The 113,897-nt window shown below is 67.4% G+C and carries 98 protein-coding genes and 1 pseudogene (1 of these 99 running past the window's edge); 36 read left to right on the forward strand and 63 right to left on the reverse strand.

Annotated features, from left to right (window positions below; all coding sequences use genetic code 11):
* Window positions 1-89: 89 nt before the first annotated feature.
* Window positions 90-1,271, reverse strand: coding sequence for a BaiN/RdsA family NAD(P)/FAD-dependent oxidoreductase (locus tag AC1RRV_RS08875; RefSeq protein ID WP_492859251.1), 1,182 nt, complete (start codon window positions 1,269-1,271; stop codon window positions 90-92).
* Between the two features lie 53 nt (window positions 1,272-1,324).
* Window positions 1,325-3,169, reverse strand: coding sequence for a methyl-accepting chemotaxis protein (locus AC1RRV_RS08880; RefSeq protein WP_492859252.1), 1,845 nt, complete (start codon window positions 3,167-3,169; stop codon window positions 1,325-1,327).
* Window positions 3,170-3,374: 205 nt separating this feature from the next.
* Between AC1RRV_RS08880 and AC1RRV_RS08885 the strand changes: the two genes are divergently transcribed.
* Together AC1RRV_RS08885 and AC1RRV_RS08890 are read left to right on the forward strand one after the other, a co-directional pair.
* A complete protein-coding gene (locus AC1RRV_RS08885; RefSeq protein ID WP_492859253.1) occupies window positions 3,375-4,715 on the forward strand; it encodes an Hsp70 family protein in 1,341 nt (446 codons plus the stop codon).
* 89 nt (window positions 4,716-4,804) lie between these two features.
* Window positions 4,805-6,400 carry an ice nucleation protein gene (locus tag AC1RRV_RS08890; RefSeq protein ID WP_492859254.1) on the forward strand — a complete coding sequence of 532 codons (1,596 nt, stop codon included), beginning with the start codon at window positions 4,805-4,807 and terminating at the stop codon, window positions 6,398-6,400.
* Here AC1RRV_RS08890 and AC1RRV_RS08895 read toward each other — a convergent pair.
* Window positions 6,397-7,290, reverse strand: a complete 894-nt coding sequence (locus AC1RRV_RS08895; protein WP_492859255.1) for a LysR family transcriptional regulator — start codon at window positions 7,288-7,290, stop codon at window positions 6,397-6,399. The two genes, AC1RRV_RS08890 and AC1RRV_RS08895, sit on opposite strands and share 4 nt — an antisense overlap.
* 128 nt (window positions 7,291-7,418) lie before the next feature.
* Between AC1RRV_RS08895 and AC1RRV_RS08900 the strand changes: the two genes are divergently transcribed.
* Window positions 7,419-8,117, forward strand: a complete 699-nt coding sequence (locus tag AC1RRV_RS08900) for a pirin family protein (RefSeq protein WP_492859256.1) — start codon at window positions 7,419-7,421, stop codon at window positions 8,115-8,117.
* Window positions 8,118-8,254: 137 nt separating this feature from the next.
* On the opposite strand, the gene AC1RRV_RS08905 is transcribed toward AC1RRV_RS08900, so the two are convergent.
* From AC1RRV_RS08905 to ppdK, 4 genes are all read right to left on the reverse strand, one after another.
* Window positions 8,255-9,181 (reverse strand): DUF4861 family protein, encoded by a 927-nt coding sequence (locus AC1RRV_RS08905; RefSeq protein ID WP_492859257.1) that lies wholly within the window; start codon window positions 9,179-9,181, stop codon window positions 8,255-8,257.
* A 32-nt stretch (window positions 9,182-9,213) separates the two neighbouring features.
* Window positions 9,214-9,672 (reverse strand): heme-binding protein, encoded by a 459-nt coding sequence (locus AC1RRV_RS08910; protein WP_492859258.1) that lies wholly within the window; start codon window positions 9,670-9,672, stop codon window positions 9,214-9,216.
* 88 nt (window positions 9,673-9,760) lie between these two features.
* Window positions 9,761-10,423: an SAM-dependent methyltransferase gene (locus tag AC1RRV_RS08915; RefSeq protein WP_492859259.1), complete on the reverse strand. Its 663-nt coding sequence runs from the start codon at window positions 10,421-10,423 to the stop codon at window positions 9,761-9,763.
* A 73-nt stretch (window positions 10,424-10,496) separates the two neighbouring features.
* A complete protein-coding gene (gene ppdK / locus AC1RRV_RS08920) occupies window positions 10,497-13,184 on the reverse strand; it encodes a pyruvate, phosphate dikinase (RefSeq protein WP_492859260.1) in 2,688 nt (895 codons plus the stop codon).
* 351 nt (window positions 13,185-13,535) lie between these two features.
* Here ppdK and AC1RRV_RS08925 point away from each other — a divergent pair, with 351 nt between their 5' ends.
* Window positions 13,536-14,039 carry a GNAT family N-acetyltransferase gene (locus AC1RRV_RS08925; protein WP_492859261.1) on the forward strand — a complete coding sequence of 168 codons (504 nt, stop codon included), beginning with the start codon at window positions 13,536-13,538 and terminating at the stop codon, window positions 14,037-14,039.
* Window positions 14,040-14,152: 113 nt separating this feature from the next.
* Here AC1RRV_RS08925 and AC1RRV_RS08930 read toward each other — a convergent pair whose 3' ends face one another.
* The 11 genes from AC1RRV_RS08930 to flbT form a co-directional block, all read right to left on the reverse strand.
* Complete coding sequence (locus AC1RRV_RS08930; RefSeq protein ID WP_492859262.1) at window positions 14,153-14,662, reverse strand: single-stranded DNA-binding protein; 510 nt, start codon at window positions 14,660-14,662, stop codon at window positions 14,153-14,155.
* Between the two features lie 159 nt (window positions 14,663-14,821).
* Entirely contained in the window at window positions 14,822-15,220 is a 399-nt protein-coding gene (locus AC1RRV_RS08935; protein ID WP_492859263.1) for a hypothetical protein, read from the reverse strand.
* An 18-nt stretch (window positions 15,221-15,238) separates the two neighbouring features.
* Window positions 15,239-15,928, reverse strand: coding sequence for a hypothetical protein (locus AC1RRV_RS08940; protein ID WP_492859264.1), 690 nt, complete (start codon window positions 15,926-15,928; stop codon window positions 15,239-15,241).
* A gap of 80 nt (window positions 15,929-16,008) precedes the next feature.
* Window positions 16,009-18,870, reverse strand: a complete 2,862-nt coding sequence (locus tag AC1RRV_RS08945) for a hypothetical protein (RefSeq protein WP_492859265.1) — start codon at window positions 18,868-18,870, stop codon at window positions 16,009-16,011.
* A gap of 136 nt (window positions 18,871-19,006) precedes the next feature.
* Entirely contained in the window at window positions 19,007-19,561 is a 555-nt protein-coding gene (gene pseH, locus AC1RRV_RS08950; RefSeq protein WP_492859266.1) for a UDP-4-amino-4,6-dideoxy-N-acetyl-beta-L-altrosamine N-acetyltransferase, read from the reverse strand.
* Window positions 19,562-19,668: 107 nt separating this feature from the next.
* Complete coding sequence (locus AC1RRV_RS08955; RefSeq protein ID WP_492859267.1) at window positions 19,669-20,505, reverse strand: flagellin N-terminal helical domain-containing protein; 837 nt, start codon at window positions 20,503-20,505, stop codon at window positions 19,669-19,671.
* Between the two features lie 179 nt (window positions 20,506-20,684).
* Window positions 20,685-21,041 (reverse strand): flagellar protein FlaG, encoded by a 357-nt coding sequence (locus AC1RRV_RS08960; RefSeq protein ID WP_492859268.1) that lies wholly within the window; start codon window positions 21,039-21,041, stop codon window positions 20,685-20,687.
* Between the two features lie 116 nt (window positions 21,042-21,157).
* Window positions 21,158-21,979, reverse strand: a complete 822-nt coding sequence (locus tag AC1RRV_RS08965; RefSeq protein WP_492859269.1) for a flagellin — start codon at window positions 21,977-21,979, stop codon at window positions 21,158-21,160.
* 277 nt (window positions 21,980-22,256) lie between these two features.
* Complete coding sequence (locus AC1RRV_RS08970) at window positions 22,257-23,078, reverse strand: flagellin (protein ID WP_492859270.1); 822 nt, start codon at window positions 23,076-23,078, stop codon at window positions 22,257-22,259.
* Between the two features lie 324 nt (window positions 23,079-23,402).
* Entirely contained in the window at window positions 23,403-23,765 is a 363-nt protein-coding gene (gene flaF / locus AC1RRV_RS08975) for a flagellar biosynthesis regulator FlaF (RefSeq protein ID WP_492859271.1), read from the reverse strand.
* Window positions 23,725-24,150 (reverse strand): flagellar biosynthesis repressor FlbT, encoded by a 426-nt coding sequence (gene flbT / locus AC1RRV_RS08980; RefSeq protein WP_492859272.1) that lies wholly within the window; start codon window positions 24,148-24,150, stop codon window positions 23,725-23,727. Before flbT ends, flaF begins: the two co-directional genes overlap by 41 nt.
* A gap of 196 nt (window positions 24,151-24,346) precedes the next feature.
* On the opposite strand from flbT, the gene AC1RRV_RS08985 reads away from it, so the two are divergent.
* From AC1RRV_RS08985 to AC1RRV_RS09005, 5 genes are all read left to right on the forward strand, one after another.
* On the forward strand, window positions 24,347-26,137 hold the full coding sequence (locus AC1RRV_RS08985) for a flagellar protein FlbA (RefSeq protein WP_492859273.1): 1,791 nt from the start codon (window positions 24,347-24,349) through the stop codon (window positions 26,135-26,137).
* 3 nt (window positions 26,138-26,140) lie between these two features.
* Window positions 26,141-26,860, forward strand: a complete 720-nt coding sequence (locus AC1RRV_RS08990; protein WP_492859274.1) for a cytidylyltransferase domain-containing protein — start codon at window positions 26,141-26,143, stop codon at window positions 26,858-26,860.
* A gap of 2 nt (window positions 26,861-26,862) precedes the next feature.
* Window positions 26,863-27,444 (forward strand): UDP-4-amino-4,6-dideoxy-N-acetyl-beta-L-altrosamine N-acetyltransferase, encoded by a 582-nt coding sequence (gene pseH / locus AC1RRV_RS08995; protein ID WP_492859275.1) that lies wholly within the window; start codon window positions 26,863-26,865, stop codon window positions 27,442-27,444.
* 110 nt (window positions 27,445-27,554) lie between these two features.
* Window positions 27,555-28,424 (forward strand): AAA family ATPase, encoded by an 870-nt coding sequence (locus AC1RRV_RS09000; RefSeq protein ID WP_492859276.1) that lies wholly within the window; start codon window positions 27,555-27,557, stop codon window positions 28,422-28,424.
* 111 nt (window positions 28,425-28,535) lie between these two features.
* Entirely contained in the window at window positions 28,536-29,348 is an 813-nt protein-coding gene (locus AC1RRV_RS09005; protein WP_492859277.1) for a hypothetical protein, read from the forward strand.
* Between the two features lie 6 nt (window positions 29,349-29,354).
* Here AC1RRV_RS09005 and AC1RRV_RS09010 read toward each other — a convergent pair whose 3' ends face one another.
* Window positions 29,355-29,732, reverse strand: coding sequence for a hypothetical protein (locus AC1RRV_RS09010; protein ID WP_492859278.1), 378 nt, complete (start codon window positions 29,730-29,732; stop codon window positions 29,355-29,357).
* A gap of 33 nt (window positions 29,733-29,765) precedes the next feature.
* Window positions 29,766-30,578: a universal stress protein gene (locus tag AC1RRV_RS09015; protein ID WP_492859279.1), complete on the reverse strand. Its 813-nt coding sequence runs from the start codon at window positions 30,576-30,578 to the stop codon at window positions 29,766-29,768.
* Window positions 30,579-30,683: 105 nt separating this feature from the next.
* Here AC1RRV_RS09015 and AC1RRV_RS09020 point away from each other — a divergent pair, with 105 nt between their 5' ends.
* From AC1RRV_RS09020 to AC1RRV_RS09030, 3 genes and pseudogenes are all read left to right on the forward strand, one after another.
* A complete protein-coding gene (locus AC1RRV_RS09020; RefSeq protein ID WP_492859280.1) occupies window positions 30,684-31,328 on the forward strand; it encodes a YfbR-like 5'-deoxynucleotidase in 645 nt (214 codons plus the stop codon).
* Window positions 31,294-32,305: pseudogene (locus AC1RRV_RS09025) on the forward strand (NUDIX hydrolase); the annotation flags it as partial. The gene AC1RRV_RS09020 and the pseudogene AC1RRV_RS09025, both read left to right, overlap by 35 nt.
* A gap of 13 nt (window positions 32,306-32,318) precedes the next feature.
* Window positions 32,319-33,881, forward strand: a complete 1,563-nt coding sequence (locus AC1RRV_RS09030) for a M28 family peptidase (protein WP_492859281.1) — start codon at window positions 32,319-32,321, stop codon at window positions 33,879-33,881.
* Here the strand turns inward: AC1RRV_RS09030 and AC1RRV_RS09035 are convergent.
* A complete protein-coding gene (locus AC1RRV_RS09035) occupies window positions 33,878-34,795 on the reverse strand; it encodes a sterol desaturase family protein (protein WP_492859282.1) in 918 nt (305 codons plus the stop codon). The two genes, AC1RRV_RS09030 and AC1RRV_RS09035, sit on opposite strands and share 4 nt — an antisense overlap.
* On the reverse strand, window positions 34,795-35,178 hold the full coding sequence (locus AC1RRV_RS09040; protein WP_492859283.1) for a hypothetical protein: 384 nt from the start codon (window positions 35,176-35,178) through the stop codon (window positions 34,795-34,797). The genes AC1RRV_RS09035 and AC1RRV_RS09040 overlap by 1 nt, the downstream gene beginning before the upstream one ends.
* 146 nt (window positions 35,179-35,324) lie before the next feature.
* On the opposite strand from AC1RRV_RS09040, the gene AC1RRV_RS09045 reads away from it, so the two are divergent.
* On the forward strand, window positions 35,325-35,810 hold the full coding sequence (locus AC1RRV_RS09045) for a DUF805 domain-containing protein (protein ID WP_492859284.1): 486 nt from the start codon (window positions 35,325-35,327) through the stop codon (window positions 35,808-35,810).
* A gap of 69 nt (window positions 35,811-35,879) precedes the next feature.
* On the opposite strand, the gene AC1RRV_RS09050 is transcribed toward AC1RRV_RS09045, so the two are convergent.
* A complete protein-coding gene (locus tag AC1RRV_RS09050) occupies window positions 35,880-36,413 on the reverse strand; it encodes a porin family protein (protein WP_492859285.1) in 534 nt (177 codons plus the stop codon).
* A 239-nt stretch (window positions 36,414-36,652) separates the two neighbouring features.
* Here AC1RRV_RS09050 and AC1RRV_RS09055 point away from each other — a divergent pair, with 239 nt between their 5' ends.
* Entirely contained in the window at window positions 36,653-37,768 is a 1,116-nt protein-coding gene (locus AC1RRV_RS09055) for a beta-ketoacyl-ACP synthase III (RefSeq protein ID WP_492859286.1), read from the forward strand.
* Between the two features lie 60 nt (window positions 37,769-37,828).
* Here the strand turns inward: AC1RRV_RS09055 and AC1RRV_RS09060 are convergent, their stop codons facing one another.
* Window positions 37,829-39,010, reverse strand: a complete 1,182-nt coding sequence (locus AC1RRV_RS09060; RefSeq protein WP_492859287.1) for a M48 family metallopeptidase — start codon at window positions 39,008-39,010, stop codon at window positions 37,829-37,831.
* Window positions 39,011-39,177: 167 nt separating this feature from the next.
* On the opposite strand from AC1RRV_RS09060, the gene tcyJ reads away from it, so the two are divergent.
* From tcyJ to recG, 5 genes are all read left to right on the forward strand, one after another.
* Complete coding sequence (tcyJ, locus tag AC1RRV_RS09065) at window positions 39,178-39,963, forward strand: cystine ABC transporter substrate-binding protein (RefSeq protein WP_492859288.1); 786 nt, start codon at window positions 39,178-39,180, stop codon at window positions 39,961-39,963.
* A gap of 3 nt (window positions 39,964-39,966) precedes the next feature.
* The gene (tcyL, locus tag AC1RRV_RS09070) at window positions 39,967-40,626 is read left to right on the forward strand and encodes a cystine ABC transporter permease (RefSeq protein ID WP_492859289.1); all 660 of its coding nucleotides are present in this window, start codon (window positions 39,967-39,969) and stop codon (window positions 40,624-40,626) included.
* Window positions 40,623-41,363 carry an amino acid ABC transporter ATP-binding protein gene (locus AC1RRV_RS09075; RefSeq protein WP_492859290.1) on the forward strand — a complete coding sequence of 247 codons (741 nt, stop codon included), beginning with the start codon at window positions 40,623-40,625 and terminating at the stop codon, window positions 41,361-41,363. Before tcyL ends, AC1RRV_RS09075 begins: the two co-directional genes overlap by 4 nt.
* Window positions 41,364-41,444: 81 nt before the next feature.
* Entirely contained in the window at window positions 41,445-41,747 is a 303-nt protein-coding gene (locus tag AC1RRV_RS09080; RefSeq protein WP_492859291.1) for a hypothetical protein, read from the forward strand.
* Window positions 41,748-41,789: 42 nt separating this feature from the next.
* The gene (gene recG / locus AC1RRV_RS09085) at window positions 41,790-43,874 is read left to right on the forward strand and encodes an ATP-dependent DNA helicase RecG (protein WP_492859292.1); all 2,085 of its coding nucleotides are present in this window, start codon (window positions 41,790-41,792) and stop codon (window positions 43,872-43,874) included.
* A 10-nt stretch (window positions 43,875-43,884) separates the two neighbouring features.
* On the opposite strand, the gene AC1RRV_RS09090 is transcribed toward recG, so the two are convergent.
* Complete coding sequence (locus tag AC1RRV_RS09090) at window positions 43,885-44,829, reverse strand: DUF808 domain-containing protein (protein ID WP_492859293.1); 945 nt, start codon at window positions 44,827-44,829, stop codon at window positions 43,885-43,887.
* 107 nt (window positions 44,830-44,936) lie between these two features.
* Between AC1RRV_RS09090 and AC1RRV_RS09095 the strand changes: the two genes are divergently transcribed.
* Window positions 44,937-45,902: a phosphotransferase family protein gene (locus AC1RRV_RS09095; protein WP_492859294.1), complete on the forward strand. Its 966-nt coding sequence runs from the start codon at window positions 44,937-44,939 to the stop codon at window positions 45,900-45,902.
* Window positions 45,899-46,279 (forward strand): DUF6285 domain-containing protein, encoded by a 381-nt coding sequence (locus AC1RRV_RS09100; RefSeq protein WP_492859295.1) that lies wholly within the window; start codon window positions 45,899-45,901, stop codon window positions 46,277-46,279. Before AC1RRV_RS09095 ends, AC1RRV_RS09100 begins: the two co-directional genes overlap by 4 nt.
* Here AC1RRV_RS09100 and AC1RRV_RS09105 read toward each other — a convergent pair.
* The 5 genes from AC1RRV_RS09105 to kdsA form a co-directional block, all read right to left on the reverse strand.
* Window positions 46,253-47,395, reverse strand: coding sequence for a DUF3089 domain-containing protein (locus AC1RRV_RS09105; RefSeq protein WP_492859296.1), 1,143 nt, complete (start codon window positions 47,393-47,395; stop codon window positions 46,253-46,255). The genes AC1RRV_RS09100 and AC1RRV_RS09105 overlap by 27 nt on opposite strands.
* Before the next feature lie 45 nt (window positions 47,396-47,440).
* The gene (locus AC1RRV_RS09110) at window positions 47,441-48,643 is read right to left on the reverse strand and encodes an acetyl-CoA acetyltransferase (RefSeq protein ID WP_492859297.1); all 1,203 of its coding nucleotides are present in this window, start codon (window positions 48,641-48,643) and stop codon (window positions 47,441-47,443) included.
* A gap of 10 nt (window positions 48,644-48,653) precedes the next feature.
* A complete protein-coding gene (locus AC1RRV_RS09115; protein ID WP_492859299.1) occupies window positions 48,654-50,120 on the reverse strand; it encodes an OB-fold domain-containing protein in 1,467 nt (488 codons plus the stop codon).
* 86 nt (window positions 50,121-50,206) lie between these two features.
* Entirely contained in the window at window positions 50,207-51,208 is a 1,002-nt protein-coding gene (gene rfaD / locus AC1RRV_RS09120; protein ID WP_492859300.1) for an ADP-glyceromanno-heptose 6-epimerase, read from the reverse strand.
* Between the two features lies 1 nt (window position 51,209).
* Window positions 51,210-52,076, reverse strand: a complete 867-nt coding sequence (gene kdsA, locus AC1RRV_RS09125; RefSeq protein ID WP_492859301.1) for a 3-deoxy-8-phosphooctulonate synthase — start codon at window positions 52,074-52,076, stop codon at window positions 51,210-51,212.
* A gap of 58 nt (window positions 52,077-52,134) precedes the next feature.
* Between kdsA and AC1RRV_RS09130 the strand changes: the two genes are divergently transcribed.
* From AC1RRV_RS09130 to sseA, 5 genes are all read left to right on the forward strand, one after another.
* A complete protein-coding gene (locus AC1RRV_RS09130; RefSeq protein ID WP_492859302.1) occupies window positions 52,135-53,574 on the forward strand; it encodes a cryptochrome/photolyase family protein in 1,440 nt (479 codons plus the stop codon).
* A 41-nt stretch (window positions 53,575-53,615) separates the two neighbouring features.
* The gene (locus AC1RRV_RS09135) at window positions 53,616-54,857 is read left to right on the forward strand and encodes a class I SAM-dependent methyltransferase (protein ID WP_492859303.1); all 1,242 of its coding nucleotides are present in this window, start codon (window positions 53,616-53,618) and stop codon (window positions 54,855-54,857) included.
* Between the two features lie 37 nt (window positions 54,858-54,894).
* Window positions 54,895-55,206: a hypothetical protein gene (locus tag AC1RRV_RS09140; RefSeq protein ID WP_492859304.1), complete on the forward strand. Its 312-nt coding sequence runs from the start codon at window positions 54,895-54,897 to the stop codon at window positions 55,204-55,206.
* A gap of 121 nt (window positions 55,207-55,327) precedes the next feature.
* Window positions 55,328-56,326: a cysteine synthase A gene (locus tag AC1RRV_RS09145; RefSeq protein ID WP_492859305.1), complete on the forward strand. Its 999-nt coding sequence runs from the start codon at window positions 55,328-55,330 to the stop codon at window positions 56,324-56,326.
* Between the two features lie 76 nt (window positions 56,327-56,402).
* Window positions 56,403-57,260: a 3-mercaptopyruvate sulfurtransferase gene (gene sseA / locus AC1RRV_RS09150; RefSeq protein WP_492859306.1), complete on the forward strand. Its 858-nt coding sequence runs from the start codon at window positions 56,403-56,405 to the stop codon at window positions 57,258-57,260.
* On the opposite strand, the gene AC1RRV_RS09155 is transcribed toward sseA, so the two are convergent.
* Window positions 57,257-58,354, reverse strand: a complete 1,098-nt coding sequence (locus AC1RRV_RS09155; protein WP_492859307.1) for an amino acid ABC transporter substrate-binding protein — start codon at window positions 58,352-58,354, stop codon at window positions 57,257-57,259. The genes sseA and AC1RRV_RS09155 overlap by 4 nt on opposite strands.
* 75 nt (window positions 58,355-58,429) lie before the next feature.
* Here AC1RRV_RS09155 and metC point away from each other — a divergent pair, with 75 nt between their 5' ends.
* Complete coding sequence (gene metC, locus AC1RRV_RS09160; protein ID WP_492859308.1) at window positions 58,430-59,578, forward strand: cystathionine beta-lyase; 1,149 nt, start codon at window positions 58,430-58,432, stop codon at window positions 59,576-59,578.
* Here the strand turns inward: metC and AC1RRV_RS09165 are convergent.
* The 9 genes from AC1RRV_RS09165 to AC1RRV_RS09205 form a co-directional block, all read right to left on the reverse strand.
* A complete protein-coding gene (locus AC1RRV_RS09165) occupies window positions 59,575-60,093 on the reverse strand; it encodes a YdeI/OmpD-associated family protein (protein ID WP_492859309.1) in 519 nt (172 codons plus the stop codon). The genes metC and AC1RRV_RS09165 overlap by 4 nt on opposite strands.
* 9 nt (window positions 60,094-60,102) lie before the next feature.
* Window positions 60,103-60,513, reverse strand: coding sequence for a GFA family protein (locus tag AC1RRV_RS09170; RefSeq protein ID WP_492859310.1), 411 nt, complete (start codon window positions 60,511-60,513; stop codon window positions 60,103-60,105).
* A gap of 87 nt (window positions 60,514-60,600) precedes the next feature.
* A complete protein-coding gene (cobA, locus tag AC1RRV_RS09175) occupies window positions 60,601-61,371 on the reverse strand; it encodes a uroporphyrinogen-III C-methyltransferase (protein WP_492859311.1) in 771 nt (256 codons plus the stop codon).
* Window positions 61,361-64,045, reverse strand: coding sequence for a nitrate reductase (locus AC1RRV_RS09180; RefSeq protein ID WP_492859312.1), 2,685 nt, complete (start codon window positions 64,043-64,045; stop codon window positions 61,361-61,363). Before AC1RRV_RS09180 ends, cobA begins: the two co-directional genes overlap by 11 nt.
* Window positions 64,038-64,394 carry a nitrite reductase small subunit NirD gene (gene nirD / locus AC1RRV_RS09185; RefSeq protein ID WP_492859313.1) on the reverse strand — a complete coding sequence of 119 codons (357 nt, stop codon included), beginning with the start codon at window positions 64,392-64,394 and terminating at the stop codon, window positions 64,038-64,040. The genes AC1RRV_RS09180 and nirD overlap by 8 nt, the downstream gene beginning before the upstream one ends.
* Entirely contained in the window at window positions 64,391-66,847 is a 2,457-nt protein-coding gene (nirB, locus tag AC1RRV_RS09190; protein ID WP_492859314.1) for a nitrite reductase large subunit NirB, read from the reverse strand. Before nirB ends, nirD begins: the two co-directional genes overlap by 4 nt.
* A 26-nt stretch (window positions 66,848-66,873) precedes the next feature.
* Window positions 66,874-68,094, reverse strand: coding sequence for a nitrate/nitrite transporter (locus AC1RRV_RS09195; protein ID WP_492859315.1), 1,221 nt, complete (start codon window positions 68,092-68,094; stop codon window positions 66,874-66,876).
* Between the two features lie 235 nt (window positions 68,095-68,329).
* The gene (locus tag AC1RRV_RS09200) at window positions 68,330-69,475 is read right to left on the reverse strand and encodes a CmpA/NrtA family ABC transporter substrate-binding protein (protein WP_492859316.1); all 1,146 of its coding nucleotides are present in this window, start codon (window positions 69,473-69,475) and stop codon (window positions 68,330-68,332) included.
* Window positions 69,472-69,999, reverse strand: coding sequence for an ANTAR domain-containing response regulator (locus AC1RRV_RS09205; protein WP_492859317.1), 528 nt, complete (start codon window positions 69,997-69,999; stop codon window positions 69,472-69,474). The genes AC1RRV_RS09200 and AC1RRV_RS09205 overlap by 4 nt, the downstream gene beginning before the upstream one ends.
* 352 nt (window positions 70,000-70,351) lie before the next feature.
* On the opposite strand from AC1RRV_RS09205, the gene AC1RRV_RS09210 reads away from it, so the two are divergent.
* A complete protein-coding gene (locus tag AC1RRV_RS09210; RefSeq protein ID WP_492859318.1) occupies window positions 70,352-70,816 on the forward strand; it encodes a DUF4126 family protein in 465 nt (154 codons plus the stop codon).
* On the forward strand, window positions 70,813-72,207 hold the full coding sequence (locus tag AC1RRV_RS09215; protein WP_492859319.1) for an FAD-containing oxidoreductase: 1,395 nt from the start codon (window positions 70,813-70,815) through the stop codon (window positions 72,205-72,207). Before AC1RRV_RS09210 ends, AC1RRV_RS09215 begins: the two co-directional genes overlap by 4 nt.
* On the opposite strand, the gene AC1RRV_RS09220 is transcribed toward AC1RRV_RS09215, so the two are convergent.
* The 7 genes from AC1RRV_RS09220 to AC1RRV_RS09250 form a co-directional block, all read right to left on the reverse strand.
* A complete protein-coding gene (locus AC1RRV_RS09220) occupies window positions 72,204-72,989 on the reverse strand; it encodes an ABC transporter ATP-binding protein (protein WP_492859320.1) in 786 nt (261 codons plus the stop codon). The two genes, AC1RRV_RS09215 and AC1RRV_RS09220, sit on opposite strands and share 4 nt — an antisense overlap.
* Window positions 72,990-73,001: 12 nt before the next feature.
* On the reverse strand, window positions 73,002-73,907 hold the full coding sequence (gene ntrB / locus AC1RRV_RS09225; RefSeq protein ID WP_492859321.1) for a nitrate ABC transporter permease: 906 nt from the start codon (window positions 73,905-73,907) through the stop codon (window positions 73,002-73,004).
* Window positions 73,908-73,921: 14 nt separating this feature from the next.
* Complete coding sequence (locus AC1RRV_RS09230; protein WP_492859322.1) at window positions 73,922-75,208, reverse strand: CmpA/NrtA family ABC transporter substrate-binding protein; 1,287 nt, start codon at window positions 75,206-75,208, stop codon at window positions 73,922-73,924.
* 12 nt (window positions 75,209-75,220) lie between these two features.
* Window positions 75,221-76,609, reverse strand: a complete 1,389-nt coding sequence (locus AC1RRV_RS09235) for an alginate export family protein (protein WP_492859323.1) — start codon at window positions 76,607-76,609, stop codon at window positions 75,221-75,223.
* A gap of 328 nt (window positions 76,610-76,937) precedes the next feature.
* Window positions 76,938-78,272 (reverse strand): hypothetical protein, encoded by a 1,335-nt coding sequence (locus AC1RRV_RS09240; RefSeq protein WP_492859324.1) that lies wholly within the window; start codon window positions 78,270-78,272, stop codon window positions 76,938-76,940.
* An 80-nt stretch (window positions 78,273-78,352) separates the two neighbouring features.
* Window positions 78,353-81,418, reverse strand: coding sequence for a TonB-dependent receptor domain-containing protein (locus AC1RRV_RS09245; RefSeq protein ID WP_492859325.1), 3,066 nt, complete (start codon window positions 81,416-81,418; stop codon window positions 78,353-78,355).
* A 58-nt stretch (window positions 81,419-81,476) separates the two neighbouring features.
* Entirely contained in the window at window positions 81,477-82,820 is a 1,344-nt protein-coding gene (locus AC1RRV_RS09250; protein WP_492859326.1) for a dicarboxylate/amino acid:cation symporter, read from the reverse strand.
* Between the two features lie 243 nt (window positions 82,821-83,063).
* On the opposite strand from AC1RRV_RS09250, the gene AC1RRV_RS09255 reads away from it, so the two are divergent.
* The 3 genes from AC1RRV_RS09255 (at window position 83,064) to AC1RRV_RS09265 (ending at window position 87,452) form a co-directional block, all read left to right on the forward strand.
* A complete protein-coding gene (locus tag AC1RRV_RS09255) occupies window positions 83,064-84,899 on the forward strand; it encodes a sensor histidine kinase (RefSeq protein WP_492859327.1) in 1,836 nt (611 codons plus the stop codon).
* A 1-nt stretch (window position 84,900) separates the two neighbouring features.
* A complete protein-coding gene (locus tag AC1RRV_RS09260; RefSeq protein ID WP_492859328.1) occupies window positions 84,901-86,241 on the forward strand; it encodes a sigma-54-dependent transcriptional regulator in 1,341 nt (446 codons plus the stop codon).
* A gap of 137 nt (window positions 86,242-86,378) precedes the next feature.
* A complete protein-coding gene (locus AC1RRV_RS09265) occupies window positions 86,379-87,452 on the forward strand; it encodes an alkene reductase (protein ID WP_492859329.1) in 1,074 nt (357 codons plus the stop codon).
* 21 nt (window positions 87,453-87,473) lie between these two features.
* Here AC1RRV_RS09265 and AC1RRV_RS09270 read toward each other — a convergent pair whose 3' ends face one another.
* Window positions 87,474-89,117: an NAD(P)/FAD-dependent oxidoreductase gene (locus AC1RRV_RS09270; RefSeq protein ID WP_492859330.1), complete on the reverse strand. Its 1,644-nt coding sequence runs from the start codon at window positions 89,115-89,117 to the stop codon at window positions 87,474-87,476.
* A gap of 120 nt (window positions 89,118-89,237) precedes the next feature.
* On the opposite strand from AC1RRV_RS09270, the gene AC1RRV_RS09275 reads away from it, so the two are divergent.
* Entirely contained in the window at window positions 89,238-89,702 is a 465-nt protein-coding gene (locus tag AC1RRV_RS09275) for a hypothetical protein (protein WP_492859331.1), read from the forward strand.
* 20 nt (window positions 89,703-89,722) lie between these two features.
* Here AC1RRV_RS09275 and AC1RRV_RS09280 read toward each other — a convergent pair whose 3' ends face one another.
* From AC1RRV_RS09280 to AC1RRV_RS09300, 5 genes are all read right to left on the reverse strand, one after another.
* Window positions 89,723-90,952, reverse strand: coding sequence for a pectate lyase family protein (locus AC1RRV_RS09280; RefSeq protein ID WP_492859332.1), 1,230 nt, complete (start codon window positions 90,950-90,952; stop codon window positions 89,723-89,725).
* Window positions 90,953-90,962: 10 nt separating this feature from the next.
* Entirely contained in the window at window positions 90,963-94,082 is a 3,120-nt protein-coding gene (locus AC1RRV_RS09285) for a sugar-binding domain-containing protein (RefSeq protein WP_492859333.1), read from the reverse strand.
* A 14-nt stretch (window positions 94,083-94,096) separates the two neighbouring features.
* Complete coding sequence (locus AC1RRV_RS09290; RefSeq protein WP_492859334.1) at window positions 94,097-95,059, reverse strand: pectinesterase family protein; 963 nt, start codon at window positions 95,057-95,059, stop codon at window positions 94,097-94,099.
* Window positions 95,056-97,404: a glycoside hydrolase family 95 protein gene (locus tag AC1RRV_RS09295; protein WP_492859335.1), complete on the reverse strand. Its 2,349-nt coding sequence runs from the start codon at window positions 97,402-97,404 to the stop codon at window positions 95,056-95,058. The genes AC1RRV_RS09290 and AC1RRV_RS09295 overlap by 4 nt, the downstream gene beginning before the upstream one ends.
* Before the next feature lie 101 nt (window positions 97,405-97,505).
* On the reverse strand, window positions 97,506-98,381 hold the full coding sequence (locus AC1RRV_RS09300; RefSeq protein ID WP_492859336.1) for a rhamnogalacturonan acetylesterase: 876 nt from the start codon (window positions 98,379-98,381) through the stop codon (window positions 97,506-97,508).
* Between the two features lie 1,181 nt (window positions 98,382-99,562).
* Between AC1RRV_RS09300 and AC1RRV_RS09305 the strand changes: the two genes are divergently transcribed.
* Window positions 99,563-102,271 (forward strand): TonB-dependent receptor, encoded by a 2,709-nt coding sequence (locus tag AC1RRV_RS09305; RefSeq protein ID WP_492859337.1) that lies wholly within the window; start codon window positions 99,563-99,565, stop codon window positions 102,269-102,271.
* Here AC1RRV_RS09305 and AC1RRV_RS09310 read toward each other — a convergent pair.
* The 10 genes from AC1RRV_RS09310 to AC1RRV_RS09355 all read right to left on the reverse strand — a co-directional run bounded on the left by AC1RRV_RS09310 (window position 102,268) and on the right by AC1RRV_RS09355 (window position 111,593).
* Entirely contained in the window at window positions 102,268-102,621 is a 354-nt protein-coding gene (locus AC1RRV_RS09310; protein ID WP_492859338.1) for an L-rhamnose mutarotase, read from the reverse strand. The genes AC1RRV_RS09305 and AC1RRV_RS09310 overlap by 4 nt on opposite strands.
* A gap of 25 nt (window positions 102,622-102,646) precedes the next feature.
* Complete coding sequence (locus AC1RRV_RS09315; RefSeq protein WP_492859339.1) at window positions 102,647-103,375, reverse strand: SDR family oxidoreductase; 729 nt, start codon at window positions 103,373-103,375, stop codon at window positions 102,647-102,649.
* Between the two features lie 12 nt (window positions 103,376-103,387).
* Window positions 103,388-104,593, reverse strand: coding sequence for a UxaA family hydrolase (locus tag AC1RRV_RS09320; protein ID WP_492859340.1), 1,206 nt, complete (start codon window positions 104,591-104,593; stop codon window positions 103,388-103,390).
* Window positions 104,590-104,901 carry a UxaA family hydrolase gene (locus AC1RRV_RS09325; protein ID WP_492859341.1) on the reverse strand — a complete coding sequence of 104 codons (312 nt, stop codon included), beginning with the start codon at window positions 104,899-104,901 and terminating at the stop codon, window positions 104,590-104,592. The genes AC1RRV_RS09320 and AC1RRV_RS09325 overlap by 4 nt, the downstream gene beginning before the upstream one ends.
* Window positions 104,898-105,932, reverse strand: a complete 1,035-nt coding sequence (locus AC1RRV_RS09330; protein WP_492859342.1) for an aldo/keto reductase — start codon at window positions 105,930-105,932, stop codon at window positions 104,898-104,900. The genes AC1RRV_RS09325 and AC1RRV_RS09330 overlap by 4 nt, the downstream gene beginning before the upstream one ends.
* A gap of 76 nt (window positions 105,933-106,008) precedes the next feature.
* A complete protein-coding gene (locus AC1RRV_RS09335) occupies window positions 106,009-106,776 on the reverse strand; it encodes an IclR family transcriptional regulator (RefSeq protein WP_492859343.1) in 768 nt (255 codons plus the stop codon).
* 7 nt (window positions 106,777-106,783) lie between these two features.
* The gene (locus AC1RRV_RS09340) at window positions 106,784-107,593 is read right to left on the reverse strand and encodes an amidohydrolase family protein (RefSeq protein ID WP_492859344.1); all 810 of its coding nucleotides are present in this window, start codon (window positions 107,591-107,593) and stop codon (window positions 106,784-106,786) included.
* Window positions 107,587-108,606 carry a zinc-binding alcohol dehydrogenase family protein gene (locus AC1RRV_RS09345; protein ID WP_492859345.1) on the reverse strand — a complete coding sequence of 340 codons (1,020 nt, stop codon included), beginning with the start codon at window positions 108,604-108,606 and terminating at the stop codon, window positions 107,587-107,589. Before AC1RRV_RS09345 ends, AC1RRV_RS09340 begins: the two co-directional genes overlap by 7 nt.
* Window positions 108,607-108,617: 11 nt before the next feature.
* Window positions 108,618-109,919: an L-fucose:H+ symporter permease gene (gene fucP / locus AC1RRV_RS09350; RefSeq protein WP_492859346.1), complete on the reverse strand. Its 1,302-nt coding sequence runs from the start codon at window positions 109,917-109,919 to the stop codon at window positions 108,618-108,620.
* 117 nt (window positions 109,920-110,036) lie between these two features.
* Window positions 110,037-111,593 (reverse strand): alpha-N-arabinofuranosidase, encoded by a 1,557-nt coding sequence (locus AC1RRV_RS09355; protein ID WP_492859347.1) that lies wholly within the window; start codon window positions 111,591-111,593, stop codon window positions 110,037-110,039.
* A gap of 273 nt (window positions 111,594-111,866) precedes the next feature.
* On the opposite strand from AC1RRV_RS09355, the gene AC1RRV_RS09360 reads away from it, so the two are divergent.
* Together AC1RRV_RS09360 and AC1RRV_RS09365 are read left to right on the forward strand one after the other, a co-directional pair.
* Window positions 111,867-113,168: a sugar MFS transporter gene (locus AC1RRV_RS09360; RefSeq protein WP_492859348.1), complete on the forward strand. Its 1,302-nt coding sequence runs from the start codon at window positions 111,867-111,869 to the stop codon at window positions 113,166-113,168.
* 10 nt (window positions 113,169-113,178) lie between these two features.
* Window positions 113,179-113,897, forward strand: the start of a protein-coding gene (locus AC1RRV_RS09365) for a beta-L-arabinofuranosidase domain-containing protein (protein ID WP_492859349.1). 1,603 nt of this gene lie beyond the right edge of the window; 719 of the gene's 2,322 nt are visible here — the first part of the coding sequence; the start codon lies at window positions 113,179-113,181; the stop codon falls past the right edge of the window.

Raw genomic sequence — 113,897 nt, forward strand, 5'->3', positions numbered from 1 at the left:
CCCCCCCCCCCCCCGCTCGGCATAGACCGGCGATGCCCCCTCAGTCGGCTCTGCCGACAGCTCCCCCAGCGGGGGAGCAGATTCTATTCTTATGCCGCCTGCCCCGCGCTCCAGCCCGACGCCCAGGCCCACTGGAAGTTATAGCCGCCCAGCCAGCCGGTGACGTCCACGACCTCGCCGATGAAATAGAGACCCGGCACGGCCTTGGTCTCCAGGGTGCGCGAGTCGAGCGCGTCGGTGTCGATCCCACCCAAGGTCACTTCGGCCGTGCGGTAGCCTTCCGAGCCCACGGGCTTGAAGGTCCAGGCGTTGACCGCCGCGGCCAGCCGGCCCAGCACCTTGTCCGAACAGTCGGCGATATTGCCTTTCGCCCCCTCCTCGTCATCGGCGATCAGCTGAGCCACGCGCTTGGGCAGCAGGGTCGAGAGCACGGTCGCGACCGCCTGGCGCGGCGAGGCCGTGCGGGCCGCCTTCAGCGTCGCCAGGGCGTCGACGCCGGGGGCCATGTCGACCCGAATCTCGTCGCCTTCCCGCCAGTAGGATGAGATCTGCAGGATCGAGGGCCCCGACAGCCCGCGATGGGTGAACAGCATGCCTTCGCGGAACTTGGTCTTGCCGTGAGCGACCACGGCGTCCAGCGCTACGCCCGACAGCGGCGTCAGGCGCGCCAGCATGCCCGCCTCGAAGGTCAGGGGCACCAGCGCCGGCCGGGTCTCGATGACGCCGATCCCGAATTCCTTGGCAATCTCGTAGCCCAGCCCCGTCGCGCCCATCTTCGGGATCGACTTGCCGCCGCAGGCGACGACCAGGGAGGCGCAGGCGATCTTGCCGGAAGAGAGGGTAACCTCGAAGCCGGACTCGGTCTTGGCCACGTCCTGGAAGCTGGTTTCCAGGCGCAGCTTGACGCCGGCGGCCTTCATCTCGGTCAGCAGCATGTCGATGATCTGCTTGGCCGAGCCGTCGCAGAACAGCTGGCCCAGGGTCTTTTCGTGGTAGGCGATGCCGTACCGCTCGACCAGGGTGATGAAGTCCTTGGGCCGATAGCGACGCAGGGCCGACAGAGCGAACTTCGGGTTGGCCGACAGGAAGTTATGGATCGACGCGCCGGTGTTGGTGAAGTTGCACCGCCCGCCGCCGCTGATGCGGATCTTCTCGCCAGGCGCCTTGGCGTGGTCGATGATCAGCACCGAGCGCCCGCGCTTGCCGGCCTCGATGGCGCACATCATGCCGGCCGCGCCCGCGCCGATCACCAGGACGTCGAAAGTTTCCAAGATCGCTCACCTCAATTCCGGCCCCTTCGACCGGAGCTGAGGCGGCGTGTCAATCAACCGGCCATGCGATAGCCGGGTCGCGAGGCGGCGCGCGCCTGCGGGGCCGGGGCCGTCTGGCTGACCTCGAAGCGGCCGATCATGCGGACCAGACCCCCGATGTCGTTCTTCAGGCCGTGGCTGACGGCCGTGGCCTGTTCGACCATGGCGGCGTTCTGCTGCACGCCCTGGTCCATCTGGTTGACCGCGGCGTTGACCTCGTTGAGGCCCGTCGCCTGCTCCTTGGCGGAAGCCGCCAGCTCCGACACCAGGGCGTCGATCTCGCCGACCTTCAGCACGATGCCGTCCAGGGCCTCGCCGGTCTGGCCGACCAGGCGCACGCCCTCGTCGACCTGTGCCGTCGAGGCGCTGATCAGGCTCTTGATCTCCTTGGCCGCCTCGGCCGAGCGCTGAGCCAGGGCGCGAACTTCCTGGGCGACGACGGCGAAGCCCCGGCCGCTCTCGCCGGCGCGGGCCGCTTCGACCCCGGCGTTCAGAGCCAGAAGGTTGGTCTGGAAGGCGATCTCGTCGATCACGCCGACGATATTGCCGATCTGAATCGAGGACTTCTCGATGCCGTTCATGGCCGCCACGGCGCCGCGCACGACGTTGCCCGAGCGCTCGGCGTCCGAGCGGGTGGAGGTGACGACGCGGCTGGCCTCGCCGGCCCCTTGCGAGGCGCGGCGGACGGTGGCGGTGATCTCATCGAGAGCCGCGGCGGTCTCCTCCAGGCTGGCGGCCTGCTGCTCGCTGCGGCGGGCGGTGTTGTCGGCGGCGGCGGCGATCTCGTCGGCGCTGGAGCCCACGGTCCCGACCACAGCGACGATGCCGCCCATGGCGTCGTCCAGCTGAGCGATGGCGCCGTTGAAGTCGTCGCGGATGGCCTCGTAGCCCTTGGGGAAGGTGTCGCTGATCCGCACGGTCAGGTCACCGTTCGACAGGCGCGACAAGGCATTGGCCAGTCGCTCCATGACGAAGGCCTGGGCCTGGGCGGCGGCGGAGGAGACCGCCTCGTTGCGGGCCCTCTCGCTCTCGCTGGCGGCGCTGGCGCGGGCCTGCTCGGCCTCGGCGCCCCGCAGGGCCACGGCGTTGTCCTTGAACACCTGGACCGAGCGCGCCATCAGCCCGACTTCGTCCTTGCGGCCGGCGCCGACCACGTCGACGTCCAGCTGACCGTCGGCCAGGCTGGTCATGCTCCGCGACAGGGCGCGTACGGGACGCGAGATCTTGTACGAGCCGATATAGAGCGAAAAGCCCATGCCGCAGGCGGCGGCGCCCAGGCCGAACAGCAGGGTCAGCCACGAGCCCGAGGCCGCCGACTTGCTGGCGCTGGCGACCATGGTCGCGGTCTGCTTGTTATAGACGTCGCCCCAGGCCTTGCCCTCCTTGGCCATGGCGGCGATGGCCGGATCGACACCCGCCAGGGCGCTCATGGCGCCGACATCGTCGTTCTTCAGCGCCGAGTCAGCGGCCGACCGGGCCTGGCCATAGGCCGCGTCCAGCTTGGTCTTCATCTCGGCCGTGTAGTCGGCGGTCTTGGGGTCGGCGGCGGTGATCTTGTCCAGGCTCTCCTTGCCCTCGCCATAGACCTTGTCGAGTTCCTTGGAGGCGGCGGCCGCCTCCTCGGATGCGCCGTCATAGGTCACCGTGCGGTGAGCCGCGTAGCCCATCATGCTGATACGGCGAAGGAAACGGGCGGACTGGACCTCGGCCGGGGATCGGTGGGCCACCAGCTGTTCGGTCGCGGCGTCCGCGCGCTTCTGCTGCCAGACGCCCAGACCGGCGCACGCCACGGTGGCGGCGGCCAGCACGGCGGCGGGCAGCAGCACCTTCGAAGAGATCTTGAGATCGTCGAGCTTCACAGCCTTCCCCCCAGAGTACTCAGCGCGTCACTACTCAACGCGAGCGACACCGGTGTCAGTAGAATCGCACCAACCCGGGCCAATTGGCGGGTAGGATTCCGGCGCCGACCGTAAATGAGCACTTAAATTGGTCAGAACGCTTGACGTTCTTCGTGGAGGCGTTACGACGCACGCCCCCTCCGCCCAGAACCTATCGAGCGATCCCATGACGGCCGCTACTTCCGTGCCGAAAACTGGCGCGCCGACGATTGGCGTCGACTTCGGCACCACCAACACCGTCGTCTCGCTGACGCACGGCGATGATCAGGCGCATCTGGTCCGCTTCACCCTGGATAACCGCGAGCTGTTCGCCTTCCGCTCGGCGCTCAGCTTCCACAGCGTGCAGGGCCAGAACGGCGCGGTGAACGAACGGGTGATCGAGGCGGGGCCCTGGGCGATCGAGTCCTATCTCGAGGATCCGCTGGAGACGCGGTTCATCCAGTCGTTCAAGACCTTCGCGGCCTCGGCGGCGTTCACCGAGACCCGCATCCTCAACAAGCGCTATCTGTTCGAGGACCTGCTGGCGGCGTTCCTGCTGCGGCTGCGCGACCACGCCGGCGCCCAGCTCGGCGCCCTGCCCCCGCGTATCGTCGTCGGTCGCCCGGTGACCTTCGCCGGCAGCTCCCCGAACGAGACCCTGGCCCTGACCCGCTACGAGGAGGCGTTCAAGCGCCTGGGCTTTACCGACATCCGCTACGCCTACGAACCCGTGGGCGCGGCTTTCTTCTTCGCCCGTCAGCTGAAGCAGGACGCCACCGTGCTGGTCGCCGATTTCGGCGGCGGCACCAGCGACTTCTCGCTCGTGCGGTTCCAGCGCGACGCCGACGGCACGCTGCGCTCGACGCCGCTGTCGCGCTCGGGCGTGGGCGTGGCCGGCGACGCCTTCGACTACCGGATCATCGACCAGCTGGTGTCGCCGGAGTTAGGCAAGGGCTCGGACTACCGCGCCTTCTCCAACAACCTGCCGATCCCGCAGCGCTATTACGCCGCCTTCGCGCGCTGGGACCAGCTAGCCCTGCTGCGCGCCTCCAAGGACATGCGCGACATCCGCGCCCTGGAGCGCACGGCCATCGAACCCGAGAAGATCGCGGCCCTGATCGAGGTGCTGGACGGCAACCACGGCTACGCCCTCTACAAGTCGGTTTCGGCGCTGAAGGAGGCCCTGTCGAGCCAGACGGAGGCGACGTTCCGCTTCGAGGCCGGCTCGGTGCATATCGAAAAGCCGGTGGCGCGCAGTGAGTTCGAAGGCTGGATCAAGCCGGAGCTCACCGCCATCGAAACCGCCGTCGGCGAAGCCCTGGAGCGCGCCAACCTGACGGAAGCCGGCGTCGATCGCGTCTTCCTCACCGGCGGCAGCTCATTCGTCCCGGCCGTGCGCGACATCTTCCTGCGCCGCTTCGGGGCCGAGAAGATCGAGAGCGGCGGCGAGTTCGAATCCATCGCCTCGGGCCTGGCGTTGATCGGCCGCGAGGCGGACTTGGATCTGTGGACCATGCGCGCGGACTAGACCTTTAGGTCGCATGGCTCGCCTTTAGGCTTTCCCCTATGGTTAACGCGAACGATTCGTCGTCGTGACCTTGTGGGGCAACGAGTCCAGTGCCGATTTCGTATCTCTCCGCCGCTCAGATCGCCGCCCTGTCGGCGACGACCATCCAGAATCTCTCGACCACCAAGCTTGAGACCCTGGCCAGCACCCAGGTCGGCGCCCTGTCGAACACCGCGCTGGGCACGCTCTCCGCCAGCCAGGTTTCGGCCCTGTCCAACACCGCGGTGAAGGGCCTGACGGCGACCCAGATCCCGGCCTTCGCCCCGAACCTGATCTTCGACGCCGAGCAGCTGGCGGCCTTCAGCGGCAATCAGCTGAACGCCCTGACCTCGACCCAGCTGGCCAAACTGGACACCAGTCGCCTGGACGTGCTGAGCGCCGCCCAGGTCGGCGCCTTCGACGCCACGCACTTCAGCGCGCTCGACGCCACCCAGATCACGTCGCTGGACACGACCCAGCTGAAGAACCTGACCAGCACCCAGATCGGCGCGCTGAGCGTGACGGACCTCGGCGAATTCTGGCCCGACCAGATCGGCGCCTTCTCGGCCGAGCAGGTCGCCGCCCTGCCCGTCACCCTGGTTCCGGCCCTGGATCAGACCCAGTTCGCCGCCCTGTCCACCACCCAGTTGAAGGGTCTCACGGCGAGTCAGGTCGGCGCGCTGTCCACCACCCAGCTGGCCGACCTGGACGCCGACCTAGCCCTGCTGTCGGCCGCCCAGTTGCGCGGGCTCTCCAGCACCCAGGCGACCACGCTGTCGAACACTCAGGTCGCGGCGCTCACCGCCACCCAGCTGGGCGGCCTCAGCGGCGACGGTTTCGGCGGTTTGTCGGCGACCCAGGTCAGCGCCCTGACCTCGACCCAGGTCGCCGGGCTGACCACCACCCAGATCCGCTCGCTCAGCGCCACCGACTTCGCCGAACTGACCACGACCCAGGTCGCCGGCCTGACGCCCACCCAGATGGCGGCGCTGTCGTCGACCAATATCAGCGCCCTCAGCCAGACCCAGGTCGCGGGCCTGACCACGACCCAGTTCGCCAGCCTGACGGCGACGCAGATCGGCGGGCTGTCGACGACCGACTTCGCCGAGCTGTCGACCACCCAATTCCAGAGCCTGACCGCCACCCAGATGGGCGGCCTGTCGGCGGAAAACCTCAGCGGCCTCGACGCGGCGACGTTCCAGGCGCTGTCGAACACCCAGTTCGCCGGCCTGGCCGCGACCCAGCTGGCCGGCCTCACCACCAGCGACATCGGCGAGTTCGCCACCACCCAGGTCGCCGCCCTGACAGCGGCCCAGCTCGGCGCGATTTCGGTGACGGACCTGGCGGCGCTCTCGGCCACCCAGGTCGCCTCCCTGACCCCCAGCGCGCTGAAGGGCCTGTCGGCCTATCAGGTGCGTAGCCTGTCCCAGACCGCCTTCGGCCAGCTCAGCGCCACGCAGGTGCAGGGCCTGACCGCGACCCAGGTCGGTTCACTCTCGACCTCGGTGATCGCCGGCCTGACCACGACCCAGATCGGCTACATCCTGCCGGCCCAGATCCCCGGCCTGACCGTCGGCCAACTGGACTGGCTGTCGACGACCAACATCGCCGCCATGACCCCCATGCAGGTCGGCGCCTTCACCCCGGCCCAGGTCGAAAGCCTCTAGCGCCCCAAGGCCTTGGCCAAATAGTTCGCCAGCGCCTCGACCCGTGCAGGCCTCGGCCCGCCGGGCGGCATGACCAGGTGCAGGGCGATCGGGGCGGCGGTCCAGTCGATCAGCACCTCTTCCAGCCGGCCATCGGCCAGGGCCGCGCCGACGATGAAGTCCGGCAGCACAGCCACGCCAACACCCGCGATCAGGGACGGCACGAGGACGTCGCCATTGTTGGCGCGGATCACCGAGCGGGGGCGCACGGACGCTTCCTCACCACCCTTCTGGAACCGCCAGGTCTCCGGCGCCGCCTGGTGGCCATAGGTCAGGCCGCGATGCTCGGCCAGGCTGGCCGGATGGTTCGGCCGCCCCTGCCGGTCCCAATAGTCGGGCGCGGCCACGACATGCCGCTTCACCGCCCGTAGGCGACGCGCCACCAGCGAGCTGTCCGGCAGGGCCGCCACGCGCAGGGCCAGATCGAAACCCATGCCGACAAGATCGATGGTGGCGTCCGACAGGTGCAGGTCGATCGACACCTCGGGATAGGCCTCGAAGAAGCCCGGCAGCACCGGTCCCAGACTGGTGATGCCCAGCGACATCGGCACGGCCATCCGCACCACGCCGCGCGGGGCCGAGGACTGGCTGGACGCCTCTTCCTCGGCCGCCTGCGCCTCGGCCAGCACGCGACTGGCCCGCTCGACCAGGGATTGGCCGGCGTCGGTCAGGGCCAGGCGTCGCGAGGTGCGGTTGAACAGCCGCGCGCCCAGGCGCTCCTCCAGCCGAGTGACCGCCTTGGAGACGGTGGCCTTGGACATGGCCAGATCCCCGGCGGCGGCGGCGAACGAACGCAGCTCCACCACCTTGGCGAATACGGCGAGGCCTTCGAGGTCGGGCAATTTGGACATGGCCAGAGCGTAGTTTTGGAAACAATGAGTTTCAACAGTTTCTATTTCTGATCCTGCAAAAGCCGCTATCTTCTCCTCAACGGGACGCGCCGACGCGGCGCTCCAGAGGAATTTGAAAGGTTAGAGCCATGATCGACCGCAGACCGTTCGATAGCCTTGGCGGCGCCGACCACGGTTGGCTGAAGGCCAAGCACCACTTCTCGTTCGCCAGCTACTACGACCCCAGCAACATGAACTGGGGCGCGCTGCGGGTCTGGAACGACGACGAGATCGCTCCCAACACCGGCTTCCCGCCGCATCCGCACAGCGACATGGAGATCATCACCTATGTCCGCGACGGCGCGATCACCCACCAGGACAACCTGGGCAACAAGGGCCGCACCGAGGCCGGCGACGTCCAGGTGATGAGCGCGGGCTCGGGCATCCGGCACGCCGAGTACAATCTCGAGGCCGAGACGACCCGGATCTTCCAGATCTGGATCGAGCCCAAGTCGTTCGGCGGCGCGCCATCGTGGGGCGCCAAGCCGTTCCCCAAGGGCGACCGCTCGGGCAAGTTCGTGACCCTGGCCTCGGGCTTTTCGGATGACACCGACGCCCTGCCGATCCGCACCGACGCCCGTGTCCTGGGCGCGACGCTGAAGGCCGGCGAGACCACGACCTACGCCCTGGGCAAGGATCGCAGCGGCTATCTGGTTCCCGCCGCCGGTTCAGTCGAGGTAAACGGCGTCAAGCTGAACACCCGCGACGGCGCGGCCATCAAGGATGAGGCGATCGTTACGATCACCGCCCTGGAAGACGCCGAACTGGTGCTGGTCGACGCGGCCTAGGCGTCGCCGGTTCCTCCAAGAATGGGCGCGGGAACCTGAAATTCTCGCGCCAGCCGTCCGCGCCCTCCCCCAAGGCGGACGGACACGAACCGCTCCGAGGCCTTCCCCTCCCAGGCCTCGGGGCGGTTTTTGTTTGCTCAGTGCGTCGGATCGAAATCGGCCTTCGCGCCCGTCACATACGCGTCCCACTCGGCCGGCGTATGGAAGTCGAGGCCCTTATCCCAGGCCGCGCCCATGTAGTAGACGAACGGCTTGCCGGCCTCGACCTTGATCAGGACGAGGTAGTTGTCGAAGTCCTGGCGCACCTCGACGACCGACTTGGGGTCGACCATCAGCGCGATCGCCATCGAGCCCTTTTCCGGATCGGCGGGCTCCCAGAAGGTCACGCGGCCCGGGGCCAGGTCCTTCTTGAACACGCCCGTCCCGCTGGCCCGCTTGCGCTTGGAAATGCCGATGCCAACCACCAACGGGCCCGGCTTGTCGGAGCTGATCGTCGAGACCATCCGCGTGAAGTTCGTGCCCAGCGGCAGGGTGAAGGTCCGCGTCTCCCAGACCTTGCGATCCACATCGACCGGCCAGGGCGCGTAGTCGACGCTGAACGAGGCCACGTCCGGCCCGTTCTTGATCACCTTCCAGCTGGACCAGTTGCGCGAGGTCCATAGCTTGTTGTCAGCCCACACGCCCAGGCCGCCCGCGCCGCGGCCGGTGCCGACGTCGTAGAAGTCGAGCCCCTCGCCGTGATTGGTGTGCTGGTCGCCGGTCTTCAGCTGGCGGTCCATATAGGGCCAGCGCTCGCTCTTGCCCCAGGCGTCCATGCCCGAGGTCGACGGCGGCTCGGCCTTCTCCAGGTCGCGGCTGTAGATCCGGTGGGCGGTGCGGTCGTTCTCCCAGAGGATGTCGTTGAAGCGGTACGGGGCCAACACGACGGTTGCGCGCGGCTTCTGGTCCTCGGCGTCGGGCTTCTCCAGCGGCTTGGCGGGAGCGTGCTCCTGGGCCTGGGCCCCCATCGACGCAAGAGGGACCAGCGACAGGGTCAGGACGGCGGCGAGGGAGAGACGCTTCATCATTGGGGACGCTCTGTTCAGGGAAACGGGGCTCAATGGAACCGCGGGAACTTGGCCAGGGCCGCGCGGGCGCACTGGTCGGCGCCCTCATGGCTGGTGTCGGCGATCGCGAGGCCGCCGACGACGACGGTTCCCACATGCAGGGGAAGCGAGCCGGCGTGGGCGTTCAGGTGGTCGGGATCGGCGGCGATCTTGGCGGCGAATTCGGGGTCCGTCTTCTCGCGCGGCTCCATGACGCTGCCGGGCTGATCGAAGACCACGGCGGCGTTGGCCTTGCGGGGCGCGGCGATCGGCGGCTTGGGGCTGAGCTCGCTGCGCAGGATCACCAACGGATTGCCCTTGGCGTCGACGACGGCGGCCGAGACGTGCGCGCCCTTGGCGGCGCAGGCGTCGATCGCGGCCCGGGCCAGGTCCATGGCGACGGGAAGGGTCAAGGATTGCGGATCGGGCGCGGCCGCGAGGCCCGCGCTGAAGGCCAGGATCGCCAGCATTGTGCTTCCTCCCAGAAGTCTCTCTTCCGGATATAGCGTGCGGCGAAAATTGGTCTAGCCAAAATATAGAATTGGATAATCCAACCGATCAGCTCGTCTTCGTCCGCACCACGGCGACCAGCCAGCCGCCGCCCCAGGGCGTGTTGATCACGGCCTCGTCCAGGACCTCGCCCAAGCCCTTCAGGCGATGCCATAGGCGCAGCGGCTTCAGCGCCAGCCACATGGTCAGGCCCACGGCGCCGCCGGGCTTCAGGTTCGGGGCGTAGTGCGCCACCAGGTCCTCGACCTCGCCCAGATGCTCGATGCATTCGGAGAACACCACGATGTCGAAGGTCTCGTCGGTCTCGAACGTGCGGCCGTCGCCCAGCAGCATCTTGACCACGCCGATGGCGATCTCCGGCGCCAGGCGGATCTCGCCGCGATCGACAGCGGGCTTGGAGAAATCGACACCGACATAGCGGGTGGGCCGGTGGGCGCGCAGGGCCTCGTAGAACACCCCCTCGCCCGCGCCGATCTCCAGCACGCGCGGATTGGGCCAGCGGTCGGCGATCATGGCGGCCAGCAGGCGATGGTGATGGCGCTGCTCGGAGCGGTTCAGGCGGTCATAGACGCCGTCCTGGTACTCGGCGTCCCACTTCTCGACCGGCGCGGCGACGATCGGCTTGTTCCGCTTGCGCATGAACAGCTCGCCCAGCCAGGGGCGGTCGAGCGAGACCAGTTCCGTGAACCGGCGCCAGCGCAGATAGGCCATGAGCTCCCCCGAGGTACCGCCCCCCGATAGGGAAAGGGCCCCGAACTGTCCAGTCCGAGGCCCCTGATCCGGTTTAACCCTTGTTGGCCAGCGCCGCCTGCGCGGCCGCCAGCCGGGCGATCGGCACCCGGTAGGGCGAGCACGACACGTAGTCGAGACCGACCTTCTCGCAGAAGGCGATCGAGGCGGGATCGCCGCCATGCTCGCCGCAGATGCCCAGCTTGACGTCCGGGCGGGCCGCGCGGCCGCGTTCGGCGGCGATGCGGATCAGGTCGCCGACGCCCTCCTGGTCGAGGCTGACGAAGGGGTCCTTATCGAAGATGCCCTTGTCGATATAGGCGTTCAGGAACTTGCCGGCGTCGTCGCGGCTGATGCCGAACGTCGTCTGGGTCAGGTCGTTGGTGCCGAAGCTGAAGAACTCGGCGTTGGCCGCCAGGTCAGCGGCGCGCAGGGCCGCGCGGGGCAGCTCGATCATCGTGCCGACGGTGTAGGTGAGCTCGACGCCCAGCTCTTCCAGCACCGCCTTGGCGGTGCGGTCGGTCAGGTCGCGCAGGTACTTCATCTCCTCGCCCTTGGCGACGAGCGGGTGCATGATTTCCGGGACCGGCGCGGCCTTGCCCGACTTGGCGATCTCGCAGGCGGCCTCGATGATGGCGCGGACCTGCATCTCGTAGATCTCTGGATACGACACGCCCAGGCGGCAGCCGCGGTGGCCCAGCATCGGGTTGGTCTCGTGCAGCTCCTTGGCGCGGCGCAGCAGCTTGGCGGCGTCGAGACCGGTGGCCTCGGCCACGGCCTTCACGTCTTCCTCGGTGTGCGGCAGGAACTCGTGCAACGGCGGATCCAGCAGGCGGATCGTGACCGGCAGCCCCTCCATGATCGTGAAGAGCTCGACGAAGTCGGCCTTCTGGAACGGGGCGATCTTGGCCAGGGCCGCGCGGCGGCCCTTCTCGTCGTCGGCCAGGATCATCTCGCGCACGGCGGCGATCCGGGTGTCGTCGAAGAACATGTGCTCGGTGCGGCACAGACCGATGCCTTCCGCGCCGAACTGGCGGGCGGTCTTGGCGTCCAGCGGCGTCTCGGCGTTGGCGCGCACCTTCAGGCGGCGGACCTGGTCGGCCCAGCCCATCAGGGTGGCGAAGTCGCCGGTCAGCTCGGGCTCGATCATCTTCGGCGAGCCGGCCAGGATGTCGCCGGTCGACCCATCGATGGTGATCGTCTCGCCCAGCTTGAACTCACGGCCACGGACGCGGAACAGGCCTTCCTTGGGGAAGATCGACACGTCGCCGGCGCCCGAGACGCACGGACGGCCCATGCCGCGCGCCACGACGGCGGCGTGGCTGGTCATGCCGCCCCGGGCGGTGATGATGCCGCGGGCGGCGTGCATGCCGTGGATGTCTTCCGGCGAGGTCTCTTCCCGCACCAGGATCACGGACTCGCCGTTGGCGGCGGCCTTCTCGGCGGCGTCGCTGTCGAAGACGATCTTGCCGGTCGCCGCGCCGGGCGAGGCCGGCAGGCCCTTGGCGATCACGTCGCGGTGAGCGCTGGGATCGATGGTCGGGTGCAGCAGCTGGTCCAGCGAGGCCGGCTCGACGCGGCCGACGGCCTCTTCCTTGCCGATCACGCCCTCGGCGGCCATGTCGACCGCGATCTTCAGCGCGGCCTTGGCGGTGCGCTTACCGTTGCGGGTCTGCAGCATGTAGAGCGTGCCGCGCTCGACCGTGAACTCGATGTCCTGCATGTCGCGGTAGTGACGCTCCAGCGTCTCCACCACCGACTTGAACTGGGCGAACACCTCCGGCATCGCCTCTTCCATCGAGGGAGCGACATCGCCCATTTCCTCGCGGGCGGCCTTGGTCAGGGACTGCGGCGTGCGGATGCCCGCCACCACGTCCTCGCCCTGGGCGTTGATCAGGAACTCGCCGTACAGGCGGTTGTCGCCGTTCGAGGGGTTGCGAGTGAAGGCCACGCCCGTCGCCGAGGTCTCGCCCATATTGCCGAACACCATCGACTGGATGTTCACGGCCGTGCCCCAGCTCTCGGGGATGTCGTGCATCCGGCGATAGAACTTGGCGCGGTCGTTCATCCAGCTGGCGAACACGGCGCCGACGGCGCCCCACAGCTGTTCCTGGGCGTCCTGCGGGAACGGCTTGCCCAGGTGGTCGCGGACGGCGGCCTTGTAGTCCTTGATGACCGCGGCCCAGTCGTCGGCGGTGAGGCCGGTGTCGACGTGGACGTCCAGGCGATCCTTATGGTCGTCCAGGATCTCCTCGAACATGTGGTGCTCGAGATTGAGCACGACGTTCGAGTACATCTGGATGAAGCGGCGGTAGCTGTCATAGGCGAAGCGGCGATCGCCCGACAGCTTGGCCAGGCCTTCGACGGTCTCGTCGTTGAGACCCAGGTTCAGCACCGTGTCCATCATGCCCGGCATCGAGGCCCGGGCGCCCGAGCGCACCGAAACCAGCAACGGGTTGGCGACGTCGCCGAAGGTCTTGCCGGCGATCTCTTCGATCTTGGCGAGGCCGGTCTTGACCTCATCGGCCAGCTCGGCCGGGTATTGCTTGCCGTTGGCGTAGTAGTGGACGCAGGCCTCGGTGGTGATCGTAAAGCCTGGCGGCACCGGCAGGCCCAGGGACGACATCTCCGCGAGATTGGCGCCCTTCCCTCCGAGAAGGTTCTTCATCGAAGCGTCGCCGTCAGCGCCGCCTCCCCCGAAACCGTAAACCCAGCGGGCCTTGGTCAGCGTCTCAACCGGCATATGAATTCACCCTGCGATAAGTGAAAAGGCCGCGCCCCTCTGATGGGGGTCGTCTCGCCCTGGAACAGCGCTGCTTGTCGTGATCCCGCAGTGCAATATCCGGGCGTTTCACTAGCACTTTGGCCAAGAACGCGTCCACTGGCGGTTCGCGTTCCCGGCGATAACAAAAGAATTCGGCAAATAATTCCAATGACAACGTTGTCCGCCTTGGGCCGTTGGCGAGGTTCCGGCGGAACGGGCGCGAATCCTCGACTTGGGCCGCGATCGGATGATTGGGGCGGCTTGTCTTCGCGCTGCGAAACGCCTCCTCTAGCGAGTATGGAGCCGCTCCTCGCGCGACTCGGAACGTCTTTGGACGACGCCGACGCCCTCGCCGACCTGCACACATGCAGCCGCCAGGTCGCCTATCGCGGCCTCTACGGCGACGCCTATCTCGACACGGAATTGTTCGCGGTCTCGCGCGCGACCTGGCGCCGGCGGTTCCGGGCCTTCGACCCGGCGACCGACCTGATCCTGGCCGCGATGGAGGGCCGAGCGCCGATCGGCCTGGCCTATGCCTCGTTCCGGCTGAAGCCCGAGGTCGGGGCCATGCTCGACAACCTGCACGTCGCGCCCGGTCGCAAGGGCGGCGGCCTGGGCTCGGCCCTGCTGGCCGGCGTCGCCCGGTGGCTGGTCGAGGAGCACGAGGGCGCGCCGCTGCATTTGGAGGCGTATGCGCCCAACGCCGCCGCGCTCGGGTTCTACGAGCGTAAGGGCGGGGTGGAGAGGGCGCGGTATCGCGAGACAGTCCCGGGCGGCCGCGCGGTGGATGTGGTGCGATACCGGTGGGACCGGCCCGGCGACCTGCTCGTCTGAGCGCCACCTGTAAAACGAAAGCGGCGGACGACCCGACCGGATCGCCCGCCGCTCGCCCCCGTGGAGGCGCCGTCTTTGGCTCTAATCGGCCGCGATACGGCCTTCCACTGTCCCTAGAACGGGATTTCGTCGTCCAGGTCGGCCGAGAAGCTCTCGCGCGGACCGCTGGGCTGGCTGCGCGGAGCGCCGCCGCCGAAGCTGGAGCCGCCGCCGCCCGAATAGCCGCCGCCGTACTCGTCGCCGCCACCCGCCGACGCGCCGCTGCTGTCGCCGCGACCGCCCAGCATGGTCAGCTCACCGCGGAACTTCTGCAGCACGATCTCGGTCGAGTACTTCTCGACGCCCGTATTGTCGGTCCACTTGCGGGTCTGGATCGCGCCCTCGATGTAAACCGTGGAGCCCTTCTTGAGGTACTGCTCGGCCACCTTCACCAGGTTGTCGTTGAAGATGACCACGCGGTGCCACTCGGTCTTCTCCTTGCGCTCGCCGCTGGTGCGGTCGCGCCAGGATTCGGAAGTCGCGATGCGGAGATTGGCGACGCGGTCGCCCGAACCCAGGCTGCGAATCTCGGGATCCGCCCCGAGATTACCCACCAGAATGACCTTGTTGACGCTTCCCGCCATCGTTCGACCTTGCTCTCGCCCGGCGACCCTCGCGCCGGAATCTGGAGCGAGACGTTAACGAAGACGCCAAGCGGGCGCAAGTTTTGTTCTCAATATGTTCTTGTGGACGAGCAAGAGGGCTGTGGACGGAACATCCACCCTGCCCTCGCGCGCCAAGCTCTACTGGGCGGGAACCTGGCGGATGGCGCCCGGAACGGCCAGACGACCGTCGCCGGTGCGGACCAGCGACATGAAGCGCGCGCCGTCATAGGTCTGGCCCAGATAGATGCCTTCCTTCTCGATGAAGATGAAGGATCCCTGGTAGGCGCCGACCATGCTGCGGCTGGGCGCGCCCATGCGGATGAAGCGGATGCGCATGCCTTCGAGCGTCGCGGCGCACTCTTCCATCTGCGGCACGTTACGCGCCACGGGGTTGAAGCGCAGCGTGCCGTCCTTGTTGGTCACCACGTGGAAGCAGACCCCCGCCTCGAACGGCGCCTTGATCTGCTTCTCGCACCCGGCGAGCGCGAGGGTGGAAACGGCCAGGACGGCGGCGACGGCGAGGACGGTCTTCTTCATGGATTACACTTATAAAACCTATCCCGCGTTCGGGATAGAGCAGTTCGCGCCCTGATCGAAGGCCGTGTGGAAGCTGCGGTTGTCCGATGAGATCTCGACGCGACCGGGCACCAGGCGAAGGGTTTCCTCGCCCCAGCGGCCGTAGGTGGCGCCGCCGGCCCGCTCGCAGCGACCGCCGAACAGCTGCTGGGCGCAGGCGTTCAGCGTGATCTCGCCCGGCAGGCGTCGCCACTCGGCCCCGGCATAGCGCCAGCAAGCGCCCAGCGGGGCATTGGCCGAGGCGCTGGCGGGTGTGGAGGGCGTGGTCGGGTTCGACGGCGCGGGCGCGACCGGAGCGGTGACGGTCGGAGGCGGCGGCAGTGGCGTCAGGACGGTGCCGGCCTGGTCGGCGGCGGCCAGGGCGCCGGTCTCGTCGACGCCGACATCCAGGGCCCCGGTGGCGACACCGTTCTTCTTGGCGCACTCGGCCAGGGTGATCTCGCCGACGAACGTCCCGCTCACGAAGCAGCGCAGCGGCCGCGCCGGATCCAGCTTGGTGTCGTCGTCGCGGCCGGTCTCGACGATCAGTCCGGCGCGCGAGGCCGGTGGCGCATCAGCGGCCTTCTGGTCGTGACCCGACATGAGCGCCACGGCGATGCCCAGGCCCGCCAGCAGCGCGAGCGCCGCGCCGCCGCCGAGAACGATCCGTCGATCTTTCAGAAAATCCATGGCCCCTGGCTACGACGCGTCGATGACGCTTTCAAGCACGACGAGGCCAGAAACCGGCATCCGCTTTCGGCGATCGCGCTCTAGCCGCCGGTCAGCCGGTTCAGCGCCGCCTGGTAATTCGAGAGTTGGTTCTTGAGGTAGGCGGGCACCGTGCCGTTGGTCTTTCCGGCGGTGTCCCCGCCGCTTTTGATGCCCATGGCCGTGTCGGCGATCTCGCGATAGGCCGAACGAACCGCCGACATGGCCCGCTGCAGCACAACGCCGGCGTTCTTGCGCCCCGCATCGCTGGTGATGTCGAGCTCGGGCGGCAGCGACAGGCCGTACACCGGGCCGCTGCCGTCGGCCGAGACGGTCTTGCCGTCGTCGGTCTTGGTGGCGCGCACGACGCCGCCGTTCAGGCCCAGGGAGCTCAGCACGTCGGTCCCGCCCTTGCCCGCCACGATCTCGATCGTCGAGGTGTTCGAGGCCGGGCTGATCTTCAGCACCCGGTTGTTGCCGTTGCTGACGACCTCGATCTTGGCGCGATAGCCCGAGGCCTTCTTGATCTTGTCGGCCAGGGTCTCGAGCGTGTCGTTGGCGTCGATCTTGATCGTGGTCAGATTTCCACGCTCACGCGTGCGGATCTGGAAGGTGTCGCCCGCCCGGGCCGCTGTCGCCGAGACGAGGCGGTCGGATTGGGTGAAGTCCATCTCGCCGCTGGGCAGGCCGAAGACGTCCAGACCCGAAGCGCCCGACGCCGACACCGCGAGCGAAGTCGGGGTGGCGTTGCCGTCCTTGCCGGTCAGGCGCTGGCTCCAGTCGACGGCGCCGGTGCCCACATTGACCTGGGCGACGTAGCCGTCCTTGGTTCCGACCGTCTCCTGACCGTCCAGGTTGGCGCCGGCGGCGCCAGCGAACCAGGCCGTGCCGTTCGAGACCGCGAAACCGGTGACCGTGTCGTCGCCGGTGCCGCCATAGTAGGTCAGGGTGTCGGCGCCGTTGTCGGCGATATCCAGCGACATGCGGCCGACGAAGGCGTCCATGCCGCCCGACGGCGCGGTCGTCGCGCCATTGATCGACATCAGGTTGTTGGCCGTATAGCCGCCGACATAGAGCTGGCCGCCGTCGATCTTCAGGCCCACCAGCTCGCCGCCCTTCAGCGAGCCCAGGTCGCGGGTCGCGCCGGCGGTGACGGTCGCCGTCTTGGTGTAGGTGACGGGCACCGACTCGTAGGCGCCGTACTTGTTCAGCTGGGTGACGTTCTCGGTCACGACATTGGCCGTGACGTCGAAGCTGCGCAGCATCGCCTCGCCGTTCTCCTTGGAGCCGACGATGACCTGCGAGCCGTTGACGACGATGTCGGAGACGGAGTCGTTCTCGGACGTGCCGAACTTCTGGGTGAACAGCGCCTTGGGCTGCCCAGCGGCGTCCGTGGCGAAGGCGGTCAGATAGGCGTCCCAGCCGCCGGCCGGGTCCGAGCCGACCGCGCCCGGCAGGTCCGACTTGCTGCGGCCGCCGGCATAGAGGACGCCGTCCGAACCGAAGGCCAGGGCCGTGGCCTCGTCCTCCTGGAGGCCGCCACGGCGCACCGTCCACTGTTCGTCGCCATTGCCGTCGTAGCGGGTGACGAAGCTGTCGGTCGTGGTCGAGCTGTCGCCGTTGTTGATCGGGCCGTTGACGGCGCCTTGCAGGCGACCGCTGACCGAGCCCGCCACGGCGACGCTGCCGTCGTCGGCGACGGCCAGGGACAGGCCGCTGGCCTCGTCGGTCGCGCCCAGGGTCCGCGCATAAAGCAGATGGCCGGCGCTGTCGTACTTGAGCAGCGCGACGTCGCTTTCGCCCTTGATCGTCTGGCCGTTGAGATCGGTCTTGCCCTCGACCGCCGTATCGACGTCGGCCAGCATATAGATCGAGCCGTCCGCGCCGGTCACCGACTTGCGGACGGTGGAAATCGTGCCCTGCAGCGTCTCGGTGAACACCTTGCCGCCCGGAGCGCCCGCGCCGGCGCCAGCGCCGGTCCCGGCGGCGCTGTACTTGGTCAGGGTGGTTTCGTAGACGGCGTCCTCGGTGGTGACGTCCTTGTCCGGATCGGGATTGCCGGCCTTGGTCGTGACATAGACCGCCGGCGCCGTGGTCGGCGCGCTGAAGGTCAGTTGCTCGACCGAGTCGCCCTTCACCTTCAGGGCGAAGTCATCGCCGGTGGCCGGCAGCTTCACGGGCTTGCCGTTGACCTGGACGGTGCGCTCCTCGCCCGTCGTGCGCTGCACCGAGAAACTCGTATTGAACCCGGCCGTCTTCAGCTTGCCATTCATGTAGCTGACGACGTTGGACATGGTCCGGGGCGTCGCGCCCATCTCGGACAGGTCCATGGTCACGTTCGTGGTGACGCCGAAGCTCTTCACCGCGACGCCGAAGGACACATTGCCCTGGAACCGCGGGACCTCGTCATCGACCTGGCCGCTATAGAGCGTATCGGTCGTGTAGGTGTAGGTCGATTTCGGCACGCCCACATTGCTCTTGGCGGCGGTCGTGACCGAGCCGGTCGTCAGGCGCATCTGGTCCAGCGACAGGTCCTGGACGTAGCTGCTGATTTCCCCGAGGCCCTTGGCCAGGGTGGCCTGCAAACGCGAGACCTCGCCGTCCGTGACACCCTTGTCGCCGGCGCGCGCGGCCAAGGCCGACAAGGTGTTCAGCGCCTGATAGGTCGCGAAGAGCTTCTTGTAGTCGGCGCTGACGCCCTTGAGGCTCGAGGCGTTGCCGCCTTCGTCGACGAGCTTGCGACCGTTCAGGGCCGAGCGAACCAGTTCGCTGACCGGCGGCGTCGAACCGCTGAGCCAGGGCGCGGTCGGCACGACGGCCTTCGACTTGCCCGTGGGCGCTGTCGATCCAGACGCGGCAGCGCCCGTCAGGCCCGAGCGGGCCTGATAGTAGCTGAGCAGTGCGCTGGTATCGAAACTGATCACGAGCGAATCCGGTCGGGAGGCAAAATCCCCCGCTCGTACCTTTGCCAGATGATCGTTGGCGACTCGTTAAGACTTGGACCTAACGCCCGGTAAGCACGTTGACCGCCGCGGGCCCGAAACCGCCGGGCGGCAGGCCTTACGCGGCGATGAGATTGGCGTCCGAGAGGGCCCGGCGAGCGCTTTCGCGCAGGTGCGCCCACTCCGAGGCCAGGATCCCCAGCAGCACGACGTCGCGGGGTTCGCCGTCCTTCAGGACATGGCCGCGCAGATAGCCTTCGCGGCGGAACCCGGCGGCGGATTGGGCTTTGAGGGCGGCGTCGTTGTCGGCCATGACCTCGGCGAACACCTTGTGCAGGCCAAGCTCGCCGAACGCATGGTCGAGACCCAGCACCTGGGCGGCGCGGCCCACGCCCCTGCCACGGGCTTCAGCCGAACCCAGGAACCAGTTCCAACTGGCGCGGCGGTGATGACTGGCGAGACCGGTGAGCGTCAGGAGCCCCATCGGCGCTCCGCCGCGGGTGATCATCCAGCCACGCATGTCGGGATCGGTTCGCAGCGCCTGGAACCAGGCGGCGTGGGCTTCGCGGCTGGGCAGGTCGGCGTCGGACATCCAGCGGTCGACCTCGGGCTCCGAGCGCCACTGAAAGAGGATCGCTTCGTCCTCGTCCCGCAAATCGCGCAACTCGATCATGCCCGTTGCCGAATCCCCAATCAGCCCGAGGCGAGCTTAGCTCGCCAGAGCTTGAGGACCTATTTCTTTGAGCATGGCGGTCGCCGTAACCGGCGACCGCTTCGGGCCTACTGGCCCTTGAACAGCGAAAGGATGATCTGCGGCGCGCTGTTGGCGATCGACAGGGCCTGGGCGCCGAGCTGTTGCTTGACCTGCAGGGCCTGCAGGCGCGCGCTTTCCTTGGCGAGGTCGGCGTCGACGAGGTTGCCCACGCCGGTCTCGAGCACGTCGGTCAGCCGCGAGACGAAGCTGTTGTGCGCGTCGATCTGCTTGGCCTGGGTGCCGATGTTGCCGACGGCCTGGTTGACCGCGCTCATCGTCGTGTCGAGGTTCGTCAGCACCGTCGCGGCGTTGGCCGGCGTCAGGATGTCGTCCGTGAGGTTCAGGGTATTGATCGTGCCGCCCAGAGACAGGTTCTGGAGCGACAGAGTGATCGCCTGGGCCGCGTCCGCGTCGGCCAGGAACTGCATGTCGGCGGCCTGACTGCCGTCCAGCAGATTGGCGCCATCGAAGACGGCGGCCGTGACCACCTGCTGCAGGTTCTTCAGAAGCCCCTGGAAATCGGCGTTTAGCGAGGTTCGCGACGTGGTCGTCAGCGAGGTGTCCTTGGCGGCCACCACCTTCTCGCGCATCAGCTTCAGGAGGTCGGAGACCGACTCGCCCGCGGCCAGGGCCACGTCGGCGATCGAGGTCGCGCGATCCAGGCTCATCTTGACCGCGCCGAGCGCGCTCATGTCCGCGCGCTGCTCCTGAGCGATCGACCAGACGGCGGCGTTGTCCTTCGCCGTCGAGATCGACTGACCCGTGTTGATGCGGGTCTGCACCGACTGCATGTCGTCGTTGGTGCGGTTCAGGTTCTGCAGCGCGATCAGCGCGGGCTGGTTCGTGTTGACGCTCAGCGTCATGCGCGGCCTCCGATCGGCGATTTTGCCGTTGGTTGCGACCGCACGCGATTCGACGTGCGATCTAGTCGCAGCCGAAACTGACCTCAGAAAGTAAGAGTATGGTTAACGGATATAAACCATGTCTGTTTACGGGTGCGGCTCGCCGTCGCACCCCTGCCCGTTCGTCCTAGGACGGGGCCTTAGACCTGGCCGTCGAAGACCGCGCCCGTCGCGTAGCTCGTCTCCTCGCGCAGCTTCAGGACCTGCTCGCGCGGGAACTGCTGCAACGTCTCGCCGGTGCGACGGTCGACGGTCTTGTAGATGTACTCGCCGGAGTCGTCGTCTTGCTCGATCACAAGGCGAAGATCGCCAGGCTGGGGGCCATCGTCCGTGGTTCGCGCCGGTTCCGCCGCGACCTCGTGGGCCGGCTGCGGCGCCTCGGCCTGAGCGGCCTGCCCCGAAACGACATTAGCGCCCTCGGACAGGTCCGGGGCGTTCGCGGGAGCAACGGGAGCAATAAAGTCTCTGATGGCCGACAATGCGGCTTTGGGTTCCATTTCCTATACGTCGGCGCTTACGAACCGACCCTCCTCTACTGTTTACAAAGTCTCCGGTTGTTCGATCTCGAGGAAAGGCGGAGGCGGATCCGCGGGACCCGCCTCCAACCGGTTCCTTAGCGGAACAGGCTCAGGATCGAGGACGAGGACTGGTTCGCGATCGACAGCGCCTGAACGCCGAGTTGCTGCTTGGTTTGCAGCGACTGCAGCTTGGCGCTTTCCTTCGCGAGGTCAGCGTCCACCAGGTTGCCAACGCCGGCTTCCAGGCTGTCTTGCAGCTTGCCGACGAAGGTCAGGTGGGTGTCGAGGCCCGTCGACGACGTACCCAGCGAGGCCAGCTTGTTGGTGGCCGTGCCGATGGCGGTGTCGATGGTGCCGATCATCGTCTTGGCCGTGGCCGCGTCGGTGAAAGAGGTGGTGGTCGTCAGGCCGATGCCAGCCAGGTTCAGGCTCTTGGCGTTGACCGTGAAGCCCGAACCGTCCGTGTTGGCCAGGAAGGTCAGCTTGGTGGTCTTGCCGTCAGCGATGCTGACGCCGTTGAACTTGGCGTTCGTGGCGGCCTTTTCGACTTGGTCGCGCAGCGAGTCGAAGTCGGCCTTGAGGGCATTGAACGAGGCGGTGTTCAGCGAGGTGTCGGAAGCGGCCAGAGCCTTTTCCTTCATCTTGCCCAGCAGGTCGGTGATGGTGTCGCCAGCGGCGAGCGCGACGTCGATCGTCGATTGACCGCGTTGCAGCGAGTCCTTCACCGAGTTCAGCGACGAGGCGGTGGCCGATTGGTTCTTGGACATCGCCCAGATGGCGCCGTTGTCCTTGGCGTTACCGACCTTCTTGCCGGTGTTGATGCGCTGTTGAACCACGCCCAGCTCGGTGTTCGTGCTGTTGAGGTTTTGCAGGGCGATCAGAGCGCCGGCGTTCGTATTGATGCTATTCAGCGGCATACGAGTAGTTTCCTTTTCAAGGTATCCGACGCCATTTTGGCTGCCGGGAGCGTTTTGCTCGAAAAGGTCTGTAGCAATTGCCGGGCCAATTCTGCCCAGCGGCAACGCTTCCGCTAAATCACTGAATTTACTGCGTTATAGGTCCATTAACGACGAAGGCCCCCGGCAATTTCTGCCGGGGGCCTTTCGACATGGGCAATTGTTGCCGGGCACTTGTTGCGCACCCAGCAGGAAAGAGGCGCCGGACGGCTTTTGACAGCCGCCCGGCGTATCGGGCTCACCCCTTGAACAGCGACAGGATCGATTGCGGGCTCTGATTGGCGATCGAGAGAGCCTGCACACCCAGCTGCTGCTTGGTTTGCAGCGACTGGAGCTTGGCGCTTTCCTTGGCCAGGTCCGCATCGACCAGGTTGCCGACGCCGGCGTCCAGGCTGTCTTGCAGCTTGCCCACGAAGGTCAGGTGAGTATCCAGGCCCGACGAGGACGTACCGAGAGACGACAGCTTGTTCGCAGCCGTTTGCAGCGAGGTGGTGATCGTAGCGATCATCGTTTTGGCCGTAGCCGCATCGGTGAAGGTCGACGTCGTCGTCAGACCGATGCCGGCAAGCGACAGGGTCTGGGCGTTCACCGTGAAGTTGTCGCCATCCTCGTTGGAGAGGAAGGCCAGCTTCGTGGTGCTGCCATCGGCGATGCTCACGCCGTTGAACTTCGCGTTCGTCGCGGCCTTTTCAATTTGGTCGCGCAGAGACTCGAAATCAGCGACGAGCGCGTTGAACGAGGCGGTGTTCAGCGAGGTGTCGGAAGCGGCCAGGGCCTTTTCCTTCATCTTCGTGAGCAGATCCGTGATGGTGTCGCCTGCGGCGAGAGCGACATCGATCGTCGATTGACCGCGTTGGAGAGAGTCCTTCACGGAATTCAACGAGCTCGAGTTCGCGCTCTGCATCTTCGCCATCGACCAGATCGCGCCGTTGTCCTTGGCGGTTGCGATCTTCTTGCCGGTGTTGATACGGGCCTGAGTGGTGGTGAGCTCCGTGTTGGTTGAGTTCAGGTTTTGGAGCGCCAGAAGCGCACCGGGATTGGTGTTGATTGAGTTCAGCATTGGATACCTACCGTTTTGGTCGGATTTATCCGGCGTACTGCCGGTCGGGCGTTTTGCCCCGCGCGAACCAACGCAAGGGGCGGGCCAGCCGAACCGCGTTCGGCGCCATCGCCTAAAATGCTGATTTTATTGATTTTGTTGAATCGCCTAGGCCGAAAACGACACCGCCCGGCGAATGCAGGATTCGCCGGGCGGCAGGTTTTTCCGGAGGTGGTAGGCAAGACGTTCAGTCTTGCGGAATTCGAAGAATCAGGTGGCTCGGGACGCGGTCCAATAGGCAAAAAGTCGGGCCGCCTCGCGGGCCATTTCCCTAGGGAAAAAAGGTCAGGCCGCCTCGGGGCGGCCGGCCAGGCCCTGCATGATCATGCGATTGATCTCGATCAGGGGCTCGAAGTCCTCCTCCTTGCGCATCACGGCGCTGGAGTGACGACCGACCCACAGGCTCAGCGAGATGATGCTGGCGCGCATCTCCATGGGGAGCTGGTTTTCAGGCAACGAACAATCGGTCGCCAAGGCCGACCAGACCTTGCGATTCCAATCGAGTGCGTCGATCCGCGTGGCGAAGTCGTCCACCGGGGCCTGCGACGCGTCCATGAGGGCGCGCGTCACCTGCCCGAACAGGCGGTACTCCATTTCACGGGGATTCTCAGCCCGCGTCGCCGCCTGCTGATACGCCCGAAGAGACATGCCCCAACCTCTCGTCTTCGTATTCAATCAACTTACGGCTCAACATCAGAGCCTTGTAGTATTCTCGCGCCATCACGTGCTTCGAGATGGCGATGCAGTCCTGAAGAACACTAGGATTGCGCACAACACCCATAAAATCGTTAAGGCGCGTCGCGAATTCCTCGTAAAACTTCTCCGCCACGGCCTCTTCGAGGTACATCATCATCACCGGAAAGTAGATCCGACGCGCGGGCGTCGTGACCTGATCCGGCTGCATGATGTCCTTCTCGCGAAGGACGGACGCCTTGTTCTGGAGCACCAGAACACCGCGCCGGTCTCCATTCTGGACCACGGCGCCGTTTAGAACGAATTTCTCGCCGGGCTTCAGCGACAGCTTCAAAGGCACTTAATGCCGCTCCCTCTCGTTGCGCTGCGAGCCCAATCCCGCCGATGACGACGGCTTGATGGGCAAGCTAGGCGAACACGTGTTAACGCCATCTTGCACCGTCGACGGCCGCCTTGCGACCGTGAGCCGCAGCTTAGGACTCAATTAAGCATAGCGCCTCAAAACATGGTTAACAGCAAATGTAAGGCCCGCCGCCATGTCCCGTAAAAGCGCCTTGGAAACGTCCGCCAGCGCCCTCCCCCAGGCCGAGATCGGCCCGGCGGGAATGCACAGCGGCGTCATCACGGGCGCCATCGGCGATTCGGCCTCCACCGAGGCGCTGGACCGTCTGAACCGCGCGGCGCAGGAGAATAAGAACGTCGAGTACGCCAAGGGGCTGGGCAAGGCGATCCAGGCGGTTCGGCTGCATGACTACGCCAAGGCCGACCAGCTGGCCCTGAAGCTGCTGGCCAAGGACGAACGCCTGGGCCTGGCCTGGCACATCCTGGCCATCGCCCGTGAAAAGACCGGCGACTTCGCCTCTTCCCTGCGCTCGTATGAAGCGGCCCTGCAGCTGCTGGCCGACCACGGCCCGGTGGCCGGCGACCTGGGCCGTCTGGCCTTCCGCATGAACATGCCGGAAATCGCCGCCAAGTTCTTCGCCCACTACCGCCTGTCCCGCCCCAAGGACGCCGAGGCCGCCAACAATCTGGCCTGCGCCCTGCGCGAACTGAATCGCGAAAGCGATGCGATCGAGGTGCTGAAGTCGGCGATCGCCGACAATCCTTCGGCCGCGGTCCTGTGGAACACCCTGGGCACCGTGCTCTGCAATCTCGGCGACGCGGGCGGCTCGATCGTCTTCTTCGACGAGGCCCTGCGCCTACAGCCGGAATTCGGCAAGGCCTACCACAATCGCGCCTTCGCCAAGCTGGACATGGGCGAGATCGAAGACGCGCTGGCCGACTGCGACGAGGCCGCCAAACGTCCCGAGTCCGATGAGGACGTGGCGATGATGGAGTTCGCCCGGGCCACCATCCTGTTGGGCCTGGGCCGCGTGGCCGAGGGCTGGAAGGCCTATGAGTCGCGCTTCTCGCACGCCATGAGCGACGCCCCGCGCTTCCAGATCCCCGGGACCCGCTGGTCGGGCGAGGACCTGAAGGGCAAGTCGCTGATGATCAGCACGGAACAGGGCCTGGGCGACGAGGTCATGTTCGCCAACATGATCCCCGATATCCTGGAGGCGCTTGGGCCCGACGGCTCGCTGACGATCTCCGTGGAGCGGCGTCTCATTCCCCTCTTCCAGCGCTCGTTCCCGAACGTCGAGGTCACCGTCAATCGCACGGTGGCGTTCGAAGGCCGCGTGTTCCGTTCCGCGCCCGACATCGAGGACTGGGACCGTTTCGACTACTGGGCCGCGATCGGCGAGTTCCTGCTCAGCCTGCGACCTTCCGCCGCGGCCTTCCCGCGGCGCGACCGCTATCTGGTCGCCGATCCGGAGCGCGTCGCCTACTGGAAGGGCGAACTGGACAAGCTGGGCCCGGCGCCCAAGGTCGGCCTGCTGTGGAAGAGCCTGAAGCTGGACGCCGAGCGCGCCCGCCAGTTCTCGCCCTTCGAAGCCTGGCGTCCCGTGCTGGAAACGCCCGGCGTCACCTTCATCAACCTGCAGTACGGCGACTGCGACGACGAGATCGCCTTCGCCAAGGCTGAATTCGGCGTCGACATCTGGCAGCCGCCGGGCATCGACCTGAAGAAGGACCTCGACGACGTCGCGGCCCTCTGCTGCGCCGTCGATCTGACGATCGGCTTCTCGAACGCCACCATCAACCTGGCCGGCGCCTGCGGCGCGCCGATCTGGATGATCACCTCGCCGGTCGTCTGGACCCGCCTGGGCACCGACCATTACCCCTGGTATCCGCAAGCCCGCGTCTTCTCGCCGCCGGACTTCAGCAACTGGGACCCGGCCATGCGCGCGGTCGCCGACGCCCTGGCGGAAAAGGTCGCCGGCTGATCCATGGCCCTGGCGGTCCTGCAAGCCCGGATGTCGTCCAGCCGGCTGCCCGGCAAGGTGCTCGCGCCCCTGGCCGGCGCCCCGATGATCCTGCGCCAGATCGAGCGCCTGCGCCGCGCCCGGCGGCTTGAGCGAATCGTGGTCGCGACCTCGATCCGGGCTGACGACGATCCCCTGGCCGAGGCCGTGGCGGCGGCGGGTGTCCCCGTTCACCGCGGCGATCTCGACGACGTGCTGGGCCGCTTCATCGGCGCCATGGACGCGTTCGGGCCGGTCGAGACCCTGGTGCGGCTGACCGCCGACTGCCCGCTGGCCGACCCCGAGGTGATCGACGCCACCATCGATCGATTCCACGAAACCGGCGCGGACTACGCCTCCAACGTCGCCGAACCGCGCACCTTTCCCAAGGGCCTGGACGTGGAGGTCATGAAGGCCGCCGCTCTGCGGCAGGCCGCGTCCGAGACGGCCGATCCCTATGACCGCGAGCACGTGACCCCTTATCTCTACCGCCGCCCGGAGCGCTTCCGGCTGGCCGGCCACGCCCAGGCCGCCGACGAGGGCGAGGTGCGCTGGACCGTCGACCGGCCCGACGACCTTGAGTTTGTCCGCGCCGTCTACGACGCACTCTATTCGACCCATCCCGCGTTCAGTTCGGACGCCATCCGCGCCTTCGTGCGCGGCCGGCCCGATCTGGCGACGCTCGGCGGCGACCGACGGGTCTGACGATGATCCAAGCCGCCCTCCGCCCAGTCGATGAGACCGATCGCGACCGCCTGCTGGCCTGGCGTAACGACCCGGCCGTCGCCGCCTTCATGTATTCGGACCATCTGATCAGCCGCGCCGAGCATGATCGCTGGTTCGACGCCCTGCCCGCCAACGCCCGCCGCCGCGACTGGATCGTCGAGGCCGACGGCCGGCCGGCGGGGCTCAACAGCCTGGTCGACATCGATCACGACCAGGGCCGCGCCACCGTCGCCCGTTACCTGGCGCCCGATGCGCCGCGTGGAGCGGGCCTGGGGAGCTTCGCCGAGTTCAGGATGATCGACCACGCCTTCGGCCCGATGGGCTTGCGCAAGCTATGGTCCGAGGTCCTGGCCACCAACGAGGTCGCCTGGACGCTGCACATGGCCCACGGCTTCCAACGCGAGGCGCTGTTCCGCGCCCATGTGGTCAAGGGCGGCCTGCCGCACGACGTGATCGGCCTGGGCCTGCTGGCCAGGGAATGGGTCGAACGCCGGCCGGCGGCGCGGAAGCGGCTGCTCGACAAGGGCTTCTCGGCCGAGGCCCTGGATGCGCCCCTGACTTGAGGCCCCTGACTTGAGGCGATGCGCTCTTGCCAAGCGCGCGAGCGCCGGTAGTTTGATCAGCTCGTTTTGAACAACTGTTCGAACCGGACTTGATTCCGGCGGAGATGGGCATGAGCCAGCGCTTCGAAGGCACTTCCGACTACGTGGCGACCGACGACCTGAAGGTCGCGGTGAACGCCGCGGTCGCGCTGGAACGCCCCTTGCTGATCAAGGGCGAGCCAGGCACCGGCAAGACGGTCCTGGCCTATGAGGTGGCCAAGGCCCTGAACGCGCCCCTGATCACCTGGCACATCAAGTCGACGACCAAGGCCCAGCAGGGCCTCTACGAATACGACGCCGTCACGCGTCTGCGCGACAGCCAGCTGGGCGACGAGCGGGTCAAGGACGTCAAGAACTACATCAAGAAGGGCAAGCTCTGGGAGGCGTTCGAGAGCGAACAGCGCCCCGTGCTGCTGATCGACGAGATCGACAAAGCCGACATCGAGTTCCCGAACGACCTCCTGCAGGAGCTCGATCGCATGGAGTTCTACGTCTACGAGACCGGCGAGACCATCAAGGCCAAGGTCCGGCCGGTGATGATCATCACCTCGAACAACGAGAAGGAGTTGCCGGACGCGTTCCTGCGCCGCTGCTTCTTCCACTACATCCGCTTCCCCGAGGAGGCGACGATGCAGGCCATCGTCGACGTCCACTTCCCAGGCATCAAGCAGAAGCTGGTCGCCGAGGCGCTGCGCATCTTCTACGACATGCGCAAGGTGCCGGGCCTGAAGAAGAAGCCGTCGACCTCCGAACTGCTGGACTGGTTGAAGCTGCTGCTGGTCGAGGACATCGATGAGCAGGTCCTGCGCGAGAAGGATCCGACCAAGCTGATCCCGCCGCTGCACGGAGCCCTGCTGAAGAACGAGCAGGATGTGCATCTCTTCGAACGTCTGGCCTTCCTGGCCCGTCGCGAAGGCTCCGGCGCCCGTCCGGGCCAGTAGGGTCTTCGACCGATCTGCGGCGAAATCGCCGTTACTTGGATTTCACTGGACGCGCGCGGGGCGTGCGCTCACCTTCCCGCGCGATTGGGGGAAGGTCCCCGGGGAACGTCCATGCGTCTTTCCAAATGGCTGATCGCCACGCTGGCGATCGGCGTGAGCGCGACCGCCTTGACGGGCTGCAACCGTATCGAGGCCGATCGCAAGGACCACCACGAGCGCCGGTTGGGTCGCCGCGAGCCGATCCGCGCCATCGAGCGCCTGGACTGCCCCGAGCGTCAGGGCGAATTGCAGCGGGTGTCCGCGGCCGCCGACGGCCAGTCCTGCGCCTACGCCTCGAGCGAGGCCACGGTCGACCTGCGGCTGATCAAATTGAACGGCGGCGACGCCGAGGCCGCCCTCGCCCCGGTCGAGACCGAGTTGAAGGCCATCATGCCGACGCCCCCGGCCACGCCGAAGCCGACCAACGGCAAGACGGGCAAGAACAAGACCAGCATCCATCTGCCGGGCATCAACATCGACGCCAATGACGACGGCGCCGACATCCGCATCGGCCATCTGACCATCAATAGCGACGGCGCCGCCGCCGAGGTGAAGGTCAACAAGAACGTCAACTTCAAGGGCGACGGCCATCGGGACGTCAACATCGCCGCCGAGGACGAGCACGGCGAAGGCGACGTGACGATCAAGGCCAACGATCACGGCGCCGAGATCCGCGCCCGCAAGAACGGCGACAGCGTCCGCTCCACCCTGATCCTGGCCAATGACAAGGCCCCGAAGGGCTATCGCCTGGCCGGATACGAAGCGCGCGGCCCCAAGGGCGGGCCGCTGGCCGTCGCCGTCGTCAAGGCCAAGACCCGCAACACCGACGACCACGACATCTTCCGGGACATGAAGGCCCTGGTCCGCCACAACGTGGGCGGCTGAAGCCTTCTACTGAGTGATCGGCTCGACCTGCATCACCTTGTAGGTCAGCGGCCGCCCTTCCTCGTCGGTGACGGTGACGTATTCGCCCAGGGCGAAACGGTGCTCGCCCAGGCGATGCAGGGGCTCGTCGTCCGCCACGTCCTCGTTGTCATAGTCGAAGAACCAGCGCGTCCCGCGCTTGTTGAGGCGGCCGTCCACCGCGTCCTCGTCCGGCGCGAAGCGGCGTACGCTGCACGCGCCCTTGACCTTGGCGTAGGCGCCCTCGTCGATGTGGCCGTCCTCGGTCAGCGGCGCCGTCAGGGCATAGCCGCGATGGTCGTCGCCGCCGGCGAACTCGGTGCCAGGGTTGCGCGCCAGGCGCATGACGATACGGGACAGGGACATGCGAGGTCTCCCTTCTTCTGAGGTTTCAAAGTCTTAGTGCGACAGGAACAGCGAGGGCCCGTCGCTGTTCAGCAGCGTGCGGGTGGTGCCCCCGAAGATGAATTCCTGCAGCCTGGGATGACCGAACGCGCCGGCGACCAGGAGGTTCGCATTGGTGTCGCGCGCCGCGCCCAGCAGCAGGCCGGCGGCGTCGCCATTGCCTTCCAGCACCTTCACCGTGGCCCGCACGCCCCGCGCCGCCAGGAACTCCACCAGGCGATCCAGCTCGAAAGCCCGCGACGAGGCGCCGGGCGCGCCGGCCACGATCACCGAGCCGGCCTTCTGAAGCAGCGGCAGGGCGGTGCGCATGGCCCGGCTGGCCTCCTTGCCGCCGTCCCAGGCCACCAGGGCCACGCCGTCGACCTTGAAGTCGGCGCGCGCCACCAGGGTCGGACGCTGCTCGTCGGCGACCAGTTGCTGGAACGACTCCGCCAGCGGCCCCTTGCCGCGCGCCGAGACGTCGTCGAACACGATGACGTCGGAAAGTCGGCCTTCCATCGCCAGGCCAGCCCAGACCGGAGAGTCGAGCGTGACCACGCGCGTACGGGAATAACCGGTCTCGGCGGCCAGCTTGCCGACCGCACGCGCGCCTTCCAGCGCGGCGTCCTTGAGACTTTCCAGGGCCGTGACCTGGACACCGCCCATGAATCCCTCGCCCATCCAGGGCATCAGGTCGGCCATGTCGGCGGGGGCGTGAACACAGGCCAGTTCGGCCTGAAAGGCGCCCGCCAGGGCCGCGGCGGAGGTCAAAACGCGCTGGTCGTTCGGGGTTCCGGCCAGCGGAACCATGATTCTCGCCCAACTCATGATCGAACTCCCTTTAAGGGCATTTCCACAGATGACGGCGACGGCCACATTGATCTTTCTCAATCGATGGGTCAGTCAACCACCTTCACCATAAGGAACGATCTCGTGGCCAAAGGGCTGCATAGGGGCGGACCGCCTCGTGCCTGGCAAAGGATGCTCTCCGGACGTCGGCTCGACTTGCTCGATCCGTCGCCGATGGACATCGAGATCGAGGACATCGCCCATGGCCTTGCCCGCGTCGCGCGATGGAACGGCCAGACGGTCGGCGACCACGGTTTCTCGGTGGCTCAGCACAGCCTGGTGGTCGAGGAGATCGCCACGCACATCAAGCCGGACCTGGAGCCGCGTTGGCGCCTGGCCGCTCTGCTCCACGACGCCAGTGAATATGTGATCGGCGACATGATCAGCCCGTTCAAAGCGGCCCTGGGCGTGAGCTACAAGGATTTCGAAGCCAGGCTGGAAGACGCCATCCACATCCGCTTCGGCCTGCCCGTGAAGACCCCCGCTCCGATCAAGAAGCTGATCAAGCAGGCCGATCGCGCCTGCGCCTTCTTCGAGGCGACCCAGCTGGCGGGTTTCGAGCACGCCGAGTCCCTGTCGATCTTCGGGGCGCCGCCGGCCGGCTATGATCTTCGCATCATCCCGCAGCCGCCGTTCGAAGCCCAGGCGCGCTACGTGCAGCGCTTCCACGTGCTGTCGCGCGCGGCCGGCTACGAATCCGCGCCCGGCGCGGCGTTCGAGACCGAATGAGCATCTCGGTCGTCATTGGCCTTTCGGCGGTAGTCGTCGCGATCCGCGACGGCGAGGCCGTCGTCCTGACCGTACGACCGCACGACGCCGTCACCGACGTCGCCTCTCCGCTCTCGGGCCTGCCGTTCGGCCCGTTCGATCCCGAGGCGCACCGCACCTTCGAGCTGGGCCTTCGCGCCTTCGTGACCGCGCAGACCCGGTTCCAGCTCGGCTATGTCGAGCAGCTCTACACCTTCGGCGACAAGGGCCGCGACGCCCCGCGCGCCGAGGTCGGGGCCGGCGCGGCGCGCGTGGTCTCGGTCGGCTATCTGGGCCTGACGCCCAAGGCGGTCGACACCGACGCCCCCGACACCGCCTGGGCCCCCTGGACCCGGTTCTTTCCCTGGGAAGACTGGCGGGTTGGCCGGCCAGCCCTTTTGGACGACGCCATCGCCCCTGCCCTGCGCCGCTGGGCCGGCGACGACACCGCCAAGTGGTCGCGCGCGCGCCTGGCCTTCGCCCTGGACGGCGCGCCGTGGAACGAGGAGCGGGTGCTGGAGCGGTACGAGCTGCTCTACGAGGCCGGCCTGGCCCCCGAAGCCGCCCGCGACCGGGCCCGCGCCGACGGCCATGACCCGGCCGAACCCGTCGCGCTTTCGGCCGCGTTGGGCGAGCCGATGATCTCGGACCACCGACGGATCCTGGCCACGGGGCTTTCGCGCCTGCGCGGCAAGATCAAATACCGCCCAGTGGTGTTCGAACTGACGCCCGAGGAGTTCACCCTCTCGACCCTGCAGCGCACGGTCGAAGCCATAGCCGGCGTGCCGCTGCACAAACAGAACTTCCGCCGTGTGGTCGAGCGCGAGGAACTGGTCGAAGGCCTGGGCCGTCTCGACGCCGAGACCGGCGGCCGGCCCGCGGAGCTCTTCCGCTTCCGCCGGGAAATGCTGGCGACGCGTCAGGCCACGGGGCTGTCGCTGCCGCTACTGCGCGATTGAGGGGGAGCATCTGGTGTCCAAGAACCTGAACCTGACCGCCGGCGCGACGGCGGCCGCGCTGCTGGCCGTCTTGCCGCTGGCCCTGTCGACGGCGAGCGCCGAGCCCCGCACGGCGGGCATCAAGGACCGCGACACCCGCGAATGGTGGCGGATCGCCGAAACCCTCAGCTCCGACGCGATGGAGGGCCGCGACATCGGCTCGCCAGGCCACGATCGCGCCAACCAGTGGGTCGCCGCGCGCCTGAAGGCCGCTGGCCTGAAGCCGGCCGGCGACAACGGGACCTTCTTCCAGGCCTTCCCCGTGCATGAGGTCCGGATCGATAGCGCCGATGTCGCGGTCGTCGGCAGCGGCAAGACCGCGCCGCTGAAGTTCCTGCACCAGTTCACGGTGCGCGCCACCGAAGACCTGACCCCCGCCCTCGATGCGCCGCTCACCTTCGGCGGCTATTGCCGGCCCGAGGACGTGGCGGGCGCCAAGGGCAAGGTGGTGATCTGCTTCGACACCCGGCGCCCCGGCATGACCACGCCGGGCCAGCGCGTGATGGCGACCCAGGCCGCCGGCGCCGTCGGGATCATCCAGGTCGCCGATCCCTACATCACCCTTGAGCCAGCCCGCTGGCCCCTCGCCTATGTCCGCGCCGTGAGTCTGGCCGATGCGCCGATGCCCAAATCCAATGGGTTCGTGTCGATGTCGCTGAATGCCGAGGCGCTGGCGATCCTGATCGACGGGACGGGCCAAGACGCCAAGGCGTTGCTCAAGGCGGGCGGAACCCAGGCGCCCCTGCCCGCCTTCGACGTCCCCGGCCGCATCGCGGCGCGCTTCAAGGTGTCTAGTCGCGACTACACGGCGACCAACGTCCTGGCGCTGATGCCGGGCTCGGACCCAAACCTCGCGGCCGAGCACCTGGTCCTCTCGGCCCACCTGGATGGCTATGGCCACGGCGAGCCGGTCGCGGGCGATGGCCTCTACAACGGAACGCTGGACGACGCCGCCTATGTCGGCCTGCTGATCCGCTTCGCCGAGCGCCACAAGAGCAAGCCGCTGAAGCGCAGCGTGCTCCTGGCCTCGTTCACCGGCGAGGAGAAGGGCCTGCTGGGAGCCAAATGGTTCGCGCGCCATCCCACCGTGCCCAAGGCCGGCATCGTGGCCAACATCAACCTCGACCAGTTGCGGCCGCTGTTTCCGCTGAAGCTGATGACGGTGATGGGACTGGAGGACAGCGACCTCGGATCGACCGCCCGCGAAGTCGCCTCGGCTCAAGGCATCCGCGTCCAGCCCGATCCCGAGCCCGAGCGTCGCCTGCTGATGCGGGCCGACAGCTGGGAGTTCATCCAGATCGGCGTGCCGGCGGTGGGTTTCGTGTTCGGCTACGAACCCGGATCCGATGCCGAGCGCCGCTATCGCGAGTGGTACGAGGTCCGCTACCACCGGCCTCAGGACGACATCAACCAGCCGATGGACTTCGAAGCGGCCGGGGCCTTCAACCGGTTCTTCTACGCCCTGTCCGAAACGGTCGCGAACGCGCCGCGACGGCCGCGCTGGAAGCCGACCAGTCCCTACGCGCCGAAGCCCTAGGTGTTCGCGGTCTTCTCCGCCTCGACCCGCGCCCGCCACTTGGCCTTCAGCGTGTGGGAGGTGTCGCGCGAACCGTCGGGGCTCCAGCCCGGCGGACCGAAGACGTAGCCCAGGGCCTCACGCGGCGATTTCGACGAGACGACGTCCTTCCCGATGCCGATCCATTCGTGGAAGACGTTGTGCAGCAGGTTGAAATTGCCGAGGTTCTTCACCGTGCCATAGCGGCAGGGCTCGTCGTCGACCTCCGGGTTGAAGGTGCCGAACATGCGGTCCCAGATGATCAGGATGCCGGCGTAGTTGGCGTCCAGATAGCGGGCGTTGCGGGCATGGTGCACGCGGTGATGCGAGGGCGTGTTGAACACCGCCTCGAACCAGCGCGGCATGCGCTTGATCGCCTCGGTGTGGATCCAGAACTGGTAGACGAGGCTGACGCCCTTCTGGATCGCCACCATGGCCGGCGGGAAACCCAGGAACGACATCGGCAGCCACAGCAGCCAGGTGCCGGCGATCCCGCCGGTCCAGGTCTGGCGCAGGGCGGTCGACAGGTTGTAGTGGGTCGAGGTGTGGTGGTTGACGTGGCTGGCCCACCAGAAGCGCCGCTCGTGGGCGATGCGATGGAACCAGTAGTAGGTCAGGTCCTCCAGCAGGAAGACCGCCACCCAGGCCCAGATCGCCGTCATCGGGATCGTGAAGATCCGGTGCTGCCATACCCAGACCGTGGCGGCGAAGATCACCCCGCCCAGCAGCGCCCCGGCGATGGTGCTGCCCAGGCCCATGCCCAGAGACATGGCCGTGTCGCGCGTCTCGTAATTGGCCTTGGCCTTGCCGAGACGGCCCAGCAGGATCTCTAGGATTATGGCCAGCACAAAGAACGGGATGGCCAGCTGGACGGGGTCGAACGGGGCTTTCAGCATCAGGCGAGCTCTTTCGGCGGCCAGACGTCGTCGTTGACGGCGAAGACGGCACGGGCGTCGGCCAGGCGCACGGTAAGCCGGCCATGGGTCGGTTTCAGGGCCGAGACGGTCGACCATGGCAAATCACGGGCGACATAGCCGTCGCCGCGCCGGTAGAGGATCAGCGCCAGGACGCCCTCGCGCGCGATGACGGCGGCGCCATCGGCGGCGATCCAGACGGCGTCCGGCTGATGATCGGGAAATTCGACGGCGAGCAGCGCCTTCGCGGACTCGGCATCGAGCGGCGGCGTCGATCGGGCCACGCCCAGCCAAGCCGCGAACGCCACAAGCAAAGCCACGGCGACCACGGAGCCGCCCAATTGAATCAACAGCGCCTTGTCCAAGACCGACGCATCCCCCCGTAACTTATTGCCGTTCAGATTGCCGAGCGGCGCGGCGCCGTCAAGCCGCTGCGCTTTACGGCGCGATCCGCTCTTGCTTAAACTTCCTCCGGTTGAGCGTTTTTCCGCGCTCTGGAGGGGGAAGATCGATGTCGTTGATGTTGGAGCCGTTGCGCAAGTACGCGACGTTCGAAGGGCGCGCGCGCCGCTCGGAATACTGGCTGTTTAGCCTGTTCCTGTTTCTATCCGGCTTGGTGTCCGGCTTCGTCTTGATGTTCGCGGGCGTCGGCGCGGCCGTCGCCTCGAACGCGGAGTCAGCGGGCGGCATGGGCTTCGCCGCGATCCTGATGCTGCTGGTCGGCGTCTTCTACCTGGCCATGCTCCTTCCGAGTCTGGCTGTCTCGGTCCGTCGTCTGCACGACAGCGACAAGTCGGGCTGGTTGCTGCTGCTGGGCTTGATCCCGTTCGGCGGCCTGGTGATCTTCGTCTTCACCCTCCTAGACGGCACGCCCGGCGCCAACCGCTACGGCGAGGACCCGAAGGGCCGGACCGGTCCGGGCGGGAACGGTCCGGTGATCCACAACCACTACTACGGCGGGCCGCCCGCGTCGGAGCAGCCTACGATCGTCAGCTAGCTCCAGCCTGACATAGTGACGGCGCGCCCCTTGGGAGGCGCGCCGTTTTTCATGGCTAGAACGCCAGACCTAGAAGCGGCGGACGTAGCCCACCGACAGCGTGTTCGAGCTCAGATCGCTCTTGGTGTATTCCGACTTGGTGTAGTCCGCGCGCAGGCCGTTCTTGTCATCGAACTTGTACTCGGCGCCGACGCCGTAGTTCCAGCTTTCGCGGCTGCCGTCGAACTCGGTGGCGGCCGGATTCTTGGTGCTGAACTTGGTCGTGCCGTAGCCGGCGCGGGCCAGAAGATCGAGGTTCGGGGTCACCGGCAGGAAGCCCACGGCATAGGCCGCGGCCTGATGCTGCATCTTCACATTGGCCGGACCGCCGGGCGTGTAGGTCTTGTCACCATCGACCCCGCCAGCCACTTCGCCTTCAACGCCGAAATTAGGCGTAAGCTTGGCGCCGATGCGTCCTTGAATAGCGCCGGTGTCGGCGCCATTCGTCCGAGTTTGACCATAGTTCAGCGAACCATAGACCTCGTTCGAGTTTTGAGCTTGTGCATAGAGCGGGGCCGCGAGAACCGAACCGGCGACCAGGGTGGTGGCAATGAGAGTCTTCATTCTTGTACTCCAATTCTACTCGTAGTCTTCAGCTCCCTCAGCCAGCCCGTGGTAGGCGGATAACGCGGCGGCCATGCGGCGGTTCACGGTCGCGTTTGAGGTCATTCCGTGTCGTGACCGAAATGCCGCAGTGATGACGGGGGCGTCATCCATGCTATCCATGGAGTCAAACAAGCGTCAGAACGCGGGCCCGCCCCACTAGAGGACGAGGTCCGCGCGCCATCATCGGGACCGTCGCCTTGCCGCAAGCCGTCATCGCCGCCACGGGGCTGTACACCCCGCCCTTCGCCATTTCGAATACGGAGCTGGTCGAGGCCTTCAACGCCTTCGTCGAGCGTTTCAACGCCGCCAACGCCGAGGCCATCACGGCCGGCGACGTGGTCGCGCTGGCTCCCTCCTCGCCCGAGTTCATCGAGAAGGCGTCCGGCATCAAGTCGCGCTTCGTGATGAACAAGGACGGCATCCTTGATCCCGATCTGATGCGACCGATCCTGCCCGAACGCTCGAACGACGAGCTGTCGATCCTGGCCGAAATGGCGGTCGAGGCGGCCAAGCAGGCGATCGCGCGCTGGGGCAAGCCGGTGTCGGAAATCGGCGCGGTGATCTGCGCCGCCTCGAACATGCAGCGCCCCTACCCGGCCATGGCCATCGAGATCCAGCAGGCCCTCGGCATCGAGGGCTTCGCCTTCGACATGAACGTGGCGTGCTCGTCCGCCACCTTCGGCATCAAGACCGCCGCCGACTTCGTGACGACCGGCAGCGCCAAGGCCGTGCTGATGGTCAATCCCGAGATCTGCTCGGGCCACCTGAACTTCAAGGACCGCGACAGCCACTTCATCTTCGGCGACGTGGCGACCGCCGTGATCGTCGAGGACGCCGCCCAGGCCACGGACGGCTGGGAAATCCTGGGCACGCGCCTGAAGACCCAGTTCTCGAACAACATCCGCAACAACTTCGGCTTCCTGAACCGCGCAGCGCCCGAGGGCGAAGGCGCGCGCGACAAGCTGTTCGTCCAGGAAGGCCGCAAGGTGTTCCGGGAGGTGGTGCCTATGGTCAGCGAGATGATCGTCGAGCACGCGGCCGACCTGGGCCTCGACCCGCACGCGCTGAAGCGCCTGTGGCTGCACCAGGCCAACATCAACATGAACGAGATGATCGGCCGCAAGGTCCTGGGCCGCGACCCGAGCCCGGAAGAGAACGTCATCATCCTGGACGAGTACGCCAACACCAGCTCGGCCGGCTCGATCATCGCCTTCCACCAGGCCAATGACGACTTCGCGCCGGGCGAGACGGGCCTGATCTGCAGCTTCGGGGCGGGTTATTCGGCCGGCACGGTGTTCGTGCGCAAGCGGTAGGCGCGGCGCAGACCAGCAAGTCAAAGCCCCGCGTCCAAAGACGCGGGGCTTTTTCGTAGGTCAAGACTTCGGATGCGTCGCCTTCCAGTCCATCGCCCGGCGGACGCGGACGCCCACGGCCGGGTGGTCGTAGAACAGCACCTCTTCCAGCTTGGACGGCGTCGCGGCGCGGTACTCGATGGTCTTGACCAGCGCCTTGGCCAGGCCGTCCGGTTCGTTGAAATGGACCAGGCTGTAGCGGTCGGCGTCGCTCTCGACCTCGCGGATCAGGGTGTTGGTGATCGGACCGCCCAGCAGCCCCAGCACCGCCAGGATCACGCCGAGAACCGGCAGGCCGGCGGGATCGGCGATCCCGGTGACGCCCTTGGCGTTCAACGCCGCGGCGAACCAGGGGAAGGTCCGATCGACGATGAAGAAAGCCCCGACGGCCAGCACGGCGAAGATGCCGGTGATCCACAGTGAATGCTGATGGGCGTAGTGCCCCATCTCGTGGCCGACCACGCCGCGCACCTCGGCGATGTCCGCGCCCTTCTTGAACATGGTGTCGCTCATCGCCACCCGGGCCGAGCCGCCCAAGCCCGAGACGTTGGCGGTATAGGCGTTGGACTGCTTGGAGCCGTCGTAGACGAAGATCTTGTCGTGCGGGATCCCGACCGAGGTGGCCATGGCCACGACCTCGTCGCGGACAGGGCCGGCCGGCGCGGGCGTGTACTTGTTGAACAGCGGCTCGATATAGATCGGTGCGATCAGCATGCCGAAGATGATGAAGCCGGCCGTCAGCCCGCCGGCCCACAGCCACCACAGCCGCCGCGCCTTGCGGATCAACAGGTAGAGCAGCGCCAGGAACAGCCCGGTGAACACGATCGAGATCGCGGTCCCCATCAGGTTCTCCTTCAGCCAACCGCCGAAGGCCTGGCTGGTCAGGCCGTACTGCTTTTCGCGCCACCAGTTCGAATAGACCGACCAGGGCAGCTCCAGCAGCCAGCTGAAGGCGACATAGACGGAGGCGACGACCAGGCTGGCCAGGAACGGCCGCCCCTTCTTGCGCTCCACACCCTGCTGAACCTTGGTCAAGACCCCGGTGCGGATGATGATCCAGGCGGCCAGCAGGGTGACCAGGAAACCCCACAGCAGCACCCAGTGGCCGCCCTGGGTGTAGTGTTGCGCCTTGACGTGCGCTTCCGGCGGAAGCTGCGCCAGATAGGCGGCGGTCGCGGCCGCCGGATCGAATGATTGAGCCATATCCCTCTCCCCAGAGATGAACTGGGAAGGACACCGTGAGTCCGCGAACGGCGTCAGCTTAAATCGCGGTCACGATCCGCCTACGGCGAACACGGTCATGTTCGGGCTGGCGAACGGCGCGCGCCCGTATAGAAAAGGCGAGATTGTTTCGCCTAAAGGTCTGTCCGATGCGATTCCCTGCCCGCCGCGCCGTTCTTTCCGGTCTCGGCCTTGCCCTGCTCGCCGCCTGCGGCCAGAAGCCCGCGGCCGGCGCCAGCGCCTGGGAGCGGATCAAGGCGTCCGGCAAGCTGCGTATCGGCCTGGAAGGCACCTACCCGCCCTTCAACTTCCAGGACAAGGACGGCCAGCTGGCCGGTTTCGAGATCGACTTCGGCAAGGCCCTGGCCGCGCAGTTGGGCCTCAAGGCCGAGTTCAGCCCGGCGCCGTTCGCCGGCCTGCTGGGCTCGCTGGAATCAGGCCGCGTCGATGTCGTGATCAACCAGATCACCATCACCCCCGACCGCCAGGCCAAGTACGATTTCTCCGAGCCCTATACCGTCTCGGGCATCCAGATCATCACGCTCAAGGACAAGACGGGCATCACCAAGCCCGAGCACCTGGCCGGCAAGAAGGTCGGTGTGGGCCTTGGCACCAACTACGAGCAGTGGATCCGCGCCAACGTCCCCGGCGCCGACGTGCGCACCTATGACGATGATCCGACCAAGTACCAGGACCTGCGCGCCGGCCGTACCGACGCGGTGCTGAACGACCGCCTGGTCGCCGCCGACTTCGTCAAGACCTCGCCGGAATTCGTCGCCTCGGGCCCGCCGTTCGCGGCCCAGGGCGCGGGCGTGGCGATGAGGAAGGACCCCGGCCTCAAGATCGTGATCGACCAGGCCATCGACGCCCTGCGCAAGAGTGGCGACTTGACGTCGATCTCGCAGCAGTGGTTCGGCATGGACGTGACTCGCTAGGCCATGGACACCGGTCTCGACCTGCTGATCCAGTCAGCGCCGCTGCTGCTGAAAGGCGCCGGCTATACTGTCCTGCTGAGCGTCATCGGCATGGGCATCGGCGTCGTGCTGGGCTTTGGCCTGGCCCTGATGCGCCTGTCGCGGACGCCGCTGCTGCGCTGGCCGGCGGCGGTCTATGTCTCGGCCTTCCGGGGCACGCCGCTGTTGGTGCAGCTTTTCCTGATCTATTACGGTCTGCCGCAGTTCGGGATCGAGATGCCGCCGCTGCTGGCCGCCGGGATCGGCTTCTCGCTGAACGTCGCGGCCTATAGCTGCGAGATCCTGCGCAGCGCCATCGACGCCATCGACAAGGGCCAGTGGGAAGCCGCCAGCGTGCTGGGCATGAGCCGGGGCCAGGCCCTGCGCCGGGTGATCCTGCCCCAGGCCGCGCGAACGGCCCTGGCGCCGCTGTCGAACAGCTTCATCGGCCTGGTGAAGGACACCTCGCTGGCCGCCACGATCCAGGTGCCTGAGCTGTTCCGCCAGGCCCAGCTGATCACCGCGCGCACCTACGAGATCTTCACGATGTATCTGGCCGCGGCGGCCATCTACTGGATCCTTTCGACCGTACTCGCCGCGTTCCAGAGCCGCCTCGAACGCCGCGCCGCGGAGGGCCGCCGATGAGCGCGATCGACGCCAAGGGCCTGAAGAAGAGCTTCGGCGACACCCCCGTGCTGGCCGGGGTCGACCTGACCGTCTCGCCGGGCGAGGTGGTCGCCATCATCGGTCCCAGCGGCTCGGGCAAGAGCACCCTGCTCCGCTGCCTGGCGGGCCTGGAGCTGCTCAACGACGGCGACCTGACCATCGCGGGCGTGGCGAATGGCGGCAAGGTTCCGCTGGCCAAGCGACTGAACGGCCGGGTCGGCTTCGTCTTCCAAAGCTTCAACCTCTTCCCGCACCGCACGGCGCTGGAGAACGTGGCCGAGGGCCCGATCGTCGTCCGCAAGGCCGATCCGGCCCAGGCCCGCGCCAAGGGTCTGGCCCTGCTGGAAAAGGTCGGGCTGGGCGAGCGCGCCGACGCCTATCCCGCCGCGCTCTCCGGCGGCCAGCAGCAGCGCTGCGCCATCGCCCGGGCGCTGGCCATGGACCCCGAGGTCATCCTGTTCGACGAACCGACCTCGGCGCTCGACCCCGAACTGGTCGGCGAAGTCCTGGCCGTGATCCGCGATCTGGCGGTCGAAAAACGCACCATGGTCATCGTCACGCACCAGATGGATTTCGCGCGAGATGTAGCTGATCGCACGATTTTCATGGACGGCGGCGTGATCGTAGAGCAAGGACCGTCCCGCCAGCTTCTCGCCTCGCCGCGCGAGGAGCGGACCCGTCGGTTCCTCGCCAGGTCAGGTGTCCTCCAGCCATAGTTTTGGCAGCCATAATTTGGCCCACGGGACGCTTCACGACCTGAGCGCCTTACGCCGGGTGTTTTTTATGGCGAGGACAGCGTGAAGCCTTACATCGAACTCAAGGGCGCCTCGGGCGCCGTCTATCGCTATAAGCTGGCCGAGAATGGTGATCCCAACACCACGATCGCCGGCAACTACGTGTACGTCGACGCCAAGGGCGCCGTCGTCTACGCGGGCGAGGCCAACAATCTGATCGACTCCAAGACGCGCTGGTCCGAGGCCTATGCGCGCCATGGCGCGACGTGGCTGTACACACGCCTGAACGTCTCCGGCGCTTCGCGGGCCGATGAGTATTCCGACATCGTGATCGCGCTGCAGCCGGTCATGAATCAGGCCGACTAAGCTAGTGCGCCCCGGGCGCGGACGCGGCTAAGGTCCCGTCAGATGCGCCCGGAGATTCTCTTTCCCCTGTTCACCTCGGTGTCCACGCTGAAAGGCGTGGGCCCGCGCGTCGCGCCGCTGGTCGAAAAGCTGGCGGGCCCGATCGTGCGGGACGTGCTGTTCACAACGCCGACCGGCCTGATCCGCCGCAGCGTGACCACGGTCGCCCAGGCGGTCGAGAATCAGGTCCAGACCTTCCTCGTCACGATCGACGCCCACCAGCCGCCGCATCGCCTTGGGCAGCCGTGGAAGATCCGCGCCTGGGACGGGACGGGCTTTCTCACCCTGATCTGGTTCAAGGGCCACGGCCCGCACCTGGAACGCCAGCACCCCAAGGGCGAGCGTCGCGCCGTCAGCGGCAAGGTCGAGCGAGCCGACGGCTTCGCTTCCGAACTGCAGATCGCCCACCCGGACTACATCGTCGCCGAGCAACGGGCTGCGGATATCCCCGAGGTCGAGACCGTCTACCCAGCGACCGCCGGCCTGCCGTCCCGCACCTTCCGCAAGTTCGCCCTCGAGGCTCTGGACCGCACGCCGGAACTGCCCGAATGGCAGGACGCCGCCTGGCGTGAGCGCGAGAAGTTTCCCGGCTGGCGGGAGGCTTTGGCGGCCGCCCACGGGCCCGCCAGCGAGACCGATCTCTCACCGCTGTCCCGCTCCCGTCGCCGCCTGGCCTATGACGAGTTGCTGGCCCACCAACTGGCCCTGGCCCAGCGCAAGGCCGCGCGGCGCACGACACCTGGCCCGCGCATTCCCGCCAGCCCCTTGTCCGACGCCGCCGAGAGGGCCCTGCCGTTCAAGCTGACCGGCGCCCAGATCCGCTCGCTGTCCGAGATTCGCGGCGATCTTGCTTCCGGTGAACGGATGAGCCGCTTGCTGCAGGGCGATGTCGGTTCGGGCAAGACGGTGGTCGCCATGCTGGCCATGGCCGATGTCGCCGGCGCCGGCCTGCAATCGGCCCTGATGGCCCCGACCGAGATCCTGGCTCGCCAGCACTACGAGACCATCGCCGCGCCGCTGAAGGCCCTGGGCCTGTCGGCGGTCCTGCTGACCGGCCGCGACAAGGGCGCGGGTCGTTCCGCCAAACTCCTGGGCCTGGCGGATGGAACCCATCATGTCGCCGTCGGCACCCACGCGCTGTTCCAGGACGACGTGGTCTTCCACTCCTTGGCCCTGACCATCATCGACGAACAGCATCGCTTCGGCGTCAACGAGCGCCGCCGCTTGCAGGACAAGGGTGAAGGCGTCCACCTGCTGGCCATGTCGGCCACGCCGATCCCCCGCACCTTGGAGCTGACCGTCTTCGGCGACCTCGACGTCTCGCGCATCGACGAGAAGCCGCCGGGCCGCACACCGGTCGCCACACGCGCCGCGCCGACGCCGCGCGTACCCGAGATCGTCGAGCGCCTGCGCGGCGCGATCGCCGGCGGCGCCCAGGCTTTCTGGATCTGCCCACTGGTCTCGGAGTCGGACAAGGTCGAACTGCGCGCCGCCGAGGATCGCGCCGCCGACCTGCGCAGTCAGCTGGGCCCGTCGGTCGGCCTCGTCCACGGCCAGATGCCGGTCGCCGAGAAGGACGCGGTGATGCAGCGCTTCGTCGACGGCGAGGTCAGCGTGCTGGTCGCCACCACGGTGGTCGAGGTGGGCGTGAACGTCCCCAACGCCAGCATCATGGTCATCGAACACGCCGACCGCTTCGGCCTGGCCCAGCTGCACCAGCTGCGCGGTCGCGTCGGCCGAGGCACGCGTGAGAGCTCATGCGTGCTGCTCTATGATCCGCCGCTGTCGGAGGTGGCCCAGCAGCGCCTCGACATCCTGCGGCGCAGCGACGACGGCTTCGAGATCGCCGAGAAGGACCTGGAACTGCGCGGGGGCGGCGATCCGCTCGGTCTCAAGCAGAGCGGCTTCCCAGCCTATCGCCTGGCGGATCCTGTGGCGCATCGCGACCTGATCGCCGTGGCCGCCGACGACGCCCGCCTGATCCTGGCGCGCGACCCGGAGCTGACCTCACCGCGCGGCCAGGCCCTGCGGATGCTGCAGGAACTGTTCGACTGGAAACCCGCCTCGCCGTTGCACGACGCGGGCTAGAGCCGGGGCGCTAGTGCGCCGCCGCGCCCTTGCGGTGATGCCAGAGGTGCATGACCCCGGCCAGGACGCCGCCGACCGCCAGGCCGACGACGGCCGAGCCCAGGGCGAAGGCCAGCCAGCCGGTGAAACCGCCAATGCCGGGGGCTTGCGCCGCCCAGTGCTTGAAGCCCTCGACCCAATGCGGGATCGGCGTCAGGTGGAAGTGCTCCAGGCCATGAACGATGATGCCGCCGCCGACCCACAGCATAGCCGCCGTGCCGATCACCGTCAGGCCTTCCATGGTGTAGGGCATGGCCTTGACCAGGCCCCGGCCGAAACCGGCGACGCTCTTCGACTTGCGTTGGGCCAGGTGCAGACCGATGTCGTCCATCTTCACGATCAGGGCCACGACGCCGTAGACGCCGATGGTCAGCAGCACGCCGACCAGGGCCAGGGCGCCGGCCTGGATGGCCAGGGGCTTGCCGGCCACGTCGGCCAGGGCGATGGCCATGATCTCGGCCGACAGGATGAAGTCGGTGCGGATGGCGCCGTTGACCTTTTCCTTCTCCAGTTCGGGACCGCTGAGCGCCAGTTCCTCGATCGCCTCGCCCTCGGCCTGCGGCGTGAAGGCCTCCAGGACCTTCTCGGTCGCCTCGAAGGCCAGATAGGCGCCGCCCAGCATCAGCAGCGGCGTCACGGCCCAGGGCGCGAAGGCGCTGAGCAACAGCGCGCCGGGCAACAGGAACAGAAGTTTGTTGCGCAGCGACCCCAACGCGATCTTCCAGACGATCGGCAGCTCGCGGTCGGGCGTGAAGCCCATGGCGTAGCCGGGCGTCACGGCGGCGTCGTCGACCACCACGCCCACGGCCTTGGTCCCGGCCTTGCCGGCGGCGGCGCTGACATCGTCCAGCGAGGCGGCGGCGATCTTGGTGATGCCAGCGACGTCATCGAGCAGCGCGGCGAGACCGGAGGGCATGGGCGATCCTGAACAGCAGTTGAGCTTCGTTGCGTAAGGCGCTGCGGGCGCGCCGTAAAGACGCCAGGCTATTGCGTGACGCTGGGTGAAGGCGGGAAGCTTGGGTCATGGACGTCGCCGTCGCCCTCGACCAGCTCGCTCCGCGCCTGTCGCCGACCGCGACCGGAGCGTCCAATGCCCACCGCCTGTCGGGCGGGGCCAGCCTGGAAACCTGGGCGTTCGATCTCGACGACGGGACGCCGCTGATCCTGCGCCGACGCCCCGACGGCGCGGCGATGCGCGACACCGCCCTGCCCCTGGCGTCCGAAGCCGCCCTCATCCGCGCGGCCGGCGCCGCCGGCGCGCCGGCGCCCAGCGTCGTCCATGTCTGCGATCCCGGCGACGGCCTCGGCGAGGCCTATGTCATGCGCCGGTTGGAGGGCGAGACCCTGGGCCGCCGCATCGTCCGCGACGAGGCCTTCGCCGGTGTCCGGCCTACACTGGCGCGGCGCTGCGGCGAGGTGCTGGCCCGCATCCAGGCGGTTCCGACCGAAGACCTGCCGCCCCTGGCGACCTCTGACGCGCGCGGCGAACTGGCCCGCTACGAGGCCATCTATCGCCAGATGGACGCCCGGAGGCCGATCCTGGAGGCGGCCTTTCGCTGGCTGGAGCGCATCGCCCCGCCGCCGCCCGAGCGACCGGTGCTGGTGCACGGCGATTTCCGCAATGGCAATTTGATGATCCACCCCGAGCAGGGTCTGGTCGGCGTCCTCGACTGGGAGTTGGCCCATCTGGGCGATCCGGCCGAGGACCTGGGCTGGATCTGCGTCAATTCCTGGCGCTTCGGCGAATGGCGCAAGCCGGTGGGCGGCTTCGGCGACTATGGCGACCTGCTGGCCGGCTACGACGGCGCCGTGACCCTGGATCACCTGCGGTTCTGGCAGGCCCTGGGGTCGCTGAAGTGGGGCGTCATGTGCCTGATGATGTACCAGAGCTTCGCTTCGGGCGCGGATCGCTCGATCGAGCGCGCCATGATCGGCCGGCGGACCAGCGAAACCGAGATCGATCTCGTCGCCCTGATGGAGGGCGCATGATCAGCCATCCGACCGCCGCCGAACTCGCCGAAGCGATCGCTGTCTTCGACGCGGAGGCCCCGGCCCCCGGCGATGCGCGCCACGCCTTCCTCGCCCGGGTCGCCGACAACGCCCGCGCGACCCTGGCCCGCGAGGCCGAGCGGGGTGCGCGTTTGGAGGTCGAAGCCACCGAACGACTGGCTGCGTTGCTGAGCGAGCCCGGCGACTACGCCGCGCTCAACGCTCACCTTTGCGAGGCCCTGAGGGACGGAAAAATGGACCCGCTCGAGCCTGCCCTGCTGGCCCATCTGCGGGCCACCGCCATCGGCCAGATCGCGATCGACCAGCCGACCTATGGCGGCTTGGCCGCCCTACTGAGCGACGCCCCCCACGGCTAGCGGTCGGCCGGTCAGGACCGCGGCCCGCGCCAGGGCGTCCGCCTCCAGGTCGACATAGAACAGGTTGTAGCCGTCGACCTTGCGCCGATCGGCCCAAGATCCCGTGTCACGCAGCGCGCTCGACTTCGGCTTGCTGGTGCGCAGGATCCCGTCCTCGCACCGGGCCGCGACCTGGCGCTGCAGGAAGGCCGGCCTCGCGCCCCACTCCAGCCCGGTGGCGTTGGCCGCGCCCAGGTTCAGCCGCGCCGGCGCCCGCTCCAGCGAGACGCCGCCCAGCAGCGGGTTGAAGCACAGCGGCGCGCGGTGTTCGAGATTGACCAGCTGGTCGGCGCCATCCCAGACCAGGGATCGGCCCATGACCGTCTGGACGCCCTGGAAATCGCCCTCCTGCACCGCGATCCAGGCGGCCACGCAACCGGTCTCGCCCTTGCGTTCACAGGCCGGCGTCGGTGAATCGGGCGCGTACTCGTCGGCCGGCACGGCGGTCTCGATCAGATAGGCCGCGACCAAGCGATGCTTCAGCTCCGGCCGGGTGGCGATCTCTTCGCGCAGCAGGCGCGCGGCCAGGGAGCCGCCCTGCTCGACCCCGACGATGACGAACGGTCGATCATGGTTGTAGCGGACCAGGAAGGCGGCGAAGGCCTGTTTGACGTCGCCGTAAGCGAACCGCCGCGCCTCGCGCGCGTCGTCCCGCAGGGTCAGGTAGGTGTAGAGGCTGGCCTGGCGGTAGCGTGGCGCGAACACTCGTCCGACTCGATCGAACGGTCCGGCGTAGTTGGGGATCACCACCCGCGACAGGAACCGCATGGCCTTGGGCTGGTCGATGCCGCCGTTCCAGTCGCGACCGCCGTCGAAGGTGGTCGGATGGACGAAGAAGACGTCGACCGGCAGGTCGGCCGGCGCCGCGCCGTCCGGGTCCCGGGGGAGCAGCGCCCAGGACTCCCGCTTGCCGTAGTCGGGCGCGGGCGGTGGGCGATAGGTCAGGAACGGGACCTTGGGATCCAGGGCGTTGCTGAGGATGTCGTAGCGCCAGATGAAGGCCGCGCTCAGGAACAGCGCCAGGAACAGCGCCGCCCCCGCGAAGATCCAGCGCTTGAAGCCTTTGAACCGACCCATGCGACCTTGGGTACACCAAGGCTTCGCGCCCTTTAAGCCCCTTTTCTAAGCCCCTTCCTGGCCGATGATCGCGACCGAGCAGACATTGCTGGCCGGCGCGCCACCCAGATTGTGGGTCATGCCGAAGACGGGATTGGACAGCTGCCGCTCCCCGGCCCGTCCCTGCAGTTGCAGGTACATCTCGTAGAGCATCCGCAGGCCCGAGGCCCCGATCGGGTGGCCGAAGCATTTGAGGCCGCCGTCGATCTGGCACGGCACCCCGCCGTCGGCGTCGTAGAAGCCGTCCAGCACGTCGCGCCAGCCCTGGCCCTCGGGCGAGATGAATAGGTCCTCCATCGTCACCAGTTCGGTGATCGAGAAGCAGTCGTGCACCTCCATCATCGAGATCTGCTCGCGCGGACGCTCGATGCCGGCCTCCTTGTAGGCCTTGCCGGCGGCGATGCGGGCCGTGTGGAAGTGGCTGCCGTCCCAGCCGTTGTACTGGCTCTCGTAGCCGTTCGAGACCGACAGCTGCAGGGCCTTGACGGTGACCAGGTGGTGCTTTCCCAGGCCGCGGGCGATCTCGGGCGTGGTGACGATGGCCGCCGCCGCGCCGTCCGAGACCCCACAACAGTCGAACAAGCCCAGGGGCTCGGCGATCATCGGAGCGTTCAGGGCCTGCTCGGCGGTGATCGGCTTGCGCAGATGGGCCTTGGGGTTCTTGGCGCCGTTGGCGTGGCTCTTGACCGAGACATGGGCGATGGCGCGCTTGAGGTCGTCCTTCGACACCCCGTGCTTGGCGCGATAGGCGCTGGCCAGTTGGGCGAAGTTGCCGGGGGCCGAGCCATTGGGCATGACCTGCGGATTGAGCGTGCCGGGATTGCCGACCGGCAAGCCGCCATAGCCGGTGTCCTTCAGTTTCTCGACCCCGACCGCCAGGGCGATGTCGGCCGCGCCGGCGGCGACGGCATAGACAGCGCCCCGGAAGGCTTCCGAGCCGGAGGCGCAGAAGTTCTCCACCCGGGTGACGGCGATGTTGGGCAGGCGCAGGGCGACCGACAGCGGCGTGCCGCCCTTGCCCGTGCCGATCTCGTCGATGTGGGTCGAGAACCAGGCCGCGTCCAGCTGGGTGGGCTCGATACCGGCGTCCTGCATGGCTTCCAGATAGGCCTCGACCATCAGGTCGTCGGGACCGGCGTCCCAGCGCTCTCCGAACTTCGAACAGCCCATTCCGAGGATGGCGACCTTGTCGCGGATACCCTGTGGCATGGCGGTCTCCCTATTCGGCGGCTTGAGTGGTTTGGGCGGGGATCGCCGCGCGGTCCGGCGTGGCCTTCCAGAAATAGCGAGTGAAGCCGCGCTTCTCGTCGATCTCCTTGATGCGGAACACCATCCGCACCGGCAGGCCGGTCTCGACATCGCCTGGCGCGACGTCGGTGATGTCCATCATGATCCGCCCGCCGCCCTCGAACACGATCATGCCGTAGTGGTTGGGCGGGCTCATCGAGAAGGTCAGGTAGTCGGCCGAGTAGCTGAGCACCGAGGCCTTCCGCTCGGCGAAGCGGTACGGCTCCTGGGTGTCGACGGCCGGATTGTTCGGCGCGACCGAGATGCGGGTGCGGGGAAACTGGACGACACCGGTCTCGCGACAGCGGCCGCCGACCAGGCCCAGGATCATGTCCTCGTTGCGATAGAGGGTGGTCAGGGCCGTCTTGTTGTCCTTCTCGGCCCGCATGCCCTTGTCCCAGTCGACGAGGCCATTGAAGGTCAGGAACTTCAGATAGTTGGTCTCTTCCTGGCGGTCGGCCAGCGCGCCGGCGACACCGCGTGCGGGGCGCTGGCCTTGGCCGGTGGCGCGGAACACCAAGGCCTCGGCGCCTTGGCCGAACTGGGCGACCAGAATGACCTCGCCGGCCTTCGCCTGTTCCAGCGCATGCGCGAGCATGATCGGACCATGAGCGCAGCCGGCCTCGCCCATGACGCCGGCCAGGTTGTCGCGAACGGCTTCCGGCTTGAACCCGACCGTCTTGGCCAGGGTCGCGGCCATGCCGGCGAAGGTCGAGGGAAAGCAGAAATGGTCGACCTGATCAGGCGTCAGGCCGGCGACTTCAAGCGCCTTCCGGATCGCCGGCGGGACCAGCTTGACGATGCCCTCGTCCCGGATCCAGCGCTCCTCCCAGTAGTAGTCGAAACCTCCGTCGTCGCCTCGGAAGTGGTCGACGAAGTCGGACGTCACCGAGCCCCGCCCGAGCAGTTCCGCTGCGCCCGGAGCGTCGGTGACGACAAAGGCGGCCGCGCCGTCGCCGAAGTCCAGTTCCTGGGCCGAGACCGCCCGCGCCTTGCGGTGCTCGCCGACGGCCACGAGGGCCGTTCCGCCGCTCGCCAGCGCCTGGCCCAGCGCCGTCAGGCCGCAGCGCTGTGAGCCGGTCACATCGCTCGCCGTGATCGACTTTTCGAGGGTGAGCGCCGCCGAGACGATGCCCGCGTTCAGGCGGTCGGCGAACGGCGCGGTGGTCGAGGCGAAATAGAGGCTGTCGATGTGAGATCGATCGTCGTCGGGCCCCAGGGCGTCGCGGGCCGCCTCGACCGCCATGGTCAGGGCGTCCTCGTCCCAGTTGGCCATCGCGCGTTCGCCCTTGCCCTTGGCCTTCAGGTTCGGGGCGACCCAGGCATTCGCCTCGGTCACCGCCTTGCGGCTCAAGCGAAGACGCGGCGCATAGGCGCCCCAGGCGGCGATGCCGGCCATGACCAACTCCCTGACGTCGAGGGTCTCGCCTCGATCTCGGAGGTCAGCCTACGCTCGCGGCCGCGACCGGCAACCGTGCCCTTGGGTCAGCGGAAAGGGTCTTCGGTGTTGAGATAGCCGGCCACGTAGTCGGCCACGCCGTCCTCCAGCGTGGTCATCGGGGCGTTATAGCCCGCCGCCCGCAGCCGGCTCATGTCGGCCTGGGTGTAGTACTGGTACTTGCCGCGCAGCACCTCGGGCATATCGATATAGGTGATGTCCGGCTCGCGGCCGGCGGCCTCGAAGGTCGCCCGCGCCAGGTCTCGGAACGAGCGCGCGTGGCCCGAGCCCAGGTTGAAGATCCCGTTCACCGCCGAGCTCTTGGCGAGCCAGGCGACCACGTCGACCACGTCCCGGACGTAGACGAAGTCGCGCAGCTGGCCGCCGTCCTCGTAGTCCGGGTGATGCGACTTGAAGAGCTTCACGCCCTCGCCGGCGGCGATGCGCGGCCAGATCTGGGCCACGACCGACTTCATGCCGGCCTTGTGGTCCTCGTTGGGGCCGTAGACGTTGAAGAACTTCAGACCCGCCCACTGGGCAGGGGCGCGGCCACGATGGGCCTCGCGCACGGCGTAGATGTCGAACAGGGCCTTGGACCAGCCGTAGGCGTTCAGAGGCCGCAGGGTCTTCAGCGCGTCCAGATCGTCCTTGCCCTCGAAGCCCAGGGTCCCGTCGCCATAGGTCGCCGCCGACGAGGCGTAGATCAGGCGCTTGCCGTGTTCCGCGCACCAGTCCCAGAGGTCGCGCGACAGCACGAAGTTGGACTGTACGATCTTGTCGGCGTCCGGCTCGGTGGTCGAGGAGACCGCGCCCATGTGGACGATCAGCTCGACGTCCTTACCCTTGCGGGCCAGCCAGTCGGTCAGCTGCTCCGGCGCCACGAAATCGGCGATCGGATGCTTGGCGATGTTGCGCCACTTGCCGCTGGCCGCGTCACGCAGGCGGTCGCAGACGACCACGTCCAAAGACGGATCCTCGCAGAGACGGGCGACGATGTTGGAGCCGATGAAGCCCGCGCCGCCGGTGACCAGAATGATGCGCCGGGTCATGTCAGGCTGCTCGCTTGGTCAGGGCGTCGTATTCGAGCAGGTTCGCGACCAGGGCCTCGAACTGGCTCATCGGCACCATGTTGGGGCCGTCCGACGGGGCGTTGTCGGGATCCGGGTGGGTCTCGATGAAGACGCAGGCGACGCCCACGGCCACGGCCGCGCGGGCCAGGGTCGGCACGAACTGGCGCTGGCCGCCCGACGAGGTTCCCTGCCCGCCCGGCTGCTGAACGCTATGGGTGGCGTCGAAGACGACCGGGCAGCCGATCTCCCGCATGATCGGCAAGGAGCGCATGTCGCTGACCAGGGTGTTGTAGCCGAACGAGGCGCCACGCTCGCAGGCCATGACGTTGGGATTGCCCGCGCCGGTGACCTTGGCGATGACGTTCTTCATGTCCCAGGGGGCCAGGAACTGGCCCTTCTTGATGTTGATCGCGCGCCCCGTCTCCGCGGCCGCGACAAGCAGGTCTGTCTGGCGACACAGGAAGGCCGGGATCTGGATGACGTCGACGGCCTCGGCCACCGGTGCACAGTGGTGGATCTCATGGACGTCGGTCAGGGTCGGCAGGCCGGTGACCTCGCGGATTTCCTGGAAGATCGGCAGGCTGTCCTTCAGGCCGATACCGCGCTGGGCGCTGGCCGAGGTGCGGTTGGCCTTGTCGTAGGAGGTCTTGTAGATCAGGCCGACGCCCAGCCGTTGCGCCATCTCCTTCAGCGCATGGGCCGTTTCCAGCGCGTGCTGGCGGCTTTCCATCTGGCAGGGGCCGGCGATGATCGAGAGCTTCTCGCCATTGCCGACGCGGACAGGCGAGCCCGTCGGAGTCTTGATCTCGACGACGGCGTTGGGGACGACGGCTTGCGGGTGATCCAAGGAAGCGGTTCCAGCGTATGGGTATTCAAGGCGCCCAAGAGGTGACCGCTCGGGCAAGGTGAGGCAAGTGCGTAAGCAGACGGATCAGGGACCCATCATCGTCTGGTTCCGCAACGACCTGCGCATAGCCGACAATCCCGCCCTGCGCCATGCCGAGGCCAGCGGCCGGCCTGTGATCTTGCTCTACATCCTCGATGAGACGCCGGGCGTCCGACCAATGGGCGCGGCCTCTCTGTGGTGGTTGGATAAATCTCTGAAAAGCCTAGCGCAGAGCCTTGAGAAGCTTGGCAATCCCCTGGTCCTGCGCAAGGGCGTGGCCGCTGAAGTGCTGAACGATGTCATCGGCCATACCGGCGCGACCCGCGTGCTATGGAACCGGCTCTATGACGCGGCCAGCATCCAACGCGACACCGAGATCAAGACGCGCCTGAAAGAGGCCGGCGTCGATTGCCAGAGCTTCAACGCCGGCCTGCTGAACGAACCCTGGACCGTGAAGAACGGCGCTGGCCAGCCCTACAAGGTCTTCACCCCCTACTGGCGCGCCGCCCGCGAACACCTAGTCCAGGTCGCTGTAGATCACGCGCCGAAGTCACTGAAATCCCTTGATCAACTCCCTCACACCGAAAGCCTTTCCGACTGGGCCCTGCACCCGACCATGCCCGACTGGTCCAGCGGCTTCGCGCTCTGGACGCCAGGCGAGGCCGGAGCGCTGGAGCGGCTGGACACCTTCTTGACCGGTCCCGTCGACGGCTATGGCGAAAAGCGTGACGTCCCGGGCGTCGAGGCGACCTCGCGCCTGTCGCCCCACCTGCACTTCGGGGAAATTGGCCCGCGCCAGGTCTGGCTGGCCGCCCGTAACGCCGCCGAGCACGGCGACGCGCCCGCCGGCGAGGTCGAGAAGTTCCTCTCCGAAATCGGCTGGCGCGAGTTCAACCATTCGATCCTGTTCCACTGGCCCGAACTGCCGACCAAGAACTTCAGGCCGGAGTTCGACGGCTTTCCGTGGGCGAAGGACAGCGCCGCCTTCGAGGCCTGGACCAGGGGCGAGACCGGCTATCCGATCGTCGACGCCGGCATGCGCGAGCTGTGGGCGACCGGCTTCATGCACAACCGCGTGCGGATGATCGTGGCCTCGTTCCTGATCAAGCACCTGCTGGTCGACTGGCGCGAGGGCGAGGCCTGGTTCTGGGACACCCTGGTCGACGCCGACCTCGCCAACAATGTCGGCAACTGGCAATGGACCGCCGGCAGCGGCGCCGACGCCTCGCCCTATTTCCGGATCTTCAATCCCATCGCCCAGGGCGAGAAGTTCGATCCGCGCGGCGTCTATGTCCGGCGCTGGGTTCCGGAGCTAGCCGACGTCCCCGACGAAATTGTCCACAAGCCGTGGACGCGGGCCTTGCATCTTCCCGCGGAAGCCAAACGTCTCTATGGCCGACCCATCGTGGATCACGCCGAGGCGCGGGCGCGCGCCCTGGAGGCCTATCGCGGCCTCTAGCCAAGCGGGCTTTACGAGCCGGTCGTTAACGGCGTTAATAATTGCATCACCGGATACGAGGCCCTGCCTTGGATACTGTGCTCTGGAACGATCCCGACCTGAAGGCAGCCCCAGCCGCCTTCCGCGCCGCCCTCCGCGTGGCGGACAGCCACTGGAAGACCGGCTCGGTCACCTGGATCCTGCCCACCGGCAAGGCTCTGACCATCAAAGGCGCCGAGCCCGGCCCCGAGGCCACCGTCAGGATCAACGACTACAACTTCATCCGCCGCGCCTTCACCTCGGGCGTCATCGGTTTCGCCGAGGGCTTCATGGCCGGCGAGTGGGAGACCCCCGACCTGTCGGTGGTGCTCGAGGCGTTCTCGCTCAACTACGAAAGGCTGACGCCGCTGCTGTCGGGCAATCCGCTCATGCGGACGGTCAACGGCCTCTATCACCTGCTCCACCGCAACAGCCGCGAGGGCTCGCGCAAGAACATCCATGCCCACTACGACCTGGGCAACGCCTTCTACGCGCGCTGGCTGGATCCCAGCATGACCTACTCATCGGCCCTCTATGAGCGGCCGAACCAACCTCTGCCCGAGGCCCAGCACGCCAAATACGCGGCCCTGGCCAAGTCCATCGACCTGGCGCCGGACAAGCACGTGCTGGAGATCGGCTGCGGCTGGGGCGGCTTCGCCGAGTTCGCCGCCAAGGAGGTCGGGGCCAGGGTCACGGGCATCACCATCTCGCAAGCCCAGTACGATTTCGCCCGCAAGCGCCTGTTCGAGCAGGGCCTTTCCGAGAAAGCCGATATTCGGCTGATCGACTATCGCGACGTCGAGGGACAGTACGACGCCGTCGCCTCCATCGAGATGTTCGAGGCGGTCGGCGAGGCCTATTGGCCGGCCTATTTCAGCAAGATCCGCGACGTGCTCACGCCCGGCGGTCGCGCCGGCCTGCAGATCATCACCATCCGCGACGAGCTGTTCAGCCGCTATCGCGGTCATACCGACTTCATCCAGCGCTACATCTTCCCGGGCGGCATGCTGCCCAGCGAGGCGCGGCTGAAGCAGGAGGTCGATCGCGCGGGTCTGGAGTGGAGCGATCTCAAACGCTTCGGCCAGAACTACGCCGACACCCTGGCCGAGTGGGCGCGACGGTTCGAGGCGGCGTGGGGCGACATCAAGGACCTGGGCTTCGACGAGCGCTTCCGCCGGCTATGGCGTTTCTATCTCAGCTATTGCGAGGCGGGCTTCCGCACCGAGCGCACCAACGTGATCCAGCTGGCGCTCGGCAGGACCTAGCCAAAGGCCTTCGCGTCGCGATGTCCGATGTGCGTACATGCGGCAAGGCACGACGGAGATCGGCGCGATGAACCTCTACACCATGGTCCTGGACTTCCACGGCGGGACCTATATCAGCCAGTTCGACGCGGCGACGGCGGTGGACGCGGTCACCGCCTGGTGCAGCGAACTTCAGGAAGAACAGCTACTTGGCGAGGTTTCCTCCGACGTCGCCGAGGGGATCATGATCGACGCGGTCGAGAACCGCCTGGTCGAGGTCGAGGGCCTCCACGGCGCCTGGTGCGCGGCCACGGCGGTGGCGGGAAACCTGGCCCTGCTGAACGTCATCATCACCCAGCGGGTCGACTGATCGCAGCCGGACCTTCTGGATCGCTGATCCCGACGCGACGGTCTTTAGGAAAACTGGCCTTGCTTGTCGGGCGCGCATCACGATCTACGATGCCCAAACCCCGCCCGGCCGGACCGAGACTATGACCGTGAAGACCAGCGTCCTGGACGCTATCGGAAACACCCCGCTGATCCGCCTCAAGCGCGCCAGCGAGGCCACCGGCTGCGAGATCCTGGGCAAGGCGGAGTTCATGAACCCCGGCCAGTCGGTCAAGGACCGCGCCGCCCTGGGCATCATCCGCGACGCCGAGGCCAAGGGCCTGCTGAAGCCCGGCGGCCGCATTGTCGAGGGTACCGCCGGCAACACCGGCATCGGCCTGGCCATGGTCGCCTCGGCTCTCGGCTACAAGACGACGATCGTCATCCCGCGCACCCAGAGCCAGGAGAAGAAGGACGCCATCCGTCTGCTCGGCGCGGAGCTCGTCGAGGTAGACGCCGTCCCCTATTCCAACCCCGACAACTACGTCCGCTATTCGGGTCGACTGGCCGAGGAACTCGCCAGGACCGAGCCCAACGGCGCGATCTGGGCCAATCAGTTCGACAACACCGCCAACCGCGACGCTCACTACCGCACCACCGGTCCGGAAATCTTCGAGCAGACCGATGGCAAGGTCGACGGCTTCATCTGCGCGGTCGGCTCGGGCGGCACCCTGGCCGGCGTCGCCGCGGCCCTGCGGGAACGCAAGCCGTCGGTGAAGATCGGCCTGGCCGACCCCTACGGCGCGGCGCTCTACAGCTGGTACAAGGACGCCGAGCTGAAGTCGGAAGGAACCTCGATCAGCGAGGGCATCGGCCAGGGCCGGGTCACCGCCAATCTCACGGACCTGGTCGTCGACCATCCGTTCCGTGTCACCGACGAGGAGATGCTCGAGGTGATCTATGACCTCGTCCAGGACGAAGGCCTGTGCATGGGCGGCTCGACCGGCATCAATGTCGCCGGCGCGATCAAGCTGGCCAAGACTCTGGGACCCGGCCACACCATCGTGACCATCCTGTGCGACCATGGCTCGCGCTACCAGTCCAAGCTCTTCAATCCCGAGTTCCTCAAGGAAAAGGGCCTGCCGACGCCGCCCTGGATGTAGCTTGCGATCCGGCGTTCCGGGCGCGATGTTGCCGGCCTCCGAACCGGGGCGAGTCAGACCCCTGAAAGGCGCAGCCATGAGCATTCCGTCTGATCCGCTGGTCTCCACCGCCTGGCTGGCCGAGCACCTAGACGCCCCGGACGTGCGCGTCGTCGACGCCTCGTGGCACATGCCCGCCGCCCAGCGCGATCCGGGCAAGGAATTCCTGGCCGCCCACATCCCCGGCGCGGTGTTCTTCGACATCGACGACATTTCCGACGAGACCTCGGACCTGCCGCACATGATCCCCGCCGCGACCAAGTTCGCCGCTCGGGTCAAGAAGCTGGGCCTGGGCGATGGCTCGCGGATCGTCGTCTACGACAGCACCGGCATCCTGCCGGCCGCCCGCGCCTGGTGGCACTTTCGCGCCATGGGCCACGAAGACGTCGTGGTGCTGGACGGCGGCCTGCCCAAGTGGATCGCCGAGGGCCGCCCGATCGAGGACGGTCCGGCCTCGCCGCAGGAGCGCCATTTCACGCCGCGCTGGCAGGCCGACATCTACCGCTCGCTGGAGCAGATGCGCGAGATCGTCGAGACCGGTCGCGAGCAGATCATCGACGCCCGCGCCGCCGGCCGCTTCGAGGGACGCGATCCCGAGCCCCGCGCCGGTCTGCGCGGCGGCCACATGCCCGGCGCCCGCAACATCCCGCTCTCGGCCATGATCGCGCCGGACGGCACGCTGCTGTCGGCCGACAAGCTGAAAGCCGTGTTCGAGGCCGCTGGCGTCGATATCGAGCGGCCGATCGCCTCGACCTGCGGCTCCGGCATCACCGCCTCGGTGGTCGCCCTTGCCTTGGCGCGGATGGGCAAGCCTCGCTCGGCGGTCTACGACGGCTCGTGGACGGAATGGGGCGGTCTGAACGACACGCCGGTAGCGACGGGACCGGCCGCCTAACGCATTGGCGGCGCGTACAGCAGTCCAGGCTTGGGCGCATTCCACAAGGCGTTCAGGCCGCGATCCAGCTTCAGCGCCGAACCGCCCCCGATTTCGTGGTCGAAGATCTCGCCATAGTTTCCGCTGGCGGTGATCGCGCGATAGGCCCAGTCGGCGTCCAGGCCCAGCATGGCGCCGTAACCGCCCTCGCCCAGCAACCGCCGCGCCTCCGGATCGGCGCCGGTCTTCATGGCCTTGGCGTTGGCCTTGGTGACCCCGTGCTCCTCGGCCAGGATCAGGGCGTGGAGCGTCCAGCGGACGATGTCGGTCCAAGCGGGATCGTCCTGGCGCACCAACGGGCCCAGCGGCTCCTTGGAGATGGCGTCGGGCAGGATCACATGGTCGCCCGGCGTGTTCATCACCGACCGCGCCGCGGCCAGGGCCGAGATGTCGGCCGTCAAGGCGTCGCACTTCTCGGCCTGGTAGGCGGACCGGGCCTGGTCCTCGCTGTCGAACACCACGGCTGTGTAGGCGATGCCGCGCGACCTGAAGAAATCGTCCAGGTTCTGGGCCGAGGTGGCGTTGCTCTGGACACAAACCTTGGCGGTGTTCAGCTCGACCGCGCTGGTCAGGTTCAGGCCACGACGAACCAGGAAGCCTTGGCCGTCGAAATACGAGATCGCCGCCATGTCCAACTGGTCGCCGGCGTCGCGCGAGAAGGTCCAGGAGGTGTTGCGCCACAGAACGTCGACCTTGCCCGTGCGCAGGGTCTTGATCCGCTCCTCATTGCCCAGGGGAACCAGGCGGACCTTGTCGGCGTCGCCCAGCACCGCGGCGGCCATGGCCCGGCAAAAGGCGACGTTGAAGCCGCGCCAGCGCCCGCCATTGTCCTGGAAGGCGAAGCCCGGGAGGTTCGGGTTCACACCGCAACGCAGCTCGCCGCGCGCCTTGACGGTCTTCAGCGTCGGACTGGATGCGGCAGGCTTTATCGGCAGCAGCGCCACGGTCTCGGCCGGCTTGGGCTGGACTTCAGACGCGCGTTGCTCGCACCCGGCCAAACCCACCATCAAGGGGGCCAGCACCGCCAGAACCGTCACGCCAAATCGCACCGACACCCGATCGCTCCTTGAACCGTTTGGCCGCCACGCTCTAAACCACAACCGTTACGCCGCGTCGCCGAGAGTTCAGCCATGGACGAAGAAACCCGCCTGATCCGCACGGGCTCCGAGCCGACCGGCCTGGCGCGCACGGTCAATCCGCCGATCCAGCGCGGCTCCACGGTGCTGCTGCCCAACGCCGCGTCGCTGTATGACGACGACCAGATCACCTATGGCATCACCGGCCTCTCCTCGCCCGCCGCCTTGCAGCGCGCCCTGGCCGAGCTGGAGGGCTCGCCGGACGTCACCCTCTATCCATCCGGCCTGGCGGCGATCACCGGCGCCATGCTGGCCGTGCTGAAGGCCGGCGACGAGATCCTGGTGGTCGACAGCGCCTACAAGCCCACGCGCCGGTTCTGCGACCGGGTGCTGACCCGCTTCGGCGTCAAGACCACCTATTACGACCCCGCCCTGTCGCCTGACGCCCTGATCGCCCTGGCGACGCCGAAGACGCGGATGATCCTGCTGGAGTCGCCTGGTTCCCTGACCTTCGAGATGCAGGACATTCCGGCCATCGCTAAGGCGGCCAATGCCCGGGGGATCATCACCCTGATCGACAACACCTGGGCCGCCGGCTTCTATTTCAAGCCGCTGGCGCACGGGGTGACGATCAGCGTCCAGGCCCTGACCAAGTATGTGGGCGGCCACTCGGACTGCTTCATGGGCTCGGCCACGACCATGGACACGGTGATCGGCAATCAGCTGGGCGACGCCATGTGGGACATCGGCTGGTCGGTGTCGCCCGACGACGCCTACACCATGCTGCGCGGTCTCCGGACCCTGGCGACACGCCTGCCGCGCCACCAGGAGAACGGCCTGGAGATCGCCCGCTGGCTTCAGGACCGGCCCGAGGTCTCGCGCATCCTGCATCCCGCCCTGCCGGGCGACCCGGGCCACGCGCTGTGGAAGCGCGACTTCACCGGCGCCTGCGGCCTGTTCGGCGTGGTGCTGAAGCCCTGCTCCCAGCGCGCCGTCAACGCCTTCCTCGACGAACTTCAGCTGTTCGGTCTGGGCTTTTCCTGGGGCGGCTACGAAAGCCTGGCCATTCCCTGCGATCCGCAGCTGAAGAACCGCAGCGTCCCGGTGAACCTGGAAGGCCCGCTGCTGCGCCTGCATATCGGCCTGGAGGCCGTCGACGACCTGAAGGCCGATCTCGACCAAGCCTTCACCAAGCTCGTCTAGACGACCGCGCCATCCTTCCAGTCGCGGGCCATGAACCGGCCCGGCGCGCCGCCCAGCACCGCCAGGGCCGCCTCGATGTTGCGCGCCTTGGCCTCGTCGGATTTCACGCTGGCGAAACGGCGCAGGGCCTCCTTCTTCAGGCTGGGCGCCAGGGCCTCCCAAGCCCGCGTGGCGACCTTGTCGCGCTTGAGGCCCTTCTCGAACGCCTCGGGTATCGGATGGACCGGGCCGCCGCGATAGGCCTCGTCAAACGCCACGGAGACCTCGACCGTGTCGCCGACCCCGACACCGGCCGCATCCCGCACCTCGCCGTGCAGATAGAGGAAGAAGCCGCCGTCGCCCCTCGGCATCATGTTGATCCGCCAAGGCTCGGCGGGCGCGCCATTGACCTGGACCAGGACCGGCATCGGCTTGCGCCAATCTTCGCGCAGGCGCGCGGCCTGCCCGGCGTCGACCGGCACGAAGGGATTGATCCCGTTGATCTCGATCTTGGCCTTGAAGCGAAGGCTGGTCATGGGCAAACCCTAGAGGTAGCGGAGCTCGGTCTCGCTCGGCTTTTCCCACCAGAGATTATCGCGCCCATTGCCGTAGGTGATCGGTGAGGCGGCCAGTTCCTCGTCCGTCGCGTCATCCAGGGTCGCGACCTGGATCGAGACGAAGGCCCCGCCGATCTGTTCGACATAGCCCTGGCCAAAGACGCGCACGCCGCAGGTCGAGCAGAACTGGTGGTTGCCGCTCATCGTGCCGAACTTGTACTCGCCCAGGCGATCCTCGCCCGCCAGCAGGCGGAAGGCGTCCGGTTTGATCAAGGCGCCCCAGCTGCGGGCCTTCTTGCAGATCGAGCAGTTGCAGCGACCTGTGCCGGCTTCCAGATCGATGTCGGCTTCGTAGCGGACCGCGCCGCAGTGGCAGCTGCCAGTATAGGTCTTCAGCATGGGGCGTCCCTCTCGATTGGCGTCGTTCGTTGGACACCGTTCTATAGAAGGCCTGCTGCCACCCTACTGTCAGTATGAAGCCTGGTCTCAGGCCGTCAGGCGCGATTGCTCGACGATTTCGGCGACCGCATGGGCCTGGGCGGCGACCTCGCCGACCACGATCAGCAGCGGTCCGTCGCCGGCCTCCGCCACCTTCTCGGCCAAGGTGGCCAGGGTGGCGGTGTAGAGCCGCGCATCCGCGCCGCCGGCCTTCTCGACCGCGACGGCGGGCGTGTCGGCGGGACGCCCTGCTTCAATCATCCGCTGAGCCAAGTCGCCGGCCACGTCGCCTCCCATATAGACCGCCAGGGTCGCCTCGGGATCGGCCGCGGCGCTCCAGTCGCCCGACAGCTTGCCGGCCTCAAGCCGCGCCGTCGTGAAGACCACGCGCCGGGCCTCGCCGCGATGGGTCAGGGGGAAGCCGAACTGGGCGGCGGCGGCGCAGGCGGCGGTGACGCCGGGCACCACCTCGGTCTCGACGCCGAAGCCGTTCAGGAACGCCGCTTCCTCGCCGACCCGGCCGAAGATCGAGGGATCGCCGCCCTTCAACCGCACGACCCGCAGGCCCTTGCGCGCCAGGCGCAGCATGAGGCGATTGATCTCGTCCTGCTTCATGCTGGGCTTGCCGGCCCGCTTGCCGGTCTGGATGCGCACGCAGCCCGCCGGGGCCAAGGCGATGGCCTCCTCCGAGCATAGGGCGTCATAGAGCAGCGCCTGGGCGCCTTCCACGGCGCGGAAGGCGCGGACGGTCATCAGGTCCACCGGACCCGGACCGGCCCCGACCAGCAGAACCTTGCCGAGCTTGTTCTCAATCGACATGGGCGGGCTCCTTGGAGGTTACGGCCAGCGCTTTGATCATGCGTGCGATTTCGGGGCGGCAGGACCCGCAGTTGGTCCCCGCGCCCGTGACCGCGCCGACGGTGTCCGGCGTATTCGCCCCGGCCGTGATGGCGGCGTTGACGGCCTTGGCGCCAACCTTGAGGCAGGCGCAGACCATCGGCCCCTTGTCGACCGGCGCGCCGGGCGGACGACCGAACAGCAGGGCCGAGCGGGCCTCGGCCGTCAGCGGCGCGGCGAACAGGTCGGCCAGCCAATCGCGCGGCGGCAGCCGGCCGGTGGTGGTCATGTAGAAGACCGCGACCAGCTGGCCGTCCTTGATCCAGGCCTCGCGGCGCGCGCCGGTGGCGGCGTCCTCATAGGCCACGACCTCGCCGACGAGCCCCTTGGTAAGCGCCTTGCGCAGGGCGTCGCGCTGGGACTGGTCGCCGCGACCGGCGAACTCGTGCTGCTGGCAGGCGTCCTGCGGGATGCGGCGCCAGACCAGATCCAAGCCCGGCGCGGCGACGCCGTCCCGGCAGAGGAAGAAGCCCTTCCAGGTTTCCCGATAGGCGCGAACGCGGGCGGGCGTGTGCTTGAACTCAGGCTGGCCCGAAGTCGGATCGGTGTTTGGCGCCACCAGGGCGTTGGCGCGGCCCGACGGCGCGAAGGCGTCCGTCCAGTGCATCGGCATGAACAGCGAACCGCGACGCTGGCGATCGCTGACCTTGGCCACGGCCACGGCCTCCGCGCGCGAGGTCGTCACCCGAGCCAGGGCGCCGTCCTTCAGGCCGAGAGCCTCGGCGTCGTCCGGATGGATCTCGACATACGGCTCGGGCGCGTGGCGGCAGAGGTCGGGCGCCAGGCCCGTACGGGTCATGGTGTGCCACTGGTCGCGGATGCGGCCGGTGTTCAAGGACATGGGATAGGCGTCGCCGGTCGCCTCGGCCGGGCCGCGCGGCTTGACCGGAACCATCCTGGCGCGGCCGTCGGGGGTCTGGAAGCGGCCGTCCACGAACAGGCGCGGCGTGCTCTTGCCGTCGGCCTTCACCGGCCACTGAACCGGCAAAAGTTCGCCATAAGCCTCTGGCGTCAAAGCCGAAAGGCCCGTCAAATTCAACAAGCGACCTTCGTTCTCATAGGCCGTCAGGCGGGCCCACTCACGGAAGACGCCCGCGTTGTTGGCCCAGCCGAAGCCGCCATAGCCCATGGCCGTGGCGACATCGGCCATGATCTTCCAGTCGGCGCGCGTATTGCCAGGCGCGGGGAACAGGGCCCGCTGACGCGAGATGCGGCGCTCGGAATTGGTGACCGTGCCGTCCTTCTCGCTCCAGGCCAGTGCAGGCAACTTGACGTCGGCGAAGGCGGTGGTGTCGGTCTCGACGCAGTCCGAGACCACGACGAACGGGCACTTGGCCAGGGCCTCGCGGATCGCGCCGCTATCGGGAAGGCTGACGGCCGGGTTGGTGGCCATCACCCAGATCGCCTTGATCCGCCCGTCACGCACCGCCTCGAACATCTCGACGGCCTTCAGGCCCGGCGCGCGAGCGGTGTCGGGCGCGCCCCAGAAACGGGCGACGCGGTCACGGTCGGCCGGGGCGAAATCCATGTGGCCGGCGAGCGTGTTGGCCATGCCGCCGGTCTCGCGGCCGCCCATGGCGTTGGGCTGGCCGGTGATCGAGAACGGGCACGCGCCCGGCTTGCCGATCCGGCCGGTGGCCAGGTGGGCGTTGATGATGGACAGGCCCTTGGCCACGCCCTGGACCGACTGGTTGGCCCCCATCGAGAACAGACTGACCGTCCGCTCGTGGGCGGCGAACAGGTCGTAGAAGGTCTGCAGATCCTCGATCGCGATCCCGCAATCCGCGGCGACGGCGGTAAGGGACTGGTCGCTTTCCCCAAGCGTGGCGACCACTTGGTCGAAATTGTTCACGTGATCGGCGATGTAGTCACGATCGATCGCGCCACGTCGGATCAGGTCGGCCAACAGGCCGTTCCAGAGGCGCACGTCGCTCTGGGGGGCGATGGCCAGGTGCAGATCCGCGCCTTCGGCGGTGTCGGTGCGGCGCGGATCGATGACCACGTGCTTCTGGCCACGCGCCTTGGCCGCCTCCATGCGGCGGAACAGCACCGGGTGGGTCCAGGCGGCGTTGTGGCCGCTGAACACCACCAGATCGGCGACGTCGAGGTCTTCGTAGCAGCCGGGCACCAGGTCGGCGCCGAACGCCTGCTTGTGGGCGGCGACGGCCGAAGCCATGCAGAGGCGGCTATTGGTGTCGATATTGCCCGAGCCGATGAACCCCTTCATCAGCTTGTTGGCGACGTAATAGTCCTCGGTCAGAAGCTGTCCCGAGACGTAGAAGGCCACGCTGTCGGGGCCGTGGCGCGCGATCGTGTCCTTGAAACGCTTGGCCACCAGGGCGGTGGCCTCGGCCCACGAGGCGGTCTTGCCGCCGATCGTGGGCTCCAGCAGGCGCCCCTCAAGGCTGACCGTCGCGCCGAGGGCCGAACCCTTGGAGCACAGACGCCCGAAGTTGGCCGGGTGGACGGCGTCGCCGGCGACTGCAAGAGCCCTGCCCTGCGCCGGCGTTTGACCGACCGCGCCCGACACGCCGCAGCCCACCCCGCAATAGGGGCAGGTCGTCTTGACGAGCGGAGCGGTCGAACCGTCAGCCATGGGCGTCGAGGCCCGCCGGCAAGCTGAGCAGCAGGCGGCCGTCGCGCACCTCCAGCGGCACGACCGGCGTGCAGCCCTTGCCCTTGTCGGCGCCCATCGGCTCGCCGGAGGCCAGGTCGATCGACCAGTTGTGCAGCGGGCAGGCCACGGCGCGGCCGTGGACGATGCCCTGGCTCAACGGCCCGCCCTTGTGTGGACAGGCGTCCATCAGAGCGAACACCTCGCCGTCGCCGGTGCGGAAGATGGCGATGTCGCCGCGCGGGCTGGGCACCCGGCGGGCGCCGCGACGGGGAATGTCGGTCACCGCCCCAACGTCCACCCAGACTGGAACTTTCACGTGCGCGTTCATGCGGGGACGAACTCCATCCGGCGGCTCATGGGGGTGAATTCCTCGTTGTGGCGACCGGCCACGCGTTCGGCCCACGGGTCGATGCGGGCGAAGCGCTGCGAGAAGACGAAACGGTCGTAGAGCGCCTTGCGCTGGTCGGGGTCGGTGACCTTCTCCTGGATGCTCTCCAGGCCCACCCGCGCCATCCACTTGTAGACCCGCTCCAGGTACCAGCCCTCTTCGCGGTACAGCTGCATGGCGGCGGCGATCACCCAAACGGTCTCGTCCTCGGTCGCCACCCGGGTCAGCACCTGAGTGCCCTGGATGTGCAGACCGGCGGCGCCGCCGATATGGATCTCGTAGCCGCTGTCGACGCAGACCACGCCGAAGTCCTTGCAGGTGGCCTCGGCGCAGTTGCGCGGGCAGCCCGAGACCGCCAGCTTCACCTTGGCCGGCGACCATGAGCCCCACAGGAACTTCTCCAGGCGGATGCCCAGGCCCGTGGAGTCCTGAGTGCCGAACCGGCACCAATCGCTGCCGACGCAGGTCTTCACCGTGCGCAGGCCCTTGGCGTAGGCATGGCCGCTGACCATGCCCGCCGCGTTCAGGTCGGCCCAGACGGCCGGTAGGTCGTCCTTCTTGACGCCCAGCAGGTCGATGCGCTGGCCGCCGGTGACCTTGACCGCGGGGATGGCGAACTTGTCGGCGACATCGGCGATGGCCCGCAGCTCGTCGGGCGTGGTCATGCCGCCCCACATGCGCGGCACGACGCTGTAGGTGCCGTCCTTCTGGATGTTGGCGTGGACCCGTTCGTTGATGAAGCGCGACTGCTTGTCGTCGCGATACTCCGACGGCCAGGCGCACAGCAGGTAGTAGTTCAGGGCCGGGCGGCACGACGAGCAGCCGTCGGGCGTGCTCCATTCCATGGCCTGCATGACGGCGGGCATGGACTTCAGTTCGTAGTCGAGAATGGCCTTGCGAACGTCCGAGTGCGGCTTGTCCGTACACTTGCACATCGGCTTGGGGCCGGTCTGTTCCTTGAAGCTGTCGCCCAGGGTCAGCTTCAGCACCTGCTCGACCAGCGGCGTGCACGAGCCACAAGAGGCCGAGGCCTTGGTGACCGCCTTCACGTCGTCCAGGGTCGTCAGACCCTGAGCGGTGATGGCCGAGACGATCGAACCCTTGCAGACGCCGTTGCAGCCGCAGATTTCCTGCGTGTCGGGCATGGCCGCAACGGCGGCGTTAGGGTCCAGGCCGGACAGCCCTTCCGTAATGGCCTGGCCGAAGATCAGGGTCTCGCGGATGTCGGTGACCACCGTCCCGGCCCGCATAAGGTCGAAGTACCAATTGCCATCGACGGCGTCGCCGAACAGCACCGCGCCGGCCACCTTCCCGCCCTCGATGACAACGCGCTTGTAGACGCCGCGCCCGGCGTCGCGGAACACGATGTCCTCGCAGCCTTCGCCGCCCGAGAACTTGCCGGCCGAGAACACGTCGACGCCCGAGACCTTCAGGCGGGTCGACAGGACCGAGCCTTCATAGGCCCCCTCCCCATCGGTCATGGACTCGGCGAGCGAGCGGCACATCTCCCAGATGGGCGCGACCAGACCGTAGCAGTTGCCACGGTGCTCGGCGCATTCGCCAACCGCGAACACCGCCGGATCGGAGGTGCGCATGGCGTCGTCGACGACCACGCCGCGATTGACCGTCAGGCCGGCGGTCCGGGCCAGGGCGGCGTTGGGCTTGATGCCCACGGCCATGACCAGCAGGTCGCACGGCAGGGTGCGGCCGTCCTTCAGCTTCAGGCCGGTGACCTGGCCGTTCTCGCCGACGATCTCCTCGGAGTGAGCGCCCATCACCGTCTCGACGCCGCGTTCCGCCAGGGCCTCGCGCAGCAGGAAGCCGGCGCTTTCGTCCAGCTGGCGCTCCATCAGCACGTCCATCAGATGGACGACCGTGGCGGCCATGCCGCGACGCGCCAGGCCGTAGGCGGCTTCCAGGCCCAGCAGGCCGCCGCCGATGACCACGGCGCGGGCGCCGGCCTTGCCCGATGCGGCGACCATGGCCTCGACATCGTCGAGGTCGCGGAAGGTGACCACGCCCTTCAGGTCGATCCCGGGCAACGGCAGGCGGAACGGATCCGAGCCGGTGGCCAGGATCAGCTTGTCGTAGGCGACTTCCAGACCGCCCTCGGCGACCACCTTGCGGCCTTCCAGGTCGACCGCGGTGACGGCGCGACCGGCGTGGAGGGTGATCGCGTTGTCGCGATACCAGGCCTCGTCGTTGATGACGATGTCGTCGAAGGTCTTCTCGCCCGCCAGCACCGGCGACAGCATGATGCGGTTGTAGTTTACCCGCGGCTCGGAGCCGAAGATGGTGACGTCGTAGCGGGCGGGGTCGCGCTTCAGCACTTCCTCGACCGCCCGGCAACCGGCCATGCCGTTGCCGATGACGACCAGACGCTCTTTAGTCATGGTTTCACTCACCTATCGAAGCGGGATCAGACGCGGACGCTGGCGGCGTCGCCATGCAGGGTCGGCCACACCGCCCGCCAGCGGGACTTCAGGCCGTAGAGGGCGACGAAGGCGAACAGGGCCAGCAGGGCGAAGCCGAGGAAGCCCGACTGGTAGGAACCGGTCATCTTCTTGGCCATGCCCAGGGTCGAGGCCAGGTAGAAGCCGCCGACGCCGCCCGTCATGCCGATCAGGCCGGTCATGACGCCGATCTCCTTGCGGAACCGCTGCGGGGCCAGTTGGAACACCGCGCCGTTGCCAGCGCCCAGGACCAGCATCGAGAACATCAGCACGGCCAGGGCGAGATAGGCCGAAGGCAGCTGGAAGCTGGCGGTGGCCATGCCGGCGGCGGCCAGCACGTAGACGAAGCTCAGGGTGCGCACGCCGCCGAAGCGATCGGCCAGGGCGCCGCCCACCGGACGGATGAACGAGCCGGCGAAGACGCAGGCGGCGGTGAAGAAGCCGGCGATGACCGGATCCAGGCCATACTCCGAGTTGAAGTACATGGTCAGCGACGAGGCCAGGCCCACGAAGCCGCCGAAGGTCACGCCGTACAGCAGCATCAGCCACCAGGCGTCCGGAACCTTCAGGACGTCGAGATATTCGGCGAACTTCTTCGGGGCCGGCTGCCCGGGGGCGTCCTTGGCCATCAGCATGTAGACGACGAAGGCGATGACCAGCGGGATAGCGGCCAGGCCGATCACGTTCTGCCAGCCGAACATCTTGGCCAAGACCGGGGCGAACAGGGCGGCCAGGGCCGTGCCTGAATTGCCGGCGCCGGCGATGCCCAGGGCCAGGCCCTGGTGCTCTTGCGGATACCAGCGCGAGGCCAGCGGCAGGGCCACGGCGAACGACGCGCCCGCCACACCCAGGATGATGCCCAGGGCCAGGACCTGCTGGTAGTTGTGGATGCCGACCACCCAGGCCAGCGCCAGGCCGGTGATGACGATCAGTTGACCGATCATGCCCGTCCTCTTCGGCCCGATGCGATCGACCAGCACGCCGTTGACCAGGCGCAGCAAGGCGCCGACCAGCACGGGGATGGCGACCATCAGGCCCTTCTGGGCGGGATCGAGGTGGAAGTCCTTGGCGATGGCGACGCCCAGCGGGCCCAGGATCACCCAGACCATGAAGCTGAGATCGAAATACAGGAAGGCGGCGAACAGGGTCGGCGTATGACCGGCCTTCAGGAAGTCGCGGGAAAGCATGACGGCCTCGGATGTTTGCGTGTCTGCGAGAGCAGGGCGTCGTCGCCCCGGGCGGGTGACCGCATCCGAGCGGTCCTCTTGCAGCCGCGAACGTCGTTGTCCGTTGGCCTTGAGCCTACTGGAGACCTGTGTCGGGCAAGGTGTCACGGCTTATGCCGCGCTGCGGCGCCGATGCTTCTTGCGGCGCACACTTGCTCAGCATTTGCACAGCAGCACCGCCTAGAAAGCGTGCATATCAGGCAGGTGCGCGGCTGATCGAAAAACCAGCGGCATAGGCGCGCACGGCCGTGGGGTCGAACGGACGCCCGTCGAACAGCCGCGCTTGCGCCGGTTCCACGGCGTCGGGGAAGACCAGGGCCGGTTCCAGAATCGGCCCGACCGACAAGGCCGCCTCGCGGTAGAGGTCGGGGCGATAGACCCGATCAACCAGGGCCTGGAGATCATGCTTGAGGCCGATCTGCCCCCAGCGAGTCATCTGCGACAGGAACCATAGGCCGTGCTCCCGGCGCGGCAGGCCAGCGGCGTCACGGTGGAAGACGATCTCGTGCTCCACCGCCCGGGCGATCGCGGCGGGATCGGCGCCGATGCGGTCGGGGCGCGCCAGCAGGGCGATCAACTCTTCGCGGTTCTCGGGCGCATCGGCCCAGGCCGCGCCTCGGATGACCGCGCGCAGGGTCGCCCGAAGCTCGTCGGGACGTTGCTGGGCCAGGGAGGCGGAAACACCCAACACCTTGTCCGGGCCGCCTGGCCAGAATTGCGAGGCGGCGACCAGGATCCGGCCGACGCCCTCGGCTTCCGCCACCGCGTTCCAGGGCGCGCCCACGCAGAAACCATCGACCGCGCCCAGCCGCATCTGCTCGACCATGCGCGGCGGCGGGATCACCACGATACGAACGTCGCGATCGGGATCGATGCCGCCCTGCGCCAGCCAGTAGCGCAGCAGGTAATTGTGCATCGAGTACGGGAAGACCACGGCGAAGGTCAAAGCCCCCTGCCCGCTGGCCTTGCGAGCCTCGATCACCTGGCTCAGGACGCTCGCGGTCACGGGTGCCTTCGACAGATCTTGCGGCCCGATGGCGCCGATCGCTTCCGCCAGCGCCGCGGAAACGGTCACGGCGCTGCCATTCTGGTTCAGGGCCAGCGGCGCCAGGATCGCGCCCTCGCCGCTGGCCGTGGCGGCCAAGGCCATCGGCGCCAGCATGTGGGCGCCGTCCAGAGCGCCGACGGCGACCTTGTCACGGATCGTGGCCCAGGACGCTTCGCGGACGAGCTCGACGTTCAGCCCCTCCTCCTCGAAGAAGCCCAGCGCGTGGGCGGCGGCCAGGGGCGCGCAGTCGGTCAGCGGGATGAAGCCGAGCCGCAGATCGGAGAGGCCGCTCACGCGCCGTCCCCCTTCAGCACTCCAGCGAAGGCCAGAAGGTCGGCCGCCACCGCCCCGATCGGCTTGCCGCGATCCATGGCCAGCTTGCGCAACAGGCGATAGGCGCCGTCCTCGTCGAGGCCGCGCTCCTTCATCAGCAGGCCCTTGGCGCGCTCGACGGTCTTGCGCGATTCCAGGTCGGCCTTGGCCTTGGCGAGATCGCCGCGCAGCTGCTGGGTCAGGGCGAAACGGCTCATGGCCACGTCGAGGATCGATCGGATTCGCCCGACCGCCAGGCCGTCGACCACATAGGCGGCCACGCCGGCCCGCACCGCCTGCTCGGCCAGGCCGGGCTCTGAACGGTCGACGAACATGACCACGGGATGGCCCTGGCTGGACTCCTTGAGGCTGTCGAGCGTGTCGCGGTCGGGACTCTCGGCGGCGATCACCACCACGTCGGGCGCGAAGGCCAGCACCTCGGCCTCGTCATAAACGGCCGAACGGCGCACCTCGAGCGGCTGCACCCCCTCGAGCCCTTCGGCCACGAGAGCGGCGCGCGCAGTATCTGGATCAATCACGAGCACCCGCATTGCTGTTGGTCCTAGGCGCCGGGCCCCCAACTTGTGGCAACTTTCCCTCGTCTGGCGATACCCCGCACAAGATTGCTCATAAACCAGGCGCCGGCGATCGTTCCTTGAGCGAAACGGAGAGCCCTGCCCTGAGCGGGCGGCCGGCCGCATCGACCTGCCGCGCCCGTCCTCGGGAGGGCAAGACCATGCCGTCCCTGACGCCATGGCGCGTCGAACACGATCGGAACGTGCAAGAGCCGCGTTCGACCTTGCGTTGTCCTGAAGACGCGCGGCAGTCTCGCCGAAACAAGCTGAAGCGGAGTCTTTCATGGCCCTCTATCTCTTCGCCCTGCTGATCGGCGTGATCGCGGGTCTGCGCGCCATGACGGCGCCGGCGGCCGTCGCGTGGGCCGCCCGTCTGGGCTGGCTGCCGCTGGCCGGCTTTCCGCTTGCCTGGCTGGGCGGTTGGATCGCGGTGGCGGTCTTCACCCTGCTGGCGCTTCTGGAACTGGTCGCCGACCAGCACCCGAAGACACCCAGCCGCAAGGTTCCACACCAGTTCGGTACGCGCATCCTGAGCGGCGCCTTCAGCGGCGCGGCCCTGATGATGCCCAGCGGCCACTGGGTGCGCGGCGCGGCCATCGGCGCCGTCGGCGCGGTGATCGGCACATTGGGCGGCGCGGACATCCGCGGACGTCTCGCCGCCAAGTTCGGCAAGGACCTGCCCGCCGCCCTGATCGAGGACGCGGTGGCCGTGGTCGGCGCACTGGCGATCCTGGCGCTGGCGCGATGACCGCCCAGCGCTTCGACGCCATCATCATCGGCGCCGGACAGGCCGGGCCGTCCTTGGCCGGTCGCCTGACCGCCGCCGGCCAGACGGTGGCGATAGTCGAGCGCAAGGATTTCGGCGGGACCTGCGTCAACACCGGCTGCATGCCGACCAAGACCCTGGTCGCCAGCGCCTATGCCGCGCATCTGGCCCGCCGCGCCGCCGACTATGGGGTGACCTTGGAGGGCGAGGTCGGCGTCGACATGAAGCGCGTCAAGGACCGCCAGCAGACGGTCGTCCGTAACGCGCGGGACGGTGTCGAAAAATGGCTGCGCGGCATGCCGGGCTGCACGGTGATCCAGGGCCATGCCCGCTTCGAGAGCGCCGCCACGGTTCGGGTCGGCGATGACCTGCTCACCGCGCCCCAGATCTTTCTGAACGTCGGCGGCCGGGCCAATGCGCCCGACATGCCCGGGATTGGCGACATTCCTTACCTGACCAATGTCGACATGATGCGGCTGGATACGCTGCCCGAGCACCTGGTCATCGTCGGCGGCAGCTACATCGGGCTGGAATTCGCCCAGATGTTCCGCCGGTTCGGCAGCCAGGTGACCGTCGTCGAGATGGGGCCGCGCCTGATCGGCCGCGAGGATCCGGAGATTTCGGACACGATCCGCGAGATCCTCGAAGCCGAGGGGATCGCCGTCCGCCTCAACGCCGAGTGCATCAGCTTCTCGCCCAACAAGACAGAGAGGGGTGAGGAAGGCGTCTGCGTCCATGTCACCTGCGAGGCCGGCGCGCCCCAGGTGACCGGCTCGCACGTCCTGCTGGCGGTCGGCCGCAAGCCCAACACCGACGACCTGGGCTTGGCGGCGGCCGGGGTCGAGATCGACAAGCGCGGCTATATCGCCGTCGACGACCAGCTGCGGACCAATGTGCCTGGAATCTGGGCGATGGGCGACTGCAACGGCAAGGGCGCCTTCACCCACACCGCCTACAACGACTTCGAGATCATCGCCGCAAACCTGCTCGACAACGACGCCCGCAAGGTCAGCGATCGCATCACCTGCTACGGCCTGTTCGTTGATCCGCCCCTGGGCCGGGTGGGCATGACCGAGGCCGAGGCCAGGGCGACCGGCCGACCGCTGCTGGTCGGCCAGCGCCCGATGACCCGCGTCGGCCGCGCCGTCGAGAAGGGCGAGACCCAGGGCTTCATGAAGGTGGTGGTCGACGCCGAGACCAAGCAGATCCTCGGCGCCGCCATCCTCGGCCTGAACGGCGACGAAGCCATCCACGGCATGATCGACCTGATGTACGCCAAGGCGCCCTACACGGTGATCGAACGGGCGGTGCACATCCATCCGACGGTGTCCGAACTGATCCCGACAATCCTGCAAGAGCTCAAGCCCGCTTAAGCAGCCCTTCTTGCGTACAGGAACTCGATCACCGCCGCCCGCGCATGGACGTAGGTCGGGTCCTCGGCCATCGCCAGGCGATCCCGCGGGCGGGGCAGCGCGACATCCAGAACCTGGCCGACACTGGCGCGCGGGCCATTGGTCATCATCACGATGCGGTCCGACAGCAAGGTGGCCTCATCCACGTCGTGGGTGATCATCAGCACCGTGTTCTTGAGCACGGCGTGGATCTCCATGACGCTGTCCTGCAGGTGGGCGCGGGTCAGGGCGTCGAGCGCCCCGAACGGTTCGTCCAGCAACAGCACCTTGGGCTCCATGGCCAGGGCCCGGGCGATGCCGACCCGCTGCTTCATGCCACCCGAGATCTCGGCCGGACGCTTGTCTAGAGCGTGGGTCATCTTGACCAGCTCCAGATTGTGCAACGTCCACTCTCGACGTTCCGCGGCGGATTTGCTCCCGCCGAACACCTTGTCGACCGCCAGGGACACGTTCTCGCGGACCGACAGCCACGGCAGGAGCGAGTGGTTCTGGAAGACGACGGCGCGGTCGGGCCCCGGGGCGTTGACCTCCTGCCGGTCAAGGATCACCGCGCCGGTCGTGACCGGCACGAGACCCGCCACCACGTTCAGCAGCGTGGACTTGCCGCAACCCGAGTGGCCGATGATCGAGACGAACTCGCCCTTGTCGACCTTGAGGTCGATCCCGGTCAGCACCTCGCTGCGGGCCGCGCCCTTGGTGAAGGTCACGCCGACGTTCTCGATGGAAAGATAGGCTTTTGCCATGTGCGTGACTCCCTAGCTGGCCGCGCTGCCGCGCGAGACGAAGTGGCCGACCAGGGCCACCAGGCGGTCGAGGAAGAAGCCCGTCATGCCGACCCAGGCCAGGGCCACGATGATGTCGGCGATGCGCGAGGCGTTGTACTGATCCCAGATGAAGAAGCCGATGCCGACGCCGCCCAGCAGCATTTCCGAGGCGACGATGGCCAGCCAGCTCATGCCGATCCCGATGCGCAGGCCCGTGAAGATGTAGGGCGTGGTCGAGGGCAGCAGGATCTTGAAGAAGTATTCGGCCGGCGAAAGGCGCAGCACCTTGGCGACATTGACGTAATCGCTGGGGATGTTCCGCACGCCGACGGCGGTGTTGATGATGATCGGCCAGATCGCCGTGATGAAGATCACGAACAGGGCCGACGGCTGAGCCTGATGGAAGGCGGCCAGCGAGATCGGCAGCCAGGCCAGGGGCGGCACGGTGCGTAGGACCTGGAAGATCGGGTCCAGCCCCCGATGCGCCCAGCGGTTGGAGCCGACGAAGACGCCCAGCAGGATCCCGCACACAGCCGAGATCGAGAAGCCGACCCCGACGCGCTTCAGGCTGGTGAAGACGTGCCAGAACAGACCCTTGTCGACCCCGCCGTTGTCGTAGAACGGGTGAAGGATCAGGTCCTTGGACTCAAGCCACACCTGCTTGGGCGCCGGCAGGCCCGTATAGGAGTCGCCGATGATCGCCTGCCAGAGCGCCAGTGCGACCAGCGCGGTCAGGACCGGTGGGATCACCAGGCCGGCGATCGCCTTGGCGTGACGCCCCAGTTCCGAGTAGGGCGAAGGCTTGGCCGCCTCGGGCGGAAGCGAAGCGACCGCTGTCCCCGGCACCGCGTCAGGCGCCGGAGTCGCGGTGGTGAACGAGGGCTTGGGATAGGTCATGGCGCGCCCTCCCCTCAGACCAGCTTCTTGATCGGCTGGCTGGCCAGATAGGCGCCCGGATTGGCCGGGTCGAACACCTTGCCGTCGAAGAAGCGCTCGACGCCTCGGCTGTCGCCGGCCGGACCGTTCTGGCCGATGGTCTTGGCCGCCGCGCGCCAGATGTCGGACCGGTTGACCTTGTCCACCAGGCCCTTGGTGTTGGTCTTCTGCGGCAGCACGCCCCAGCGGACGTCCTCGGTCAGGAACCACAGGTCGTGGGACTTGAACGGGAAGCTGGCGTTGTCGGCCCAGAACTTCATGCGATGCGGCGAGTTCTTCAGCGTCCGGCCGTCGCCGTAGTCCACCGTGCCCTGCAGGCGGGGCAGGATGTCGCCCATCGGCACGTTGACGTACTGACGGCCCGAGACGATCGAGCACATGGCCGGAAGGTTCGAGGTCTTGTCGCACCACATCTGCGCTTCCTGGATGGCGGCGGTGATGGCTTGGGCGGCGCGCGGATACTTGTCGACCCAGGCCGCCCGCATGCCGAGCGCCTTTTCCGGGTGGTTCATCCAGAGCTCGGAGGTGAGGCAGGCGGTGTAGCCGACCTTCTGATTGACCAGCTGACCGTTCCACGGCTCGCCCACGCAGAAGGCGTCCTGGGTGCCGGCCTTCATGTTGGCCACCATCTGCGGCGGCGGGATCACGATGGTGGCGACGTCGGTCTCGGGATTGATGCCGCCCGCCGCCAGCCAGTAGCGGACCCACAGGTCGTGGGTGCCGCCCCGGAAAGTCATGGCGATCTTGGCGATGTTGCCGGCGGCCTTCAGCTGCTGGAACTTGGCCTTGGCGCCGGCGCTGTTCAGCCCGACCTGCACGCTCTTCAGATCGTTGCCGACCGAGATCGCCTGGCCGTTCGTGTTGAGGCGAGCCAGGATGTACATCGGCGTCGGCACGCCGTTGGTGATCGCCCCGGTGGTCATCAGATAGGGCATCGGCGACAGGATATGCGCCCCATCGATGCCGCCCCGCTCAGAGCCCAGCACCAGGTTGTCGCGGGTGGCGGCCCAGGAGGCCTGCTTGACCACCTCGATGTCCGGCAGGCCGTGCTTGGCGAACAATCCCCGCTCCTTGGCGATGATCACCGGCGAGCTGTCGGTCAGGGCGATGAAGCCCAGGCGCGCCTTGGCGGTCTCGGGTCCCGCGCCGGCGGCGTGCGCTCCGCCCGGGAAAGCGGCCTTGGCGGCGGCGATGGTGGCGGCGGCGCCCATCAGGGCGTGGCGACGGGTCAGGCCGGACTTTGTGTTGTCGGTCATGGTCATGCGTCCTGTGGGCTAGAACTTGTATTCGAGGGTGAACCAGGCCTTGGTCCGCGCGGCCGGCGGCGTCGCCGTGCCCACGGGCACGGTCGTGACGCGCTGGAAGTCGGCGTACTTCAGCTGGATCGAGAGCTTGGTGGTTATGGCGGCGGTGAACTGGACGTCCCACTCGTGGCCGAGGTCCGCGCCGGTCCGCTGATCGTTGAAGTCGTGGTAGCGAACCACGACGTCGCTGTTGAAGAAGTAGGTCCGGCGGAAGCGCGGCTTGACGTTCAGGCTGAGGTTCAGGTCCTCGATCCCGTCGACGAAGCTCTTGTTGCCACCCGGTGAGGCGAAGGCGTCCGACCAGCCGTTGAAGGCGTGGACGGTGGCCAGGGGCGTGGTGAAGCCGCGCACGCCGTCGCCTTCCAGCGACTCGTAGCTGGCCTTCACGGTGTAGATGTCGAAGGTGCCGGCTAGGTCCGCGCCGAAGTAGTCGAGATCGAACGCTGCCGTATTGTGGCGATAGTCGGATTGCTGAGCGAAGGTGGCGTTGTAGGCGAACTGATACAGGCCCAGCCATGTCTTGCCCGAGGCTTTCACCCCCTTGGTGATGGACGAGTTGGCCGCCGAGTTGCCGAAGTCGAGGGCGTAGACGAAGCCCTGCAAGCGCAAGGCTTCCGCCGGCGACCAGGTGGCGTTGAAGAGATGGCTGTCGCTGTCCCAGTCGCGCAGTTCGCCCAGGATACGGTTGATGTGGGTGACATAGGCGTAGGTCGCCTTGAAGCGGCCGTAGGCGACGTCGGCGCGGATGGCGTCGAAGGTCTGCTCGTCCTGGCGCCAGCCGACATTGCCGACGAAGCGCTGGTCGTCCAACAGGATCCGCTGGCGACCGGCGGTGACCTGTAAGGCGGCGCTGGGCGTCCAGGTCAGCTGGGCGCGGTTCAGCTCGGTGACGTCCGGATCGTTGACGACCGGAAAGCGGGCCTTGTCGGCGCCGTTCAGCGGGGCGGTCGTCACACCCGGCACGTTGACGGCGTAGTGCTCGGAACCCAGCTGGCGGACGTCCTCGAACTCGACCAGGCCCTTGACGCCCTTGAACTCGGCGGTTTCCCAGCCCAGGCGGGTACGGATCGTGAAGGCGTTGGCCTCATCGCGCAGGGTCGCCGTGCGGGTTTGGTCGACGTTCTCGTAGCGGGCGCGGACCTCCAGGATCAGCTTGCCGGCTCCGATCTGGTCGCTGACCGTCGGCGGCGGCGCGGGTGGCGGCGGCGGTTCCGGAGCGGCTTCCGCGGCGGGCTCGGCGACCGCCTCTTCGGCCGGCTTTGGCGCCGGATCGGGCGCGGCCTGCGCCAAGGCGGCCGTGCTCCAGGCGAGCGCGCTCAGCGCCGCACCGCAGTGCAGCATAAATCGGACAGATTTCATGCCTTCATCCCCTAAGGCTAAAACAAAAAAACGCCCGGCGAGACCACGCGCAGCGGTCTCTCCGGACGTCGTTGTCCAAGCTTGCCAAACGGCTACAGCGCCGCCGGCGGCCCTTACGAGCCAACAGGAAACGTCGTTGTCCCCCGTGTCGTGATCAGGAGGCGGCCGGCGGGGGAAACCGGCAATCGCAAAACCGCGTTCTCAGCTGCCGCAGCGCACAAAAGGCGTCATTTTGCACAGCAGCAAAGCACGCCGAAGCAGCGCTCTGCCCGCTATTTTCGCGTTTCCAGCGTCCGAGCCCGGCGGACTCAGGTCCGACCTCTGGCGATCACCGCTGCGTCAGACCCGGCTTCACGCGCGGATAGCTGCGGGTTGAAAGGTCCGGCGGACGATAATCGACCTGGAAGTGGCAGGCCTCGCCATAGGTCTGCACCGCCTCGGCGCAGCCGGCGGCCAAAGAGGAGGGGCTGGGCTTGGCCCCCCGCTCTATCCACGCCCTCATCGCGCGCAGCAGGGCGGCGTATTCCGGCGTGGCGAGTTTCGAGTGTTCGTGCTCGTCGGTGAACGACTGGACCAGCAGATCGCTTCTACCGGCCTTGGCGACCGTGTCGTGGAACACCTGCTCGAGCTCCACGAAGGCCGTGGGATCGTCGATGGCGTGCAGGGTCAGGGTCGGCACGAGCAGCTTGCCGGTCAGGTCGCTGTCCTCCGCCAGCAGGCGCACGCCCTCCGGATCGGCCGCGAAGCGCGGCACACCCTTGTTCAGCGCCTTGTCGTCATCCGAGCCCTGATAGACGACGCCGACATTGCCGAACGGGTTCTTTCCGCCCAGTCGCTTGTTGACGATGTCGGCGAAGGTGAAGGTTGCCCAGCCGAGATGACTGTCCAGGGTGCGCTCGGGGATCCGCGTCACGGCCAGGATGTTGGCGAGAATGCGCTTCTGCTGGTCCGAGCGTTTGTCGGCCGGCAGGTTGACGCCCGTGCAGGCGTTCACGCGCTCGTCCAGTTGCTTGTTGGTGAGCTTCGAGCCGACCGGCTGCCCCTGCCACAGCGGATACTGCGTCTCGCCCTTGGCCGGATGGTCGCCGCAATAATACTGGTAGACGGCCCGCAGGTCGGCGCGGAAGTCGTAGGCGCGTGTCCCGCCCGAGACCACGCCGCTGGTCAGGATGACGCCGTCATAGACCAACTTGCCTTGGGCGTCCTTGCCATAGAGCTCGGCGGTCTTGGCCGCGACGTTGGCGCCCCAGGACTGGCCATGCAGCAGGGTGCGCTTGGGGCGGCCGTAGGTTTCCCAGAAGAGCTCGCGGAGGTTGTCGCTGTCCTCGGCCGCTGATCGGACGCCGTAGCCTTCCCGCCGATAGTTCGAGCCGGCCCAGGCATAGCCCTCGGCCACGGTGACGGCGAAACGCTGGAGATCCTCGACCGCATCGTCGGGCTTGGGCGTCTTGAGGCGCGGGCCGCCGTGGGTGTGCACGACCAGCGAGCCGTTCCAGGCCTTCGGGATAGCGATCCAGTAGTAGGCGCCGTTCTGGTCCTGCCCGGCTAGGCACCGGGTCTCGGTGGGGAGGCCTTCGGGGCACGCCTTGGCCGTGGGCGGCTCGGCCCGCGCGCCGCCCACGAGGGCCAGGCTGAAACCCAGAACGGCGGCGAGGATCTTCATGAGTGTATGGGCCTTCAAACGCGAAACGAGGAAGGGCCGGCCGCTCCCGGGGGAGGAAGGAGCGGCCGGCCAGCTCAGCATCAGAACGACTTGGCGATGCTGAGATACCAGTAGCGGGCATAGGGGTTGTAGAGCGAACCGATGTAGCCGCCCGACGACAGCGGCGGATCCTTGTCGAAGAGGTTCCGCGCGCCGACCCGGATACGGGTGTCATGCGCCCAGCCCTTCTGCTCGAACCGATACTGGCCGTAGAGGTTGACCGTGGTCAGCGGCTTGACGCGCCAGGGCTCGCCGACGGCCGACAGCAGGTCGGTGTCCAGCACCGCGCCGGTGTAGATCACCGAGGCGCCGACCTGGACCGGTCCGGCGCGCCAAGTGCCCGTGCTGCTCCACTTCCACTTCGGCTTGCCGTTGCGCTTCAGCAGGTCGCCCGGATCGGTCAGGGGCGTGGCTGGGTTGATGGTGCTGGCGGCGCGGGCGGCGAACAGTTCGGCGATCGGCGGGGCCAACTCCTGCGAGTACTTATCCATATAGGTGCCGTCGACGTTCAGGCTGAAGCGGCCCACGTTTTCGGTGCGCAGGACCCAGTTCAGGCCGAAGTCGATGCCGCTGACCGTCTGCGGCTGCAGGTTCTTGAACTGGTCGCGGATCTCCAGGATCTGGCCCACCGGCGCCAGACCCGTGCCATTGAAGAAGGCGACATCGTCGACCGTCGGGTTGGCGCGGATGACGTTGGTGTTGTTCGAGCCGGTCAGGCGGGCCAGGTAGTCCTGCACCGCGATATTGGTCGAGCCCAGGGTGCCGACGATGCCGTCCTGCTTGATCTGCCAACGGTCGACCGTGAACGTGAAGCGGCCGAACTGCTCGGGAATGAAGGTCGGCTGCAAAACCACGCCGACCGAATAGCTTTCGCTCTCTTCGGCCTTCAGGTTCGGGTTGCCGGCCGTGGTGAAGCGGATGCCGACGCCACGGCTACAGGCCGAGAACGTCGCGATGCGTTTGGCGCGCAGGTCGGCCTCGCAGCGGTAGTAGTCGGTGACCGTATTAGTCCGCGAGTAGCTGAACGGGTTGGTGGTCTCCAGGTTCGGGGCCCGGAAGCCCTGCTGCCAGGAGCCCCGGAACCGGACCCCGTCGACCACGTCCCAGGCGACAGCCACCTTGGGCTTCGCGACCGAGCCGAAGTCGCTGTAGTTCTCGAAGCGACCGGCCAGTTGAACGTCGACACGACGGACCAGCGGGATGTGCATGTCGGGCGAGACCAGCGGCAGGGCGAATTCGACAAAGGCCGAGCCGACATCGCGCGAGCCTTTCGTGCTCGGGGTGTCGTTGACGCCGGTCACGTTGCTGGCGCTGGTCGCGCCCGTCACCGGGTCGGTGAAGGGCGTGCGGCCGTCCAGCATCGGGTCGCGGCGATCCTGCTGGGTCTCATGGCGGAACTCGACGCCGGCGGCGACGCCGACGTCGCCCGACCAGATGGTCAGGAGGTCAGGCTTGGAAACCTTGAAGTCGGCCAGCGTCAGGGTGGTGGTCGAGTGGCGCTTCAGGCGGAAGCGGATGGCGTCCAGCGCGGCCTGCGAGCTGGGTGTGCAGTCACGACCGCCCGTGCCGTCGAGGCAGCCGCCGTTGAACGGGTTGTAGGCGTCGGGCGTCGACAGGGCGAGTTGGGCGGCCAGCTTCTTGCTGTCGATGCCGTCGCTCTCGTCCTTGGCGTCGGCCTTCGAATAGAGGAGCGCCGAGTCCCAGGACCAGCCCCACTTCTCGCCCTTCAGCCCGCCCAGGAAGCGGGTCTGATAGTTCTCGACCTCGACCTTGCTCGGGCCCAGGTCGTTGAAGCGGTAGTTGGTGAAGGTCACCGGCAGGCCGGCGGCCGGCACGTTGGTCAGGTTCGGCAGACGGTTGGGGTTGGCCTGTCCGTTGGCGAAGGTCACCGGACCGAACGGGTTGTAGTAGTTGCTGGCCGGCACGCCGATCGCCACCAGGCTGGTGCCCTGGGTGGTCAGCCCCTCGGAGGTCGCGTGGTAAAAACCGACCTCGCCGTAGGCCGTCAGCGTGTCACTGATGTCGTAGTGGCCATTCAGAAACAGGTTCTGGCGCTCGATCTCCGGCGCGATGGTCGTCGCGTCGTTCTGGGGCGCGTTATAGCGGTAGGCATTGGCGGTGCTGCCGGTCGCCAGGTTGCCGGTGCCCAGGCACAGGCCGTTGCCGATCTGGGTCACACAGCCGGCGATGGTGTTGGGCTGGACGTGGGTCGCGCCCGCCGCCGTGGTCAGGGCCGTCGTGCCCTGGCGGATGGCGCTGGTGACGCCGAACGCCGTGAAGTTGGCGAACGAGTTCTGGTTGCCGCGGTTGTCCGGCGCGGCGCTGGCCGCGTAGTCGGTATAGCCGGCGAACAGCGGACGCAGATCCTGGGTCGCGGTGTAGGGGCGATCGCTGGGACGCTGGGCCGTGCGCCAGGTGAAGTTGCCGTTCAGCGAGATGTTGCCCCGACCTTCCGCGAAGTTGCGGCCGGCGAAGATGTTACTGCTGTATTCCTTGCGGTGCGTGCCCTCGGCCCAGCCGTACTGGGCGTCGACCGTCAGGCCGTCGAAGTCGGTCTGCAGCACCGAATTGACCACGCCGGCCACGGCGTCCGCGCCATAGATGGCGGCGGCGCCGTCGCGCAGGATTTCCAGGCGCTCCAGGTTCGAGGTCGGGATGGCGTTGGCGTTGTAGCCGAGCAGCGGCACCGTACCCGACGACTGGCTGGTCGGGTGCGACACCAGGCGGCGGCCGTTCAGCAGCACCAGGGTGTTGCCGACGCCCAGGCTGCGCAGGTTGATCGAATTGACGTCGCCACGCGTGGAGTTGCTGGTCTGCGGGGCGTTGCTCGGATTGATGAAGACGTCGCCCATCTGCGGGATGGAGCGGAACAGGTCATCGCCCGAGACCGCGCCGGTGGCGGCGATCTGATTGTTGTCCAGCACCGTGACCGGCAGGGCCGCCGTGGTCTTGGCGCCCTTGATCTGACTGCCGACGACGACGATCTCCTCGACCTTGGTCGTGTCGGTCGCCTCCTGGGCGGCCGCGCCGGTGGCGATGAGCAGGCCGGCCAGGGCGGCGCCTTGAATGAGACTGCGGCGATAGCCACGAAGGGTTTGGTTCGTCACGCGATTAGCTCCCCAAAGTTTTCTTGTTCTGACTGCGCTTGAATGGAGGATCGGCCGCTTAAGGGCGGGCCGGGTCCGGAATGGTTCCGCTTGGAGGCGGCAAGGCCTTTTCAGGATTGAGCGCGGCTTTGAGCGCCTCGGCGTCCAGGCCACGCTCCCAGCGCGAGACGACGATGGCCGCCACCGCGTTGCCGGTGAAGTTGGTCAAGGCCCGGCATTCGGACATGAACCGGTCGACGCCCAGGATCAGGGCCATGCCGGCCACCGGCACCGCGGGCACCACCGACAGGGTGGCGGCCAGGGTGATGAAGCCCGCGCCTGTGACACCCGCCGCGCCCTTGGAGCTCAGCATCGCCACGCCCAGCAGCAGCGCCTGCTGCTCCCAGGAGAGGTGCACGCCCGTGGCCTGGGCGATGAACAGCGCCGCCAGCGTCATGTAGATGTTGGTGCCGTCCAGATTGAAAGAGTAGCCGAGCGGCACAACGAGGCCGACGACGGACTTGGGACAGCCGGCCTTCTCGAGCTTCTCGATCAGGCTGGGCAGGGCCGCTTCCGACGAACTGGTGCCCAGCACCAGCAGCAGTTCGGCCTTCAGGTATCGGATCAGGCTGAAGATCGAGAAGCCGTTGGCGACCCCGACCGCGCCCAGCACCACGATCACGAACAGCAGCGAGGTCAGGTAGAAGGTCCCGACCAGCATGGCCAGGTTGGCGACCGAGGCGATGCCGTATTTGCCGATGGTGAAGGCGAAGGCCCCGAAGGCGCCGATCGGCGCGGCCTTCATCACGATGTGAACCAGCTTGAAGAAGGCCTGGGCGACCGCTTCCAGGAAGTCGATCACCGGCCGGGCGGGCTCGCCGACCAGGGTCAGGGACAGACCGAACAGGATCGAGATCAGCAGCACCTGCAGGATCTCGCCGTCGGCGAAGGCCCCGACCACGGTGGCCGGGATGATGTTCATCAGGAAGCCGACGATCGTCTGATCGTGGGCCTTGGCGGCGTACTCCGCGACCTTGTCGGTTTTCAGGGTCGCGGGGTCGATATTCATGCCGGCGCCCGGCTGGACGACGTTGGCGACGACGAGGCCAATGACCAGGGCCAGGGTCGAGAAGACGAGGAAATAGACCATCGCCTTCAGCGCCACTCGGCCGACCTTCTCGAGGTCGCGCATGCCTGAAATGCCCGTGACAACCGTCAGGAAGATCACCGGGGCGATGACCATCTTCACCAGCTTGATGAAGGCGTCGCCCAGGGGCTTCAGCGATTGACCGATCTGGGGTTGGAAGTGACCGATCGCGCCACCGACCAGGATGGCGACCAGCACCTGGAAGTACAGATGCCGATAGAACGGCTTGGGTCGGCCGTCGTGCGGCGCCGGAGCGGCCGGTTGGATCGTCTGCACTGTCGCCTCTTGGCCAGGCCCGAGGGCCGCGTTTCCATCCCGCGCCCCTTTGCCAGGCCGCTTGGATAGACGATCCTTTTCGCAGGCAGGTCGTGCAAGCGACCTCGGAAAAAGTATCAGCCCTTTGAATTTACTCGAACTTTTCCCTGACAGCGCTGTGCAATCGCCGCAGCTCCTGGCGAAATCCCTCACGCCACGAGGCAGGTTTGTGCGAAATTCCGCACAAAGCTTGGAAGCGCGCTCATGACCCGGCCGCCGCTGCCGAATCTGGCCGACCCGATCGTGCGACGTTGGACGGTGTTTTTCGCCGCCAGCCTGATCGTGCTGGCCGGCCTGGTCGGTTTCGCCGGCGCCTTCGCCGAGCGCCGCGCGACGGCGGATCTGGCGCGTCAGGCCCAGGCCTCGGCGACCCTGCACGCGGCGGTGCTGCGCAGCGAGCTGGCCAAACACCGCTCCCTGCCCTTCGTCCTGGCCCAGGACCCCGACGTCGCCGAAACCCTGCGCTCGGCCGATCCGCGCGGCATCGACGCCTTGAACCGCAAGCTCGAGACCTTGAGCGGCGGCACCCGTGCGGCGGTGATCTACGTGTTGAACGCCAGGGGCACGACCATCGCCGCCAGCAACTGGCGCGAACCGACCAGCTTCGTCGGCTCCGACTACAGCTTCCGCCCCTATTTCCAGGACGCCGCGGCCAACGGGACGGCGGAGCTCTTCGCCCTCGGCACGGTCAGCCGCCGGCCGGGCCTGTTCATGTCCCGGCGCGTCGACGGCCGTGACGGTCCGCTGGGCGTGGTGGTCGTGAAGGTCGAGTTCGAGGCCCTGGAGGCCGAATGGTCGGCGGCCGAGCCCGCGTTCGTGACCGACTCCAATGGCGTGATCCTGGTCACCTCCATCCCGACCTGGCGTTTCTCGACCCTGCGCCGCCTGCCGCGCGCCGAGCAGGAGCGTCTGCGCGCCGAGCACCGTTTCGGCGACGCCCCGTTCCTGGTGCTGAATGCCTCCCCTGCCCCCGCAGGCGCCCGCGCGCCGGTCCTGACCAGCGTCGCGCCGCCCGGTCAGGACGAGACGCGTTACATGGCCGCCAGCGCCGATCTCGGAGCGGCGGGCTGGACGATCTATACCTTCACCCCAGTCGAGGCGGCGCTGCGGACCGCCGTGGCCGGGGGCCGGGCCATCGCCCTGCTGGCCGGCCTGGTCGCCTGTGGCCTGGCCGCCGCCGTGCTGCGCTGGCGCGGCCAGGCGACTGTCCGCGCCGCCCGCCAGGAAGCGGCTCGCCTGGAGCTCGAGGCTCGCGTCGCCGAGCGGACAACTGAACTGCGCGAGACCAACCAACGCCTGACCGTCGAGATCGAGGAGCGCCGTCGGGCGGAGGCCCACGTCCACCTGATGCAGGACGAGTTGGTTCAGTCGAACAAGCTCGCGACCCTGGGCCAGATCGCCGCCGGGGTGGCGCACGAGATCAACCAGCCCGTCGCCGCCATTCGCGCCTATGCCGACAACGCCACCGCCTTTCTCGATCGCGCCGACCAGAAGACCGCCAAGGCCAATCTCGGCCTGATCTCTGGCCTGACCGAGCGGATCGGCCTGATCACCGATGAACTGCGCGCCTTCGCCCGCAAGTCCAGCGCCCCGGCCGCGCCGGTGACGGTGCGCGAAGCGGTCGACGGCGCCCTGCTGCTCGTCGGACCGCGCCTGCGCCAGCAGGGCGTCCGTGTCATCCGCGACGAGGCCGACGAGGCCGCCAAGGTGATGGCCGAGCGCTTCCGCCTGGAACAGGTGCTGGTCAATCTGCTGCAGAACGCCATCGAGGCGTTGGAGGGCGCGGCCGATCCGGAAATCCGCGTGCAGGTCCTGGTCAAGCGTTCGCAGGTGCGGATCCTGGTCGCCGACAACGGCCCGGGCCTGGCGCCCGAGGCGGCCGACACCCTGTTCACCCCCTTCGCGACCACCAAGCCGCGAGGCCTCGGCCTGGGCCTGGTGATCAGTCGCGACATCGTCGCCGAATTCGGTGGCGAGCTCTCCCTGGAGCCAGGCCCCGGCGGCGCTCGCTTCGTCATGTCCCTGCCCAAGGCGCGCTAGCATGTCCGTGAACCAGGTCGCCTTCATCGACGACGACGACGTCCTGCGGGACGCCAATGTCCAGACCCTGCAATTGGCCGGCTTCGACGTCCTGGCCTTCGCCTCGGCCGAAACCGCCTTGGCGGCCCTGTCGCCCGCCTTCCCCGGCGTGGTGGTCAGCGACATCCGCATGCCGCGCATGGATGGCCGCCAGCTGTTTCGACGCCTCAAGGAACAGGACGAGGACCTCCCCGTCATCCTGATCACCGGCCACGCCGACGTCTCCGAGGCGGTCGAGGCCATGCACGACGGCGTCTATGACTTCGTGGCCAAGCCCTATGCGCCCGAACGCCTGGTCTCCAGCGTGCGGCGAGCGATTGAAAAACGGCGGCTGGTGCTGGAGAACCGCGAGCTCAGGACCCTCGCCGCCCAGGCTCAGAGCGATTGGCCGTTGATCGGCCAGACCCCGGTCATGGAACGCCTGCGCGCCACCCTGCGCCAATTGGCCAGCGCCGACGTCGATGTGCTGCTGGAGGGCGAGACCGGGGTTGGCAAGGAACTCGCCGCCCGCGCTCTGCACGTCTGGGGTCGTCGGCGCGACCGCGAGTTCGTCGCCGTCGACTGCGCCGCCCTGCCCTCGAGCGCCCTCGACAGCGAACTGTTCGGCCACGAGCTGGGCGCGTTCAGCGGTGCGGTTCGCCAGCGCATCGGCCGCATCCAGCAGGCCGATCGCGGCACCCTGTTCCTCGACGAGATCGAGACGCTGGCGCCGGAGGCCCAGGGCAAGTTCCTGCGAGTGCTGGAAGAGCGCGAGGTCACGCCGCTTGGCTCCAACCGCGCCCAGACCCTGGACCTGCGCGTCGTGGCCGCCGCCAAGTCGGATCTCGCCGACGCCGTCGCCGCCGGGACCTTTCGCGAGGATCTCTTCCACCGGCTGGACGTCGTGCGCATCCGCATCCCGCCGCTGCGCGAACGCCGCGAGGACGTGCCGCTGCTCTTCGCCCACTTCCTGGCGCGCGCCTGCGAGCGGTTGAACGGCGCCGAGCCCGTCGTCGACGACAAGGTGCGCTGGCGGCTGCTGAACCATGATTGGCCCGGCAATGTGCGGGAGTTGGGCCACTACGCCCAGCGCGTGGCGCTCGGCCTGGCCGACCAGGCCCCGGCGGGCGGCGTGGTCGACGCGTTGCCCCCGTTGCCCGAGCGGGTGGCGACCTACGAGGCCCATGTAATCGAGGAGGCCCTGGCCGGCTGCGGCGGCGACGTGCGCGCCGCGCTGGAGGTCCTGCGCATCCCACGCAAGACCTTCTACGACAAGGTCGAGCGCCATGGACTGGACCTGGACAAGTACCGCCAGCGGCGCTGACTCCAGGCCTTGCAGATTTCGCGAGCCCGCTTTTAGACGAAATCAGAGCCTGTTGCGGTTGCGGTCTGACGCCTCGTTCCCAGATAGCTGACAGACGCCGACGGAGGGTCGGCGCCCCTTTGAGGGACAGTCTCTACATGCCTACCCTGTTCGACACGCTGCGCGTCGGCGACCTTACCCTGCCCAATCGCGTCGTCATGGCGCCGCTGACCCGGCTGCGCGCCGGTCCCACCCAGATCCCCAACGCCCTGATGGCGGAATATTACGCCCAGCGCGCCTCGGCCGGCCTGTTGATCACCGAAGGTGTCCCGGTCTCGCCGCAGGGTGTCGGCTATCCCGGCGTCCCGGGCATCTGGTCCCAGGAACAGACCCAGGCCTGGAAGCAGGTCACGAAGGCCGTGCACGACAGGGGCGGCCGCATCTTCATGCAGATCTGGCACGTGGGCCGGATCTCGGACCCGTCGCACCTGAACGGCGAGGCTCCGGTCGGCCCCAGCCCGATCGCCGCCAAGGGCCATGTCAGCCTGCTGCGCCCCGAACGCCCCTACCCGACGCCTCGCGCCCTCGCGACCGAGGAACTCGCCGGCGTGGTCGAGGCCTTCCGCCAGGGCGCCCAGAACGCCAAGGACGCCGGCTTCGACGGCGTGCAACTGCATGGCGCCAACGGCTACCTGCTCGACCAATTCCTGCAGGACGGCTCCAACCAACGCACCGACCAGTACGGCGGCCCGATCGAGAACCGCGCTCGCCTGCTGCTGGAAGCGACCGACGCGGCGATCTCCGTCTTCGGCGCCGGCCGCGTTGGCGTCCACTTGGCCCCGCGCGCTGACGCCCACGGCATCAGCGACAGCGACCTGCCGGCCACCTTCGGCTACGTCGCCAAGGCCTTGGGCGAGCGCAAGATCGCCTTCATCTCAGCCCGCGAGCACGAGGCCGCCGACAGCCTGGGCCCGGCGCTGAAGGCCGCGTTTGGTGGCGTCTACATCGCCAACGAGAAGTTCGACCTGGCCAGCGCCAATGCGGCCATCGAGACCGGCAAGACCGACGCCGTCGCCTTCGGCAAGGCCTATATCGCCAATCCGGACCTTGTGGAGCGGCTGCGCAAGGGCGCCCCGCTCAATGCACCCGACCCGAGCACCTTCTACGGCGGCGATGGCAAGGGCTACACCGACTATCCGACCCTGGAGCAGGTCCTCGAAGCGGCCGAGTAACGCCAGAACCCGCGACGGCCGTCAGGTCGTCGCGGGGATCAGGCCTTCGGCGATGTAGGCCTGAGCCACCGCCTCGGCGATCTTGATGCCGTCGACCGCGGCCGACAGGATGCCGCCGGCGTAGCCCGCCCCCTCGCCGGCCGGGAAAAGGCCAGCGGTGTTGAGGCTTTGGAAGTCCTTGCCGCGCGTGATCCGCACCGGCGAGGACGTCCGGGTTTCGACGCCGGTCAGCAGCACGTCGGGATGGTCATAGCCGGCGATCTGGCGGCCGAAGACCGGCAGGGCTTCGCGCATGGCGTCGATCACGAAAGCCGGCAAGCAGGCCGACAGGTCCGTCAGGGTCACCCCCGGCTTATAGGAAGGAACCACCTCGCCCAGTTCGGTCGAGGGCCGGCCCGCCATGAAGTCGCCGACCTTCTGGCCCGGCGCCTGATAACTCGACCCGCCCGCCACATAGGCCAGGCTCTCCCATTTGCGCTGGAACTCGATGCCGGCCAGCGGGTGCCCCGGATAGTCGCGCTCGGGATCGATGCCGACCACGAAGCCGGAATTGGCGTTCCGCTCGTTGCGCGAATACTGGCTCATGCCGTTGGTCACGACCCGGCCAGGCTCGGACGTTGCCGCCACGACCGTGCCGCCCGGGCACATGCAGAAGCTGTAGACGGTGCGGCCGTTCTTGCAGTGATGAGACAGGCTGTAATCGGCCGCGCCCAGGTCCGGGTGACCGGCGCACGTTCCAAACCGCGCCTTGTCCATCCACGACTGCGGGTGCTCGATCCGCACGCCGATCGAGAACGGCTTGGCCTCGATGTGGACGCCCTGGTCGTAGAGCATCTGGAAGGTGTCGCGGGCGCTGTGGCCGACGGCCAGCACCACGTGCTGGGCCTCCAGATAGTCGCCGGTCGAGAGCTTCAGGCCACGCACCTTGCGCGAACCGTCGGCGGTCGTTTCGATGTCGATCTCGTCGACCCGGTGTTGCCAGCGATACTCGCCGCCCAGACCTTCGATGGTCTCGCGCATGCTCTCGACCATCGTCACAAGGCGGAAGGTGCCGATGTGCGGGTGGGCCTCGGTCAGGATCTCCTCGGGCGCGCCGGCCTTGACGAATTCGGTCAGCACCTTGCGGCCCAGATGTCGGGGGTCCTTGATCTGGCTGTAGAGCTTGCCGTCCGAGAAGGTGCCGGCGCCGCCCTCGCCGAACTGGACGTTGGACTCCGGGTTCAGCTCGCTGCGCCGCCATAGACCCCAGGTGTCCTTGGTCCGTTCGCGCACCACCTTGCCGCGGTCGAGGATGATCGGCTTGAAGCCCATCTGGGCCAGGATCAGACCGGCGAACAGGCCGCAAGGGCCTGCGCCGATGACGACCGGTCGGAGGCTGTCGGCCAGGTTCGGCGCCTTGGTGACGAGGCGGTATTCGGTGTCCGGCGTCGGACGCACGTGGTTGTCGCCAGCGAAGCGCGCCAGCACCTCGGCCTCGTCGCGCAGGGTCACGTCGACCGAATAGACCATCAGGATCGCGGCCTTGCGGCGCGCGTCATGGGCCCTGCGAGCGACCTCGTAGCTCACCAGGTCGTCGGGCGTGATCCCGAGGCGCTCGACAATGGCCGGCGCCATGGCCTCCGGCGGGTGGCCGAGCGGCAGCTTCAGTTCCGAAATACGCAGCATGTGCGCGTCTTAGCTGGAAGACGGCCGATGCGCCATCTTGTGCGCACGGGATCGTCGCGAGTTGCGATCGCGGCGCGCGTCACTAGCTAAGCTTCTCACGTAACCGCGTTCGGTGTGTTCATGCTTGCCCTGCTCCTCGCCTCAACCACCCTGCTGGCCGACCCGGCGCCCGCGCCCTGGACCTATTTCGAAGGCGCCTGGGGCTGTGAAGGGGTTTTCCTGCCCTCGAACCGCCCCCTCGCCTCGGACATCGTCTTCCGCATTGATCCGCGCAGCGGCGCCCTGGTGAAGGATCACCTCGACCGCCCGCCCGGTCGCTACGGCGCCACCGAGACCTGGGCCCAGGCGCCCGATGGCAAGACCTTCCGCGCCGGCATCGCCTCGGGCGGCGGGATGCGCTGGTATCGTTCCGAAGGCTGGACCGGCGACCAATGGGTCTGGACGCGTCAGCGTGACGGCGGCGAGCCCGAGGAGGCGTTCGCCTTCATCCGCCAGGATCCGGCGACGATGATCATCGAATGGCGGATCTCGCGAAACGGCGCGCCGATGACGGTCGGCGACCGCATCACCTGCCGCAGGACCTGAGGTTCAGGGCGCTACCCGGCTCAGACCTTCGGGTAGCCGCCGACCTCTTGCTCGTCGTCGATCACCTTACCCGTCCCGGCCTTCACCTCCCGGACGATCCGGCGGTCGACGGCGTCGCGGTCCCAGGGCCGCGCGCCGGCGTTTGCCAACACGTGTCCCTCGACCTGGCTCGAGGGCTTCAGCTTCAGCCCCTCCGGCCAGAACGGCGCCTTCTCCAGCAGCTTGATCTTCGGGAACGGGTCGGTGTTGAGGATGCGCACCGGCGGCATCTCGCTTCCGTCGGCATAGTGAGCCGGATTGTCGAAAGCGTAGAGCTCCAGATCCCCCTGCCCCTCGACGATCAGGAACGGCAGGTCAGGCCGCGTCGAGGCGCCGCCCTTCACGACATTGCCGGCGATGGCCAGTTGGCCGACGCGCCACTGGTGGCCCACCCATTCCGAGGCGTTCAGCGCGTAGTGCATGCAGCGGGTGCCGGGGTTGTAGACGAAGTTGTTGATCGTCACGGCCTCGACCCCGCCCTTGAACAGCTGGTTCCGCTCGCGGTTGTGGGCGTAGAGGTTGCCGACGATCAGCACCTCATAGGCGTTGTCGTGGATCAGGCTGCCCTTGGAGTGCTCGCCCTTGACGTGGCTGGCGTTGGACAGCCCCTCGGCGACGATGTTGTTGCTGAAGGTGATCCGGTGCGAAGTCCCGTCGCGCCACTTGGCCTGGTCCTCGCCGCCGTCGAAACGCGGACCCGAGGCCGACAGGTTCTCGTCCGTGGCCCAGCTGACCGAGCAATGGTCGACGATGACGTCATGGGCCTTCCAGCACGTGATGCCGTCGACTTCCCAGCCGCTCTTGCTGGCCTCGCCGTCACGGCCGGCGCGGACGCGGATGTGACGAACGATGACGTCGTGACTCTCGATGGCCAGGCTGCCCTTGATCAGGGTGACGCCCGGCGACGGCGCGGTCTCGCCGGCGATGGTCAGGAACGGCTCGACCACCTTGATGCTGTGGCGCTTGAGGTCGATCACCCCGGCGACGTCGAAGACGACCGTGCGAGGGCCCTTGGCGGCGATGGCTTCACGCAGCGAGCCCGGACCACCGCTTGCCAAGGTGGTCACCTTGATGACCTTGCCGCCGTCGCCGCCGGGAGTCTTCCCAGCCCAGCCCAGGCGTTCGAACACCGGCTTGCGCGGCGCGGCCAGGACGAGGCCCGGCGTCGCGGCCAGGGCGGCCGCCAGGAACGTATCGCGTCGGGTAATCATCGCGTTCTCCTTAAGCGCCGGTCGCCAACCAGGCGACGGCGTTGGCCAGCCAGCGCTGCTGCAGCGGCTTGGCCATGTCGGGCAGGCGGTGGACCAGGACCCGCGCCTTGTCCTTGCGAGCGATGAAGCTGGCCGCGCCGTTCTTGCGGTCGTGGTCGCGGCTATAGGCGGCGATGACCTCGACACCCTGACCATCGACCACCAGGCCGTTCGAGGGCTGCCCCTCGACTTGGTGCAGCACGCTCATGGCCATGTCGGCCGGCAGCCCGGCGAAGGTGGCGTGGGCGCGGACATAGTTCCAGTTGCCCATCCACGGCGCCCGTAGCCCACCGACCTGGCCAGCATAGCTGAACAGGCCCAGGCCGGAGAGTTGCTTGGCGACGCCGTCGGCGAGGCCGTCCTCCTGAACCATCGCCAGCAGCGGCGTGCCGGCCTGGACAGCGGCCAGGACCTCGGGCGGCAGTTCGCCGAGCACGACGACCGGCTTCTCGCCCTTCTTGGGCTGGGCTTCCAGGCCCGTCTGCTCACCGACCTGACGGCGAACGATCTCGTCGGTCTTCAGGCCAGAGGCGACGATGCCGGCGTAGCGGACGCCCGGTTTGAAGTCCTCGAACACCACACCCGGCGTGGCGGCCAGTTGCTCGCGGAGGCTCTTGGCGATCCCCGACACGCCGATGCGCACCGGCGTGGCGGACTTGGGGGTGGCGGCGGTGACCCAGATCTCACGGTCGGAGGCGACGTCGCCAAACGCGATGCGGATCTTGTTGAGCCCTTCGCGGCCCAAGGCCGGCGTCCGGAAGCTCTCGGCCACGAGATAGCTGAACTGGTCCGGCGATTGAGCCGGCGCGGGCCAGCGGCCCAGGACTTCGGTCTCGCCCCCGGGACCGACCAAGCTCAGCACCAGTTCGCCGGGCGCGGCCTTGCCCGTGTCGTTGAAGAACCAGATGTCCAGCTCGGCGCTGTCGCCGGCCGCATAGGCCAGGGCCCGGGGCTTGGCGATGGCCATGACCGGCCGCAGGGCCTGGCTCATCAAGGTCGGATCGGCCTTGAAGCCGCGCAGGTTGTCCACGACCCCGGAGTGGTTTTCGATCGAGGTGCTCTCCCAGCCCGAGACGCAGGCGACATCCACCGTCTCGCCCAGGCGGATGTTCTCAAGGTAGTTGCGCCAAGATTCGTAGACCTTGCGACCGACCGACAGCCACAGCTTCTCGCTGGTCGGGAAGGCCTGCTTGAAGCCCCAGCGCTCGATATAGCTGTTGGTCGTCGCCACCACGTCCTTGTGGTCTTGCAGATCGTAGCTCTTGCCACCCTTGGCCAGGATCTCGACGACCATGGCCTCATGGTTGTCGGCCGTGGCGCAGCCCTGCATCTCGCCGAACTCGACGATGAAGGGCTTGCCCTTCTGCATGTGGATGTACTCGTCCTTGGACTTGTAGAACTTGTCGTACCACTGGTCGCCGGCGCCCTGGTGTTCGACCCACCAGCCGCCCCATTGCTCGACGTCCGAGCGGTAGTAGTGGTCGTTGTACGGCAGGTACATGGCCTGGGCCGCGCCGCGCTTGACGAAGCCGTCGTTGAGGATGACCGCCCGGCTGGGGTCCAGGTCGTGCATGGCCTTCAGCACGATCTGAACGTCGGGATTGGCCAGGTTGGCGCCGATCTCGTTCTGCAGAGTGTACTGCACCAGCGACGGCCGCGAGCGGAAAGCGCGGACCATGGCCTTGCACTTCTCGAGCATGAAATCGCGGCTGAACGTGTCGGAAACCGACAGCTTCTCGCCGGGCTTGAGGTCGCGGCCGATGGCGTGACGACCGCCACCGGGCTCCATGACCCGCAGCAGGCCCATCTCATCCATGGCGTCGAAGACCTCGGGCTTGCCGACGTTGCGGTGGAAGTGCAGCGCGTTGAGGCCCAGGGCGTGGGCCGAGGTGACCTCGCGCTTGGCCAGCTCCGGCGTCGGCCACAGGCCGTTGAAGCCCCAGTAGCCCCAGGAGATCGCCGAATAGAGGCGCACACGGCGGCCATTCAGGCGCAACAGGGCGTCGGTTCCGACGCCATCGACGCCGAACCAGCGGAAGCCGAAGCGGACTTCGCGGGTGTCGACCGCCTTCTTGGTCTCGGTCCAGCGGAAGCGTAGGCGGTGCAGGATGGGCGTATCGAGATCCCAGATCTTGGCGCCCGGCGCGGCGACCGAGAACCGGACCCGCAGGCGGTGCTCGTCGATCGCCTCGATCGCCTCGATGATGGTCGTCGCCGCGACCGGCGCGCCGGCGTCGTCGACGAGGGTCACGGCGGCCTTGGCCTTCAGCTTGTCGAGGCCCGTCTTCGGCAGAGGCTTGTCGAGCACGACTTCCATGAAGCCGGTGACCTGCCGTGGCTGGGGCGTGTTCAGCACCCAGGCGTCATCGATCCGCGCCGCGCGAGGATGGACGCTCAGCGTCAGGCCACGATCGAGACCGCCGAAGCCGTGGTCGGCGAACAGCTTCAGCTTGCCCCACATCATGGTCGTGGAGTCGCGCCAGTCGAAGCGACCGCCGGGATTGGTGATGCGGATCGAGAGGCGATTGGCCTCGCCGGGCTTCATCGCCGCGCTCAGGTCGCAGACGAGCGGCAGCTCCGACATGATCGAGTAGCCGACCAGCTGCTCGTTGAGGAACACCTCCGCCCGCTTGCGCGCGCCCCGGATGTTCAACAGCACGCGCTGACCCTTGGCCGAGGCGGGGATGTCGACGGTCTTGGTCCACCACGACACGCCCTTGTAGGCGCTGTAGCGCGGCACATCGTCGTCTTCGGCGTAGCGGTATTCGTCTGGACCGTAGGGGCGCGTGCCGAACTGACCCCAGAAGTGCTCCTCGACCGTGGTCGGCAGCTTGACAGTGATCGCCTCGCTGGACGCCAAAGCGCCCCAGCCGCCGGTCGGCGGATTGACCGGCAGCTTGGCCAGCTCGAACGTCCCCGGCAGGTGGATGACGTCGTCCTTCCACGCCGCACCCTGGTCGATCCAGAGCCGCCAGCCGTCGTCAGGAATGGCCAGGGACGGCTCCGCGGCCAGGCTGGTCGTCGGCGCTAGGCCCGAGGCGGCGGCGACGCCGAGGCTGGTGGTCAGGAAACTGCGGCGATCGATACGCATGGGATAACTCGGTCCTAGGGTTTCCAGCCGTCCGAGCCCGCCAGGAATTTCCGGCGGTCCCAGGTCTTGGCCTGTTCATCGGTAAGCTGGTGGGTGCGCGGTTCGCGGGTCTTGGGGCTCGCCCCCGGACCGGTCGAGGCGTACTCGGCGAAATAGGCGGTGTTTAGCGTCTCGGTCTTGCCCGGCGTCCATTCGCGCCAGCCGGCGGGGTCCAGCGGCGCCTCGATGCGCGAGCGCATAAAGATCACCGTGGCCAGCGGTCGCCAGGCGCGGCCGAAGAAGATGCCCGTGGCGTCCTTGTCGGCGGTGATCAGGGTGCGGTCGAAGACATAGGCGCTGTCCTGGTCTGGCCGGACCTTGCTCTGGGCCGTGATCATCACGCTCTGGTGGGCGATGCCATGGATGTGACAGCGGTCGAAGAACGCCTTGGCGTCGCCGAAGATGAAGTCGACGTGGCCCTCGACGTAGCAGTCCTTGAAGTACTGCCGGCTGGGCTTGTCCTTCTTGCTGGCGGCGTAGAGCGTGTCCTGGGCGCCAAGCAGCCGAACCTTCTCCAGCACGGCCCGGTCGGCGGTGATGGCGAGGGCCACGGCCTGGGAAGGACGCGGGTCCTTCAGGTGGTAGTCGTTCTGAATGGTCAGGTTCTTGGCCCGGAAGCCGTCGCCCGAGACGTTCATCGAGAACGACTTGAAGGTGCCGCCGGCCATGTTGGCGCCGTCGCTCCAGACGATGACCACGTCCCGGGGCGTCTTACCCTTGCCGATCAGGCGCACGTTGGGCTTGGCGATCGTGACCTTCTCCCGGTACTCGCCGGGTTGAAGCTCGATCGTGCCGCCATCGGCCGGCAGGGCTTCGACGGCCGAGGTCAGGGTCTTGTAAGCCGCCTTGGGGCCAACCTTGAGCGTCGCGGCCACCGCCACATTGGTCAGGGCCGTCGACAGCAGCAGGCCGAGGAAGAGGCGTTTTCCGATCATCATGCGCGCACCAATTGGCCGCCACGCGTCACGAGACGCGCGCTCTGGCCTTTCTTGAGGTCGAGTTCCAAGGTCGAGCCGGCGTGGACCACCGTATGGCGACCGTCGGCCTTGGCCGACAGCACGGCCTCGGCCAGCTTGCCGCCCGTCCAGCGGACGTCGACGCCGACCGCGCCCCGCGCCTTGAGGCCCGTGATGTGACCCGTCGGCCAGACCGAAGGCAGGGCCGGCAGTAGATAGATGCGATCGTTGCGGCTCTGCAGGATCATTTCGGTCATGCCGGAGGTCCCGCCGAAATTGCCGTCGATCTGGAACGGCGGGTGGGCGTCGAACATGTTCGGATAGGTCCGCTCGGGACCCAGCAGCAGCTTCAGGATCTGGTGAGCATGGTCGCCATCGCCTAGCCGCGACCACAGGTTCAGGCGCCAGGCGATGGCCCAGCCGGTCGAGAGATCGCCCCGCGTCACCAGCGAGGTCTTGGCCGCCGCCGCCAGCTTCGGCGTCGTGTCGACGCTGATCTGGTCCGACGGAAACAGGCCGTAGAGGTGCGAGACGTGGCGGTGGTGGATGTCGTTGGCGTCGGCGTCCCAGTCCTCTTGCCACTCCTGCAGCTGGCCATCCTTGCCGATCTTGTAGGGCGCCAGCTTGTCGCGGGCGGCCTTGAGCTCGGCGACGAAGGCCGTATCGGCCCCGAGGATGGCTTCGGCCTTCAGGCAATTGGTGAAGAGGTCGCGGATGATCGCCTGGTCCATGGTCGGACCGGCGACGATGGACGAGCCGTGGCCATGGCTGTTCTCCGGCGAAATCGACGGGCTGGTGACCAGCACACCGAACTTCGGATCGACCACCAGGGTGTCGAGGAAGAACCGCGCCGAGCCCTTCATCAGCGGATAGACCCGCGCCAGATAGGCCTTGTCGCGATTGTAATCGTAGTGGTCCCAGACGTGCTTGCAGAGCCAGGCGCCGCCCGTCGGCCAGACGCCGTACTTGGCGCCGTCGATCGGACCCGTGGCGCGCCAGAGGTCGGTGTTGTGGTGCGTGACCCAGCCGCGCGCGCCGTACATGGCCTTGGCCATCCGGGTCCCGGTCTGGGCGATGTCTTGAACGAGAGCGATCAGCGGCTCGACCAGCTCCGGGAGATTGGTCGGCTCGGCCGGCCAGTAGTTCATCTCGGTGTTGATGTTGATCGTGTACTTGCCGCCCCAGGGCGCGGAGGTCTTGTCGTTCCAGATGCCTTGCAGGTTGGCCGGCTGGCTGCCCGGACGCGAGCAGGCGATCAGCAAGTAGCGGCCGTATTGATAGTAGAGCGCCGCCAGCGACGGATCGTCGGTCGTCGGCGACTGCTTGATCCGTTCATCGGTGGGCGACAGATCGGCGCGCGTGCGGCCGAAATCGACGCTCACCCGGCGGAACAGGGCCCGGTGATCGGCCTGGTGGTCGGCCAGCAGCTTGGTCCACGGCTTGCCGGAAACCTGGGCCAGCGTCGCCTTGTTCAGCGCGACAGGATCGCCCGATACGTCGTCATAGCGGCGATAGCTGGTAGCCGCCGCGATCAGCAGCAGCACCTCGTCGGCGCCCGTCACCGAGAGCTTGCCGCCCTGGCCCGCGACCTTGCCGCCCTTGGCGCGGACCTCGACGCGGCACTCGAACTTCAGCTGAGCGGGGATGCCCTGCTGGCTTTCGTTGACGCCGGTGAGGACCAGGGCCTGGCCCTCGACCGACGCGACCGGCTTGGACTTCATCGGGCTGGCGAACCCGAGATCGACGCTGATCGCGCCCTTGCGGCTGGCGGACAGGCGCACGGCGATCACGCCGTCCGGCGCGCTGCCGATCACCTCGCGCAGATAGCGGACACCGCCGGCCGTGAAGCCGGTGGTGGCGATCGCGCCGTCCAGGTCGAGGTCGCGGACATAGTCAGCGCTCGCGTCCCCCAGGCCCGGGAAGTCGAGCTTCAGGTCGCCGATCGTCTGATAGGACATCTGGCGCTTGGGCAGGGCCATGAACTTGGCGTCGGCCAGTTCAGTAGCCTTGGCGTACTCGCCCGCGTCGATCAGGCGGCGGATCTCTGGCAGAGCGCCGTTGGCTTCTGGATTGATCGGCTCGTAGGGGCCGCCGGCCCAGAGCGTGTCCTCGTTCAGTTGCAGTCGCTCGGCGTTCACCCCGCCGAACACCATCGCGCCCAACTTGCCCGACCCTACCGGCAGGGCCTCGACCCATTCCTTGGCCGGCTGGCGGTACCAAAGACGCTGCGGCGAGGTCTTGGGCGTGGCCGCTCGCGCCGAGCCGAAGGTCGCCAGGAGCGAGGCGCCGCCCATGGCGGTCAGGGCTGTTCTGCGGTTGGCGTCCATTGTCGTCTCCTCACCCAGGTCCACGGCCGGGCTTAGCGCCGGCGCTTCATATTTTTATATCTAAAACTAGTTTTGCATTTGGACGGCAAGGTGAAAAAGGATCAAGGGATCAGGTAGCGGCGCAGGGGCGGAACCACCTTCGACAGCTCGTCGGTGACGATCGTCGAGAAGTAGTCGGCGCCGGTCACGCCCAGGTGGGTGTAGTCGAACGAAAGCCTGGCCTGACCCATCGGTTCGACGGCGGCGTTGTTCTGAGCCACGGGCGTTGCGAGCGCGCCAGGCGCCACGGGGACGCCGGTGCTGGCGGCGATCGTCGTGCCGGTCTTGGTGGCGGCCTCGACCACCTCCGCCGAGGGCGGACGCTGAGCGAACTTCATGGCCTCGACAGGCCCCATGGCCTGGACGGCGGCCTGACTACGGGCGTGAAGGTCGACGAGAGGCGTCTTGGTCTCCGAAGCGACCTTGCGGACCGCCTCGGCCCAGGGGCCAAGGTCGTCGAGCAACTTGCCGTCCTTGAATGAACGACGGGTCAGCGGCGTCACCAGAATCGGCTTGCCGCCGGCCGCCCTCACCTCTTCGACGTAACGCTTCATATTGACGGGAAACTCAGTGACCAGATCGGTCGAGCGGCCCGGCTTGCCCGGCTGGTCGTTGTGGCCGAACTGGATCAGGACGTAGGTGTCGGTGAACCCTCCGGACTTGATCTCGTCCATGGCCAGGGCCCAGGAGCCCTCGGCGCGATAGTTGCCGCTGGAGCGGCCGCCGCGCGCCAGGTTGATGCAGGCGGCGAAGGACGTGATGTGCCAGCCGCAGAAGCTGGGGCCCCAGCCGCCCAGCACCGCGGTCGTGGAGTCGCCGACCAGCACGATCTTGATCGCCCTGAATTTCGGCGGCGCGGGCTCGGCCGCGGTCTGAGCCTGAGCGGTCAACGGCATAAGCGCCAGGGCGGCGGCCAGGGTCAGGGCTTTCAGACGCATGCGAGAACTCCGCTTTGAAGAAGAGCGGGCGGCGCTGGGGAAAGGACCGGCGCCGCCCTAGTTGGCACCTCGGGAGGAGGTGGTCTCTCGGCCTAGAAGCTGGCGCGGAAGCCGACGATGTGTCGGCCCGGATTGCTGCAGGCGATGATGATGGGATCGTTGGCGAACGGGTCGCCCAGCCGCTGGGTCGGGTTCAGCATCCCCGCGCTCGGCGACAGCTTCGAATTGAAGTTCTGGGTAACCGAGGCGTCGGCCCGGTGGTCGAACGGCCATCGATCGAGCCGTTGGCCAACGGCTGCTTGCGGTCGATGGCGTCTAGGATCGCGGCCGCCATGTGCGCGCTCATCGGTTCCCTCCCAGCTCCTCAAATGCGGCCTTCGCGGCCGTTCTTCACCGATTGTTTTGTCACCGGTGTCATTTAAGATAAGCATGCCCACGAGGCGGGAAAAAGCAGAAAGTTACCGGTAACTCACGAAAATCGTTGGATTTTCTTTGCTTATCAGGACCCGATTCAAAACAACGTTTTCCACGTCTCGATCCGTACAAAAAAGCTTCCAATCTCGCGAAAATCTCAGCCTGTTGTTGATCGAGCCTGCATTCCCCCGCATCGTCGCCTCCAACGGGGACGCCAAGAATAATAAGGGAGCGCCGGTGCCCAAGGCGGAGCGGCCGAAGCTTCGAATCGTCGAGGAAGAGGTTTGGCGTGACCACCCGGCTGGCCCGGCCGCCTGGGTGCGCGAATGGCGCGACCTTGGCGCCTTGCCGTTTCGTCTAGCGCTATGATGGACCGCCCGCCGCTTGCCCTGGCGGCGGCTCTGGCGGCGCTCCTTGTCGGGGCGCCAGCCCTAGCCGCTCAGCGCCCTGCCGACTTCGCGTTCGACCAACCCAGCTTGCCGCTCGCGCAGGCGCTGTTGGCGCTTTCCGAACGCACTGGCGTGGTGGTTCTCGCCCCTGCCCTGCCCGTCGCCAAGTGGACCGCGCCGCCCTTGAGGGGGTCCATGAGCCTGCGCGCCGCGCTCGAGCTCCTCTTGGCGAGCGCGCCACTCGACTACGTGATCGGCCCGGACGGTGTCGTCACCATCGTGAACGCGACGACGAAGCCTCGAAGGGCCTCCCGACCACCACCACCGATCGCGCCACCGCCATCTCCGCGGGAAGACAGGCCAGCCGAGGTCGCGACAGTGCGCGTCATCGCACCCGCCGGCGTCAACCAGCCCGCCGGTCTGAGGCGTCGAACCCCCTCGCCCATCGACATCCTGACCGACGAGGAGATAGCGCGATCCGGCGCGCTCAGCCTGGGTGACGCCCTGAAGGACATGCCCGGCGCCGGCGCCGTGACCGACGGCGGCGAGACGCGTCAGATCGCCATCCGCGGCGTCTCAGGACGCTTCACCCGGGTTCGCATCAACGGCATGGAGACCCTGGCGACGTTCGGCGGCGCCAATGCCGGCGGTGGCACCAACCGGGGTCGATCTTTCGACTACAACGTGTTCGCCGCCGATCTCTTCAGACAGATCCGTCTGCAGAAGACCGCCTCCGCCGACGTCGATGAAGGCTCGCTGGGCTCGACAGTAGACATTCGCACCCGCTCGCCGTTCGACCTGCGCGACCGCAGCCTGCTGCTCTATGCCGAGCAGACCTACAACAGCCGCGCCCAGCGTTTGGCGCCGCGTGGATCGGTGGTGCTGTCTCGTCGTCTGGCCGATGACAAGCTGGGCGTCTTGCTGTCAGCCGCCTATTCGCGCCGCTACGCCGTCGACGCGGGCAGCACGGCCGGCGGTTGGCAATCGGGCGAAGCGCTTTTCCCCGGCTTCGGCGCTGTCACCGGCGGCGCGAGCCTTTCCGATGTCAACACGGCGCTCCACGCCCGCATTCCGCGCCTCGAACTGATGACCGCCAATCAGTCCCGCCTGGGCCTGACGGCGTCGGTGGACTGGCGCCCATCGGATCGGACCCGCGTCTCGCTGGACCTGCTCTACGCAACCCTGGAGTCCAAGCGGAACGAGTTCCTGCTCGAAAGCTTCACCTTCCGCACCGCCGGCGCCTGTGGACCTGGCGCGCCGCCGGCTTGTGGGTTGAACGGCGTCACCGCGATCAATCCGGTCATCACCTCGTCTCGTCCCGGCGTGCCGGTGCTCATCGCTGGAACCTTCGACGGCGTCGATGTGAAGTCCGAAGCCCGCTACGACGAGCTCGACACCATTTTTCGGCAGGTCACCCTCTCGGCCACGCACCGGCTTTCCGACAAGGTCGAGGCCACCGTGCTGGCGGGCTTCTCGCGCTCGGACTTCAGCAATCCGATCCAGAACACGCTGCACCTCGACCAGTACGGCGTGGAGGGTTTCGCCTATGACTTCCGCAACCGGGCCCATCCTTTCGTCAGTTATGGCGACGCGGTGCTGGACCAGGCCTCCGCCTGGTCCCTGTCGGAGTTCCGTGACGATCCGAACTGGGTCGACAACAGCTTCAAGACCGCCGGCTTCGACCTGCACGGCGAGGGTCCAGGCCTCGATTGGCGAATTGGCGTCCTGCACAAGGACTATCGCACCACTGCCATCACCCTGACCCGCTCCGACGGGACGATCGCCAATCTGAACGGTGACATCCCTGCAGCGCTGGCTGCCGTTTCGGTCGCGGACTACGTGCGATCGGTCGGCGCCGGCGCATCGTTCGGCGCGGTCGCCCCGCCCGGCCAATGGCTGGCGCCCGACATCGCGCGGGGCCTGACATTATTGCGCCGCGCTTGCGCCCAAACCGGTTGCGACGCTTTCCGACTGGGCCCGAACCCCGTCGCCGCCACGAACTACACGATCGGCGAGCTCGACGACGCGGCCTATCTGCTGCTGTCACGGCCGCGTACGCCCAGTCGACGATTGTGGGGCGATATCGGCCTGCGTTGGGCGCGCACCGGGCAGAACTCGACCAGCCCGCAGGTGCAGGCGGACGGCACGCTGAAGTCCGTGCGCGCCCGACGCAGCTACCAGGACCTGCTGCCCTCGGCCAATCTGGTCTGGGAGGCGACGCCCGACCTCACTGTTCGGTTCGGCGCGGCCAAGGTCATGGCCCGGCCCGATCTGCCCGATCTTCGCAGCCTGCGGCCAGGCTTTACGATCTCCACCACCAGCCTGAAGGCCGTTTCGGCCGGTGATCCAGACCTGCGCCCTACCCACGCCTCCAATCTCGACCTCGCCGTGGAATGGTTCGCGCCGAATGGCGGGGCCGTTTCGGTCGCTGCCTATCACAAGTCGATCGCCTCGATCGTCCAGCAGACCATCACCCAGCCTGCCCCGTTCTCGACCAACCCCTATGGCCTGCCGGACAGCGTCGCGGTGCTGTCCTGCGGCGGCGCGGTGGGCTGCGATCCAGCCTTGCCGATCTGGCAGTTCATCCGGCCAGCCAACACCGGCAAGGGAAGACTCGACGGTCTTGAGGTGTCGGCCGCAACGCCATTGGGCGCGCCGGGTTCGCGCCTCGCGCCTTGGCGACTGCAAGGCTCGCTGGCCTATACGCGGTCAAAGGTGCTCTATCGAATGCCCGGCGGCGCGCTCGAACCGATCGAGGACGCCCTCGGCGGCCCGCGTTTCGTGGGAAATCTGGCGCTCGTCCATGGCGGCGCGCGTTGGGACACCCGGGTCAGCCTCAATCATCGGGGACGATACCTGTCGGCCATCCCGTCCCTGACCGGCGGCGATTCCGACGGCTTCGCCCCCATCACGACAGTGGACGCTTCGGTCCGCTACAAGCTCTCCCGCGAGATCACCCTGACGGCCGACTTCGCCAATCTCACCGACGCCGTCGTCCGCCAGTTCATCGATCGCAGCGAGATCCCCAACTATCAGCATCGCACCGGACGCGATTTCCGAGTGGGGCTACGCTTCCGCTACCGCTAGGACTGCTCGGCCAGGGCGAAGATCCGCGCCATCGGCAGCCATTTCTCGCCGGGTTCCGCCGCCGGCAGGGGGCGTTGGAACTCCCACATCAGCCGCTCCCACGCCTGGACGTCCTCCGAGGCCATGTCGGCCGCGCCCTTGGCCTCGGGCGAGAAGTTGGGCCCGGTCTCCATGATCATGAACAGCCGGTCGTGGACCCGCCAGATCTCCATGTCCCGGATGTCGGCGTCGCGGATCGAGCGGATCACCGCTTGCGGAACTTCGCCCGGGCTGTGCCAGGCCTCGTATCGCTCGATCAAGGCGGGATCGTCCTTCAGGTCGAGGGCGAAGCACTGGCGCAGAAGTGTCATCGATTCTGTCCGGACCTTGCGGTGATCAGTTGATCCAGCCGCCGTCGATGATGTGGATCTGGCCCGTGGTGAAGGCCGACTCGTCACTGGCCAGATACAGCGCAAGCTGCGCCAGCTCCTCGGGCTTGCCCAGGCGTCCCATCGGCTGGCGTCCCGTGAAGGCCTGGCGAGCGGCCTCGTAGTCGCCGGTGTCGGCCAGACGCTGGTTCAGCGAGGGCGTGTCGACCGTACCCGGGCAGATGGCGTTGCAGCGCACGCCCTGCCCCACGAAGTCGGCCGCCACCGCCTTGGTCAGGCCGATCACGGCCGCCTTGGTGGCGCCATAGGCGAACCGGTTGGGCACGCCTTTGATAGAGCTGGCCACCGAGGCCATATTGACGATCGAGCCCCTGCCCGCCTCCAGCATGCCCGGGAGGAAAGCGCGGATCGTGCGATACTGGGCGGTGACGTTGATGTCGTTCGAGAAGGCCCAGGCCTGTTCATCGCAGTCCAGGATCGTGCCGGAATGGACGTAGCCGGCGCAGTTGAACAGCACGTCGATCGGACCCAGCTCGGCCGCGAGCGCGTTGATCGCCTCCGGATCCAGCACGTCCAGGCGGCGCATTTCGCAGCCGACCACCTGAGCCAGCAGCGTCTCGTTGAGGTCAGTGGCGATCACGCGCGCGCCTTCGCGGGCGAACAATTCCGCGCTGGCCCGGCCGATGCCTTGCGCCGCCGCCGTCACCAGGGCGGTCTTTCCAGCTAGTCTTCCCATTCGGATGCTTCCTTAGCTCGCGCGCCGCAGCGGCAGGCAGGCCGGACCGATGGGGTCGAAGGCCTTGTAGGTGAGGATGAATTCCTGGTGCCCCAGGGCCTCGGACACGGTCCGCTGGCCGCCGGCCACGGCCAGCACCAGATCGAAGATCTCGTCGCCGACCTCGTCCAGCGTCCCGCGACCTTCCATGATCCGGCCGGCGTCGATGTCCATGTCGCCGGCCAGCTTCCGATAGGTCTCGGGGTTGGCGCAGACCTTGATCACCGGCGAGACGGCGGAACCGACCACCGAGCCGCGCCCGGTCGTGAACAGAGTCAGGTGCGCCCCGCAGGCGATCAGCTCGACGATTTCGGCGTTGTCGGAGATGTTGGGAAAGCCGAACCGCACTTCGCCGTCGGGGACGACGTCCAGCAGGTAGAGCCCGCCGGAGGGCGGCAAGTCGCCGGGCTTGATGATGCCCACGATCGGGGCCGAGCCTGACTTGGAATAGGCTCCCATCGACTTTTCTTCCTGGGTCGTCAGGCCGCCCTCGGCGTTGCCCGGCGCGAAGCTGCCGTAGCCCATCACCGTATAGTAGGCCTCGGCCTTGCGGACGCTGGCCTCGAGCTCGACGCCCAGCTCCGGCGTCAGCGCGCGGTCGGCCATGATCTTCTCGCAGCCAACGAGTTCGCCCGTCTCTTCGAACACACAGGCCGCGCCGGCCGCGCCCAGGCGATCGAAGGCTCGCCCGACGGCGGGATTGGCGGTGATGCCGCTGGTGCCGTCCGAGCCGCCGCAGATGGTGCCGACGACCAGTTCAGAGACGTCCATCGGAACGCGCGGGGTCTGGTCGGCGATCGCCTTCAACCGCGCGACCGCTTCGACGCCCTTGCGGATGGTCTCGGCGGTGCCGCCGCTCTCCTGAATGACCAGAACCTCGACCGGACGGCCGCTGGCGGCGACGGCCGCGCGTAGGGCTTCACGGTTGAAGCTCTCGCAGCCCAGCGAGACCAGAAGCACGCCACCGATGTTGGGATGCGTCCCGATCGCCTGCATGACCTTCAGGGCGTAAGCATTTGGATAACAACCCGGAAAGCCGATCAGGTGAATGTCGGGATCGTCGCTCTTGGTGACGATGGCCCGGGCTACGTGATGGGCGCACTCGACCAGATAGGCGACCGCAACGACGTTGCGGATACCCTTGCGCCCATCGGCGCGTTGATAGCCCTGAATGCTCATCGCGTCTGGTCCTCGCCGGTCGGCTCGCCCGTCGCCTGGCGGGTATGGCTGGCGATGTAGTCGCTCTTCATGTTGTGCATGTGGACGTGGGCGCCGGCCTCGGCTGGTGAGGTCATCGAGCCGATCGGCGCGCCGTATTTCAGGATCTGCTCGCCAGCGATCAATGCCCGGCGCGCGATCTTGTGGCCAACCGCGACATCGCCCGGCGCCACGACGATCGCGCCGTCGATCTCGATCGCCTGCCCGGCGCGGATCGCCTCGGCGAGCACCAGGACGTTGTCGTCGTCATGCAGCAGAATCGGCTTCATGCGGCGGCTCGCGTCGCCGGAACGGGCGCATTGGCGCGAACCAGGCCTTCGGCGCACAGCGCCGTCCAGAGGGCGTCAGGGATTTCCAGGTCCATCCAGTTCGTCGCGTCCTTCACCTGGCCGGACGTGGCCATGCCGGGGATCACGCTCAGCACGGCCGGATGGGCTAGCGGGAATTGCAGGGCGGCGGCGGCCAGCGGAACGCCGTGAGCGGCGCAGACCTGGCGCAGGCGTCCCACGCGCTCGACGATCTCCGCGGGCGCCGGCTCGTAGTTGTAGTGCAGCGTGCGGCCGGTCTCGACCAGGGCGCCGGAGTTGAAGGGCCCGCCAACGATGATCCCGACGCCACGCGCGACGCAGCGCGGCAAGAAGCCGTCGAGCGCGGTCTGCTCCAGCAGGGTGTAGCGTCCCGCCAGCAGGAAGACGTCGACGTCGGCGTGATCCAGGATCTGTTCGCAGACCGCCTGCTCGTTGACGCCGAGGCCAATCGCCCCGACCGCGCCGCCGTCGCGCAACTCGCGCATGGCGCGGTGGCCGCCGTCGAGGAAGTCGCGCAGGTGGCTCGCGTGCGCCGCGCCGTGGGTCTCGTGGCCCAGATCGTGAGCCAGCAGAACGTCGATGCGGTCACGCTTCAGGCGACGCAGGCTGTCCTCGAACGACCGCATGACGCCGTCATAGCCATAGTCGAACACCGGCTCGAACGGCGCGGCGTCGACGAAGCCATGGCGTTCGCGTTCGCGGCTCTCGATCGGCTCCAGGCGGCGACCGACCTTGGTGGAGATCATCGCCTCGCGACCTTCCAGCGCCTGCCCCAGGCGGGTCTCGCTGAGGCCGAACCCGTAGTGCGGCGCGGTGTCGAAATAGCCTATCCCAGCGGTCAGAGCGGTGTTGATCACCTCGCGGGCGGCGGCGTCCGACATCGCCGCGTAGAGGTTACCGACAGACGCGCCGCCGAACCCCAGGCGCGGCAGGCGCATCAGGGTTTCCGACCGCTTCTCGGCGACATCCATGCGCGCTTCCAACCCGTTCATTTATAAAATCAATCTTGCTGATAAAATCCCATTCCGAACACACCAAGTCAATCCAAGGCCTCGACCTGGACCGGATTTAGGCGGTCGGGCGGATCTCCGCGGTGATCTCGGCGGCGGCGGCCTGAAGGCTCGCGATGGTGTCCGGCATGGGGATCGCGGTCGGCGTGTCAACATAAGGACAGGTCAGAGCCGCGGCGACCCCGTCCGGGCCATAGATCGGCACGGAAAGATCGATCACGGCCTTGGTCACATAGCTGCCGGCGCGCACATAACCGTCCTTGCGCGCCTGGGCGGCATTGGCCTCGAAGGCCTTCCAAACGGCGCTGTCGGTCTCGACGTTCAAGTCCTCGCCCCAGCGACGGCGAACGCTCTCGGATTGAAAGGCGAACAGCACCAGACCCGAGGTCGCTTCGACGATCTTGCGGCGATAGCCGATCCGGACCGAGAAACCCTGGTCGCCGGGCGCCTCGATCCGGGCGACGACGACCATCTGGTCGGCGCTGGCCACGGCGAGGTGACAGGATTGGCCGATCCTCTGGCAGACGGCGCGCATGATCGGCAAGGCGGCTTCGAGCAGATCCTTGGCCGGCGCGCGGGTCATGCCCAGCGCGAACAGCTTGTTGGTCAGGACCAGACCGTCCTCGTCGGCGGCCCGGCCGACATAGCCTCGCGCCTCCAGGACCTGAACCATGCGGAAGAGCTCGCTGGACGACCGATCGAGAGCGGCGGAGATCTGGGCCAGGGTCAGGCCGCTTCGGTTGGCGGCCAACAGTTCCAGGACGTCCAGCCCCTTCTCGAGGGCGGGAGCGCGATATTCTCGCTTCTTGGCGCGGGTGTCGGACATGGCTTCCCTATAAGCGATAGAATCGGCGCGCAGTCTCGCCGAATAGCGCCGCGCGATCCTGGCTCGAAGTCCAGGCCTCGCACATGCCGCGCCATCCAGCATAGTCGCCAGCCAGGTTCAGCACCGGCCAGTCGCTGCCCCACATCAAGCGGCTGGGGAAAACCTGGATCAGGTGCGCGGCATAGGGTGCGACGGCCTCGGCGGTCGGCGTGTCACCGGCCTCGGTCAGCAGGCCGGAAAGCTTGCAATGGATCCCCGGCGCTTCGGCCAGCGCGGCGATCTGGTCTCGCCATGGATCGAGTCGGCCCGCCGCGATCTCCGGCTTGGCTCCATGGTCGATGACCACGCGCAGCTCGGGCCAGCGGCGCACGAAGGTCAGGAGATGCGGTAGATGCCTGGGCTTGATCAGGGCGTCGAAAGACAGGTCCGCCGCGATCATCGCCTCGACCGCGCGATCGAGCCTGGGATCGAGGATCCAGTCGCCAGGCAGGTCCTGCAGCATCGGGCGCAAACCCTTCAACCACGGATCGCCGGCCAGCCGCGCGATGCGGGCCGGCGCGTCGACCGCGGCGATGTCGGTCCACCCCACGACACCCAGGGCGAGCGGATCCTGGTCCGCCAGGGCCAGCAACCACGCGGTGTCGCGCTCGCTGGGCTGCGACTGCACGAGGACAGCGCCAGAAAATTCAGCTTCCGCCGCGACTTGCGCCAAGTCTCTCAAGCCGAAATCACGATGGATCGCCGCCAAGTCGGGCGTCGGCCATTCATGATCGTTCTCGCCGATCCGCCAGACGTGACAGTGGCTGTCGATCAGCACGAAACGATGGCCTTGATGACACCGGCCGATGGCTCCATCCAGCCCGGCAGCGCCTGGGAAAGGTCCTTCAACGCGGCCTTGTGGGTGTTCAGAGCCGCCGTCGGCACCTGCCCCGCCCTCATCGCCGCCAGAACGTGGTCGAAGTCCTCGAGCGTGGCGTTGCGGCTGGCCAACAGCGACATCTCGCGCTTGTGGAACTCCGGGTCCGAGAAGGTGATGTCGGCCGAGACCACCGAGATCAGCACATAGGTCCCACCGTGACCAACATAGGCGAAGCCCTGCTGCATGGCCGCCGCGCTGCCGGTGGCGTCGAACACGACGTCGAAGAAGGCGCCCTTGGTGAGGTTCGAGAGCGCGGTCGGGGTTTCGTCGCTCAGACCCACCACGTGGTCCGCGCCAAGATGCTGGCGACAGAACACCAGGCGGTCGATGCGAGCGTCCAGCACGGTCACCTCGGCGCCCGCCAGCTTGGCGAACAAGGTCGCGGCGATGCCGATCGGCCCCGCCCCCACCACCAGCACCGATTGGCCGGTCTCGATCCGGGCGCGTCGGACGGCATGGGCGCCGATGGCCAGGAACTCGACCATGGCGGCCTCGTCGAGACCGACACCCTCGACCTTGCGGACGAAGGCCGCCGGCACGGCCAGGAACTCGCAGAGCCCGCCGTCGACGTGGACGCCCAACACCTGGATGTTCATGCAGCAGTTCGGCTTGCCCTTGGCGCAAGCCGGACAGGCGCCGCACGACAGATACGGCATGACATAGGCCTGGTCGCCCTCGGCCAGGCCGCCGCCGGCCGGGGCGGAGACCACCTCGCCCGACAGCTCGTGCCCCATCACCCGCGGATAGCTGAGAAAGGGCTGGGTCCCACGATAGATGTGCATGTCGGTGCCGCAGATCCCGACCCGGCGCACGCGCAGCAGCACCTCGTCAGGACCCGGTTGAGGCTGGGGTCGGCGCTCGACCTTCAGCTCACCGGGCGCGGCGCAGACCAGCACATCCATCGTGGCCATTGGCGTCATGCTCAATGGCCGCCGGCCAGGACGGCGTCGTGGGCGGTGACGCCGCGGCCTCGGGCGGTGATTGCGAAGAGACCCACGACGGCGAAGCAGAAACACGGCACGAGGATCGCGAAGCGGATCGCGCTGGCGTCGGAAATCGCCCCCATCATGACCGTCAGTATGGCCCCGCCGATGATGCTCATGACCAGGAACGACGAGCCGGTCTTGGTAAGAGGGCCCAAGCCCTTCAGCGAGCTGGCGAAGATGGTCGGGAACATGATCGACATGAAGAAGCTGGTCGAGGCCAGGGCGAGCAGTCCCAGATGTCCGCCGACCACCACCGCCACCAGCGTCAGGCCGACATTGGCCGCCGCGAAGACGGCCATCAGGCGCGAGGGATCGACCTTGCTCATCAGGGCCGTACCCGCGAAGCGCCCGGCCATGAAGCCGACCAGCGACCAGGACAGATAGGCCGCGGCGGTCTTCTCGCCCATGCCCGGAACCTGGTCCTGGGCGTAGCGGATCATGTAGCTCCACACCCCGACCTGAGCGCCGACATAGAAGAACTGGGCGGCGACGCCGAACAGGAAACGGGGCCGCGCGAACAGGCCCAGGATCGGCTTGTCGACGTGCTCATCCTGCTGGTCCTGCGCCGTCGGGCGGCTGGCTTGCGGCGGGAAGCGCGTGATCGCCACGAGCACGACCCACAACAGGACCACGCCGGCGATGATCAGGTAGGGCAGCTGGGTCGACTTGGCCTCGATCGTCTGGAACGCCGAAAGCTGGGCGGGCGTCATGGCCGCGAACTCGGCCTTGGTCGGCTCGACGCCGGACAGAATGAACTGACGGCCAACGACGACGGCGGTGATCGCGCCCAGAGGGTTGAAGGCCTGAGCCAGGTTCAGGCGCTGCTCGGCCTTGGCCGGATCGCCCAGCACGGTGATCAACGGATTGGCGGACGTTTCCAGGAACGCCAGGCCCGAGGCGATCACGAACAGGGCGGAGAGGAAGAACTCGTAGCGGCGCAGTTCGGCCGCCGGCCAGAACAGCAGCGCCCCGCCCCCAAACAGGACCAGACCCACGATGACCGCGGCCTTGTAGCCGTATCGCCGCATCAGCAGGCCCGCCGGCAGGGCCAGGAAGAAGTAGCCTAGATAGAACGCCGACTGCACCAGGCCCGACTGCAGGTCGGTCAGGAAGAAGGCTTTCTTCAGATGCGGGATCAGGACGTCGTTGAGGTTGTTGGCCACGCCCCAGAGAAAGAACAGCGCGACGATCAGCACCAGCGGCGCCCAACCCGCGCGCGGGCTTGAACCTTGGGTCATGGATGTTTCCTCCGGCGGCGACTCTGACGGAACGCCTACCGAATGCACATCATATATGAACTATACCGTCAAATATGAAATCAACGGGAGCGCCGCGAACGGCGCTCCCGAGAGTTCCTAGTCGATAGCGACGACCACGACCGACTTGGCGGGGATGTCGAGCGTCAGCTTGTCGCCGGAGATCTTGCCGCCCTTGTAGGCGACCGGCGCGACGGTCGGTTTGACGCCGAAGGCGTTCATCGCGTCCATCTTGTCGGCCGTCATGACCTGGCCCGACACAGTCTTGGCTTTCAGCGCGCCCAGGGCGACGTCCAGCTTCACGCTATCGTCCGGCGACATGTTGGCGACGGCGACATAGAGCTTGCCATCCGCGCCCTTGGCGGCCGAGGCGTTGAAGGCCGGGATCTTGGTCCCCGCCACGTCGATCTCGGGCGCCGTCACGTCCAGCGGGATCGCCGTCGAGTCCTGGAACGGCAGGTACATCTTGTAGGCATAGTAGGTCGGCGTCAGGACGATCTGGTCGCCCTTGGTCAGGATCATCGCCTGCAGGACGTTGATGGTCTGGGCGATGTTCGTCATCTTCACCCGGTCGGTATAGCGGTGGAAGATGTTGAAGTTGGCCGCCGCCGCCACGCCGTCGCGCAGGGTGTTGAGCTGATAGAGGTGGCCCGGATTGGTGCCGGGCTCGACGTCGTACCAGGTGCCCCATTCATCGACATAGAGACCGATCCGCTTCTTGGGATCGTTCTTGTCCATGACGGCGATGTGCTGCCTGATCAGATCGTCCATGCGCAGGGTCTGGGCCATGGTCTTGCCCCAGGCCGCCTTGTCGAAGCCGGTGGCCGCGCCCTTCTTGCCCCAGTTGCCGGTCGGCAGCGTGTAGTAGTGCAGCGAGATGGCGTCCATGAACCGGCCCGCGTTCTTGGTGACGACGTCGGTCCAGTTCACGTCGAACGAGTTCGCGCCCGAGCCGACGCGGACGGCCGGATTGTCCTTGTTCTTGTGGAAGAACGCCGAGAAACGGCGGTATTCGTTGGCATAATACTCCGGCGTCATCTCGCCGCCGCAGCCCCAGCTCTCGTTGCCGATGCCGATGAAGGGCGCCTTGAAGGGCTTGTCGCGACCGTTGGCGCGGCGCTCCTGCGCCAGGGTGTCGTCACCCGGCGAGGTCATGTACTCGATCCACTCACGCATCTCGGTCGGATCGGATGAGCCCATATTGATCGAGACGTAGGGATCGGCCCCGACCTGTTCGGCGAAGTCCATGAATTCGTGGGTGCCGAAGGCGTTGGTCTCGGGCGAGCCGCCCCACCAGTTGTTCTTGCGCGACGGACGCTTGTCGCGCGGGCCGATGCCATCGCGCCAGCGGTACTCGTCGGCGAAACAGCCGCCGGGCCAGCGGATGACGGGCGTCTTGATGTCCTTCAAGGCCGTGACGACGTCGGTGCGGATGCCCCGCACGTTGGGGATCTTCGAGTCCGTTCCGACCCAGACGCCGTCATAGATGCCCGCGCCCAGGTGCTCGGAGAACTGGCCGTAGATGTAGCGGGAGATCGGCGCGCCCGGCTGATCAGCCTTCAGCGTGGCGGCCGCCGTCAGTTCAGCGGCCTGCGCGCCCGCCGCCATCGCAAGAAGCGCGACCGCCGCGCCCAGGAACCTCTTGGCCTTCGCCATGCCCATCTCCCTATGGATTTCGCGGACGCTCGCTCGGCGTCCGGATTTTTCAGGAGGTTAAGTAGCAGGCGTTCTTTTGTCCTACAATATCGGAGACGCGACCATCGAGATCCCAATTTGTGGGATAAATCAATGAGACCGACCCGAGCGCGGGCTCGGCTGCTGGCGGGCGAGGCATAGGCCTACGTTGACGCGGGATCCGAGCGGATATACTCCGACAAAATAAGAGTGGTGCAGGCCACCCCGCGTGATCACGCCGACGAAGAGGAAACGATGCCCGCCCTTCCCCAAAGCGCACCGGCTGCGGCCACGGACGCCCCGCAAACTCGCTACGGCTCGGCGCTCAGCCTGCTGGCCAGCCTGTTTTTCATGTGGGGCTTCATCACGGTCATCAACAACACGCTGCTGCCGCACCTGCGCAGCGTGTTCGTGCTGGACTACACCCGCACGACCCTGATCGAATCCGTCTGGTTCATCGCCTATTTCGTGGCCTCGATCCCGTCCGCCAAGCTGATCGAGCGGATCGGCTACCAGAAGGCCATCGTCATCGGCCTGCTGGGCATGGCGGTCGGGGCGGCCATGATGGTCCCGGCGGCCATGCTGACCTCCTACGCCCTGGTGCTCACGGCGCTGTTCGTGATCGCCAGCGGCATCACCCTGCTGCAGGTGGCGGCCAATCCTTACGTCGCGGTGATCGGACCGCCTGAAACCGGCTCGGCGCGCCTGAACCTGGTCCAGGCGTTCAACTCCTTGGGCACCACCCTGGCGCCCCTGTTCGCCGGCTACCTGATCCTGGGCCGATCCAAGAGCGGCACGGCCGGGACGGACGCCGTTCTGACCGCCGCCGAACGCCAGGCCGACGCCCAGTCGGTGATCCTGCCCTATGTCATCGTGGCGATCGCCCTGCTCCTATTGGCCGTGGTCATGGGCCGCGTACGCTTGCCCGCCATCGGCCAGGCGACGCAGCGCACCTCGCGCGAATCCCGCAAGGGCCTGTCCCTGTGGTCACACCGCAACCTGGTCTGGGGCGTCCCGGCGATCTTCATCTACCTGATCGCCGAGATCGGGGTGGCCAACCTGTTCATCAACTTCGTCTCGCAACCGAACATCGCGGCGATCACCCACGAGGAGGCCTCGCGCTACCTCGCCATCCTGTGGGGCGGCATGATGGTCGGCCGGTTCCTGGGCAGCGTCCTGATGCGCCGCTTCGCGGCCGAGCACGTGCTGGCAGCCTTCTCGATCGGCGCCTTCGCCGTGATGCTGGTCGCCACCTTCGCCCAGGGCCCCACCGCCATGTGGGCGCTGATCGCCGTGGGCTTCTTCCACTCGATCATGTTCCCGACCATCTTCACCCTGGGCATCAAGGGCCTGGGTCCGCTGACCGAAGAAGGTTCGGGCCTGCTGATCATGGCGATCGCCGGCGGCGCGCTGGTCATCGTCCAGGGCTGGCTGGCCGACACCTTCGGCCTGCAGCTGTCATTCTTGCTGACGGCGGCCTGCGAGATCTATGTGCTGTTCTACGCGCTGTGGGGCTCCAAGCCGACCAACGCCCTCCCCGATCAGCACGTCGAGTAGAGAGGACGCCATGACCGGACCGTCGCGCCGTACGGCCCTGAAGACGGGCGCCGCGATCGGCGCGGCGGGCCTGGCCGCGCCCGCCCTCGCCGCCTCGGGAAACGCGACACGCCTGGAGAGCTTCCCACTCTCGCAGGTGCGGCTGAAGCCTTCGCGCTTCCTGACGGCGCAGCAGGCCAACCAGCGGTATCTGCTGTCGCTGGAGCCCGACCGCCTGCTGCACAATTTCCGCGCCGGCGCGGGCCTGACGCCCAAGGGCGCGATGTATGGCGGCTGGGAAAGCGCCGGGATCGCCGGTCACAGCCTGGGTCACTACCTGTCGGCGCTCGCGCTGATGTGGGCCCAGACCGGCGAGCTCGAGTTCAAGCGGCGGGCGGCCTACATCGTCGAGGAGCTGGCCGTCTGTCAGGCGGCGAATGGCGATGGCTATACCGGCGGCACAACGGTCGACCGCGATGGCAAGACCGTCGACGGCAAGGTCGTCTACGAGGAGATCCGGGCCGGCAAGATCGACACCTCGGGCTTTGGCCTGAACGGCGGCTGGGTGCCGATCTACACCTACCACAAGGTCCTGAACGGAGCGCTGGACGCCCACGCCCTGTGCGACGATCCCAAGGCGCTGAAGGTCGCTATCGGCCTGGCCGACTATCTCGGCCGGATGTTCGAGGCTCTGGACGACAAACAGGTCCAAACCGTACTGCGCGCCGAACACGGCGGCATTGTCGAGAG

It is taken from the genome of Caulobacter sp. GW821-FHT11E10 (assembly GCF_058808375.1).

Bases quoted from the DNA above. Each gene is read 5' to 3' on its own strand.
- AC1RRV_RS08985 (WP_492859273.1), top strand. From the start codon at position 24,347: ATGTCCCGTAAAAGCGCCTTGGAAACGTCCGCCAGCGCCCTCCCCCAG.
- AC1RRV_RS09260 (WP_492859328.1), top strand. From the start codon at position 84,901: ATGTCCGTGAACCAGGTCGCCTTCATCGACGACGACGACGTCCTGCGG.
- AC1RRV_RS08905 (WP_492859257.1), bottom strand. From the start codon at position 9,181: ATGAAGCGTCTCTCCCTCGCCGCCGTCCTGACCCTGTCGCTGGTCCCT.
- AC1RRV_RS09005 (WP_492859277.1), top strand. From the start codon at position 28,536: ATGCGTCTTTCCAAATGGCTGATCGCCACGCTGGCGATCGGCGTGAGC.
- AC1RRV_RS09210 (WP_492859318.1), top strand. From the start codon at position 70,352: ATGGCCCTCTATCTCTTCGCCCTGCTGATCGGCGTGATCGCGGGTCTG.
- pseH (WP_492859266.1), bottom strand. From the start codon at position 19,561: ATGATCGAGTTGCGCGATTTGCGGGACGAGGACGAAGCGATCCTCTTT.
- tcyJ (WP_492859288.1), top strand. From the start codon at position 39,178: ATGCGATTCCCTGCCCGCCGCGCCGTTCTTTCCGGTCTCGGCCTTGCC.
- sseA (WP_492859306.1), top strand. From the start codon at position 56,403: ATGAGCATTCCGTCTGATCCGCTGGTCTCCACCGCCTGGCTGGCCGAG.
- AC1RRV_RS09000 (WP_492859276.1), top strand. From the start codon at position 27,555: ATGAGCCAGCGCTTCGAAGGCACTTCCGACTACGTGGCGACCGACGAC.
- AC1RRV_RS09315 (WP_492859339.1), bottom strand. From the start codon at position 103,375: ATGGGAAGACTAGCTGGAAAGACCGCCCTGGTGACGGCGGCGGCGCAA.
- AC1RRV_RS08990 (WP_492859274.1), top strand. From the start codon at position 26,141: ATGGCCCTGGCGGTCCTGCAAGCCCGGATGTCGTCCAGCCGGCTGCCC.
- AC1RRV_RS08910 (WP_492859258.1), bottom strand. From the start codon at position 9,672: ATGCTGGCGATCCTGGCCTTCAGCGCGGGCCTCGCGGCCGCGCCCGAT.
- AC1RRV_RS09255 (WP_492859327.1), top strand. From the start codon at position 83,064: ATGACCCGGCCGCCGCTGCCGAATCTGGCCGACCCGATCGTGCGACGT.
- ppdK (WP_492859260.1), bottom strand. From the start codon at position 13,184: ATGCCGGTTGAGACGCTGACCAAGGCCCGCTGGGTTTACGGTTTCGGG.
- AC1RRV_RS08955 (WP_492859267.1), bottom strand. From the start codon at position 20,505: ATGACGCTGAGCGTCAACACGAACCAGCCCGCGCTGATCGCGCTGCAG.
- AC1RRV_RS09220 (WP_492859320.1), bottom strand. From the start codon at position 72,989: ATGGCAAAAGCCTATCTTTCCATCGAGAACGTCGGCGTGACCTTCACC.
- AC1RRV_RS09195 (WP_492859315.1), bottom strand. From the start codon at position 68,094: ATGCTTTCCCGCGACTTCCTGAAGGCCGGTCATACGCCGACCCTGTTC.
- nirD (WP_492859313.1), bottom strand. From the start codon at position 64,394: ATGAACGCGCACGTGAAAGTTCCAGTCTGGGTGGACGTTGGGGCGGTG.
- AC1RRV_RS09295 (WP_492859335.1), bottom strand. From the start codon at position 97,404: ATGGACGCCAACCGCAGAACAGCCCTGACCGCCATGGGCGGCGCCTCG.
- AC1RRV_RS09035 (WP_492859282.1), bottom strand. From the start codon at position 34,795: ATGCTGAAAGCCCCGTTCGACCCCGTCCAGCTGGCCATCCCGTTCTTT.
- AC1RRV_RS08915 (WP_492859259.1), bottom strand. From the start codon at position 10,423: ATGGCCTATCTGCGCTGGCGCCGGTTCACGGAACTGGTCTCGCTCGAC.
- AC1RRV_RS09140 (WP_492859304.1), top strand. From the start codon at position 54,895: ATGCGGCAAGGCACGACGGAGATCGGCGCGATGAACCTCTACACCATG.
- ntrB (WP_492859321.1), bottom strand. From the start codon at position 73,907: ATGACCTATCCCAAGCCCTCGTTCACCACCGCGACTCCGGCGCCTGAC.
- AC1RRV_RS09060 (WP_492859287.1), bottom strand. From the start codon at position 39,010: ATGGCTCAATCATTCGATCCGGCGGCCGCGACCGCCGCCTATCTGGCG.
- AC1RRV_RS09360 (WP_492859348.1), top strand. From the start codon at position 111,867: ATGCCCGCCCTTCCCCAAAGCGCACCGGCTGCGGCCACGGACGCCCCG.
- AC1RRV_RS09290 (WP_492859334.1), bottom strand. From the start codon at position 95,059: ATGATGATCGGAAAACGCCTCTTCCTCGGCCTGCTGCTGTCGACGGCC.
- metC (WP_492859308.1), top strand. From the start codon at position 58,430: ATGGACGAAGAAACCCGCCTGATCCGCACGGGCTCCGAGCCGACCGGC.
- AC1RRV_RS09170 (WP_492859310.1), bottom strand. From the start codon at position 60,513: ATGCTGAAGACCTATACTGGCAGCTGCCACTGCGGCGCGGTCCGCTAC.
- AC1RRV_RS09110 (WP_492859297.1), bottom strand. From the start codon at position 48,643: ATGCCACAGGGTATCCGCGACAAGGTCGCCATCCTCGGAATGGGCTGT.
- AC1RRV_RS09165 (WP_492859309.1), bottom strand. From the start codon at position 60,093: ATGACCAGCCTTCGCTTCAAGGCCAAGATCGAGATCAACGGGATCAAT.
- recG (WP_492859292.1), top strand. From the start codon at position 41,790: ATGCGCCCGGAGATTCTCTTTCCCCTGTTCACCTCGGTGTCCACGCTG.
- flaF (WP_492859271.1), bottom strand. From the start codon at position 23,765: ATGTCTCTTCGGGCGTATCAGCAGGCGGCGACGCGGGCTGAGAATCCC.
- tcyL (WP_492859289.1), top strand. From the start codon at position 39,967: ATGGACACCGGTCTCGACCTGCTGATCCAGTCAGCGCCGCTGCTGCTG.
- AC1RRV_RS09230 (WP_492859322.1), bottom strand. From the start codon at position 75,208: ATGACCATGACCGACAACACAAAGTCCGGCCTGACCCGTCGCCACGCC.
- rfaD (WP_492859300.1), bottom strand. From the start codon at position 51,208: ATGACCCGGCGCATCATTCTGGTCACCGGCGGCGCGGGCTTCATCGGC.
- fucP (WP_492859346.1), bottom strand. From the start codon at position 109,919: ATGACCCAAGGTTCAAGCCCGCGCGCGGGTTGGGCGCCGCTGGTGCTG.
- AC1RRV_RS09265 (WP_492859329.1), top strand. From the start codon at position 86,379: ATGCCTACCCTGTTCGACACGCTGCGCGTCGGCGACCTTACCCTGCCC.
- AC1RRV_RS09240 (WP_492859324.1), bottom strand. From the start codon at position 78,272: ATGAAGATCCTCGCCGCCGTTCTGGGTTTCAGCCTGGCCCTCGTGGGC.
- AC1RRV_RS09310 (WP_492859338.1), bottom strand. From the start codon at position 102,621: ATGACACTTCTGCGCCAGTGCTTCGCCCTCGACCTGAAGGACGATCCC.
- AC1RRV_RS09115 (WP_492859299.1), bottom strand. From the start codon at position 50,120: ATGGCCGGCATCGCCGCCTGGGGCGCCTATGCGCCGCGTCTTCGCTTG.
- AC1RRV_RS08935 (WP_492859263.1), bottom strand. From the start codon at position 15,220: ATGAAGAAGACCGTCCTCGCCGTCGCCGCCGTCCTGGCCGTTTCCACC.
- AC1RRV_RS09235 (WP_492859323.1), bottom strand. From the start codon at position 76,609: ATGAAATCTGTCCGATTTATGCTGCACTGCGGTGCGGCGCTGAGCGCG.
- AC1RRV_RS09015 (WP_492859279.1), bottom strand. From the start codon at position 30,578: ATGAGTTGGGCGAGAATCATGGTTCCGCTGGCCGGAACCCCGAACGAC.
- AC1RRV_RS08895 (WP_492859255.1), bottom strand. From the start codon at position 7,290: ATGTCCAAATTGCCCGACCTCGAAGGCCTCGCCGTATTCGCCAAGGTG.
- AC1RRV_RS09270 (WP_492859330.1), bottom strand. From the start codon at position 89,117: ATGCTGCGTATTTCGGAACTGAAGCTGCCGCTCGGCCACCCGCCGGAG.
- AC1RRV_RS08940 (WP_492859264.1), bottom strand. From the start codon at position 15,928: ATGGATTTTCTGAAAGATCGACGGATCGTTCTCGGCGGCGGCGCGGCG.
- AC1RRV_RS09335 (WP_492859343.1), bottom strand. From the start codon at position 106,776: ATGTCCGACACCCGCGCCAAGAAGCGAGAATATCGCGCTCCCGCCCTC.
- AC1RRV_RS09280 (WP_492859332.1), bottom strand. From the start codon at position 90,952: ATGATTACCCGACGCGATACGTTCCTGGCGGCCGCCCTGGCCGCGACG.
- AC1RRV_RS09345 (WP_492859345.1), bottom strand. From the start codon at position 108,606: ATGGCCACGATGGATGTGCTGGTCTGCGCCGCGCCCGGTGAGCTGAAG.
- AC1RRV_RS09010 (WP_492859278.1), bottom strand. From the start codon at position 29,732: ATGTCCCTGTCCCGTATCGTCATGCGCCTGGCGCGCAACCCTGGCACC.
- AC1RRV_RS08960 (WP_492859268.1), bottom strand. From the start codon at position 21,041: ATGGAACCCAAAGCCGCATTGTCGGCCATCAGAGACTTTATTGCTCCC.
- AC1RRV_RS09275 (WP_492859331.1), top strand. From the start codon at position 89,238: ATGCTTGCCCTGCTCCTCGCCTCAACCACCCTGCTGGCCGACCCGGCG.
- nirB (WP_492859314.1), bottom strand. From the start codon at position 66,847: ATGACTAAAGAGCGTCTGGTCGTCATCGGCAACGGCATGGCCGGTTGC.
- AC1RRV_RS09105 (WP_492859296.1), bottom strand. From the start codon at position 47,395: ATGGGTCGGTTCAAAGGCTTCAAGCGCTGGATCTTCGCGGGGGCGGCG.
- AC1RRV_RS09215 (WP_492859319.1), top strand. From the start codon at position 70,813: ATGACCGCCCAGCGCTTCGACGCCATCATCATCGGCGCCGGACAGGCC.
- AC1RRV_RS09330 (WP_492859342.1), bottom strand. From the start codon at position 105,932: ATGAACGGGTTGGAAGCGCGCATGGATGTCGCCGAGAAGCGGTCGGAA.
- AC1RRV_RS09285 (WP_492859333.1), bottom strand. From the start codon at position 94,082: ATGCGTATCGATCGCCGCAGTTTCCTGACCACCAGCCTCGGCGTCGCC.
- AC1RRV_RS08930 (WP_492859262.1), bottom strand. From the start codon at position 14,662: ATGGCGGGAAGCGTCAACAAGGTCATTCTGGTGGGTAATCTCGGGGCG.
- AC1RRV_RS09095 (WP_492859294.1), top strand. From the start codon at position 44,937: ATGGACGTCGCCGTCGCCCTCGACCAGCTCGCTCCGCGCCTGTCGCCG.
- pseH (WP_492859275.1), top strand. From the start codon at position 26,863: ATGATCCAAGCCGCCCTCCGCCCAGTCGATGAGACCGATCGCGACCGC.
- cobA (WP_492859311.1), bottom strand. From the start codon at position 61,371: ATGTCGATTGAGAACAAGCTCGGCAAGGTTCTGCTGGTCGGGGCCGGT.
- AC1RRV_RS09320 (WP_492859340.1), bottom strand. From the start codon at position 104,593: ATGAGCATTCAGGGCTATCAACGCGCCGATGGGCGCAAGGGTATCCGC.
- AC1RRV_RS09090 (WP_492859293.1), bottom strand. From the start codon at position 44,829: ATGCCCTCCGGTCTCGCCGCGCTGCTCGATGACGTCGCTGGCATCACC.
- AC1RRV_RS09355 (WP_492859347.1), bottom strand. From the start codon at position 111,593: ATGGCGAAGGCCAAGAGGTTCCTGGGCGCGGCGGTCGCGCTTCTTGCG.
- AC1RRV_RS09100 (WP_492859295.1), top strand. From the start codon at position 45,899: ATGATCAGCCATCCGACCGCCGCCGAACTCGCCGAAGCGATCGCTGTC.
- AC1RRV_RS08970 (WP_492859270.1), bottom strand. From the start codon at position 23,078: ATGCTGAACTCAATCAACACCAATCCCGGTGCGCTTCTGGCGCTCCAA.
- AC1RRV_RS09180 (WP_492859312.1), bottom strand. From the start codon at position 64,045: ATGGCTGACGGTTCGACCGCTCCGCTCGTCAAGACGACCTGCCCCTAT.
- AC1RRV_RS08900 (WP_492859256.1), top strand. From the start codon at position 7,419: ATGATCGACCGCAGACCGTTCGATAGCCTTGGCGGCGCCGACCACGGT.
- AC1RRV_RS08885 (WP_492859253.1), top strand. From the start codon at position 3,375: ATGACGGCCGCTACTTCCGTGCCGAAAACTGGCGCGCCGACGATTGGC.
- AC1RRV_RS09045 (WP_492859284.1), top strand. From the start codon at position 35,325: ATGTCGTTGATGTTGGAGCCGTTGCGCAAGTACGCGACGTTCGAAGGG.
- AC1RRV_RS09075 (WP_492859290.1), top strand. From the start codon at position 40,623: ATGAGCGCGATCGACGCCAAGGGCCTGAAGAAGAGCTTCGGCGACACC.
- AC1RRV_RS09050 (WP_492859285.1), bottom strand. From the start codon at position 36,413: ATGAAGACTCTCATTGCCACCACCCTGGTCGCCGGTTCGGTTCTCGCG.
- AC1RRV_RS09325 (WP_492859341.1), bottom strand. From the start codon at position 104,901: ATGAAGCCGATTCTGCTGCATGACGACGACAACGTCCTGGTGCTCGCC.
- AC1RRV_RS09145 (WP_492859305.1), top strand. From the start codon at position 55,328: ATGACCGTGAAGACCAGCGTCCTGGACGCTATCGGAAACACCCCGCTG.
- AC1RRV_RS09300 (WP_492859336.1), bottom strand. From the start codon at position 98,381: ATGCGTCTGAAAGCCCTGACCCTGGCCGCCGCCCTGGCGCTTATGCCG.
- AC1RRV_RS08965 (WP_492859269.1), bottom strand. From the start codon at position 21,979: ATGCCGCTGAATAGCATCAATACGAACGCCGGCGCTCTGATCGCCCTG.